Raw genomic sequence first — 115,343 nt, forward strand, 5'->3', positions numbered from 1 at the left:
ACGGTTGAGATCAGCTGGATGAACCGCCGGATGCGTGACCCGCATGTCCGGTGGTGTGAGAGGAGGGACGGGCGACCCGTCCCTCCTACTCGATTGGCCTCGCCGACGGGGACGAGCCCCGCAGGAATGCTCACGGGCACGCTCCGTGCGCATGACCCGATAACACTGTGGCTCCGGTCCCTCTCCAGCACGATCGTGGGATGGCCGCTGGTGCGGCTGACGGCGACCCGGGGGCAAAAGGGTCATTTATAATCAATCCGACGATGCGTCGAGGGTGGCGATGATAAAATCGCCGCTTCCAACCCTCGTACTGGCCAGGCCAGTTGTCCAACGCAGGAGCGTATAGGCGCCATGAGCCGTTTGAGTGAGTCCGTCACCAGTGTCATGCACATCCTCGATGGAGCGGACCTGGGCGCGGACTATACGGTCTCGCAGCTGCTCGACAAGACAACAGCCCGGCGCTCCCTGGACCTCTCCGACCTCTCCCCCAAGGAGCAGGCCGCGCTGGTAGAGGGGCGCGCCATCAACCTGATCCCCTCGGCTGCGGCACTTGCCGAGAAGATCGAAGCCGCGCGGTCAGAGGGGCGCAAGTTCGTCATCAAGTACGGCATCGACCCGACCTCGCCCGACGTCCACCTCGGCCACGCGGTGCCGATCATCATCGCCAGCCGGTTGCAGCGTATGGGCCACCACGTCGTCTTCATCATCGGTGACGTGACGGCGAAGATCGGTGATCCCTCGGGACGCTCCTCTGAACGGCCGGCTCTCACAGACGAGGACATCGCCCGCAATCTGAGCACGTACCAGCAGCAGGTAGCACCGTTCATCGACTTCGAGCGTGCCGACCTGCGCTTCAACGGTGAGTGGCTCAACAAGGTCAGCCTCCCGCAGCTCGTCGAGATCCTTGCCCGAGTACCCGTTTCCATGTCGCTCCAGCGTGAGGACTTCCGCACCCGGCTCGCAGAGGGGCAGGGCCTGTCCATCGCCGAGTTCGTCTACTCCGTCGTCATGGCGATGGACTCGGTGGCCATCACGGCCGACGTCGAACTGGGCGGAGTCGACCAGCTGTTGAACCTGCAGATGTGCCGCAAGGTCATGGAGATCTCGGAGCAGACGCCCGAGGTCGTCATCACCACCCCGCTCATCGAGGGGACTGACGGCACGGGCTCCAAGATGAGCAAGAGCAAGGGCAACTACGTGGGTCTGACGGCAGCCCCCGATGATGTCTACGGTCGGCTGATGTCCATCCCCGACCACCTGACCGAGCCGTACCTCCAGCTCCTCACCGAGTGGACGGACGACGAGATCCGCGTGGTGACCAAGCGCCTGGAGGAGGGAACCGCGCACCCGATGGCCGTTAAGCGGATCCTCGCCGGTGAGGTGGTGGCCGCCCTCCACGGCCCGCCCGTTGCGGCCGCCGCCCGCGCGGAGTTCACGGCCCGCTTCTCCAAGCGGTCCTTCGGGGACACCCAGAACCTCCCCGCCGTATCCCTGAAGGAGCACGCCGAGGACACCCTCGGGGCCCTGATCAGCCGCACGCTGGACTTCGCCCCCAGCATCTCCGCCGTGCGCCGTGTGGCTCAGCAGAAGGGCCTGCGTCTCATTCGTGAGGCCGACGGAGAGCAGCAGACGACTCAGCTCACCGAGGCTTCCGTCCAGCAGGCGCTCGGCGCAGTGGTGAGCGAGGTTGAGGCACTCGACGGTGGCGAGCTGTACCTCAAGGTGGGCCGCAAGGTGGCTCGCATCGACGCCTGAGATTGAGACCCGGCGCCGGCCCACATCGGTGGGTCGGCGCCGCCCCGTTTGGTCTCTGTGCGACACGGTGAGGACGAGCTGTACGTTGCGCGATGCACGACCACTCCAACGCTGGCCTGCCGCCCTACGGCGACCTCATTCATGGAGTTCCCCCGCGCTTGTAGCCAACCCAGAACCGGCCGCCGACCTGCCCCAGCACGTCGTCCACGACTGCCACGAGGGGCTCTATCCGCCCCGCCAATACCTCGCGTAGGCCATCGTGCAGGCGCATGCTGAGCCCCGGCGCTGTGGTCTCAAGACGGCGTGCCAGCCATTTCCCGCCCCCGTTCCAAGACCCGCCAGCAGACAGTGCCAACTCGCCGGTGCGTCTCACCAGTTCGGTGGCAATGAACAGCCGTTCGCTCTGGGCGGTGCTCCCCGCGAGGTCGTCGAGGAGGTCGGTGATCGCGTAGCGGCAGTCATCGATCTCGTCAGCCGACACCGTGGGCGGTCCTGCGGCGGTCAGTTTGCGGGCCTCAGCGGCGAGGTGGGCCCCGACTCCATCGCTGTCGAAGAGCAAGAGGCCGTCGGAACACATCCAGAGCAGCGGTGACCGGCGCTTGCGTACTTCCCGCTCGACATACGTGTGCCACGTCGCTTCGGTGTGCACGAACATCTCCACTGGCCACTCACCGCTCCGGAGGCTTGCCCGGTACGGGGCTGGGGATCCGTGGAGGAGCACCACGATGTCGAGGTCCGACATCGGCGTGCGGCGGCCGGTCACGACGCTGCCTCCCAGGAACGCAGCCCGAGCGTCAGGGTGGTGCTCCTCTACAACGGCACGCGCAGCGTCAATTGCATCCATGCAGCAACTATTCAGCACTCTGCCTATCGCGCGCACGGGGGTTTCTTCGGGGATACGGCAGCGCTGTCCCCTGAGATTGGCCTCCGTCGACGGTGCCATTGACGCGGCTCACATTGCTGCCGCGCAGCGGGGTGCGGCTGGGGTGGACTGCTTCTATCCGGTGCGTCCGACGACGTAGGGGAAGTTGTAGGTCTTGCGGCTCGTGGACACTGCGCGCCACGCTGATCAGCGTGTTCCGGGGAGTATCACCTGTTAGCCAGACGCCCTCGTCTCAGAAGCGGTCACATTTCCTCGTATCGGCCTTCTCGGAAACAGGCGGCCGGATTCGGATCAATCGGGGTTCGCCCCCGCGCTTGAGCTGCGCCAGCCGCCGTTGACGTACCACTCGTCGGAAGCCAGGGCCTTGAACAACGCATATCCCATCGTGTTGGGGTTACCCCGGTAGCGCCAGCCCTCGGCCTTGTGCTCGAGCCACGGGGCGACGGCGTTAGTGGGCATCATCGTGAGGTCATGGTTGGTGGATGCGATGTGGCTACTGACCAGAAGGCTGTACCGGTAATCCAGGTCGAACACCTTCAAGTGGGTGCGGAGGCGTTCGGTGAGTGTGTCGCCCCAATCGCAGTGGGGGGACACGAAGAACTTCATGGACGGCTGCTCATTGCCGCGTGGTCTCCTGAGGCGAGCGCGGAGCCAGGGGTGGTGGGAGAAGTCGTCGAAGTAGGGGTGCAGGGTCTGCTCGCCCGCCGTGACAGGGACTGTGGCGTGTTTGCCGGTATTGCAGTCGCGGCAGGCCGGTATGAGGTTGACCGGGACCACGCTGAGCAGCGGGTAGCTGGTCTTTGGTAGGTGGTGATCGAGCGTGGTTACCAGACCCTCCCCGCAGAGGGGGCACCGGTTTTCGCGTCGGTTGCCTTGTTCGTCGGTCGTGCCCTTGAGAGCCTCGTAGATACGGCGGCCCGGGGCGCGTTCCTTGGCCATCCGGTCGGTATAGACAGCCTCCAGGGCCTTGCGGTCGCGACGAGCGAGGGGCTGTGCAGCGAGGACACCCAGAGTGTGAAGGGCCTGGCTCTTAGCGGCTGCCTCATAGGCGGTGGCCGCATCGGCCACCGCGTCGGTGTACGCCTCCAGCCGTGCTCGGCTGCTGGGGCGGGCGTTGCCGATGCAGGTGGTGTAGACGTCGCGAGGATCGAAGGGCGGTCGGTCTATGTGCTGCATCAGCCCTGCCCGTCCACGTCGTCGCGCTGGCCGAGCAAGGCGCTGAGCACCAGCTGTGCCTCGCTGCCCAGCTGTCCGCTGAAGTGTTCCAGGACAGCGTCGTACGAGTAGCCGACGTCGACCAGACGCCGCAGCTCATGCAGAAAGCCGGCCTCGGTGAGTTCCAGACCGAAGACCTCGTGGGTCAGCACGCCGACGTTCTCGCCGTACGTTTCGATGCGGGGCTTCGCGGCTCCGAGTTGCCCGCCATAGCGCCAGAGTTTCCAGACGCAGTGGGCCGGAATCTCCTGGAGCACAACCGGCGAGTGTGTCGCGACGATGGCGAGCCCGTTGCGCTCGGCGAGCAGATCAGACAGCGCACGCATGAACGCTGCCAACAGGGGCGGATGGAGGTGGGTTTCCGGCTCGTCGATGATGACGAGGGTCCGCTCGCTCACGTGCTCGATGAGCCGGGTCATGGTGAGCAGAACGATCCGGTGGCCGGCGCTGAGACGGCGGAAGAGCTGCCGGGCTTTTTTCTCGCGGCTGTTCAGGCTGGCGGTGTCCTCGAAGTTCTCCAGCCATCCCTCTTCCAGAAGCCCGCTGCCCGGATAGTCGAGGGTGCGCAACGCCTTGATCCATTGCGGGCTGCGCTCACGCGTCAGACACGCCTTCATCGCCTGCGCGAAGTCCTTCCTGAGCCGGCCAGGAGTCTTGAACCTGGGGGACCGTGAACCCTGAACACGCAGCCCCACATAGGAAGCGACGAACATCTCGTCGCCCTCGACGAGGGGGAAGTCGTCAAAGGCGCTGAACGAGACGGCCACCAGGTTGTTGAAGGAGCGGCCCTCGCGGCCGTACTCGATGATCTGCCCGAGCTCCTGCGGCTGCGGCTCGACCGCAGCGACGGCGCGGGCCAAGTGGGAAAGGACGTACGACTTCCCCACGCCGTTCCGCCCGGTCAGGGCGTGCACGTTACTGGCCGGACGGGAACCGGGCTCGACCTGGAATCGGAACCGCACGGGATCCGTCGCCGGCGGCAGCGGCGGCTCGTAGGCAATGTCGAAGTTCACCCGGCGCGCTCCACCGCGTGCGATGCGCTGCAGTTGCCCGCGCACGGTCGACATCTTGACGAAGCGCAGTAGCGAAGTGCGGGTCACATCTTGGTTCCGCGCGAGGCGAAAGGAGTTCTCGTCGTAGGCGATGTCCCGGAGCGCGGTGAGCACTTCCTCCCGGACGGCACCGGGCATCTCGCGCAGCGCGTAGTAATAGCTTTCATCCTGGCCCACGGAGAAGTACCGCGAGCTATCCAGTCGGCTGAAGCGCTCCGGGAGCAGCACGTTGGCTCCATCCTCGCCGTCCATCGCCACGTGGCCGATCTTCACGGTGCCGACCTCGGTCCAGCCGTCCCTCGTACGAACGCGCAACGTGAACATGGTGCGGTACCCGAAGTCGTCCCAGGCGTCGCGGACGAGGAGCGCATCGAAGGCGTCCTCCGGTATGGCGCCACCCTCGGCCCAGCGACGGTCGTCATTGACTACCGTGAATCGCACGGCTGCCCCCGCCTATTGTGTTCCACCGTGACCTGGAGATCCTAAGGTGTGGACCGAAGGACTGCGCGGGGGAGCGCTCGTCGCGAAATCAGCCATCCGGCGGGAAGGCCGCGGTGGTTCCCGCCGTCGTCGTTGGTCATTGCGTCGCGAATGGTTCCGCTGGCGTCCTAGTACGTGTGCAGTTCGTCCCCACGTGTCCTGTCGCCTCTGAACTGGCAGCCGGCAGGTCCCCAACCTGTGTGGTCGCCAGTTGATTTGGGAATCGAGCCGGATGTCGTTCTCAAACCGGCTGGCTTTTGCGGAACGGGAGCTCGTGGTTGATGTTCCATCCGAGACCTGTTCACCGCTCGCTGGCAGCTTCCAGGATCGCGTGAAGACGCGACAGGCATTCGCTGACGAAGAGGGGGTAGGTGTCCCAGTAGTACGACACCCCGCTGACTCCGACAGCGATGGCCCACGCCCGGGCACGCAGCCATGTCACGTCGTCGAGGCTCATGGAGTCCCAGTACGTCTGTCGGGCCTGGGGTGGAAGATCCCACAGGGGTGAGTGCTCGGCGTCGGGAAAGCCGACCGAGAGGCATCCGAAGTCGATGACCCCGTGCAGCTTTCCTTGTTGGACCAGAAGGTTGCTGGGTTTGAGGTCTCCGTGGAGCCACACCTGGCGGCCGGACGGCTCGGGCAGGTTGAGCGCACTCTGCCACAGGTGTCGCAGGTGTGGGATGTCCAGGTCGACGCCCTCGATCGTTAGGCAGTTGTCGAAGCACACGCTGATCCAGCGGTCACAGGCGCGCAGGCCACCGCCGCGATACCAGCTGAGTTCGTCCTGCCGAGTGGCTCCCATCAGGGGGACGGAATGCAGGCTCTCCACGATCGCCGCAAGGTCGGCCCCGAAGGCGGGCCAGTCGGTGACCGAGCCCGGGCCGGCTTCATCGCCGTCGATCCAGCGGTACACCGACCAGGCGAGCGGGAATGCGGAACTCGGAGTGCCCTCGTGCACTGGCTCCGGGATGCGGCAGGGAAGATGTGGCGCCAGCCGCGGCAGCCATGTCTGCTCCTTCCGGACGGCCTGCGCGTTGTCCGGGGTGCGCGGCAGCCGCATGAGCAGCTGGTCGCCGAGCCGGTACATCGTGTTGTCCGTGCCCGCACCGGCTGGCGAGATGGTGAGGTCGGCCCATTCCGGCCGTTGCTGGCGCAGCAGCGACCGGACCACCACCTCGTCCGCATGGATCTCGTTCTTGTGAAGTGTCACGGTGAGAGCCTTCTGCCCGGGCTTCGCCGCCGCCAGTGATTTTCCCGAGGCGATCGCCCTTCGGAACCCGATCCACTGAGAATCCGCCAGGCCAGGTGAGACCGAGTGGGAATCTGTCACCTTCAGTGCGACAGGACACCACGCGGAAGCTAGGAGCGTGGCCGATCGGTCACAGAGTGGCCACCGACCGTGAGATTCGGCCATGTGATATGAGATCCCACAGAAGTACCCCGGTCCCCAGTTCGCCGGGGGCAGACAGGAAAGAGTCGCGAAAGACTGGCCAGCGGGTGCAGAGGGATGTCAACGTAGACGACCTTCCGGAACCCCAGGTCAGAGAGGTGATCGCCGTGACCGTGGTATCCATGAGCCCCGGTTTCTCCACCACCGCCAAGGCCCTGAAAGTGCGCGACTGACAGCTTTGCCCAGGCCAGCCCACGCTCGTGATGGATCAGTTCTCCGCCGAGGATTTCCACATGGTTGTGGACGACCGTGCCGACGTGCACGTCAATTCGAAGGACGGCCGATTCTACTTGGGCTGGTTTCCGCTCGGCCGCCCTGGGGCCGACGGCGAAGGCTGGAAGATCGCCGTCACCGGTACCACGAGGGTGCCTGGGTACAGCATTTCCTTCGACACCGAGACGCCGGCCGATATCGTCGCCGCCGCTGTGACGCGCGTGCTGGAAACCACCCGTCCCCGGTGAGTACGCCAGCCGACGTTGGCTGACTCGGTGCTGACAGTCCTCGCTCACCGAACTGGGCGGTACTTTGCGTCCGTCACCCGGCTGCCTGTAGCAATGACGATTCCCCAGAGTCCTCGGGAATGACCGTCGGTGACGTCGTTGACTGCATAGCCGTATGCGACCGGACTGCACCCTGCGGCTGTTGATGAACCTGTTTCCCATGCCCCACCGCGCGACACAGGTCGTCGATCGGGTCCTTGCCGCCCGTGGCGGCCGTCGCTTTGAACTGGCAGGCGTCCAGGCGCCGCCGCCCTTGCCGCGCTGCTGGCGGCAAGTAGATCCGCACCTAAGCCTTGGAGGCGCTCCTGTATCCCGACCCTCTGCTAGACCCGTCGACTCCGAACCGGGGCGCTCTGCCTGCGTACTGGGTCGGTCCCCGGCACCTGGCCGGTGATGACGGACGTCTCTACGATGCCGTCGCTGACACGCTCGCCGACCTCGGCTGGACGAGCCTCGTGATCGTCCGCGGGCGGCAGGAGCCCAACGAGGCATGGGAGGACCGGCAGGTCGTGCGCAGCACCGTCCTCCACATCAGCCCTGACACCCTCCGGTGGGCTCAATGGGTGCTGCCGGATGAGCCGTTCCACCTGGGCGAGCTGCCGATCGCCTGGCAGATTTCCGCCCGCGAGCACCCAGACAGCCCGCTTGGGCGGTGGTCGGCCTACTTCACCCCCGGCATCCCGGGCGAGGTCCTCTGCGACTTTCTCCTCGCGCTCGACGCCCGCGACCAGCCCACCACGGCGCTCATCGGTCCCGAGCTCGTTATGGACGTTGTCGCGGAGCACGGCTGGCTCCGCGACGTCGACCAGCCCGACTCGGTGGCGATGCACCCCACCTTTACCTCCCATCTCAGCTTCGGTGAGGTCCCACCCCTCATTCAGGACACCGATCCCCGCGCCCTGAGCGTCGAGGCGGAGGAGCCAGGGGCGACTGGCTGGCAGGCGTGGGCTGAGCCGGGCATGGGCGCCTCGTATCTGTGGGCTGCGTCGTTTAGTGCAAGCGTGCCGCACAGCCTTGCCGCCGCGTTTGCCTCCTCGCTTAGCTCCACCGCACCGGTTCTACGCCGGGTGCTGCCGGAGAGCACACGGGACCGGCTCCTGCGTGCCCCTGCCAGTTGAGCAGTACTCCCGCGCCATGAAGCCGGGCCTCCCGTTCAGGTGGCCCGGCTTCGCGCTGCTCGGACAGCTTCTGTGTGTAGCGGGCGGCTACCGAGGCGGGCCCGTGTCAGCGTTGGATGCTGTGTCCAGCTCGTGGGCACTGCCGAGAGATGGTGCTCATTTGATCCTTCCTGGCACCGATCGCCGGGGCCGATAAGCGCTCCGGCCAGGCCATCACCTCGCCTTGGTCAATGAGTGAAGGGGCCCTTCGTCAGAAGGTGTTGGCGGTGAAGGGACGCACCCGTTCGTCCGCGAGTGCAAACAGGCGATTGAACTCGGCCCGTTCATCCTTGCTCATGAGCCCGACGGCGTTGCCGAGGTTCTTCTCAGTGAGCTGCTTCATGTATGGGGCAAGGAATCGGTTCATGACTTCAGGGGCGTCGTGTATCGCCTGCACGTATTTCCGGTACCGCGTGAGCTGCGCACTCAGCTCTTCGAATTCGGCGAGGGTTGCCCTGCCAGCGAGGGCCTGTTCCTCTTTGCTGAACGGGCGTCCGTCGCGGTGGGACCACGTGCCGGTATCGTCTCGGCGTTTGAAGTCCGAGTCGCAGAGAAGGGCGAATACGTAGGGGTTGATGTCGGGATTGGCCATACGGGTGTGGTGCTCCTCGCGGAATCGGTTGGGGTGCATCAATGGTCTGGAGAACCGCCGGTTTGGCTAACCGGCGATCGTCGGCTATGTTGCGGCCGTTTCCCCGGGTCAGGGCCGACGGCTGGAGGGGTTCGCTGCCCTGGCCGCAGGTGGTGTGGCGGGGGTTGGGGCCGGGGTTCGCCGGCCGTCTCGGGCGGGTGTGGCCTGGGGGTTTTCGGGTGCGGCGGGCAGGTGGGCGCTGCGGCGCAGGCGCCAGACGAGGACGTCGCTGATGGAGGCGGCGGTGTCGAGCTCGCGACGTCGGGTGGTTTCGGCAATCAGTGCGGCCGGGTCGTGGCCCGCTTGCCGGGCGTCCGCGAGGGTGGCGGCCAGGGCGGGCCAGCCGGGCTCGGCCTGGATTCGCTCCGCGAGCTCCGGCAGCGCCTGGTGCAGGAGATCGGCTTGCCGTTGCCGGATCCGCGGCGATAGGCGCTGGCCTCGCTGGCGGAGGGTGGCGATGGGGTGGGCTGCGGCGGCCTGGTAGGCGGCGCGCAGATGCTCGGCGGCCTGCTGGGCTGCGGCTGCCTGCTGACTGTGGTGCCGTTTGGCGTGCCAGTTCGCCGCGGTGATGGCGAGGAAGACGGCCATGTCGATGACCATCGCCGTGGTGGCTCCGTCTTCGCCACGGCCGAGGGCGGGGCCGCTGTGGACGAGATCGTGGGCGGCCTGCCGCAGGGCGATCTCACGCCCACGTACGGCACGCACGTGGGAGCGGCTGGCCCGCTCGAACACGAAGGCCGCCTGCCGGAGTTCAGCGCGATTGTGGGCGGCAGAGGTCTTGGCGAGCGCGTCCAGAACCTCCCCTGTTGCGGCGATCTGCGCTGCTGCCATGCCGTCGTCGCCGTGATCAATGAGCAACAGAGCCTGCCAGGTGGCAGCGGCGGCCCGGCGCCGAGCGAACGCGGGATGGGTCACCGGCGGCAGGGCGGGCTGCACCGGCTCAGGCCCGCCCTCGGAGACCGCGTCTGCGTGAAGGGACCAGCGTTCGCGTATGCGGGGCAGGGACAGGTCGGGTGCGAGTGTGGAGCCGGCATAGAAGACCGGCTCGTCGTCCTTGTTACGGTCGTCAGGCAGCGCGACCTTGTAGCCGAGCAGGTCGCCCGACGGTGCGATCCGCTTCCTGATCAGCAGACCGTCGGCGGCCAGACGGTCGAAGAACTCATCCATGGAGGCGGCGCCGGCCGAGGCACTGCGTACGGTCTCGCGCAGCTTCTCTCGCGCCGTACGTTCCCGCCCCTGCCGTTCGGCTTTGTGGCGTTCGGCGCTGGTGGGGCGTTTGGCTGCGGTGCCGTCGCCAGGGGTGACGCGGTGCAGGTCGTAGTCGGTCTCGATGAGGCGGGCAGCGGCCTGAGCGCGTTGGCCGGAGCGGTGGTGGTTGGGGCGGCGGCCGTCCTCGCGTACGAGGGTGGCGATGATGTGGATGTGGTCGTCGGCGTGGCGGACGGCGGCCCACCGGCACCCGGCGCTGTCTGCGCCGCCGGGATCGATGCCGGTGGCCGCCACGATGCGGCGGGCGATGTCGCCCCACTCCTCGTCGCTCAGGATTCGGTCGGTGCCCGCGGCGCGTACAGAGCAGTGCCACACGTGCTGGTCGGGCCGCTGGTCTTTGTCGAGCAGGTGCAGTGGCTGATCGAGAAGCCGTTGAAGATCTTCCTTCGTCGCGGAGGGGTCGCGGCCGGGGTCGGGTGCCATCAGGTAGTCAAAGGAGGCGACCAGGTGCGGGTCGACGTGCTCCTCGCGGGTGCCCTTGCCGTAGAGGTAGTTGAGCAGCCCGCGGGTACTGCTGCCTTGCTTGTGGATACGGGGGATCAAGCGGTTTCGTCTTTCTGTCAGTTGTTGATCCGCTCGACGGCCGCCCTGGTGGCGGCGGCCGCGCGGCGGACGTTGTCGAGGGCTTCCTCAATGCGGGCGATATCGCCGCCGGAGTTGAGGGCCTTGGTCATCTGGTTGAGGTTGCTGCCGGCCCAGCCGAGCTTGCGGCCGGTGGCGAAGAGCTCGGTAAGGACGTCGTGGTCGGCGGCGATGGTTGCGGCGGTGCGGGTCTGGTCGCGGGCGGCGGCCAGCGCGGAGTGGGCGAGGAATCCGGCGACGCTCATGCCGACAGCGTCGGCGCCGGCCTGAATGAGTGTGTGTTCACGTTCGTTGAGGCGGACGCTCTGGGCGGGGCGCTGCTTCTTGTCACGCGGACGTGATTTCCCCTTGGCCCGGCGCTTGTGGCTGGCCGTACTCGGCTGCGATCCGCCCCCGGTCGCAGCCTTCCCGTCCGGCGCCTCCTGGCGCTGGTCGGCCCCCGCCACCCCTGGGGCGGGGTTGGGTTCGGACGTCCCCCGGCGGGGGAGTGTCCGAACCTCCAACTTGCTCCGCTTTGGGCTGGCGTGGCTTGGGTCGCGTTCTGGTGCTCTGGGCTATTGGTGCACGAATCCTGCATGGAGATCAGCTCCTGGTATGGGAGGGAAGAGCGCACCAGGCCGACGAACGGGCAGTAGCCCCGCCTCCCGCTGGTTCGAGCGGAGAGCGGCGGGGGAGGGCCGTGCGTGCCTGGTATAGCGGCGCGAATGAGGCGGGGCCGTGGACCAGACGGAGTTGCTGGTCCACAGGTCCCCGTGCGGGCCTTCGGGGCTGACCGGATATCCGGTCAGCCCGTCGGGATGCTGGTCTTGGCGCCTTGCTCTGCGGCTAGGAGGGCCTTGAGTTCGGTGAGCCGGTCTTCGGAGATGGTGAGTTCGGCCCTGCGGATGGCGTTCCGCAGCACGGCGCGGGTGGCTGTTCCGTGCATGGCGATGGCGCCGCGGCCGATCGCGAGTAGTTCGTCCATTTCGGCACCGGGAGGACGTCCGTAGCGTTGCGCCGCGGGGACGTCGTCCTCGGGGGACGGCTCGGTGATCTCGCGAGTGGGGGCCGAATCGTGCAGGGGAAGTTGGTTCTGCACGGATCGAGGAGGCAGGAACTCGGAACGAAGGCCAGAGTCGAGGTGTTCCGTCGCTCCCTCGCTCTCCAAGGCGTAGTCGGCACCCGGCTGGCTGCGCCGGAGCGTCGTCGTCTCGCTGCGACGCGTCGCGCCCCCATCCAATGTGGAAGCAGTCCAAGGCGATGCCAGTTCGATCGTGGCCAGTGCTGCCGCGTGACGGCGGACGGCGAGCTGCTGCAGCAGCACTTCGCGCTGGCGCTGATCGGTGCCCACCGAGGCTTGGGCGATGGCCTGCGACAACCGTCGTGAAGCGCGCCGGCCTCGCCAGCCGGCGCGCTGCTTCTGGGTTCGCTCCGCAAGGTGGGCGGCCAGGGCGACGGCTTTGCGGGTGGCCCGGTCGCGGGTGATCTGCGCGGCATCACGATCGCGTGCAGCGATACCAAGGCGGGAGAAAAGGCGTTCGCGTACTTCGCGCCCGACCCGGGCGAGCACGCTGTGGGAAGCGGCCTCGGGTGTGCGGATGCGCAGTTCGATGCCCATGGCCTGATGCCAGAGCAGCGCGGCCATGACCGGGCCTACGAAGGCTCGCACTGTGCCGCCGACCACGCCTGACTCGGCGTACGCGGGGATCACCTGTACAGCGGTGATCACCCAAGTCAGGGTGCCGGGCAGGCCGGGTGTCTGCTTGGGGCTGCGCAGGTTCTGTCGCGCGAGCAGCGCCGTGGCGAAGAGGGCGAGTTCGGCTGCGGCGAACATCGCGATGCGCTCGGTGGTGCCGCGCATGTCCAGGTAGTCGGCGGCGAACCGCCAGCTGGTATCGGCGCTGTAGGCGGTACAGCCGGCCGCGGCCAGTGCGGCGATCCTGACTGCGGGCGTTCCGGGTTGTCGCTTGCTGCGGTTTCGGGTAGTGCGTCGGTAGATCAGCCAGCCGACCAGCAGCACCGTACAGGCGCCCAGGAGGGCGGAAAGCGCGAGAGACGTCGAGGTCCAGCGCCCAATTGTGGGCAGGGCGAGTTGCGTCATACAGGGGTCTCCAGAGAGGCCCGCCGCGCCGTTTGGGCAGGCGTGGGCGCGGGCGGGCGGCGTGGGCAAGCGGTGAGGTGGATCGGCGCCGTGCGGTCAGGCGCGGGGCCGGCGTCTACGGTCTGCGCCGGTGAGGACGACGGTCGTGGTCATCTCGGCGAGACGGGAGGCGACGCGGTCGCCGACGGCGTCGCGCAGCGCGGCGGTCGGCAGATTGGTCGTGATGAGCGTGGGGGTCAGGTCGGTGTAGCGGCGGTTGATCAGCCGATACGTGATCTCCTCGGTCCACTCCGACTGCTTGGCTGCGCCGAGGTCGTCCAGGATCAGCAGTGGGCAACTGCTGAGAGTGGCGAGGTCTCGCTCGGCGTCGTGGCCGGCGCGTGGGCGCAAGCGGGCGTACAGGTCGGCCGTGGTGGCTGCCTCCCACCGCAGTCGCACCCCGGCGGTCAGTAGCGACCGCACCGCGCCGTACGCCTGGTGCGTCTTGCCGGTGCCGGTGGGCCCGGCGATCAGCAGGGACGGTCCGAGCGCGATGCCCCGGGTGCCGCTCGGGCCGGGCCGCGCGGCGAGGGCCACCTCGTGGGCCCAGGCGGCAACCTGCTGGTGGCCGGCGAGGGCGTGGCGGTAGCGGGGCGGGATGCGGGCCTCGGCCAGTTCCAGTGCGGTCACCCGCTCCGAAGGGGCCTCGGCGGGTGCGGCGGTTGCGTCGATGCCCCGGTCGGCGAGGATCGTGCCGAGGCGGGCCGCCAGGGAGCTGATGCGCTGCGGTTCATGGCTGGTGGCGGCTGTGGTCACAGCTGGCCTCCGTAGGCCGCCTCGATGTCAGCGGGTGCCGGGTTGGTCCATGCTCGGTGCGGGGCGGCAGCTGCCTGAGGGGCGTTCATGGCCTCGTTGACCAGGCTCGGCAGCAGGCTCACGGACAGGTTCTTGGCACGCATGCGGCTCATCCCGGCGCGGATATGGTCGGGAGAGATGCCCTCGCTGAGCAGTTTGCCAGCCATCTTGCCGAGGCGGCCCAGCACGTCGCTGGGCGGGCGGTGTTCGCAGGAGGCGACGTACTCGCCGACCAAGTCCTTGGCCGAGATTGAGCCCGAGCCGGTGGGTGGCGCGGGGGCGCTGGCGCTCCCCACCGGAGGTGATCCTAGATCCAGGATCCTAGGTCCTAGATCCGCACCCTGATCCCTCACTGCAGTCTCCCGGCGTTGTGGTGAGGGCTCACTGAAATTGCCCTGACCTGCGACTTCCCGGTACACGGAGGGCTCGCTGCATTCGCGGGACCCCTCAGGTCCTCCACTGTGAGGGCTCACCGCCTGTTCACGGAGGACACCGTGAACAGGCGAGGCCGCCTCGGCCGATCGGCCGCCCTGGTGGCGCGGGCAGGCCGGGCAGCGGCTGCCGCTGGGCCGGTTGATCTTCTGGTGGCGAGCCCAGGTGACGATGTGCAGGTATCGCTTACCGTCGTCGCCCTCGTACCGGCAGATCAGACAGGCACCGTCGAGCTGCGTGAGGTCGTCCTCGACTTCCAGCGGGCCGTGTTCGGGGCGCAGGGACCATAGGGCGCCGGCGATGACGGCGGCCTGATCTCGGAAGCGGCCGTGGTCGTCTGCCTGGGTGAGGAGGCCGAAGAAGGTCCGCTCTGCGTGGACACTCACTGCGGCGAGCGACTCGGAGATGAAGGCTTCCGGCTTGATGGTGCGTATCCGCGCCATGCCTATCGCCCCGCCTTCGTGGGCAGAGCAGAGGAGTTCGGCGACGAGGATGCGACTACGGCCGCGAGGGCTGTAGCTTGTTGGGGCATAGACGGTTCCTCACCCGGTGGCGTTGTGACCGCCACCGTCTTGATCGTTCAGGTACGGGCGATATCGGTAGGGGACTTCCTGACCCCCGGCGTTGGCCCGCCGGGGGTTTTTCATGCGCTCGGAGCCGCAAGGGTTTCGGGCGCATGGCCAAGACAGCCACACCCTCCCCGCACAAGTCCAGCATTCTGCCGAGAAATCAAACAGCTCTCGGCGAACGCTTCGTGCACGGCTTCCCTGAAACGATAGACCCGAATTGGCGGTTGACGAAGAAGTGGCATAAAAGGGGCAACCGGTAATCGGTCCCGGGGTGGCTTCGGTGAGCATTCGATGTGGGCCGGCGACAGAAGAGCCCCACGTCAGGGACTCCTCAGGTGACGCGTCATCAGAGTGGTTCGAGAAATTTGGTCAACGGCGGATTCAAGGCTATGTTGCGTCGCTCGCGAGAGATCAGAGGACCAGATCTGACAAAAAAGACGCGGAACATAGCAGCAGATCGCCGGTTACCAAAACCGCGCATTGCAAGCTACAACAGACCCATGCCTGAAAGCCCTCTGGGAATTGGTCCGGCCGGCGTGCTGACCGCCCGCGCCATTACCCGTTCCCGCGCAGCGCGCGGATTCGCCCAGCGTCAGCTGGCCGAACGGGTGACCGCGCTCGGCCGCCCCATGACAATCACGATGTTGTCCCGCATCGAATGCCGGCAGCGTCGCTGCGACGTCGACGATCTCGTCGCCATCGCAGCCGCCCTCGACGTCTCGCCGCTCGCTCTGCTCGCCGAGACGAGTTAGCGGAGCCCGCACAGTGCTCCCGGGTGGGCCAACACCCGGCAGCCGCTACGTACATCACCTCGCCCGTACCTGAACCACCAAGACCGGCTTATCCGTGTCCGCACGGCCGCGCCAGAGAAGGAACCTCCTTGCACCGAGAGGCCATTCCCCCTGCCCTGTTGCCCTTCCGCCTCCGTACCGCGAAGGAGGCGATCTCGCGTGGCTGAGCAGCCAGGCGCCGAGGTAGCGCTGTCCCGCCTCTACCGCCCAGAGGAAATTGCTGCTGCTCTCGGCTGCTCCGCCTGGTGGGTCAAGGACCGGGCCCGCCGGCGGCTGATCCCCTTTACCCGGGTTGGCCGCGCGTATCGCTTCACCGCAGAACACCTCGCGGAGATCATCCGCCTCCATGAGGAGCGGCCCGCACGTGCATCCCAGCCCTCCACAGCTCGGACCGTCGCGAAGGCACACGCCCAGCAGGCGAACGCGCCCCAGCGCCCCCAGCTTGCCGCGCCGACAACCCGACTGCGGGCGCGGCCTCCATTCCGCGTCAGGCAGAGCCAGTTCAGCACCGTCGCCTGACGCGACCACGTATCAAGGGAAAGGAGGAGCGTGGGTTTCGCGGAGAAGCGCGGAAACTACTGGCGCGGCCGGTACAAGACCGCACCTGGCAAGCACCTCACGGTCGTCGACGAGAGCGGCAAGGCGATCAAGTTCGCCACCAAGGGCGAGGCCCAGCGCGCCGCGAGCGAGGCCGAGAACAAGTACCGGCGCGGCGACTGGCGGGACCCGGCACTCGGCCAGGAGACCTTCGGCGAGTACGCGAGCCGCTGGTACGACGCCCAGGACCTGGCCGCCTCGACGATGCAGAACTACAAGCGCCACATCGAGGAGCACCTGCTCCCCGACTTCGAGGACAAGGGGCTTGCCGGCATCCTGCGCATCGACGTCGATGTCTGGGAGAAGAAGGAGAGGGCCGTGTACGCGGCCTCAAGCGTCAAGACCTGGCGCTCGACACTCCACTTGATCTTTGAGGACGCGATCGACGAGGGCCTGATCACGTCGAACCCGGCGGCCAGGAGGCGCGGGCGCGGCAAGCGCGCCGGCCGCTCACGAGACCGCGGGCCGGAGAAGGTCGTCACCGACGCGGTCGGCATCCTGCTGACCGCCGAGAGAGCCGCCCTGCTGTCCGGCCGCGATGACGAGTTCGTCGCCGTCGTCCTCAAGGGATACACCGGCAAGCGCTGGGGCGAGATCGTGGGCCTGGAGACCGAGTTCGTCCGTCCCGCGGCTGTTCGGGTCGAGTGGCAGCTGTACGAACTCGACTCGGGGGAGCTGGTGCGCTGCCCACCCAAGGACGACAGCTACCGCACCATCGACTCCATGGACTGGCTGTCGGCCCTGGTCGCCAACCACATCGCCCGCACGAAGCCGACTCCCTGCTCGTGCCATGGCAGGACCTACGTCTTCCGCGGGCAGGGCACGGCTCGTACGGGTGGCCACCTGGGTGCGAAGCTCGTCGACGTCGCGCGCCTGGCCGGTGTCTCCACAGGGACGGTGTCCAATGTCCTTAACCGCCCCGACCACGTCGCCGAAGCCACGCGGGTACGGGTCCAGAAGGCCATCGCGGACCTCGGTTTCGTACGGGGCGGCGCGGTGCCGACGCACGCAGCCCACTGGCGCAGGAACGGTTTCGCGACATGGCTGTTCACCCCTGCGGTCTCAGGCTGGTACCCGAAGAAGGCGCCGCAAGAACCACGGCCTGTGCCGCTACTTGGCGAACCTTGGCCTGGTGTCCCGGCGCGAGGGCGCGGCGCCAGTGCGCGGGCCGACTCATGCTGGCTCCCGATCGCCAAGGGCCTCACACCCCACGGGCTCCGCCACACCCACCGGACCATGATGGAGGACCTCGGCACCGAGAAGGTGCTCATGGACGAGCGCATGGGCCACATCGACGGATCGGTCTCGGCGCGCTACGCCCACGTCACGCCCGGCATGCGCAAGCGGCTCATGCTCGGTCTGACCGAACAGTGGGAGGCGGCTCTAGACGCGCGGCTTGCCATGCGTCCCACGTCACCGGTGCGCGTGCTCGATGACCTTCTGCGCGCACGCAGGCAGGCACTTGACCTGGCGTAGTGCCAGCGGTGAGTTGCGCCTGTGTCCCCTACGGGGCACAGGTGCTTCCTCGTCGCTCGAAGCGCGCTGGGCCTACCGGGCCTGATCACGTCGACGGGAATCTGGGGCGCTCGGTTCCTTCTGGTGGTTTTGGCAAATCGACGGGCGCCGGCATCAACAGACCTGGCTCAATAGGCACATGGAGATTGGCGAGCACTGGGCATACCGCGCGAGACCGAAGGAACTGGGCAGCGCGGTTCGCCAGGTAGAGATCGTTCGTGTGGGCGGCCCCGGCAGGACTGGCTGGGTCCACGTGCGGTTCCTCGAAGGCGACGCCGCCGGCCTGCAGGAATGGGTCAATCCCACTTCCCTCGTTGCGCCGTGGGCGAAGGTCGAAACGTTCCGCGCGGACGACAAGGCGGAACTGGCATTGGCCGAGGCATCGCGACACGTGAGAGGCAGCACAGACTTCGAGGCCGCGCGGCTGATCCTCGGGTTCGTCCGACCGAAGAGCAAACTGCGCCTACGACGAGGCGTCCCGGACGCCGGAATTCTGGACATGGGCCGGTTGGATGAGACCGCACCGCTCGTCGGCAGGGACGCCGCGGAACTGCGGGACGACCCTATGGTCTACGAGAACCGCGACGGCCTGTGCCTGGCCGGTTGGCCGGTCACAGAACGCCTCGCCCGTCATGTTGCCGACCGCCTCGCCGACACGATCCTGCCGGAGGTGGACCGCAAGCAGCAGAGCCTGGAGCAGGAACGTGCCCAGTCCTCCTGGTACTCCTACAGCCGCCGGGACGACCGCAAGCTGGACGCGGAAGCGGCCATCCTGAGGGCCGTGCGGGCGTGGTGCGGCGAGGACAAGTCCGAGCGCTACGACGAACTGGTCGCCCTGCGCGCCGAGGTCATCCGGCTCGGGCAATTGGTCGAGCGCGCGGTGACAGCCCTACGCGACCGCGGGCATGGCGTCATCGCCTCCACCATTGAGCGCGACCTTGGCGTCCATATCTCCAGCCTTGGTCCAGACGTTCGTCGCTGAAGTCGCGCCGCCGGTCTGGCTCCGGCTTGGGTGGCGCGACTTCCGCCTGAGACCTCTCCTTCTTCGGTAGCTCCTCCTTCTCCGGCCGCTGTGGGTGCCAGCCGTCGAGAAACGGCCGCAGCTGGTCTCCCGTCGGCTGCGCGTGGAAGTTGTAGCCGGCAAGTCCCCTGCCGCTCATGGTGGGGTCGAGCCGGTCGGCCTCGGCGTTCCCCCACGCCGACCACTCCCGCAGCCTTTCGGCGTCGAGGACGTCGTCGGACGTGACGGCGGCTTCGTCCAGAGCTGCGCAGAAGTCCCTCACCTCCCCCGCAGTTCGCCACTGCTCCAAGGCCGTGCTGAAGCGCTCGGCCCGCACCGCGTCCACGGCCTTGATCGACGCGACGCTGACGGCCGCCTCCCACTCCCGCCGCCGCCGCTCCTTCTCCTCCGCTTCCCGCAGACGGCGCTCTTTCTCCTGCTGCTCCCGCTCCTCGCGCAGTTTTTGCTGCTCCGCTTCCCGCTCCTCCCGCAGCCGCCGCTGCTCAGCCTCGTGCTTCAGCCGAGACCGCTCCTGTTCTTCCGCACGCGCCTTGAGCGCTCGGAAGACCGAACCAATCTGGTCCTCCAGCGGCTTCTTGACGGTGTCGGCCCAGTCCTTGTTCCAGCCGTAGCCCGACTGCTGGGTGAATTGCAGCTCAAGCTCGCCGGACGGCTCAAACCGTTGCGCCGGAGTGACCCGCTGCCAGTCGTAAGTACGTCGGCCCGGCCGCTCGGGCACGTATCTGACCTGTTTCTGCCGCTCGCGGAAGCTGATCTCGTACGTCCTGCCGTGGATGGTGAGAAGGGGTCTCGGCTGCCTGCGTTTCTTGGACACCGCGATCTCGCCATGGCGGACGAGGGCCTGCTCGGCGAGGAGCCGGAGCAGTGAGAGCACCCGGGGGAGGACCTCCTCGGAGATCTCGAAGGCACTGTGGTCCGCGGTGACCGCGGCGATCACGTCCTCAACGTCGGTGATCACACGGCTGCGTGCCAGGCGGATCCGGTTCCACTCGGTGTCGTCCTCGCCGGTCGCCCTGAGCAGGCCGAGGAAGAAGTCACCCTTCGTCCGCCCGCTGTGCCTGAGGTGGTATCCCGCGGGGGCACACTGCCGCGCCGCGTCGAATGCTCTCCGGTAGCGGGCCCGCTCCTCTTCGCTCGGGTTCGGGACGCGGAGGAAACGTCCGGCCTGCTGCACTTCGGCGATCAGGGCAGCTCCGACCTTCGCCGGTGAGGGGCGCGGGGGCTTCGCAGCACGCGCAGGTTTCGTCTCGGATGACGGCGCCGTCTGCCGACCACGGGGAGGGCCAACCTGTGGATTCGGCTCGGGGGCCGTCGAACGCTGCCCGCGCAGAGCCCGCTCCGGCCGATCAGGGTGATGCCCGTGCTCCAGGTAGAAACGCCCGTCATTGGTGATGTCCGCCTGCCACCTCCCGCTCTGCTTCGGCATGGTGATCAGACCCCGCCCCTTGAGGGCGCGAGCGGTGGCAGCAAGTTCCGGGCTGTCTGAGGTGACAGGCTCCGTCCCGTCCCCGATGCGGGTGAGCAGGGCCAGCTGACGATCATTGAGTGGCGACCAACGGTGCATGTTCACGGTCGTACCGTCTGTGCTTGCGTCAGCACAACCCGTATCAGACGATTCTTACGGCGCCTGAGAAGGATTCGGGGGCGAAGGCGCTGACAGCTCCTGGCTGAGGCGTGACGGGCTGCCCGGCTACATCTCCTCTCTCAACCGTGCCCAGGTGTGGGTGTCCAGACTGTCGTGCGGGCCGATGTGGGAGAGTTCGGTGCCATCGCGGCCAAAAGCCACGATCACGGGACGGGCTCCGCGGTTGACTTGCTGGGACGTCCAAGCGGCGACGAGCTTGCGCTGCTCGGGAGCGGCGATCCGGCGGTTGCCGATGAGGATGTGGCCGACGTCCCGCCCGAGATGGACCGCGGCACAGCTGATCCATGGGGCCGTGGCGAAGGAGTGCGGCGGGTCGAGACTGCGGGTGAGGCTGAGCGCGCCCCCGCCGCCGCGGACCTCGATCACGTCGACGTCGGCAGGGTCATCCACCGGACCGCTGCCGCCGCCCACGTACCGCCACTGCTCGTCGTACCACTCCAGAAGCGCGGTGTGCTCACGCGCCCGCGAGGACTTCGGATGCCAGACAATCCAGACCGCCCCGACACCAGCGGTAGTGTCGATATCGGCCGAGATCACCGCCAGAACCCGCCGCGGAATCCATCCCGGTTGCGGCTCCCCACCCTCCAGCACACGCCTCACTACGCCCGGCAGTAGAGATTCCACCCAGCGTCCCACCCACAAAGCCTCTCCCCATGCCCGCATGCGCCTGCGATACCCGGTGCGCCAGGGCATCAAGCCTCAGGTTCCTGGGATAGCGGCTCACAACCATTGGCGCATCGCAGCGATTTGGACGGTCGCTTATCGTCCGATTCCGCTAGCGTCCCGCCCGGTGGCTCCTTCTGTCGGGTACTGTCCCGGGCGCCGGCGGCACGCTGATGTGTCTCGCATGGGTGACCCGCTCGGTTGCCGTGCCCCGACTACAGGCATGGCGGCGCCGCTGGCATCACGTGTCGTGGGGGTGTGCCGGTGAGCTCAGCAGCCCTTGGGCTGAGGCCCGCGGCATGCGAATATTTCAGGTCGCCTGGTCGGTTTGAAGGCGTTCGTTTTCCTCCTCCAGGAGGGCGATGCGCCGTTCCAGCTCCGCTCGGCTGGGCTTGCTTGGCGCCGTTGGTGTCGCGGTTTGGACCCGGGGAGGTTCGCCAGCGAGGCCGATCGGCTCGAACGCAACGATCGCCGAGGGATAATTGCCGCACTCGGGGCACGTGGTAGAGCGAGGCGGCTTGTCGTTCTCCGCATGACACGAGGTCGTAGCAACGTGCCCGCAGTAGAGCCGCACGCGCCACCGCATGATCTCGTGGGGTGGCGTTTTGACCGACTTGATGCGCTTCCACACCTCGCTGAGCCGCTCGTGGTGGGCGACTGCCCGCACGGGGTCTGCGTAGACCTCGTCCAGGTGCTTGGCGACTTGCTCGTGGGCGGCCCGCTGGATGTTCTCCAGGTCCTTCTGCCACCGGTGATCGTGCCGGGTGAGTTCGTACGCCTGAAGCGGCAAGCCATGGCTCTTGTATTCGACGTTACGCATGAGACGCACCGTAGATTCCTGGCGCCGGGGGGCGGGGTGAGGAACGCTTCTGATCGGTTTCAAGCTCGTCCTGACGGCATCAATTCGCAGGTGGTCCTGGGATGGTCGTCAGGGTCTGTCTCTTCGATCACGGTCGGAGCTCGATCAAAAACCGTTTGGACTCCTGACGTGTCGCTCTGTGTGCCTGAACGGCTGGTTGACACCGGGGACTGCGAACCGGACGAGAACGGCCTGTTCTAAGTCGTTACGAATGCAGGACCGGTAGGTCGACCTGGGGCAGCGCTTCGCGGTCCAGCGCTTGGGCTGGCGTCCGAGAGGGCTGTGACTTCAGGCTCCCCGGCAAGACGGAGGAGGCCGCCCCGGTGCTGGGGCCCGGCTGCTTGATCACACGGCGAGGTGCCGCTGGGTGCCCGTCTCGGTAAGCGTCTCGTCGGGCCAGCCGGCAAGCTCGTCGGCTGGCCCCTGGGAGCCGGATTCCCAGGTCGGCTCCCAAACGGCTCCCAAAAGAGCCCTGGAAACCACTCAGGGGCCTGATCCACTAAGTGGATCAGGCCCCTGACCTGGTGTTTCGGCTGTCGGGGTGGCGGGATTTGAACCCACGACCTCTTCGTCCCGAACGAAGCGCGCTGCCAAGCTGCGCTACACCCCGATCGCCGCCGGTGTCCCGGCGACATCGATTACTTTAGCCCACCCGCGCCCGCAGACGAAATCCGGTTTATGTGCCGCTGAGGGCAGGGGAGGGGTGAGGGGGCCGTGGCTGATCAGACACGGGGGGTCAGGGTCAGCAGGGTCGCCTCCGGGGGGCAGGCGAAGCGGACCGGGGTGTAGCGGTTGGTGCCGCAGCCTGCGGAGACGTGGAGGTAGGCGCGGTTGTCCTCGACGGAGTGGGTGGACAGGCCCTTGACCCGGTCCGTGTCCAGATCGCAGTTGGTGACCAGGGCCCCGTAGAAGGGGATGCAGAGCTGGCCGCCGTGGGTGTGACCGGCCAGGATCAGGGGGTAACCGTCCCTTGTGAAGGCGTCGAGGGAGCGCAGATAGGGGGCGTGGACGACGCCGACGGAGAGGTCGGCACCCGTCTCGGGGCCGCCGGACACCTCCGCGTAGCGGTCGCGCTTGATGTGCGGGTCGTCCAGGCCGGTGAAGGCGATCTCCAGGCCGTCGATCTTGAGGCGGCCACGGGTGTTGGACAGCCCCAGCCAGCCCGCCTCGTCGAAGGCGTCGCGCATCGGCTCCCAGGGGTTGTGGACGACGCCGACCGCCGGGGTGTTCCCGTTGAGGCCGTGTCGGCCCTGGGCCTTCTCGAAGAGGTAGCGGGCCGGGTTGCGGAGCTTGGGGCCGTAGTAGTCGTTGGAGCCGAAGACGTACACGCCCGGAAACTCCATCAGCGGACCGAGCGCGTCCAGCAGCTCGGGCACGGCCTCGGGATCCGAGAGGTTGTCGCCGGTGTTCACGACGAAGTCCGGGCGCAGTCCGGCCAGCGACTGCAGCCAGGTGCGCTTCTTGCGCTGGCCGCTCACCATATGGATGTCGGAGACCTGGAGTACGCGCAACGGGCGTGCCCCGTCGGGGAGTACGGGGATGGTGACCCGCCGCAGGCGGAACGAGCGGGCCTCGAATCCGGCGGCGTAGGCGAGGCCGGCCACGCCGACCGCTGCGCCGACTGCCGTGACTTTCAGGGGTACTCCGTAGCGTGCGCGCATGTGCCCATCGTCGCAGACACCGTGCGGCGGGAAGAAAACCGGAGGGCGACGGGCGCCTCGTACCTGCCACAATCAGCACATGACCACGCTCAAGTCCAAGCTCAAGGAAGACCTCACCACGGCCATGAAGGCGCGTGACGAGCTGACCTCGTCCACGCTCCGGCTGACCCTCACCGCCATCACGAAGGAGGAGGTCAGCGGCAAGACGGCGCGTGAGCTCTCCGACGACGAGGTGCAGAAGGTGATCGCCAAGGAGGCCAAGAAGCGCCGTGAGGCGGCCGAGGCCTTCGCCCAGGGCGGCCGGGCCGAGCAGGCCGAGCGCGAGAGGGCCGAGGGCGAGCTGCTCGACGCGTACCTGCCGAAGCAGCTGAGCGACGACGAGCTGGGCGCGATCGTGGCGTCCGCCGTCGAAGAGGCCAGGGCCGCCGGGGCCGAGGGGCCGCGGGCCATGGGCGCCGTCATGAAGATCGTGAATCCGAAGGTGGCGGGGCTCGCGGACGGCGGCCGGGTGGCCGCCGCGGTGAAGAAGCTCCTGGCGGGCTGAGGCAGTGCGCCGTACGGACTACGGACAGGGCTGTACGCGAAAAGGTGGGGCGCCCCGGATCAGGATCGATCCGGGGCGCCCCACCTTCATGCGCGTGTGCCGTACGGGTCAGGGGCCCTGCGTACCGCCGTTGGTCTGACCGCGGTGGCCGCCGTTGTTCCCGCCGATCAGGTCCGGCGGGATGCTGATGCCGGGGAACGGGTTCTTCTTGCCGGGCTTCTTGCCGGGCTTGCTGCCCTCGGCGCCCCGCCTGTCCCTGCCCCTCTCCCTGTCCCTGTGGTCGTTCCTGGGCGGGTCGGGGATGTTGACGGTGTTGAACGCGGGTGCGGGCACTCCATCGAGGGCGCCCGTCATCGCGTCTCGCCAGATGGGTCCGGGGACCTGTCCGCCGTACACCTTGTCCTGGTACACGCCACCGATGGTGATGCGCTCCATCTCGACGCTCTGGGACGGGCTGCCGACCCAGACCGCGCCGGACATGTTCGGCGTGTAGCCGACGAACCAGGCGTTCTTACGAGCGTCGGTCGTACCGGTCTTGCCCGCGTTGTCGCGGCTCTGGAGGCCGGCTTCCTGGCCCGTACCGGAGTCGACCACGCCGCGCAGCAGGGTGTTGACGGTGTCCGCCGTCGTCTGCGACATCGCCAGTGAGCAGGTGGTCTTCGGCACGGGCAGCGAGGTGCCGTCCGCCTTGTTGACCGATTCGATGGCGATCGGCGTGCAGTACGTGCCGCGGTTGGCGAAGGCGGCGTACGCACTGGCCATCGTCAGCGGCGACAGGCCGTTGGACCCGAGGGTCAGCGTGGACGGGTTCTGCGGCAGCTTGGCGCCGTCGCCCTGCACCACACCCAGCTTGTCGGTCATCTGCGAGACCGGACACATGCCGATGTCCTGGAGCATCTGCACGAAGTAGGTGTTGACGGACTTCTCCATCGCCTCCTTCAGCGCGTACGGCCCCTTCTCGGACTCGCTCTCGTTCTCCAGGTGATACTTCGGCACGCCGTCATTGACCCACGGTTTTCCGCAGGACTGCACCGTGTCCGGGTAGTCCATCTCGTAGGGGGACGGGTACATCTGGGTGGCCGGCTTGCCGCCCTCTATGGCCGCCGCGGCGAGGAAGGGCTTGAACGTCGAACCGGTCGGGAAGCCGTAGTTCGAGCCGCCCATGCTCTTGTTGACCGAGTAGTTGTACTGGGTCTCGTTGGGCCCGAAGCCGTACGGCTTGGACTGGCCCATTCCCATGATCTTGCCGGTGCCCGGCTGGACCAGCGTCACGGCCGTCGCGACCTTGTCCGACTTGTAGACGTGGCTCTTGATCGAGTTCTGCACCGACTGCTGGGACTGCGGGTCGAGCGTCGTCCGGACCGTCAGACCGCCCCGGTTCCAGATCTTGGCCCGGTCCTCCTTGGACTTGCCGAAGGCCGGGTCGGTGAGGAAGACGTTGCGTACGTAGTCACAGAAGAAGCCCGCACCGCTGACGGCCGTGATGCAGCCGTTCTTCGGCTTCTTGACCTTCAGCTTGATCGGGTTGGCCTTCGCCTTGTCGGCCTCGGCCTGTGTGATGTCACCGACGTCGGCCATGCGCTGGAGCACGGTGTTGCGCCGCTTGGTCGCCTCCGCCGTGTCATTGACCGGGTCGTAGCGGCTCGGCGACTGCACGATGCCGGCCAGCAGCGCGGCCTCCTCCAGCGTCAGGTCCTTCGCCGGCTTGGAGAAGTAGCGCTGGGAGGCGGCTTCGACGCCGTATGCCTGCTGCCCGAAAAAGGTGATGTTCAGGTAGTTCGCCAGGATCCGCGTCTTGCCGAGCTTCTCCTCGACCTGGATCGCGTACTTCAGCTCCTGGATCTTGCGGCCCATGGTCTGCTGAGTGGCCTGCGCGACCTTGTCCGGGTCGTCGCCGGCCTCCTCGATGAAGACGTTCTTCACGTACTGCTGCGTGAGGGTCGAGGCGCCCTCCGCGGCCCCGCCCGTCTGCACATTGCGGTTCAGTGCGCGCAGGATGCCCTTGAGGTCGATCGCCCCGTGCTCGTAGAAGCGGGCGTCCTCGATCGCCACGATCGCCTTCTGCATGTACGGCGAGATGTCCTTCAGCTTGACCACCGTGCGGTCGCGCGAGTACACCGTGGCGATCATTCCGCCCTTGCTGTCCAGGATCGTGGTGCGCTGGCTCAGCGGCGGAGTCTGGAGATTGGCCGGGATCTCGTCGAATCCCTGGACAGTTCCCTTGGTGGCGAGCCCCAGGGCTCCGGCGGCCGGCAGCGCGATGCCCGCGAGCACAACTCCGGAAAGTGCGGCGACACCGAGGAACTTGGCGGCCTGCTGGGTCGTCGTGAGACCCCCGCCCGAGCGCTTCTTTGGCATGGGGGCAGCCTACGTTCTCATTCGCCGGACACACGTATATGCCTTGGCCTAAGCTGCTCTCAACTGTCACAGCAGTCCCGTTGCGCATCAACCCCCGTGCACGATCCGGCCACACGTTCAGGCGCTCCCGAAATCGCCTCCTGTGTCATCGAACGTCCGTTGTGATCCAGGAAATCTGTCCCAAATTCAGGGGGATAGTCGCGCATGTCCTCCCCTCACTCCCCTGGGTGATCTGCCGCATACGCATAGTCCGTTCGGGCCATCCAAGATTGGGCCCGAAGGGGGTGTTGTGCTGTCGCCGCCTTCCGTAACGTCCTCAACTGGCAGCGGTGAATATGCCGCTACCGCCGTGGGGGAGCCTCGATTCGGGAGAGGACGGCGCCGTGATGGGCTGGGTGACCGACTGGAGTGCGCAGGCAGCCTGCCGCACTACTGATCCGGATGAACTGTTCGTACAAGGGGCAGCGCAGAACAGGGCCAAGGCGGTGTGCACCGGATGCCCGGTGCGGACCGAGTGCCTGGCCGACGCGCTGGACAATCGCGTCGAGTTCGGCGTGTGGGGCGGAATGACGGAGCGGGAGCGCCGCGCACTGCTGCGCAGGCGGCCCACCGTCACGTCCTGGCGCCGGCTGCTGGAGACCGCGCGCAGCGAGTACGAGCAGTCTGCGGGCATCCTGCCCGTGGCGATCGGACTGGACGACGACGAACTCCACGAGAGGTACGCCGCGGTGGGATAGGGCGAACGGGCGGCTACGCAGCTCCGGCCGGGGCGGAACCGGTCGCGAGCCGGTCCCCGATGGCCCGGAGACCGGCGAGGTCATGTACATCACCGGGCAGCGCGGCCACTTCGGTCACGGCGACCTCGGGATGCAGCGCGGTGAAGCGGTCGCGAGTACGCCGTTCGCGCGCGACTACCTGCATACGTTCCGCGTGCAGCCGCAACAGGCCTGCGGTCAGGTGCTCGACGGAAGCGGCCTCGGGAGAAGCTCCGGAAGCCGGTTCAGGATCTTTTTCCGGATCCGTTTCCGAATCCGCTTCCGGATCCTTTTCGGAGTCTCGGGTCGTTTCGGGGGCCAACTCGCGGTCATCGATGTCTTTGTGGGCGGCAGCGGGGGTGGCTACGGCTTCGGGAGAGGCTACCGACCAGTCGGCCGGGTCACGAAGTCCAGCCTTCCCGGTCGCCTGATCCACAATGCCGACCCCGTCAAGATTTTCTGCGGCTGCCAGGGCGCGCTCGGCGGAGAGCCGGGCGGCGTCGCTGCCGTGGACACGGTTGAGAACCAGACCGGCCAGCGGCATCTCCTCCGCGGCCAGCCGTTCCACGAAGTACGCCGCCTCGCGCAGCGCGTCCTGCTCCGGTGTCGCGACGACGAGGAACGCCGTACCGGGCGCCTGCAGCAGTTTGTACGTGGCGTCGGCCCGGGTGCGGAAGCCGCCGAACATGGTGTCCATCGCCGCCACGAACGTCTGCACGTCGCGCAGGAACTGACCGCCGAGCAGCTTGCCGAGGGTGCCGGTCATCATCGACATGCCCACGTTGAGGAACTTCATCCCGGCCCGGCCGCCCATCTTCGCCGGGGCCATCAGCAGCTTGATGAACTTTCCGTCCAGGAACGAACCGAGCCGCTTGGGCGCGTCCAGGAAGTCCAGCGCGGAGCGCGACGGCGGGGTGTCGACGATGATCAGGTCCCACTCGTTGCGCGCGCGCAGCTGGCCGAGCTTCTCCATCGCCATGTACTCCTGCGTGCCCGCGAAACCGGCCGACAGGGACTGGTAGAAGGGGTTCTCCAGGATCGCGCGGGCCCGCTCGCCGTCCGCGTGCGCCTCGACGATCTCGTCGAAGGTCCGCTTCATGTCGAGCATCATGGCGTGCAGTTCCCCGGCGCCCTCGCCCGCGATGCCCGGCACCCGGCGCGGGATGTTGTCCAGCGAGTCGATGCCCATGGACTGGGCGAGCCTGCGGGCCGGGTCGATGGTGAGGACGACGACCTTACGGCCTCGCTCGGCCGCCCGAACGCCCAGCGCCGCGGCGGTCGTGGTCTTGCCCACCCCGCCGGAACCGCAGCACACGACGATCCGGATCCCGGGGTCGTCGAGCAATGCGTCGGTGTCCAGTACGGGAGTGGGTGAGGGGCCCTGGGCGGTGGATGTGGTGGCGGCCCTGGCCTTGTTCATGGCGCCGGCGGTGGTGGTTGCGGCGCTGTCCGTTCCGGTGGTCTTGTCCACAGATGCGGTCATAAGTGTGGACATAGGTGTGAATGTGGGCGGGACCGTGCTCTTGACCCCGCTCGTGTCCGTGACCCTGTCCGCGAACACAGACGTGCCCGTGCCTGTGGTAGTGACCTCGGTAGCGGCCGAGTCCGGGGATGTGTCTATGCCTGTGGCAGTGGTTGCGGCCGAATCGGTGCCGGTGCCGGTGCCCGTGGTTGTGCCGATGCCGGCACCTGCACTCGTGCCCTGTGTCACGTACCCACCCCTTGTCCCGGCCCTTGTCCCGCCCCGTCACCCACGCCCTGCTTGCGCAGTTCGGTCGCCAGGTCGTAGAGCCCGGCGGGGTCCATCCCCTCGCCGATCAGGGGGAGTTCGTACCCCGGCAGCTCCAGACCCGAGAGCACCGCACGTTGCTCGCGCTCCAGCTCGACCCGCTGGGCATGCTCGGCGGCCTGCTCGACCAGAGGGCGCACGAGCCCCGCGGAGCCGGTCACGCCTGCTCGCGTCAGCGCCTTGGCGATCTCCTTACGGCGGCCCCCGGCCGCGGTGCGCAGCGTGTCCTCGTCCAGCAGATGCGGTCGCACCATGTTCACGATGACCCGGCCGACCGGCAGTTCGGCGGCCCGGAGCTCCGCGATGCCGTCCGCGGTCTCCTGGACGGGCATCTCCTCAAGCAGTGTCACCAGATGGACCGCGGTCTCGGGGGACTTCAGCACCCGCATCACGGCCTGTGCCTGATTGTGTATCGGGCCGATCCGGGCCAGCCCCGCCACCTCGTCATTGACGTTGAGGAAGCGCGTGATGCGCCCGGTGGGCGGGGCGTCCATGATCACGTAGTCGTAGATGTACCGGTTCTGCTTGTCCTTGCGGCGTACGGCCTCGCAGGCCTTGCCGGTCAGCAGTACATCCCGTACGCCGGGCGCGATGGTCGTGGCGAAGTCGATCGCACCGAGCTTCTTGAGCGCCCGGCCCGCGCTGCCGAGCTTGTAGAACATCTGGAGGTAGTCGAGAAGGGCGCGCTCCGCGTCGATCGCGAGGGCATACACCTCGCCGCCCCCCGGCGCGACGGCGATCTTGCGCTCCTCGTACGGAAGGGACTCCGTCTCGAAGAGCTGGGCGATGCCCTGCCTGCCCTCGACCTCCACGAGGAGGGTGCGCCTGCCCTCAGTCGCGAGGGCGAGCGCGAGCGCGGCGGCGACCGTGGTCTTACCGGTACCACCCTTGCCGCTGACGACCTGGAACCTGCTCACGTATTCGAGCCTAACCAGTCGGGCCACGGGCTACGCACGAGGCTGTGCGTGCCAGGCATTACAGTCGGGCCATGACCAAGTGGGAATACGCGACCGTGCCCCTTCTCGTGCACGCGACGAAGCAGATTCTGGACACCTGGGGCGAGGACGGCTGGGAGCTGGTCCAGGTCGTTCCCGGCCCGAACAACCCCGAGCAGCTCGTGGCCTACCTGAAGCGGGAGAAGGCGTAGTGGCGGGCTCCGTAGAGGCGAAGCTCGCCGAGCTCGGGCTGACGCTGCCGGACGTCGTACCGCCGCTGGCCTCGTACCAGCCGGCCGTGCAGTCCGGGGTGTACGTGTACACCTCCGGCCAGCTGCCGATGGTGGACGGCAAGCTCGCGGTCACCGGCAAGGTCGGTGCGGAGGTCACACCCGACGAGGCCAAGGAGCTGGCGAAGACCTGCGCGCTCAACGCGCTGGCCGCCGTGAAGTCCGTCGCGGGCGACCTGGACCGGATCGCGCGTGTGGTGAAGGTCGTGGGCTTCGTCGCCTCGGCCGCCGACTTCACCGGGCAGCCTGCCGTGATCAACGGTGCCAGCGAGCTGCTGGGCGCGGTCCTCGGCGACAAGGGCGTGCACGCGCGCAGCGCGGTGGGCGTCGCGGTGCTGCCGCTGGACGCACCGGTGGAGGTCGAGGTCCAGGTCGAGCTGGTCGGGGCCTGACGCGGCGGGACCTGATGCGCAACTGTCGCGGCCGGGCCTGAGGTCTGAGTTCTGAGCTCTGCGCCTGCCGCGGCCGTTGGCCTGCGAGCCGTACGTCGGCTGTGTCGCCGGGCGTGTGGGCCGTACGCCTGCTGAGTGTCCGCTGTCGGCTCTTCGATCCCGTCCGGTCGTCACGACCGGGCGGGATCAGGTGTGTACAAGGCATGTACGGATCAACATGCCTCTCGAACATCGTCGCGGTTCCGGATAGCCTCCGGCCATGTCCAAGTCCAATGGTCAGTGGTACCCACCGGAATGGCCCGACCGGATCCGGGCACTCGCCGCCGGTGAGCTGACGGCCGCGACCCCCAGGCGTGCCGCGACCGTGATGCTGCTCCGGGATCCGGCCGCCGGCACCGAGGGCGGCGCCGCCGTCCACATGCTGCGCCGCCGCTCCTCCATGGCCTTTGCCGGCGGGGCGTACGCCTATCCGGGTGGCGGAGTCGATCCTCGCGACGACGACCGGCTCGTCGACTGGGCCGGACCCGCGCTGGAGAGCTGGGCCGAGCGGCTCGGTGTCGATACGGGGGCCGAGGCCCAGGCCATCGTCTGCGCGGCGGTCCGCGAGACGTACGAGGAGGCGGGCGTCCTCCTCGCCGGCCCGGCCGCCGACACCGTCGTCAGCGACACCACCGGCGCCGACTGGGAGGCCGACCGAGAGGCGCTGGTCGCCCGGGAGCTGTCCTTCGCGGAGTTCCTGGACCGGCGCGGTCTCGTGCTGCGCTCGGATCTGCTGGGCGCCTGGGCGCGCTGGATCACCCCCGAGTTCGAGCCGCGCCGCTACGACACCTGGTTCTTCGTCGCCGCGCTCCCCGAAGGCCAGCGCACCCGCAACGCCTCCACGGAAGCCGACCGCACCGTGTGGATCCGGCCCGGCGAGGCGGCCGACGGGTACGACAGGGGCGAATTGCTGATGATGCCGCCGACCGTTTCCACACTGCGGGCGCTCAGGCCGTACGGGACGGCTGCCGAAGCGCTGAAGGCGGCGGATTCCCAGGACCTCACCCCCGTGCTGGCACAGGCGCGGCTGGAGGGTGACGAGCTGGTGCTGAGCTGGCCGGGGCACGACGAGTTCACCAAGCACATCCCGCGCGGGCCGGCCGGCGGCCTCGGCGGTGACGGTGGCGGGGGAGGTGACGCCGTATGAGCGACGCGGCCGCGCTGCCCGGACAGCCACGCGGTGGGGTCCTGTCCGGCCCGGCCACCCCCCGTACCGTCAATGTCCTGGCGCCCAACGCCTCGGCGATGACGCTGGACGGCACCAACACCTGGATCGTCGCCGAGCCGGATTCCGACCTCGCGGTCGTCATCGACCCGGGGCCGCTGGACAACATACATCTGCGGGCCGTCATGGACACCGCCGAACGGGCGGGCCGCCGGATCGCGCTCACTCTGCTCACCCACGGACATCCCGATCACGCGGAGGGCGCGGCTCGCTTCGCCGAGCTGACCCGTACGAAGGTGCGCGCCCTGGATCCGGCGCTGCGCCTCGGCGACGAGGGCCTGACGGCGGGGGATGTGATCACCACCGGGGGGCTGGAGCTGCATGTCGTGCCGACCCCGGGGCACACCGCGGACTCGCTCTCCTTCCATCTGCCCGCAGACAGGGCGGTGCTGACGGGGGACACGATCCTCGGACGCGGCACCACGGTCGTCGCGCATCCGGACGGGCGGCTCGGCGACTACCTCGACTCGCTGCGGAGGCTGCGGTCGCTGACCATCGACGACGGTGTGCACACGGTGCTGCCGGGCCACGGCCCGGTCCTGGAAGACGCGCAGGGCGCGGTCGAGTTCTACCTCGCGCACCGCGCGCACCGGCTGGCCCAGGTGGAGACGGCGGTCGAGGCCGGACACCGGACGGCGTCGGAGGTGGTGGCGCAGGTGTACGTGGACGTGGACCGGTCCCTGTGGCCCGCGGCGGAGCTCTCGGTGCTGGCGCAGCTGGAGTACCTCGGCGAGCACGGGCTGATCTAGGGCTCTTCGTTGGGATCACGCCGGATCAGCAGGCGCGTGGGCCAGGCCGGATCAGCAGGCGCGGCACCGGGGCACGCGAGCCCGGCAAGATTCAAACGAGAGCCCCTGGGACGGACATGCGCAAGGCCCCGCCGGGAGGCAGGGCCTTGCGGAGGCAGTCGATCCTTCACCCGTCCGTCCGGGTGGACGGATCGTGTCCCGGGGGCCGGCGTCGGGCAGTGCCTAGCGGGACCGCTTCGCCAGGCGCTCCACGTCCAGCAGGATCACGGCGCGCGCCTCCAGGCGCAGCCAGCCGCGTCCGGCGAAGTCGGCGAGTGCCTTGTTGACCGTTTCGCGGGAGGCGCCGACCAGCTGGGCCAGCTCTTCCTGGGTCAGGTCGTGGACGACGTGGATGCCTTCCTCCGACTGGACACCGAAGCGGCGTGACAGGTCGAGGAGGGCGCGGGCGACGCGGCCCGGGACGTCCGAGAAGACCAGGTCGGACATCTGGTCGTTGGTCTTGCGCAGTCGGCGGGCGACGGCGCGCAGCAGGGCGGTGGCCACTTCGGGGCGGGCGTTCAGCCAGGGCTGGAGGTCACCGTGGCCGAGGCCGAGGAGCTTGACCTCGGTCAGCGCGGTCGCGGTGGCCGTGCGCGGGCCCGGGTCGAAGAGCGACAGCTCGCCGATCAGCTCGCCGGGGCCGAGGACCGCCAGCATGTTCTCGCGCCCGTCGGGGGAGGTGCGGTGGAGCTTCACCTTGCCGTCGGTGACCACATAGAGGCGGTCGCCCGGGTCGCCCTCGTGGAAGAGCGCGTCGCCGCGTGCGAGGGTCACCTCACTCATCGAGGCGCGGAGCTCCGCGGCCTGCTCATCATCGAGCGCCGCGAAAAGCGGGGCGCGCCGCAGAACGTCGTCCACGAGTTCTCTCCTTGTCGGCCTGTTCAGGGAACCGTGGTCCCCATCATGCCGGACGGTAAAACAGTGCGATCAATCACAAACAAGTTTGACGCACGGACGTGCCGAACCGTGCGGCAGGGGGCCGATTGGGGGTGGATACATCGTGACCGGGGCGGATGTCGGTGCGTGGCTCTAGGCTGGCCGGGTGTCCAGATCGCCGGTGAGAGCGCAGGCCAAGGGGGCTGGTGGGGTGTCGGAAGGCCGTGATTCGGCTGTGGGCGAACAGGCTGGGAGCAGCCCGGAAAAGGCGACAAAACGTGTTGTGGTCGGGCGTGCCCCGAGGGACGGAGCGCAGACAGCAGAGAAGCCCGTGACCAAGCCTGCCACCAAGCGGGCGGCGAAGTCCGCGGCGGGGCGGGCCGCACAGCCCGCAGCGAAACCTGCACCGAAGCCCGCCGGGCAAGCCGCCGCGAAGGCCGCATCGGAATCCACCACGATGACCACCGCGAAAACCGCGCAGGCCGGAATGAAGGCCGGAATGAAGACAGGAACGAAGGCCGGAACGAAGGCCGGAACGAAACCGGAATCGCATCTGGCGATGGTCCGCCGGGCCCGCAGGATCAATCGTGAGCTCGCCGAGCTCTACCCGTATGCCCACCCCGAGCTGGACTTCAGGAATCCCTTCGAGCTTCTTGTCGCCACGGTGCTCTCCGCCCAGACCACCGACCTGAGGGTCAACCAGACCACCCCCGCGCTCTTCGCCGCCTACCCCACCCCCGAGGACATGGCCGCGGCTGTCCCGGAGGAAATGGAAGAGCTCATTCGGCCGACCGGCTTCTTCCGGGCCAAGACCAAGTCGCTGATAGGCCTCTCCACGGCGATCAGGGATAATTTCGGCGGTGAGGTGCCGGGCCGCCTCGCTGATCTCGTCACGCTTCCCGGGGTCGGTCGCAAGACCGCCAACGTCGTCCTCGGGAATGCCTTCGGTGTTCCGGGTATCACGGTCGACACCCACTTCGGGCGCCTGGTCCGCCGCTGGAAGTGGACGGAGCAGGAGGACCCGGAGAAGGTCGAGGCCGAGGTCGGCGCGATCTTCCCCAGGAGTGAGTGGACGATGCTTTCCCACCGCGTCGTCTTCCACGGCCGCCGCATCTGTCACGCCCGCAAGCCCGCCTGCGGCGCCTGTCCGATCGCCCCGCTCTGCCCCGCGTACGGGGAGGGTGAGACGGACCCGGAGAAGGCCAGGAAGCTGCTGAAGTACGAGATGGGTGGTCAGCCCGGCCAGCGGCTGAGCCCGCCGCCGGACTACCCGGGCGAGCCCGCGCCGGCCCTGGGATCCGACGGACGTACGGCGCCCGCTCCGGAACGAAATGCGTGACGACAGGCGTTGTGAGACGAGGGGTGCCTATGAAGACGCACGAACAGAGCACGCACGAACAGAGCACGCAAGAACAAAACGCGCGCGAACGGGGTGCGCACGAGCAGACGCGGCGTGATCGCCTCGCGGAGGCGTCGACCGCGCCTGCGGCGGTCAGTCCGGCGGCGGCCGTTGCGGTGGCGGCCGCCGCAACGGCGGGCGCGGCACACGACTCCGCGGTCACCGTCACGGCCGAGGGCCTGCCCGACTGGCTCGACCCCGTGGCCCGTGCCTCGCGCACCATCGAGCCGGACCAGCTCAGCCGTTTTCTGCCGCCCGAGAGCGGCGCCGGGCGGCAGTCCGCCGTACTCGTACTGTTCGGGGAGGGTGAGCGCGGCCCCGAGCTGCTCCTCATGGAGCGATCCGGAAGCCTGCGTTCCCATGCTGGGCAGCCTTCCTTCCCCGGTGGCGCCCTGGACCCGGAGGACGGCGACCAGGCGACGACAGGGCCGCTCAGGGCCGCGCTGCGGGAGGCCCGGGAGGAGACCGGCCTCGATCCGCGCGGGGTCCAGCTCTTCGGGGTGCTGCCCCGGCTCTACATCCCCGTGAGCGGCTTCGTCGTGACGCCGGTCCTCGGCTGGTGGCGGTCGCCGAGCCCGGTCGGTGTGGTCGATCCGGGTGAGACCGCCCGAGTCTTCACCGTCCCCGTGGCGGATCTCACGGATCCGGCCAATCGCGCGACCGCGGTCCATCCGAGCGGTCACCGAGGCCCGGCATTTCTGGTCGAATCCGCCCTGGTCTGGGGTTTCACGGCCGGAGTGATCGACCGCATTCTCCACTTCGCAGGCTGGGAGCGCCCGTGGGACACCGCCAAGCAGGTGCCGCTCGACTGGCGCGCATGACAGGCTGAACCCCGTGCTGCGCTGTCCGGCCCCGCCCGGAACCAGCCGAAAGAGCGGGCCCGGTGACGAATCTGCGAGGCTATAGACGGTGAACGTGCTGGACATCCTGCTGCTGGCCGCCGCCGTGTGGTTCGCGGTCATCGGCTATCGCCAGGGGTTCGTGGTCGGCATCCTGTCGGTGATCGGGTTCCTGGGGGGCGGCCTCGTCGCCGTCTATCTGCTGCCGGTCCTGTGGGACCAGCTGACGAACGGCTCCGAGGTCTCATCGACCGCAGCCGTCGTGGCCGTCGTCATCGTGATCGTCTGCGCCTCGGTGGGGCAGGCATTCACCACCCACCTCGGGAACAAGCTCCGTCGGTACATCACGTGGTCACCCGCGCGCGCCCTCGATGCCACCGGGGGCGCCCTGGTCAACGTGGTCGCGATGCTGCTGGTCGCCTGGCTCATCGGTTCGGCGCTGGCGGGCACGTCACTGCCGACACTGGGCAAGGAAGTCCGCAGTTCCTCGGTTCTGCTCGGCATCTCCCGCGTGATGCCCAACCAGGCCTCCACCTGGTTCACTGACTTTTCCTCCGTCCTCGCCCAGAATGGCTTCCCGCAGGTCTTCAGCCCCTTCGCCAACGAGCCGATCACCGAGGTCCGCGCCCCCGACCCGGCGCTGGTCGGCAGCCCTGTGGCAGCCCGCGCCAAGGAGTCCATCGTCAAGGTCGTCGGTACGGCTCCGAGCTGCGGCAAGGTCCTCGAAGGCACCGGTTTCGTCTTCTCCGACCGCAGGGTGATGACCAACGCCCACGTCGTCGGCGGCGTCGACGAGCCGACCGTCCAGATCGGCGGCCAGGGGCGGCTGTACGACGCGAAGGTCGTCCTCTACGACTGGCGGCGGGACATCGCCGTACTCGACGTACCGGATCTCCGCGCGAAGCCGCTGAAGTTCACCGACACCGACCACGACGCCCAGACCGGGAACAGCGCCATCGTCGCGGGCTTCCCTGAGAACGGCTCGTACGACGTACGTGCCGCGCGCGTCCGGGGCCGCATCGACGCCGATGGCCCGGACATCTACCACCGGGGCACCGTCCGCCGCGACGTGTATTCGCTCTACGCGACGGTCCGGCAGGGCAACTCCGGCGGACCGCTGCTGACCCCCGACGGAAAGGTGTACGGAGTCGTCTTCGCGAAATCGCTCGACGACCCCGACACCGGATATGCCCTGACAGCCGACGAGATTCGCCAGGACATCACACACGGGCGCGCCGCCAACCAGCAGGTGGACAGCGAGTCGTGCGCGCTCTAGCCCTGTCCTGCCGATCTTCGCGGGCCCGGAACGCCTGGCACGGCACCTCGCCGCGTTGTCGGAGTCGCCCAAGTACGTCCAGTACGAGGACGATCCTCCGCCTTGCGACGCACCGCACCAGACGCCCCGGGCTGATCCACGAAGATCGACAGGACAGGACCTAGTCGTAGTGCTCTGATCGCGAGGGTTCGCCGGGTTGCACGTGGATTCGAGGGTGCCGCACCGGTCACGGTCGGGCCGGAGGCCGTGCGGTGCGGGTTCCCGGCGCATTGAGCATGGTGCGTACAGTGTCTGATCCATGAAGGTGCTGATCTCTGTTGACATGGAGGGCATCTCGGGGGCCGTGCATCCCATTGGGACGGATCCGGATCGCTACGACTACGAGCGTGGCCGGGCGTTGATGAGGCCGATGCGAACGCCGTGATCGCCGGTGTTCTGGAGGCCGAACCCACCGCTGTGGTTCTGGTCGCCGACGCGCACGGTACGTTCCGCAATCTGTTGCCGGAGGAACTTGACCGACGGGCACACCTGGTACGCGGCAAGCCGCGTTCGCTGGGCATGCTCGGCGGGCTCGACGAACACACCGACGCCGTCATGCTGGTCGGCTACCACGCTCGTGCCGGTGGCGGGCCGGCCGTGCTGGCGCACACCATGAGCGACGACATCCTCGATGTGCGGGTGGCCGGGCGTTCCATGGGCGAGATCGGTCTCAACGCCGCCATGCCCGGGCATATGGGCGTGCCGGTCGTGCTGTTCAGCGGCGACGACACCGCCTGCGCCGAACTGAGCGATCTGGTCCCCTCCGCGGTCACCGTCGCGGTCAAAGAAGCGTTCGGCCAGGCTGCTGCTGTCGTCCTGCACCCCGAAGAGGCCCGGGAGCGCCTGCGCCGGGCGGCGGCCGAAGCCATGGCGCGGCGGGCACGGGTTTCACTGCTGGCCATGGACGGGCCGCCGGCTGTGGAGGTCGACCTCCACAGCCCGTCCACGGTTGATCTGGCGACACTCGTGCCGGGTGTCCCACGCGCCGAGGGCGGCCGTACGGTCACGTTCACCGCCACCGACTTCGCCGAGGCCTACCGGCTGGTGCTGCTGCTCGTTCAGCTCGCCACCGTCAAACCCGGGTAGCACTGTGGTCCCCTGGGCGCGGCGGCACAGCGTCGGCAGCCTGTCCGGCCCGTTCCGGGCACGGAAGCTTCCGCCACCGCTGCCAGGTCGGCCTGCGTGCCCGGACCGGGTGGCCCGTCCGGCCCCACACCGAACGGGAAGCGGGAACACGTCCGACCGGCGGTGGTTCCCGTTCGCAGCGTGAGACGTGCGCAGCAGCTTCGGGCGTGTGTGGTCGCTCCCAGCACACTGACCGCGCGCGGGCGCATCACGCGTGCTGAGCGGGCGCGTACGCGTGCGGATGCGCGTGTGCGTGCGGTCCACGCGTACTGGCCGGTGGCAGCCAAGAGGCAGCGGTGCAAGTCCCGCCCGGCCGGCGAACGCTCACGGGTCGGCCGGGGCACGCCTCATCCGCGTGGATGGCGCAGTCGCGCCGAGACCCAGCGGGCCCGCCGGCGCAGAATGCGCGGAATGCCGAGCCGAGGATCACGCAGAACATGCATATCGTGCACCCGGCCCTGGGGGCCGCCCCCCTCATGAGTGCTCGGACTCGCCGTGGCGGTCGAGCGACGGTTGCGTGCTGCGTCACCGAAGTCGTGCGTCCAGCCCATACCCCGACGTCTGCCCGTGCCTCATGGTCGGTAACCGCCCATCCGTCAGCCAATTGGCCTATGCGCCGGGCAATTGGCTGTTCGTCGGACAACTGTGTCCTTAACGCTACCGATCGGGCTCGGGATCCTTGAGCCAGTTGATGAGTTCGGCCGAGAACCCGGCCGGATCCTCCTCGTGGGGGAAGTGACCCAGACCGTCGAAAAGTCGCCAACGGTACGGCGCTTCGACATACTCGCCGGACCCCGCCGCGCTCCGCGTACGGATCGCCGGATCGAGTGAACCGTGCAGATGCAGTGTGGGTACCCGCACCGGGCGCTTCATCCGCCGGTTGAACTGGATTCCGTCCGGGCGGGCCAGGGAGCGGACCATCCAGCGGTACGGCTCGATCGAGCAGTGCGCCGTCGATGGGATGCACATCGCGCGACGGTAGACGTCCACCGTCGCCTCATCAGGGAACTCCGGGGTCCGGGGGCCCGCCCAGTCGTGGATCAGACGGCCCACCAACGCGGCTTCGTCCGCGACGAGCTGACGCTCCGGTACCCACGGACGCTGGAAACCCCAGATGTACGAGCCGGCCCGGGTCTGCGCGAAGTCGGCGAGCATCGAGGAACGCCAGCGGCGCGGATGCGGCATCGAGGAGACCACGAGGCGGCGGACCAGCTTCGGCCGCATCACCGCGGCCGTCCACGCGAGGTACCCGCCCATGTCATGGCCGACCAGGGCCGCGTCCGGTTCGCCGAGAGAGCGGATCACGCCGGTGATGTCGAGCGCCAGGTTGGCGGGGTCGTACCCCCGGGGCGTACGGTCGCTGCCGCCGACTCCGCGCAGATCCATCGCTACGGCGCGGAAACCGGCGTCGGCCAGCGCGGTGAGCTGATGCCGCCAGGTCCACCAGAACTGCGGGAAGCCGTGCAGCAACAGCACCAGCGGCCCCTCGCCGAGTTCGGCGATGTGGAAGCGGGCGCCGTTGGCCGCTACGTCCCGATGAGTCCACGGCCCGTCGAGCCGCACGGGCCCACCTGCGCCGACCGGGCCGGGGGACGCGGAGGAGCTCGGTGGGCCGGAGGGATTGGTGAGGCTGGTGGGGCTGCCCACGTCTGTCCGGCCGTCCGTATCTGCCCGGCCGTCCACGTTCGCCCGGCTGTCCGTGCCTGGCGCCCGGCCTTCCGGGCCTACCGGATCTTCCGGGCCTACTGGGTCGGATGCGCTGGAATCGGGGACCGTCATGTGGACGAGCGTGCCACAGCCGACGCCTTGTCCTGGACCGGAGCTTTCTCCAGGGCCTTGCCCGCCCGTGTGCTGCCTGTGACGGCCGGACGGCTCGCCCCGGCCGTCACAGCGGGCCGCGGGTGCGGCTTGACGCCCTGCAGCACTGCCGCCGTCTGCTTGGCCGACGCGATGGACTTCTGCGGCGGCTTCACCTTCTTGAGCTTGGCGAACGCGAACAGGCCAAGAAGGATCCCCAGAAGGATGAACCCGAGGCCCGTGTACAGGAACGACATGCCGAGCCCGGGGCCCAAGCTGTGGATCCCGTACGCCGCCGCGAAGCTCAGCACCGGGATCGCGAACAGAATCAGCACGCCCGCGGCGATGATCACCACGCTCCCGGTGACACCGCGCCTGACGTCCTGCCGCACTTCGGCCTTGGCCAGGGCGATCTCGTCGTGCACCAGTGCGGACATCTCGGCCGTCGCCGCGGCGACCAGTTCTCCGAGACTGCGGTCGGCGCTGCCCGCGTTGTTGCCGGGGTCGCTCATCCCTGACTCCCTCTCCTGCTCTCCTGCTCAACACATCTGGTGTCAGATCATGCCGGACTGTCCGGCTTGCTGCTCGCTGCCCCCGCCAGTTGGGCAAGACGGCGGTGTTCGGCCGCCTTCTTCTCGTAGATCACGGCCATGCGCAGGTGGTACTCCGGGTCGCCCTGTTCGTAGACGTCGGGCACACCGTCCTCGTCCTCGTCGAGTTCCTCGGCCTCGTGCAGCGTCCGGTACTTTCGGACCCGGAGTTTGAGCAGTACACCGGAGAGTACGGCGGCCGTCAGGGAGCCGAGCAGCACGGCGGCCTTGATCTCGTTGATCATGTCCTCGTCGCCGGCGAAGGCCAGCTCGCCGATGAGCAGCGAGACGGTGAAGCCGATGCCGGCGAGCGTGGCGACCGCGAAGACGTCCGCCCAGGCCAGATCCTTGTTCAGCTCGGCCTTGGTGAAGCGGGCAGCCAGCCACGTACCGCCGAAGATGCCTATCGTCTTGCCGACGACGAGCCCCAGGACGACACCGAGCGTCTCGGGCCGGGTGAAGACGTCCGCCAGTGCGCCGCCGGAGAGGGAGACACCGGCCGAGAAGAGGGCGAACAGCGGCACGGCGACACCGGCCGACAGCGGGCGGATCAGGTGCTCGATGTGCTCGCCGGGGGAGTGGGTCTCGCCCTCGCGCCGGACGCAGCGGAGCATCAGACCCATGGCGACACCGGCGATCGTGGCGTGGATGCCGCTGTTGTACATGAGGCCCCAGATGACCAGGGCGAGCGGTACGTAGATGTACCAGCCGCGCACGTTCCTGCGCAGCAGCAGATAGAAGACGGCCAGACCGATGAAGGCGCCGAGCAACGCCATGAAGTTGATCTGCTCGGTGAAGAAGATCGCGATGATCAGGATCGCGAAGAGGTCGTCGACGACGGCGAGAGTCAGCAGAAAGGCGCGCAGCGCGTTCGGCAGCGAGGTGCCGATGACCGCGAGGACGGCGAGCGCGAACGCGATGTCGGTGGCGGTGGGGACGGCCCAGCCGCCCGTGGATCCTCCGCCGAACACCGCCACGAGTGTGTAGACGACGGCCGGAACCGCCATTCCGCACAGTGCGGCGACGACCGGGAGAGCGGCTGCCTTGGGGTCGCGCAGTTCGCCCGCGACCAGTTCTCGTTTGAGTTCCACGCCCGCGACGAAGAAGAAGACCGCGAGCAGCCCGTCCGCCGCCCAGTGCTGCACGGAGAGATTGAGGCCCAGCGACGCGGGACCGAAGTGGAAGTCGCTGACGGCGGTGTAACCGGATCCGAAGGTGTTCGCCCACACCAGGGCGGCTATGGCGGCGACCAGCAGGATGACTCCGCCGACGGTCTCGGTGCGCAGGGCGTCCGCGAGGTAGTTCCGCTCGGGCAGGGACAGACGTCCCAGAAAGGTGCGGCGCGAGGAAGGGGGTGTGGGGGTGGACGCGGCCACGAGCGAGGACCTCCGGGTCGGTACGGCAGCGATGGCATGGCTGATGCACTTGCCGACCAGACTTCCCGGCACACCCTGTGGAGATTTCTTATTGCTTTGTTGACGCGCCTGCCACTGTACCCGGGGTGCGCGGATCTGTATCCGGTGATCTTCACCTTAAATGCCCGAGGGGCACCCGGCGCGTTGCCGGATGCCCCTCGGGGATGTACTCGCTGCGGTCAGCCCAGCGAGGAGGCCGGGATCAGTCCTCGGAGGAGGAGGACGGCAGCTGGGTCTGGATGAGGTCCATCACCGAGGAGTCGGTGAGCGTCGTGACGTCGCCCAGTTCGCGGTTCTCGGCGACATCGCGCAGCAGACGCCGCATGATCTTGCCGGAGCGGGTCTTCGGCAGCTCGGCGACCGGCAGGACCCGCTTCGGCTTGGCGATCGGGCCGAGCGTGGCGCCGACGTGGTTGCGCAGTTCCGTGACGAGTTCGTCGGAGGCGGTAGCCGTACCGCGCAGTATCACGAACGCGACGATGGACTGGCCGGTCGTCTCGTCGGCGGCGCCGACCACCGCGGCCTCGGCGACCGACGGGTGCGACACGAGTGCCGACTCGACCTCGGTGGTCGAGATGTTGTGCCCGGACACGAGCATCACGTCGTCGACCCGGCCGAGCAGCCAGATGTCGCCGTCCTCGTCCTTCTTGGCGCCGTCGCCCGCGAAGTACCTGCCCTCGAAACGCGACCAGTAGGTGTCGATGAAGCGCTGGTCGTCGCCCCAGATGGTGCGGAGCATCGACGGCCACGGCTCGGTGAGGACGAGGTAGCCGCCCCCGCCGTTCGGAACCTCGTTGGCCTCGTCGTCGACGACCGTGGCGGAGATACCGGGCAGTGCGCGCTGGGCGCTTCCCGGCTTGGTCTCCGTCACGCCGGGCAGCGGCGAAATCATCATCGCGCCGGTCTCGGTCTGCCACCAGGTGTCCACGACCGGGCACTTGTCGGCGCCGATGTGCTTGCGGTACCACATCCACGCCTCGGGGTTGATCGGCTCGCCGACCGAACCGAGGATCCGGAGACTGCTCAGATCGAACTTGGCGGGGATGTCGTCACCCCACTTCATGAACGTACGGATCGCGGTCGGCGCGGTGTAGAGGATCGTGATGCCGTACTTCTGCACGATCTCCCAGAAACGCCCCTGGTGCGGGGAGTCGGGCGTGCCCTCGTACATGACCTGCGTCGCGCCGTTGGCCAGCGGACCGTAGACGATGTACGAGTGGCCGGTCACCCAGCCGATGTCGGCGGTGCACCAGAAGACGTCGGTCTCCGGCTTGAGGTCGAAGACCGCGTTGTGGGTGTACGCCGCCTGCGTGAGGTAGCCGCCGGAGGTGTGCAGGATGCCCTTCGGCTTACCCGTCGTACCAGAGGTGTAGAGGATGAAGAGCGGCTGCTCCGCTTCGAAGGCCTCGGGGGTGTGCTCGGCGGACTGCCGGCCGGTGATCTCGTGCCACCAGACGTCGCGACCCTCGGTCCACGCGGTGTCCTGGCCGGTGCGCCGCACCACGAGGACGTGCTCGACACCGTCGATACGGGTGACGGCGTCGTCCACTGCGGGCTTGAGCGCGGACGGCTTGCCGCGACGGTAGCCGCCGTCGGCGGTGATGACGACCTTGGCGTCCGCGTCCTGGATACGGGCGGCGATGGCGTCGGCGGAGAAGCCGCCGAAGACCACCGAGTGCGCGGCACCGATGCGGGCACAGGCCAGCATCGCGATGGCGGCCTCGGGGATCATCGGCAGATAGACGGCGACCCGGTCGCCCTTGCCGACACCGAGCTCGATGAGCGCGTTCGCGGCGCGCGAGACCTCGTCCTTCAGGTCGGCGTAGGTGATGGCGCGGCTGTCGCCGGGCTCGCCCTCGAAGTGGATGGCGACCCGGTCGCCGTTGCCGGCCTCGACGTGGCGGTCCACGCAGTTGTACGCGACGTTGAGCTTGCCGTCCGCGAACCACTTCGCGAAGGGCGGGTTGCTCCAGTCGAGCGTCTCGGTCGGCTCCGTGGCCCAGGTCAGGCGACGGGCCTGCTCGGCCCAGAAGCCCAGCCGGTCCGCCTCGGCCTGCTCGTACGCCTCCGCTTTGACGTTGGCATTGGCGGCCAGATCGGCAGGCGGTGCGAACCGCCGCTCCTCCTTGAGCAGATTGGCCAGGCTTTCGTTGCTCACGACATCTCCCATTCCCAGGGTGTCCGTTGTGTCCCGGGGCATAGCTCATCAGGCCAAAGGCCGGGTGACAAGTGTCTGCCCGGAATTGGTTTAGACCTGTGTCTCGTGTATGGAGACACTGCCCCGCCCCCATGCGCGTCGTGGTGCGGCGTGTCGAATGCGGAGCAGAACGACACGGCGCGGTGCGACGTGGAGGCGGGACCACAAGGTCTCACGGACCGGAGGCGCGTGTGGTTCAGACGCCGGTACGTTCCCGATCGCCCGGACCGGAGGGATCATCCGGGACGGTGGTGTCCCTGGAGGCGTCCCGGATGCCCGAGGTACGGGATTCGGCGTGGGTGTCGGTGGTGCCTGAGGCGGGGAATTCGGCCGGGGTGTCGGTGGTGCCGGAGGCGGAGAATTCGGCGGGGGCGTCGGTGGTGCCGGAAGCATGGCATTCGCCCAGGGCGTGTCCGCCGCCCGAGGCTTGGGCATCGGATGCGGCGTGGGCGTCGCCGGGGCCCACGCGGTCGAAGACCTCGTCGAGAGTCAGCCCGGCACTCGCGTCTTCGGTCAGCAGATAGGCCTGCGCCTCGCCCACGTGGAAGTACATCCCGTGCAGCTGGAGCCTGCCTTCGTCGAGCCGCCTCGCCACTGACTCATGGGCGCGCAGATGGTCCAGTTGCTGGACCACATTGGTGAGGCAGAGCTGCTCCAGCGAGTCGGTCGGCAGCCGGCCGGAGATCCGGGCCCAGGTGTGATGCCGCGACGCCATCCGCTCAAGGCTCGGCAGCCCGTGTCTCAGCCAGCGCCACAGGGAGGTTCGCGGAGTGTCCGGATCCGGCTTGGCTCCGAGCAGTGCCTGCATCGCGCCGCAGCCGGAGTGGCCACAGACGGTGATGGACTCCACCTTCAGTACATCCACCGCGTACTCGATCGCGGCGCCCACCGAGTCGTCACCCGACTCGGCGTCCGGCGGCGGCACCAGATTGCCGACGTTGCGCACGGTGAACAGATCACCCGGGCCGCTGGCCGTGATCATGCTGGTGACCAGGCGGGAGTCGGCGCAGGTGATGAAGAGTTGAGAGGGGCGCTGGCCCTCGCGGGCCAACCGGGCCAGCTCCTCGCGCACCAGCGGAGCGGTGTTGCGCTGGAACGAACTCAGACCCTTGACCAGGCGGTTGCCCCCGAGCCGACGCGCAGTGGCGGTGGGCGAGGCGGCCGGGGCGGGAGTGCTGGGGGCTCTGGACGCGGACGCGGGGGCGGAGGTGTCGTCGGTGCCGGGGGCCGGGCTCTGGGCGGCACCCGAGGCGGGGTCCGCACCGAGCTGGTCCTTGCTGAAGGGGGTGTCCGGGCTGTGACGGGTCTCGGGCGTCTGCTCGGGCCGGTCGTGGCAGTGATGGTTGCGCCAGGGTGTCCAAGGGCGGCAGCAGGAGTGCGCTGCCGAAGCGGGCTCGGCGATCCGGCGGCCGGACCTCCCGGTGAAGACGACCCGGCCGCCGTGGGCCGTCTGGGCCAGGCTCCAGTCCTGGATCGTCTCGTACGCCGCGTGGTCCATGAAGAAGCCGTCCAGCTCGACGACGGCATCCCCGCCCTGCGGAAGCTGGGCGAGAGTCCGGCTGAGGCGAGGCACCGCAAGGAACGTCAACTGGCCCCGTACGACGACCAGATGCTGTCCACCCTGATCGGTCACGGTGATCGTGGTCCGGGCCAGCCGGTGCAGGGCGACGGCCACGGCCACCGCGATGCCGATCGCCACACCCTTGAGCACTCCGAAGAGGACCACTCCGGTGATCGTCGCCCCGTACACCGGGAATTCTCGGTGCTTATGCACATTGCGAATGTGGGCGAAACTCACCATCTGGATGCCGACCATCATGACCAGCGCGGCGAGCGCGGCCAGCGGAATCCACTCCAGCACGGTGACGAGCAGCCCGGTCGCGAGCACCACCCAGACCCCGTGCAGCACGGTGGAGGCACGGCTCGTCGCCCCGGCCCGCACGTTGGCGGAACTGCGCACCGCGCCACCGGACACCGCCAGCCCGCCCACCAGCCCGGACAGGGTGTTGGCGATGCCCTGGGCCCGCAGTTCACGATCGAGATCGGAGCGCCTGACGGGCGGTGGGGCGGGCGCCGTCGGAGTGGTCGAGGGCGGCGGCGGGGTCAGGCTCGGGGACGAGTGCGAAGAAGGTGAGGGGGGCGGCGACGGAGGCGAGGTCGAGCCTGGACCAGAACCCGAGGTGGGTGTCGAGTTCGGGGGTGGTTTCGAACCCGAGATCGGTGTCGAGCCCGGCGGGGACGGTGTCGAGCCCGGTGTCGAGCCGGAGGTCGGTGTCGAGACCGGGGTCGTTCTCGTCCGCGACGTCGACGTCGACGTCGACGTCGACGTCGACGTCGGCATCGGTTCGGACGCCGAGCCGGCCTTGGATCTGGCGGAAGCCCGCTCGCCGGTGCGGTCGGCCGAGAGTTTGTCCACGGCGACCGCGGCGAGCAGTGACTCCAGGCTGGCCACCAGCATCACCGTGAACACCGCGGTGGCCAGGGCGAGTACGGGACCATGCGGCATCTCCGGCAGGGCGTGCGAGCGCCAGGACGGCAGATCGACCCGGGCGATCCCGGGCGCCGCGACCGCAGCCACCGCCGTCGCGGTCACCACCGCGGCGAGGGCAGCCGGAATCCGTCGTACCACTCGGCCGACGCGTCCCGGAAGCCGTGGCCACAGGACCAGAACCGCGATGGTCAGCAAGCCGATCAGAGGGGCGGCCGGACTCACCCGCCCCAGCTGGTCGGGGAGAGCCAGAGAATTGGCGACCGCCGAACTCTGTGGCGAACCGCCGAGAACGATGTGCACCTGGGCGAGGGCGATGGCGACGCCGATTCCGGCGAGGGTGCCGTGCACGATGGCGGGGCTCACCGCGAGGGCGCTGCGCGCCGCCCGTAGCGAGCCCAGCAGGATCTGCAGCAGTCCGGCGCCGATGGTGATCGCGCAGGTGGTGCGCCAGCCGTAGATCTGGATCAACTCGGCCGTGACCACGGTCAGTCCGGCGGAAGGGCCGCTGACCTGCAGGGGTGTGCCGCCGAGCAGCCCGGCGACGATGCCGCCGATCGCGGCGGAGATGAGACCGGCCTCCAGCGGGGCGTCCATGGCGACGGCGAGGCCGAGCGACATGGGGACGGCGAGCAGGAAGACCGTGATCGATGCGGACAGGTCGGCGCCCGCGATGCGGAATCGTCCGCCACGTGGTGGCGGAGGCGGGCTGTGTGGTCGCTTGACTCCCGAGGCGCGGGGTGGGCGCGCACTGCGGGCTGTGTGGTCATGACGAGTGGGGATGCAGGCAGACATGTTCCCGTCTCCTCCGGGGCAGCGCGGTCGCGGAACGTGGGGACGCGGCCGTGGGTCACGGCGTGCAGCGGCGGGATTTCTCAACTCTCAGTAAACGGATCGTAATGGAGAGTAAAGATTTGTGTCCATGCTTGAGGACAAATGGGCTATTCAATCACCCATTCAAGTGAATAAGCAGCTTTTCATGCAGTCTGTCGTACTGATTTAGGCAGAACCGTGTGCGACCTTGACCGCGCGGGTCGGGATTTTTCTACGCAAATTACCTGCGAGGAAGAGGGTGGGTGGATGCTGGCTGCCACGAAGTGGGGCATCACAAAGGGAATCGCCGCCGGACGGGTTGCCCTGGGCGTCATGGCCGTTGCACTGATCGCGGGAATGGCTGGTTGCTCCTCCGGTCCGGATTACGTTGTCGGAGCCGCCGGACCCGGCGCTGCGAAGCGGGACGCCGGAGCGAGGAAGAAGATCCCTCAAGTCGCGCCCAAGAGCCCGTTCCGGCTCATCGGCGACGGCTCCACGGCCTTCACGGGAATCCAGCCGAAGCAACCCGTGGCACAGCGCCTGGCGCCCGGCCGGAAGCCGCCGCAGTTCGTGGTGTTCTCGTGGGACGGCGCCGGAGAGGACAGTCAGAAGTTGTTCTCGCACTTCCGTGAGGTGGGCAGGAAGTACCACGCGAACATGACGTACTTCCTCAGCGGCGTCTACCTGCTGCCCGAAGACAAACGCGAGCGCTACGACCCGCCGAAGCACAACGCCGGCAGCTCCGACATCGGCTTCAACGACACCGAGGGAATCCGGAACACCATCACCCAGGTGCGGGGTGCCTGGGAGGACGGCGACGAGATCGGCACCCATTTCAACGGCCACTTCTGCGGTCCCGAGGGAGGCGTCGGCACCTGGTCCGTCGATCAGTGGAAGAGCGAGATCGACCAGGCCAAGTCCTTTGTGAAGAGCTGGAAGACCAACGACCCCGGCCTCAAGGGTGAGAAGCCGCTTCCCTTCGACTACGACAAGGAACTCATCGGCGGCCGCACCCCTTGTCTGGAGGGGCAGAAAAACATGGTGGCCGCAGCGCGGACGATGGGGTTCCGATACGACTCCAGCGGCGTCAACAACCAGGTCTGGCCGAAGAAGAAGGACGGCATCTGGGACCTGTCGATGCAGCTCGTCCCGGTCCCCGGGCGTGAGTTCGAAACCCTCTCGATGGACTACAACTTCATGTTCAACCAGTCCGGTACGACACAGGGCGACCCGAGCCGGCACGCGTACTGGGGCAAGCAGATGCGTGACGGCTTGGTCCAGGCCTTCGACCGCGCGTACGACGGAAACCGCGCTCCGCTGATCATCGGCAATCACTTCGAGTCGTGGAACGGTGGCACGTACATGCGCGCCGTCGAGGAGACCATTGCGACGGTCTGCACCAAGAAGGCCGTCCGCTGCGTATCCTTCCGGCAGCTGGCCGACTGGCTGGACGCGCAGGACCCGGCAACGCTGGCGAAGCTCGGCACCCTTGACGTCGGGCAGGCCCCGGCGAAGGGCTGGGCGGAGTTCCTCGGCGAAGCCGGGAACACGGGGGCGGAATCCGGCAGGGAGTCGGATGTCGGCAGCGCGTCGGATATCGGCAACGCGTCGGGCGCCGGCGAGGCATCGGGCATCGGCGAGGCTCACGCGGAGTCCGGCGTGGATCGGACCAGCCGCTAGCTGGTTGAACGCACTCTCCGATCGCGCTCTCCTGTCGTGCCTGTCGACCGGGCACACCGACCGCGCTTGGTGAGCGGAGCCTTGGGCCGTGACGGCGGTTGCGCAAGGCGGGTGAGTTGCCCGCCGCGCGGTCGCGGCCGGCAGCTGAGGGCACAACGGCACCCCGGCGGGAAGAGCCATGCTCCCGGCCGGGGTGCCGGCCGGTCAGGCAGGCTGAGCGGCGCCGTCCTGCGCGAACCGTTCGTCGAGCACGAAGGCGGGGTCGACCTGGGCAGCCAGATCGGCACCCGTCTTCTCGTTGCCCCAGCTCTCCGCGTTCTTCAGATGGAAGTGCACCATCTGTCGCGTGTAGCGCTCCCAGTCCCGTCGCTCGTACGAATCCTCCGCCGCGTTCTGCAGCGCCTGCAGGGCCATCCGGTTGTCCGCCTCCAGCAGCTCGAAGCGGTCGGGCCTGCCCTTCTCCATCGCGCGAACCCAGTCGGAGTGCCCGACGCTGACCAGCAGGTCGTCTCCCACCTCGGCACGCAGGAAGTCCAGATCGTCCTGGCCCTGCACCTTGTTGCCGATGACCTTCAGTGCGACCCCGAAGTCCCGCGTGTACTCCTTGTACTGGCGGTAGACCGAGACACCCTTGCGGGTGGGCTCGGCGACCAGGAACGTCATGTCGAAGCGGGTGAACATCCCGGAAGCGAAGGAGTCCGAGCCCGCTGTCATGTCGACGACGACATAGTCGTCGGGGCCGTCGACGAGATGGTTGAGGCAGAGCTCGACCGCACCGACCTTGGAGTGGTAGCAGGCCACGCCCAGATCCGACTCGGTGAAGGGGCCGGTGGCCATCAGCCGGACCTCCCCGTCGTCGAGCCGGACCGTGCGGGCGCACGCGTCATAGATCGGGTTGTCCTCGCGAACCCTCAGCAGCCGCGAGCCGTCGCCGGGCGGAGTCGTCTTGATCATTGTCTCGGCGGAGGCGATGCGGGGGTTGCTGCCGCGCAGATACTCCTTGATCAGCGGTAGCTGGGCCCCCATGGCGGGCAGTGCCGCGGCCTCCTGGTCATCGAGGCCGAGTGCGGCCCCGAGGTGCTGGTTGATGTCGGCGTCCACCGCGACGACATGGGCTTCATTGGCGGCAAGGTGGCGGATGAAGAGCGAGGACAGCGTGGTCTTGCCGCTGCCGCCCTTCCCTACGAAAGCGATCTTCATGTTCACCTAGGGTAGCGGTGCAATTGCGGACCGCTGTCACACTTCGTGAAGATGGCCACTCCCGGGCGGTATCCGAGTGGGGGACGCGTAGCCTCCCTACTTATGAGTACGACTGCCTCTGACCCGCTTGCCACCCTGGGCGCTCTGCCGGGAGTCGCCGATGCGGTGGACTCCGTACGCAAGGCCGTCGACCGGGTCTACGGTCACCGCGTCATGCGGCGCCGCAGCAACGAGGTCACCGCGGAAGCAACCCTGCGCGGCGCCCGTGGCTCGGCGGCGCTGTCCGGTGCCGACTGGAACCTGGAGGAGGTGCGGCGGCGCACCGACTTCAGCGGTGACGACGAGGCGCAGGTGATCGGGGCGGCCCTGAGGCTGTCCGCCGAAGCAGGCCAACTCCTTTCCATCTGGCGGCAGTCGCCGTTGCGCGTCCTGGCGCGGCTGCATCTGGTTGCCGCCGGTGGCGCGGCACCCGAGGAAGCGGTCGGCCGGCCGCGGCTGGCGGGCGAACCCGTGGACGAACCGCTGATCGAAGCGCCGCTGCCGGACGCCGACGAAGTGGCCGGGAGGCTGGAGGGGCTCTCCGGGTTGATTCTCTCGGGCACTGCGGCGCCCGCGCTGGTGACGGCTGCGGTCGTGCACGGTGAACTGCTGGCCCTGCGTCCCTTCGGCTCGTACAACGGCCTCGTCGCTCGGGCCGCCGAGCGGATCGTGCTGATCGGGAGCGGGCTCGACCCCAAATCGATCTGCCCGGCCGAGGTGGGCCACGCCGAGCAGGGCCGCGCGGCGTACCTCGCGGCATTTGACGGCTATCTGTCGGGGACGCCGGCCGGGATGGCGGTCTGGATCGCGCACTGCGGGCGCGCCGTGGAGCTGGGCGTCAGGGAATCGACGGCAGTGTGCGAGGCGCTTCAGCGCGGCGCCGCCTAATGGGGCGACGGGAGGTTGGGCCGCCGCGACGGGGCGGGCCTGCGCCACATGGGTGATGTCGGCGTCGCTTCATCGCTGTGCCCCCGAAGCCCCGGCTCGGGTCTGTAACCCCACCGCTATAACTTCACCGAAGTAACTTCTCGGCCCCATAAAAGGGTTGCGGCGGTACCGCCCTCGGTACCGCCGCTGGCATGTCTACCCAGTTACCATGCGTCCTCGATATGTGCCCATCAGGTCGGGGACTTTGCCCGTTCCTGGTGCGGCTGGCCCGTAATCGACGGGTCGACGTCGCGTGGGTGCTCGGTTTTCATGCTCGGTCCGTGGGGCCTTCTCTGCGTTACGGGTAATCCTCTCGGATGTCCTTGGTCTCGCGGGCCGTTGAGTCCTTTGTACTCCAGCCCCGTGGCAAGCGGTAGTGCTGGCCGCACTTCTTTACTTTTAGGTTCAATTACGGGCGAGTCGGGCAATTGGCTCCGATGGGCGAACGGGGCCGATCGGCTGGGGTGTTCGTTGTTCGGGCGGCTGGGTGGAGCGGAGCGGGGAAGAATGGGCGGAGGATGCGTTCGGAGCGTTGCCCGGCCCGTGCTTCAGACGGAGGGGGCGGCGGGCCGACGGCGGGAGGTGTACCAGACGAGTCCCGCTGTGACGGCCGCCGCGCCCACGGCTGCCGCCGCGACCAGGGCGGGGCGCGGTGGCAGCGAGAACGAGGGCAGCCGTTGCTTGAGCCGGACCGGCCGATCGAAGACGAGAATCGGCCACTCGCGGAGGGTCGCTTCGCGCCGCAACGCACGGTCCGGATTCACCGCGTGCGGGTGCCCGACCGACTCCAGCATCGGCACATCGGTCGCGGAATCGCTGTAGGCGTAGCAGCGCGACAGGTCGTATCCCTCCGATACCGCGAGGGCCTTGATCGCCTCGGCCTTCGTCGGCCCGTACGCGTAGTACTCCACTTCACCGGTGAAGCAGCCGTCGTCGCCGACGACCATTCGAGTGGCGACGACTCGGTCGGCGCCGAGCAGCTCGCCGATCGGTTCGACGACCTCGGCGCCCGAGGTCGAGACGATCACCACGTCGCGTCCGGCGGTGTGGTGTTCCTCGATGAGCGTCGCCGCTTCGTCGTAGATGATCGGGTCGATCAGATCGTGCAGGGTCTCGGCGACGATTTCCTTCACCTGTCGGACGTTCCAGCCCTTGCAGAGCGCGGAGAGGTATTCCCGCATCCGCTCCATCTGGTCGTGATCTGCGCCCCCGGCAAGGAACACGAACTGTGCGTACGCAGTGCGCAGTACAGCGCGGCGGTTGATCAGCCCGCCTTGGTAGAAGGACTTGCTGAAGGTCAGCGTCGAAGACTTCGCAATGACCGTCTTGTCCAGGTCGAAGAAGGCTGCTGTGCGCGGCAAGAAGCGGTTTTCCACAAGGCAGAGCATAGGGGGCCACCATTCGGCGTAAACTCTGGCGCGTGGGTTTGCCTGAGAAGGCTCTCGGGTACACCATGGAAGTCACGGATCGTTCGCGACCGTGCTAACCCGGTCCGGCTCCTCCCCCCCCGAGTCGGCCGTGGGGACGACCCCCGCTCTCCCCCCCGGCGGGGGTCGTCGCATGTCCGGACGCGTTTCTGCTGTTCGGAATCAAGCATTCTGCTTCCATTTCGGCCGTGACGGCCCACTTCTCGGTCCGCTCTCGCCATCGTGAACCGTCACGATGCGTAGCGGAAGGGGTGCTCTCCGGAAGTCGCCGGTATGGGCGACGGAGATATTCACAACGACGGAGTTGTCCACAGTTTTCGAGCAAGATCCACACGATTTCCCGAAGCGCTGCACGGTGATTCCAGCCGCGAAGTCCGCGGGTCGTGGAATCGCCGGTCTCGGAACGCTCCGAGATCATCGCGAACCGCGATGAAGGTGCAGTGAGAAGGGGGGCGGAGATCGTGGCTGATTCCATCGCACGGGACCGTCTGCCGATCGCCGAAGTGCGACGGGGCGGACCGCTGATCGTGACCGAGGACGTGGAACTCCTCGACGATCTGCTGAGGCTGTGTGCGGCCGCCGGAGCTGAACCGGAAGTTCATCACTCGCTGCCCGAACGCAGGGGCGGTTGGGAGCAGGCGCCGATCGTTCTCGTGGGGGACGATGCCGCCCAGCGGTGCCGCGGAGCGGTGCGCAGGCGCGGCGTGATGCTGGTCGGTCGGGAACAGGACGTCCCGGATGTCTGGCGTCGCGCCGTGGAGATCGGGGCCGAGTATGTGCTCAGGCTGCCCGATTCGGAAGGCTGGCTCGTCGACCAGATCGCCAACGCGGCGGAAGGTGTGGGCCGGCCGGCGCTCACCGTCGGGGTGATCGGCGGCCGGGGCGGCTCCGGCGCGTCCACACTGGCCTGCGCCCTCGCGGTGACCGCAGCCAGGGCCGGTCGGCGGGCCATGCTGATCGACGGTGACCCGCTCGGCGGGGGCATCGATGTGCTGCTGGGCGGGGAACGGGCCGAAGGAATGAGGTGGCCGGATTTCGCCCATTCCAAAGGGCGAGTCGGCGGACGCGCGCTGGAGGAGTCGCTGCCCTCACTGCACGGGTTGCGGGTGCTCAGCTGGGGCCGCGACGACTGGGTGGTCATCCCGCCCCGGGCCATGCAGGCCGTGCTGGCTGCCGCGCGCAGGCTCGGCGGAGTGGTGGTCGTCGACCTGCCGCGCAGGGTGGACGAGTCGGTGGCCGAGGCTCTCTCGCAGCTGGACCTCGGGCTTCTGGTGGTCCCAGGGGAGCTTCGTGCGGTCGCGGCGGCGAAACGGGTGGCGTCGATGGCCGGGATGGTCCTGAACGACCTTCGGGTGGTGGTCCGCGGCCCGTACGCGGCGGGCCTAGACGAGCGGTGGGTGGCGCAGGCACTCGGCTTGCCGCTCGCCGGTGAACTCCCGGTCGACGGCGGGCTGCTGGCGGCCCAGGACGACGGCGCGCCGCCCGGCGGACGTGCGCGTGACCCGCTGGCCAGATTCTGTACCGCGTTCTGGGAGCAAGTCCTCGTCCCGGAGGGTGCGGGGGGACGTGCCGGAGGAGGTGCGTCATGACCGAGACGCTGCTCGACGCCGTACGGCAGCGGCTGGCGCAGAGCGGCGCCGCCCCGACCCCGGCCGGGGTCGCGGCCGCGTTGCGGGCCCAGGGACGACTGCTCGGCGATGCCGAAGTGCTGGGTGCGGCCGATGAGTTGCGCGGCGAACTGGTCGGCAGCGGGGCGCTGGAGCCGCTGCTCGCCGATCCGGCGGTGACGGATGTGCTGGTTTCCGCACCGGACCGGGTATGGGTGGACCGGGGCGGCGGGCTCGAACTCACCGGGGTGACCTTCCCGGACGTCGCAGCGGTGCGCAGATTGGCGCAACGGCTGGCGGCCGTGGCGGGCCGGCGGCTGGATGACGCCCGGCCCTGGGTGGACGCACGGCTGCCGGACGGCACCCGTATGCATGCCGTGCTGCCGCCGGTGTCCGTCGGCTCGACGTGTCTGTCGCTGCGGGTGGTGCGGCCCAGGGCCTTCTCGCTGACGGAGCTGGTCGCGGCGGGGACTGTGCCGCCGGGTGGTGACCGCGTGCTCAGGGCGCTGGTGGAGGCCCGGGTCTCGTATCTGATCAGTGGGGGGACGGGGGCCGGCAAGACGACCCTCCTGTCGAGTCTGCTGGGTGCCGTCGGGGAGCGCGAGCGAATCGTGCTCGCCGAGGACTCCGCGGAGTTGCGGCCGGATCATCCGCACGTGGTGAGCCTGGAGTCGCGCCCCGCCAACCAGGAGGGAGCGGGGCAGGTGACGCTTCGCGACCTGGTGCGGCAGGCGTTGCGCATGCGGCCCGACCGGCTGGTGGTCGGAGAGGTCAGGGGCGCTGAGGTCACCGAGCTGCTGGCCGCCCTGAACACGGGCCACGAGGGCGGCTGCGGGACGGTTCACGCGAATGCCGCCGAACACGTCCCGGCCCGCCTTGAGGCATTGGGCACTGCGGCGGGGCTGGACCGGACGGCGCTTCACAGTCAGTTGGCGGCGGCGCTGTCGGTGGTGGTCCATCTCGTAAGGGACCGGGCCGGACAGCGGCGGATCGCCGAGGTGCAGGTCCTGGAGCGTGATGCGGCCGGGCTGGTGGTGACCGCACCGGCGCTGCGCTGGGGCGCCGACGGATTCGTGCCGGAGCGGGGTTGGGACCGGCTGCGGTCGCTGATCGGGGGTGCGCTGTGAGCGGTGGTACGACGACGGTGCTGTCGCAGAGCGCGAGTTGCGCGGCGGGCCTGTCCTTCGTGGTGGCGGCCTGGCTGGTGGTGGCCCAGGACCAGGGGCGACGGAGGGCCCGGGTGCTGTTCGTCGACGGGGTGGTCGAGTCCCCGTTGCGTGCGCGCTGGGAGCGGATTCGGACAGAGCTCCGTCGACGGTTGCGCCGACGACGGGAGTGGCTCTGCCTGCCGGTGGCGCTGGCCATCGCCGTATTGGGAAGGTCCGTGCTGCCGGTGCTGGCGGGGGTGGTGGCGGTGCCGTTGATGGGGCGGTGGCTGCGCAGACGGGCCCTGACACAGGAGCGGGAACGCAGGGCCGCTGGGGTGGCGTCGCTGTGCGGGGCCGTCGTGGGCGAGCTGCGGGCCGGACACGAGCCGGGGCAGGCGTTGCTCGTAGCTGTCCGCGGGACCGGGGTGATGGGGGCGGCGGAGGCCGGTGTGTCGGCTGCGGCGCGGTTCGGTGGCGATGTGCCGACGGCACTCGGACAGGCGGCGCGGGAGCCGGGTCTGGACGGGCTCGCCGGGGTGGCGGCCTGCTGGCGGGTGGCGGTGGACGGCGGGGCCGGGCTCGCCGCAGGCCTGGACCGACTGGAGGGCGCACTGCGCGCCGAGCGGCGCAGACGGGAGGAGTTGCGGGCCCAACTGGCGGGCGCCTGGTCGACGGTGGCCGTGCTGGCGCTGCTGCCGGTGCTGGGCCTGGGGCTGGGGGCGGCACTCGGGGCCGATCCGTTGACGGTGCTGCTGCACACACCGGCCGGGCTCGTCTGTCTGGTGGTGGGCGGGGTGCTGGAGGCGGCCGGGCTCTGGTGGGCCGGCCGGATCGTACGGGCGGGGGAGACGGAGTGAACGCGGCCACTGGAGATGCCGCCCACCGGGCGGCGGCACTGTGGGCGGTCCTGGGCGGGGTCGCGTACTTGGCCCTTGCCCTCGCAGGACGGCGGCGGAGGCGGACGGTACGGCGTCGGGGCGCGGTACTGCTGTCGACCGGCCCGGAGCGGCGGCGACGGGTGTGGACGGTGCCCGGGGCACGGGCGAAGGAATGGATCACGGCGCTGGGTGTCGCGGTGGTGGGCGTGGTCCTGATCGGTGGCCTGCCGGGGTGCGTGATCGGGTTGGCAGGGGCGTTCGGCGCCTGGCGGTGGCAGCGGACCCGGCGTAGCCGTGAACCGGAGGCAGGGGCAGCGGAGGCGGCGGAGTTCGTACGTCAACTCCCGCTGGCGGCAGATCTCTTGGCGGCGTGTATCTCTGCCGGGGCCGGACCCCGGGAGGCGGCGGAGGCGGTGGGGGAGTCGCTGGGCGGGCCGGTCGGCGTGCGCTTGGCGCGCACGGCGGCGGAGATCCGGCTCGGTGGTGAACCTGCGGTGGCCTGGGGGAGGTTCGGGGACATACCGGGCGCTGGTGCGCTGTCCCGTTGCCTGGACCGGGCGGGATCGACCGGGGCCCCGGCGGCGGAACCGGTGGCGCGGCTGGCCGAGGCGATGCGGGCCGAGCGGGCGAGTGCGGCCGTGGCGCGTGCCCAGCGGGCCGGCGTGCTGATCACCGCACCGGTCGGACTCTGCTTTCTGCCCGCGTTCCTGGCGGTCGGGGTGGCGCCGGTGGTGATCGGTCTGGCGACCGGTCTGCTTCGCGCCGACTGAAAGAAAACTATCAGTAAATACCTATTCCATATGAATTATGGATTTTCGCGGGGGTTGAAATGGTGCAGCGAATCAGGGGCTGGGTGCGGAGCCTGTCCGGCCGATTCCGGTCGGACAACGGAATGACGACATCTGAATATGCGGTGGGGACGATCGTTATCTCTAGTCCTGTACACATCTCTGGCACGTGAGTGCTGAGTGTCTTCAGCCATGTCTCTGAAAGGTATCTACCAGGTGTCTGGAACGTCTGTTACGTCTAATGGCATAGCCCGTCCCTACGCGGCGGAGCGTGCGGTCGACCCCACGACGGAAGCGGTCCGGTGGGTGGTGGTCTCGGCCGACTATGAGTTGCACGTGGAGGCTTGTGCCTACCTGGCGTCTCTGCGAAGGGTGGACCGTTCGGTCAACACGGAGCGGGTCTATGCGGGCCGGGTCGCGCTGTACTTGTCGTACTGCGTGACGCACGGGATTGATTGGAAGAAGCCGGGCCTGCCCACGCTGGCCCGGCTTCTGTACTGGCTGGTGGAGGAGCCGACGCCTGCGAAGGGGCAGAAGCCCGGCGTGGAACCGCGGTTCCGCTCGAAGGTGACCGCGAACCAGATCATGACCACCCTCTGCGGGTTTCTTCAGTTCTGCGGCCAGCAGGGCTGGGTGTCGTCGGAGACTGTCGGCCAGCTCTCTGAGCAGAAGTACTTGGGCTACATGGCGCCTGGCTACGACGCGGGCGAGGACGGCCAGTTCCGGACGGTCAGAGCCAAGGCGATCAAGTTCTCCGTGGCCGTCGAGGGCTACGAGTGGCTGAATGCCGAGCAGTTTGCACAGCTGGTCGGGTTGACGACTCGGGCCCGTGACCGGTTCCTGGTCGTGTTGCTGGGTGGCACGGGCATGCGCATCGGTGAGGCTCTGGGCTTGCGCCGGGAGGACATGCACTTTCTGTCGAACTCCTCGGCGCTGAACTGCCAGGTGGCTGGCCCACACGTGCATGTGCGGCGTCGGAGGAACGCCAATGGCGCTTTGGCCAAGGCTCGCGTTTCCCGGTGGATTCCGGTGACGACCGAGCTCGTGACGGCTTACTCCGAGTACGTTCACGAGCGGGACATGGTGGCCGAGGCGGCTGACTCCGACATGGTGTTCGTCAACCTGTTCCGGCCGCCGCTGGGCAAAGCGATGACTTACCACAACGCCAAGGACCTTTTTGACCGCCTCGCGGCGAAGGCTGGGTTTCCGGCCCGGCCGCACATGCTGCGACACACGGCGGCCACCACCTGGATCCGCTCGGACACGCCGCGGGATGTGGTGCAGAACCTGCTGGGCCACGTCTCGCCGTCTTCAATGGAGCCGTACATCCATGCCACGGATACGGACAAGCGCGAAGCCGTGGAACGGGTGGCGGCGACCCGCAGGAGCCAGGCATGACCGGGAACCTTGCGGTTGTTCTCCCCATCGGTGAGGAGAAAGGAATCGATCTCGGGCCGTGGGCCGAATGGCTTCGGGGTCAGCTGGCGGAGGACTGGCGGCCGGGCGAGTGGAACAGTGAAAGCTGGCTGTTCACAGGGGATTTCGAGAATCCGAACACGACCTCCTGGCAATGCCTCACTGAGGCATGCGGCGCGATCGAGAAAGTTCGCTATCGCCGCTGCAAGACGTGCGACAGGGCTTTCCAGATCAGCGGAATGAGTGCGGACGACTTTCATAAGACGTTCGTCCCGGAGGTCAACCGTCGCTACACCGAGGTTGATCTGTGTGTGGTGGAGCGGGACGGGAGGCGGTGTGCTCGCGAGCGGTCCGTGTGGGGGCTCTGCCGAAGCCACTCGACTCGGTGGGTGGCGGCCAGCCGGACGAACAAGGCGCTGTTCGCCGGCCCGCTCGAAGAGTGGATACGGGACGTGGCTCAGCCCTTCGAAGGATGGGCGCGATGCCTGGTCAAGGGCTGCGAATTGGAGGGATGGCCCGGGGAGGGGCTGTGTCGTATCCACACCAGGAGATGGAAGATCCACCGAGGGGCGAACGAAACTGTTGATCTTGCTAGTTGGGTGGATCATGAGCCGCCCTACCTGGCCGGTCACCAGTTCTCGTTGGCACCGCTGGGGCAGGTAGGGCGGCTGGAGGTGCTTTTTATGCTCCAGCAGCGGGAGGCCAGGAATCAGAAGATCGAGCCGTCAGCCGTTCGCGCAGTGGTCCAGCGGCTCGCGGGTATTGAGAGCGTCTTGACTACGGACCGTCAACGCATCGATGCGACGGGGTGGAAGGCGACCAACAGCGCGGCTCACCTGCGGGAACTCGTCTGGTCTGTCGAGCGGGGCCACGAGCGGTTTCTCGGCATTGATCCCACCGACAAACTCGTCTGGGACATGACAGCTGTCGGTCATCAGTCGTTCTACCGCAAGGCTGGACCTCCCGGCGTCCGGTCGACCAAGGTCGACTTCTCCGCCATCAAGCAGTTGTGGCTTCGCGAGGTGGCGATGGAATGGGCCCGCTCGACGCGGCCCAACAGCAAACGGTTCCGCCACCATGTGTCGGCTTGCCTGATCGCGGCCAAGGCCCTGGGGAGGCAGCCGGGCGGTGGAATGGACCCGGCCGCCCTGCGGTTCGGCGACATGACCGCGGTGGTCGAGGACTTCCGCGTACTGACCGACGACGAAGGGGAACCTCGCACCAACAAGTACCGCCGAGATCTGCTTGCCGGACTGTTCACCGTGCTGGACTTCGGCCGCAGCGCGGGCATCCTGACGACCCTTTCGGGCAGCTTCGGCCGACACAAGTCGCACCGAATCGTGGTGGATGAGTCGAACGAGGACGAGATCGGCAAGGCCGTTCCGGAGTCGGTGATCCGGCAGCTCGACGCCCATATGAGCCTCATGGGCCAAGGCATCTCCTACGGCCAGTGGGCCAGCGAGGAGGACGTGAAGACCATGTTCCAGACGGTCTACCAGGTCCTGCGCGACACCGGCCGCCGGCCGCGGGAGGTGCTGAGCCTGCGGCGTAACTGCCTGGAGTTCACCGGCAGTGACTGCTTGCTGATCTGGAACAACTACAAGGGCAAACGGCTGCGGAGACGGCTGCCGATCACCATGGAGACGGCACAGATCATCCAGGAGTGGGACGAGCGCCGGGGCAAACTGAAATTCGCACCGCCCCGCAGCGACGCGTTCCTCTTTCCCGCCATCAGCGACATCAGCCGCGACCCGCATTTGGGCACGGGCAATTGCGCACGGGCCATGCGCAAGTGGGTTACTGAGATCCCGGAGATCCACTCGGAGGGCACCGGCCAGGACGGGAACCCGATCCCGTTCGAACGGGAGAAGATCTACGCCTACGCCTTCCGACACTCCTACGCTCAGCGGCACGCGGACGGCGGAGTGGCCATTGACGTGCTCAAAGAGCTAATGGATCACCGAAGTGCCGATACCACGGCCCGGTACTACAAAGTGTCCCTGAAGCGGAAGCAGGAGGCCGTGAAGAAGATGCGGCTGCATGTCGTGGACCGGCACGGAAACCCGGCGCCGATGGCGTCGAACCGGGCCTACGAGCTGCGGTCGGTGGCGGTGCCGTTCGGCGGCTGCACTGAGCCGTCCAACGTCAAGGCTGGCGGGCAAGCCTGCCCGATCCGCTTCCAGTGTGCTGGCTGCGGCTTCTACCGTCCGGACCCGTCCTACCTGGCCGCGATCGAGGACCAGATTCGGGACCTGAAGGCAGACAAGGAGACCGCCGTGGCCATGGACGCGGCCGAGTACGTCATCCGCAACCTCCAGGACCAGATCGACTCCTTCAAGAAGGTTGCCGTGACCATGCGCGAGCAGATAGAGAAGCTGCCCGCCGACGAACGAGAGGCTCTGATGGAGTCGGTGAAGATCTTGAGGAAGACTCGGGCGGCGGTCGGCCGGGCCATGCTGCCGCTGACGGTGATCAACCGCCAGGAGTTCCAGGCGTGACGGCCAAACGGAGCCCGGGCGAGGTGCTGACGGACGCCCGCCGCAAGGACAGCCGCGAGAAGCGAGCGAAGGTGCTGGCCGTGGTCGAGGAGATGATCGCCCACGGCGATGCGGTCACCTTCGCCTCCGTCGCCAAGACCGCAGGGGTCTCGAACTGGCTTGTCTATGCCGAAGGAGTGCGGGAGCACATCGAGACCGCCCGGAAGCAACAGGCCGGGAAGGGAGGTCGGGACCGCCAGGAAGGGTTGTCGCCGAGTGCGGCGAGCCTGCGAACGGATCTGGAACTGTCCCGGCAGGAGGTCGCCGCCCTGCGGGGCGAGCGGGACCGGCTCAAGGCCGCACTTCAGCGGCAGCTGGGTCAGCAACTCGATCAGATCGGCTCCGCCGACCTGATCGCACGGGTGGAGGAGCTGACACGGCAGAACGAGGGACTGACCTCGGAACGGGACGACTTGCGGCTGGAGAAGTCCGAGCTGGAAGCCCGGGTAGAGGAGCTGGAAGACGACCTTGCCGCCGCCCGCAGCAGCTTGCGGCGGATGATCCGGGCTGAGAACAGCGGCCCGGCCCCGGCCTGAGCCCGGCATCCGTACAAGATTCTGTACCAGAAGGCCGTAAGCCGTCTGACGCTCACCCGTACTTCCCCCTCGATGAGGTGAGGAAAGTACGGGCGAACGTGCTCAGGTCGCGATACCGAGTTCGGTGCGGGTGCGCGGGATGAACTCGCGGACGGTTGGCGCGCGCCCCCAGGGGGCCGAGGGTGGTAGTGAAGTCATGGACGTAGTCCTCCGGGAGTCCCGGCGCGGTGGTCGGGACTCCCGGGGTGCTTCGGGGCGTGGGTGCGCGGGCGACCGGACAGCTGGTTGGGCGGGACAAGGCCATCGCCAGTTCGTGTTTTCAGGGCCAGATCGCTGAGATCCCCGAGGCGGAGGTGGCATCCGCCTGGGGTGAGACGGACGGCGACGTGCAGCAGCCGACAGCGGAGTTTCTTGGGTTCGGCGCGACTTTTGCGTGCCATGATGACCAGGTCAAGTGCCTTTATTTTAAGGGGTTGTGGTGCCAGGAATGCCCGCCGGAGCGGAACTGAAAGTGGCTGTCGATGACTTGGGGGAGCCAGGTGCCGAACCGCCCCTGATCGCGCTGCGTGACTGGCTGGTCTCTGAGGATGCTCTGCGCGGCCGGGTGCGGCTCCAACGACAGCCTCCCCTCCCTGGCCACATGGGTTCCACCATGGAGCTGCTGACGGTGACTCTCGGCTCCGGCGGCATCCTGGCCGTGCTCATCCAATCGGTGTGCACCTGGCTCACCTCTCGCGGCACCGACATCAAAATCACGATCAGTGCTGAGGACGGGCGTCGGATCGAGGTGGACGTTCAGCGCGCAGCCGATCCCCAGGCGCTCCTGCGGGAGGTCGCGGAACAGTTTCCGGCGCCAGGTTCACAGTCCCGGTGACTGGCACACGCTTCCCAGAGCGTGCGACAAGCCGGGCGGTACTCATCGGTACTGGTACGTTCCACGACCCTGATTTGCCTGATATTCCTGCCGTGAAGGCGAACCTGGACGCATTGCGGCGAACCCTCACTCATCCGGTTCATGGTGTGTTCGCGCCCGAACACTGCGTGGTGGTGGCCGACCCGACGGACCAGGCCACCGTCGGTGCGGCGCTGTCCCGAGCGGTTCGTGAGTGCGAGGACCTGCTGCTGGTCTACTACTGCGGGCACGGCCTGCTCGACGAAGCCGGGCTGCTGCACTTTGCCCTCACCGGAACCGACAGCCAGAACGTCAGTTGGTCCGCCATCCACCTCGATCTGGTGAAACGGATGGTCGGCGGGGCCCGCGCCAAGGCCCGGGTGCTCGTGCTGGATTGCTGCTTTGCCGGCAGGGCGATCTCCGCTATGGCCGGACTAAGGGGACTGGCCCTGGGACAGTTGAACCTGACTGGTACCTACACGCTGACCTCCACTACAGCCACCGCCCCCTCCCATGCCCCGCCCGGCGCTGCCCATACGGCGTTCACCGGGGCGATGCTCCAAGCCCTGACAATTCCTGGTCCACTCACCCTCGACGAGGTGCACCGCCACGTCGACGAAGAGCTAGACGGGCTCGGCCTCCCGCGTCCGCAGCGGCGCTCCGTCGGAGCCGTCGGCGAGCTCTCACTGGTCCGAGGGCCGGCCAGAGAGCCGGAGGCACCATCCACGGCTGGCACGCAGGCATCGACTGACGCAGATAATGACGCGACAAAAGATCCAGCCTCACTCCGCCGCAGATGGGCATGGAGAACGATCCCAGCCATAGCAGTGCTATCCGCCACGGTGCTGTTGGGAAATCTACTATGGGGCGACTCGAATGCTAGTTCAAGCCTTTTCAGCAACAATAATGTACGGGTCGGGATGGAGGGGAATAGGGATAACTCCCTCTTCTTGAGTCCCGCGTGGGGAAATTTCTCGGCCTTCAGCCTGGACGCGGTAGGTGGGGTGCTGAAAGAGGCGCATATCGAATCGAAAACGATCCCCGTCGCTGTCCAGAGTGACGAGCAGATTACTTCTTTACAGAAACGTGAAGTCGACCTAAATGCGGCTCTCGCTATGACGGTTAACCGAATGGAGGAGGTTGACTTCGTCGGACCTATCGCTTCCGATACACTGGGTGTATTGACCCGTGAAAGTGCGACGGATATCCAGGCGATGGCCGACCTCGACGACAAGTACGTCTGCACGCAGAAGGGTTCAATGGCGCAAGAGATCATTAAGAGCGAAGCGTCCAGTCGAATCCACATGCGGGTAGAGCAGGGCTTCCAGTCCTGCATCGAAGGGCTGAAGGAAAGGAAAGTTGATGCGGTCGTTGGAGAGACTCTGCCACTCTCATCATTGGAGTTAGGGAACGTTGGTCTCAAGGTTGTCCCGAACCTCACCATCGGTGGACCCAGCCAATATGGCATCGCCCTTCCCAAGGGGAACGGTAAGGTTTGCACACGCCTTCGTGACGCCCTGGTGAAGTACGTTGGCAGTGGTAATTGGCTAGAAGCATTTCGGAACCGCCTGCCCAAAGCGGGCCGGAATGGGAAAGAACTCCAGCCCACTGCGGACGAAATCGAGAATTTGTCCTGCCGCGGTTGAGTCAATTCGTCCATACTTCCCTCTTTCGAGGAGGGGAAAGCGCATTGCGACGTGCTCAGGCGGCAGTATGGAGCGAGTTGAGGCTACCGGCGAGGCCCGGAGCCGAGCGGGCGAGAACGAGAGGCTCGCAGCGAGGGGCCCGGATCCCAGCGGTCGGGGGCAAGAACGGAGCGAGGTTGGAGCACCTTGAGATGGAGTGAGCCTGGCCAGTATCAAGAGGTTCAGCTGGGCATGTCCCTCACGTGACTTAGATCGGTCGTGACATCTGATCTGCGTGTTCGCTTGACACCCCTAGATAACGATCGCGGCTTGTGCGTTCGCGGCGGTGCTCTACAAGGTGGTCACCAGCCAGCCGGTCATGTCCGCGCTGCAGTCGCTGCTCAAGGACGCGCTCGATGCGAAGTTCTAGGAAAGGTTCCGGGGCGTGCGGCGGGGGCCGCGGCTGTGTCGCGGGCGAGGCCGGGGACCGGGGTGCGGTGACGGCGGAGGCGGCCATCGCGGTTCCGGTGCTGGCGGTGTTCGCTCTTGCGCTGGTCTGGGCTCTGATGGCTGCCTCCGCCCAGATCCGGTGCGTGGACGCGGCCAGAGCCGGGGCGAGGGCGGCGGCCCGCTCGGAACCGGAGGCGCAGGCGCTGGCAGTCACCCGTTCGGCGGCACCCGACGGGGCTGAAGTAGTGATGGAACGAGCCGGGGAACTGTGGCGGGTACGGGTGTCGGCGCCGATGCCCGGACTCGGCCCACTGGCCCTGACACTGCATGCGGACGCGGCTGCGCTCGCCGAGGACACGGTGGGGGCGACGACACCGTGACGCGGAAGGGAGAAGGCATTCGGAAGACCGTCAGCGGGTGGCTGCACAAACAAGGGAGGCGCGGTCACGACCGGGGGCGGGCCCCGGACCGGGACAGAGGACTGGCGACGGTGTGGGTGGCGATGACCACGGCGACGTTGTGCGCGGTTTTCGCCGTCGTGCTGGCGCTCGGGCAGGTGGTGGTCGCCCGGCACCGGGCCGGTGGAGCGGCGGACCTGGCAGCCCTGGCAGCGGCCGATCGTGCCCTGCAAGGGCCTGAGGTGGCATGCGGGGCGGCAGAGGAGGTGGCCGAGGCGCAAGGGGCGGCGGTGGTGCTGTGCACGGTGCGCGGTGAGATCGCCGATGTGACGGCCGGCGTTCGCTTCGGGCCGTACGAGCCGACGGTCAGATCCCGGGCCGGCCCTCCGGTGGCCACTCACGACTCTCCGGAGCCGCCGCCTCCGGTGGTTCCGGAGGACTCGGTTCCGCAGAAACGGGCCGACCCGACTCCTTAGACGGTTCCGGAGGGTTCGGCGGCTCCCCGAGGTCCGGCGGAGCGGATCGGAGGAGTTCGCCGAGCAGGCGCACGGCGCCGCGTTTGTGCAACGGATCGTTGCCGTTGCCGCACTTGGGGGACTGGATGCAGGACGGGCAGCCTGCCTCGCATTCGCAGGACGCGATGGCCTGGCGGGTCGCCGTCAGCCACGTACGGGCGGTGTGGAAGGCCCGCTCGGCGAAGCCGGCGCCGCCCGGATGGCCGTCGTACACGAAGACCGTGGGCAGCAGGGTGTCCGGGTGCAGCGGTACGGAGACACCACCGATGTCCCATCGGTCGCAGGTGGCGAAGAGCGGCAGCATCCCGATCGACGCGTGCTCCGCGGCATGCAGGGCGCCGCCCAGGATCTCCGGGTTGACACGGGCGGCGTCGAGCTGGTCCTGGGTGACCGTCCACCACACGGCGCGCGTGCGCAGAGTGCGAGGGGGCAGATCCAGTTTGGTCTCGCCGAGAACCTCGCCGGTGATCAGTTTGCGACGTAGGAAGGAGACGACCTGGTTGGTGACCTCCACGGAGCCGTAACAGAGCCGCCCGTCGCCCCACGGGACCTCCGTGTCGGTCTCCAGCACGGCGATGGCGGTGGTGTCGCGGGCGGTTGTCGAGTACGGCGGGTCGGCTTCCTCGACCAGGGCCACGGAGTCCTCCAGATCCAGCTTCCGGACCAGATAGGTGCGGCCCTGGTGGAGATGGACGGCGCCTTCGTGAACGGCGGTGTGTGCGGCCGATTCGTCCACGGTGCCCAGCAGCCGACCGGTGCCTTCCTCGACGATCTGGACGGGGCGGCCGCCCTCGCCCCGGATGTCGGTGAGATCGGCGGCGCGCTCGCGGCGGGTCCAGTGCCAGCCCGATGCCCGTTTGCGCAGCAGCTTCGCGGCCTCCAGCTGTGGCAGCAGTTCGGCCGTGGCCGGGCCGAAGAGCTCCAGATCGGGCTCGGTGAGCGGGAGCTCCGCAGCGGCGGCGCACAGGTGCGGGGCGAGGACGTACGGGTTGTCCGGGTCGAGCACCGTCGACTCCACGGGCTGCTGGAACAGCGCCTCGGGGTGGTGGACGAGGAAGGTGTCCAGCGGGTCGTCGCGAGCCACCAGGACGGCCAGGGCGCCCTGGCCGGAGCGACCGGCGCGGCCCGCCTGCTGCCACAGCGATGCCCTGGTGCCGGGATAGCCCGCGATGACGACGGCGTCCAGGCCGGAGACGTCGACGCCGAGTTCGAGGGCGGTGGTGGCGGCCAGACCGAGCAGTCGGCCGGAGTGCAGGGCGCGCTCCAGGGCGCGGCGTTCCTCGGGGAGGTAGCCCCCGCGGTAGGCCGCGACCCGGGCAGGAAGGGAGCGGTCCACCTCGGCGAGGCGTTCCTTGGCGATGACGGAGATCAGCTCGGCGCCACGCCGGGAGCGCACGAAGGCGACCGAGCGGACGCCTTGGACGGTCAGGTCGGTGAGGAGGTCGGCGGTCTCGGCGGTGGCGGTACGGCGGACGGGCGCGCCCTTCTCGCCGTGCAGTTCGGTCAGGGGAGGCTCCCACAGGGCGAAGACCATCTCGCCGCGGGGCGAGGCGTCGTCGGCGACCTCCTGGACCGGGAGACCGGTGAGGCGGCCCGCCGCGACGGAGGGCTCCGCCGCCGTGGCCGAGGCGAGGAGGAAGACCGGATTCGATCCGTAGCGAGCGCACAGGCGGCGAAGGCGCCGCACCACCTGGGCGACATGGGAGCCGAAGACACCCCGGTAGGTGTGGCACTCGTCGATGACGACGAAGCGCAGGGCGCGCAGGAAGGAGGACCAGCGCGGGTGGGACGGGAGTATTCCGCGGTGCAGCATGTCGGGGTTGGTCAGGACGTAATTGGCGTACTGGCGCACCCACTCGCGTTCCTCGACCGGGGTGTCGCCGTCGTAGACCGCGGGCCTGACGGCGTTGCCGAGGGGGGCGGCGAGTTCCTTCACCGCCCGCCTCTGATCGGCGGCCAGGGCCTTGGTGGGGGCGAGGTACAGGGCGGTCGCGCCCCGGCCGTTCGGGGCCTCGGAGCCGTCGAGCAGGGCGGTGAGGACCGGGGCGAGGTAGGCGAGCGACTTGCCGGACGCCGTGCCAGTGGCGATGATCACGGATTCGCCGTCCAGGGCGTGCTCGGCGGCGGCGGCCTGATGCGCCCAGGGGTGGTCGATTCCCGCCTTCTGGATCGCGGCGATCACTTCTGGCCGGATGCGATCGGGCCAGATGGCATGGGTTCCCGTACGCGGGGGCAAGTGCTCCGTATGAGTGATGCGCGCGGACCGGCCCGCCGCTGCGGCGAGCCGGTCGAGGACCATGGCGGGAGAGGGGCGGGAGTCCCTGTTCTCGGCTGGTCGACTGGGGCGGTGATTCTTGGCCATCGGCACCGAGTGTGTCACCGGCGTGACGGACAATGGTCCCAAGGCGTCGTGCATGGCTGCTGGTAAGTGATTGAATGCCATCGCGGCTGGCGATCCGTCCCCCGGCTCCGCCGGGGAGACCGAGGGGCGACCGCTCGATAGCAAGGTGCTGGAGGATCCGTGGACCTGTCCTTGTCGACTCGCAATGTGTCCGGCCCTGGTGGCGACCGTACGGTCGTCGAGGTCGGTGGCGAGATTGATGTGTATACCGCGCCCAAGCTGCGCGAGCAGTTGGTCGAGTTGGTGAATGACGGCAGCTACCACCTGGTTGTCGACATGGAAGGCGTCGACTTTCTCGACTCCACCGGCCTCGGCGTGCTCGTGGGCGGCCTGAAGCGTGTCCGGGCCCATGAGGGCTCGCTGCGCCTGGTCTGCAACCAGGAGCGCATTCTCAAGATCTTTCGGATCACCGGTCTGACCAAGGTGTTCCCGATTCACACCACGGTCGACGAGGCGGTCGCGGCCACCGACTGACGTCCGGTCCGTGGCCGGTCCGCTCGTCGGATCGGCCGAAGACCGGTCCGATGACCGACCGGAGTACCGGCCGCTGTCGCAGGCGACCGGGGTATCGCGGGCGGTCCTGGCGGCCGATTGGATCGCAGGCAGCCAGGCAGCCAGGCAGCCAGGCAGCCAGGCAGCCGGACGGTCGGCCAGTCACCTCGGGCCGATCGAACGATTGTCCGGATAGCCGGTAAGCGGTCGGCGTTCGGTCGTTCGGCGGTCTGTCCGCGGTTGGGCAGCCGAGGGCCCGTCGGGAAGGTCGTAGGTCGGTCGCTTGCCGGTTGTGCGGGGCCGCTGCGAGTGGGCTGACCGCCGGACGGCAGCTGTATGTCGGCGGGTCGTTTGCGCGGCGGTCGACGGCCGGCTCGGTCGGCCGACGGGCTCGTCGGTTCCGGAAGATGATCCGGAGTGAGACCGGAAGAAGGCCGGAAGCAGGCCGGAAGACCGAATGAAGAGCGGGAAAAGACCGGAAGAAGAGCCGGGGGCCGGGCAGCGTGCCCGGGTCCCTGGGGTGCACGCCCGAACGTCTGAAGGGGATCGCATGGCCACCGTTGAACTCCGCTTCAGTGCCCAGCCCGAACACGTCAGGACGGCCCGCCTCGTGGCAGCCGCCGTGGCGCGCCGGGCGGGTGTCGATGAAGCCGTGCTCGACGAGGTCAGACTCGCCGTCGGTGAAGCCTGCAGCCGCGCCGTCGGGCTGCACCGTAGTCACGGCATCACCGCTCCCGTCTCCGTCGTGCTGACCGAGGGGGAGAAGTCCTTCTCCATCGAGGTCGGCGACGAGGTGCCCGGACCGGGCGCCGAGCCCGCTTCCGGTGGGCCCGCCGGAGCCTCCGCGGCACGTGGCGCCACGCCCGGCGTGGGACTAGATGAGCCGGAACCTGAGGCCGACGCCCATGGCGAGGACGAGATGGGTCTCGCGGTCATCAGCGGCCTCGTCGATGATGTGGAAGTCAGATCGGGAGTCAAGGGTGGAGTGATCCGCATGAGCTGGCCGAAGACACCCGTGACCGTGCTTCCCTGAGGCGCCGTGGGCAGGCGTCACAGGCGGGCACGTCTGTGACGATCCCGCCGAATGCCTTCTCTGATCAATTCCTTGATCCGCCTTTCGAGGCCCTGCTGAGCAGGGCCTCTTTTCATTTCCGTCCGATCAATGATCTACGGAAAATGTGCCTGCCCCATTACTGTATTCGGGTCGATCTGCGACCGCGATCATTTGCCGATCCGCCCGCGAAGGTCAATTACATTTACCGCACACTGTTTTGATCAGCTTCCGCTCCCTACAATCCGTCCACGTCTTGAGCGCTGAGCGTCAAGGAGGACGTATGGCGGAGTTCTTCAACACACCACTGGCAGGACTGACGCAAGATTCCGCGTTTTCCGCACCTTCCGGTTCCGTACCTTCCGGTGTCACACCCTTCGACCGACCTGTGTCGCTCGCGGACGCGGTGCTCACCGATCACAACCGCGTCATCGTGATCGTCATCGCGGTCGTCGCCGTGGCCGCGCTGGTCGTAGCCCGGCTGCTGGTGCGGCAGGTGCTGGCGGCCGGTGAGGGAACCGACCGCATGAAGGAGATCGCGGCCGCCGTCCAGGAAGGCGCGAATGCCTATCTGGCCCGGCAGTTGCGCACCGTCGGCATCTTCGCGGTCGTGGTCTTCTGCCTGCTTCTGCTGCTTCCGGCCGACAACTGGTCGCAGCGTGCCGGCCGTTCGTTGTTCTTCCTGGTGGGTGCGCTGTTCTCGGCGGCCACCGGATATATCGGCATGCGACTCGCCGTACGGAGTAATGTCCGTGTGGCCGCTGCTGCGCGTGAGGCGACTCCCGCGGAAGGCGAACCAGAAAAGGATCTCACCGCTGTTTCGCACAAGGCGATGAAGATCGCTTTTCGTACCGGTGGCGTGGTCGGCATGATCACCGTGGGCCTCGGCCTGTTCGGCGCCTCCTGTGTCGTCCTCGTCTATGCCGCCGACGCGCCCAAGGTGCTGGAGGGCTTCGGTCTCGGTGCCGCGCTGATCGCCATGTTCATGAGGGTCGGCGGCGGCATCTTCACCAAGGCCGCGGACGTCGGCGCCGACCTCGTCGGCAAGGTGGAGCAGGGCATCCCGGAGGACGACCCGCGCAACGCCGCCACCATCGCCGACAACGTGGGCGACAACGTCGGTGACTGCGCGGGCATGGCGGCCGACCTCTTCGAGTCGTACGCCGTGACGCTCGTCGCCGCGCTCATCCTCGGCAAGGCCGCCTTCGGCGACTCCGGACTGGCCTTCCCGTTGATCGTCCCGGCGATCGGCGTGGTCACCGCGATGATCGGGATCTTCGCGGTCGCTCCGCGGCGCGCCGACCGCAGCGGAATGACCGCCATCAACCGCGGATTCTTCATTTCCGCGGTGATCTCGCTCGTTCTGGTGGCCGTGGCGGTCTTCGTCTATCTGCCGTCCTCGTACGCGGATCTGGACGGTGTCACCGACAGCGCCATCACCTCGCACGGCGGTGACCCGCGGGTCTTCGCCCTGGTCGCCGTCGCCATCGGCATCGTGCTGGCCGCTCTGATCCAGCAGCTGACCGGCTATTTCACCGAGACCAGCCGCCGTCCCGTCAGGGACATCGGCAAATCCTCGCTGACCGGCCCGGCCACCGTCGTACTCGCCGGCATCTCCCTCGGTCTGGAGTCCGCCGTCTACACGGCGCTGCTGATCGGCCTCGGCGTCTACGGGGCGTTCCTGCTCGGCGGTACATCGATCATGCTGGCGCTCTTCGCGGTGGCCCTGGCGGGGACCGGGCTGCTCACCACCGTCGGTGTCATCGTGGCCATGGACACCTTCGGCCCGGTTTCCGACAACGCGCAGGGCATCGCGGAGATGTCCGGTGACGTCACTGGTGCCGGCGCTCAGGTCCTCACCGACCTGGACGCCGTCGGCAACACCACCAAGGCCATCACCAAGGGCATCGCCATCGCCACCGCCGTCCTGGCGGCCTCGGCGCTGTTCGGCTCGTACCGCGACGCGATCGCCACCGCGGTCGGCGACGTGGGGGCCAAGGCCGGGGAGATGACACTCAGCCTGGACATCTCGCAGCCCAACAATCTGGTGGGCCTGATTCTCGGCGCCGCGGTCGTCTTCCTCTTCTCAGGGCTGGCGATCAACGCGGTGTCCCGGTCCGCCGGGTCCGTGGTCTACGAGGTGCGGCGGCAGTTCCGCGAGCATCCCGGGATCATGGACCACAGCGAGAAGCCGGAGTACGGGCGGGTCGTCGACATCTGCACCAAGGACGCTCTGCGCGAGCTCGCCACGCCGGGCCTGCTCGCCGTCCTGGCGCCGATCGCCGTCGGGTTCACGCTCGGTGTCGGGGCGCTCGGTTCGTATCTCGCGGGCGCCATCGGTACCGGCACGCTGATGGCGGTCTTCCTCGCCAACTCCGGCGGCGCGTGGGACAACGCCAAGAAGCTCGTCGAGGACGGTCATCACGGCGGCAAGGGCAGCGAGGCCCACGCCGCGACCGTCATCGGCGACACGGTCGGCGACCCGTTCAAGGACACGGCGGGGCCGGCGATCAACCCCTTGCTCAAGGTGATGAATCTGGTCGCGCTGCTCATCGCCCCGGCGGTGGTGCAGTTCAGTTACGGGCAGGACGCGAGCGCCGGGGTGCGGGCGCTGGTGGCGGTACTCGCCGTCGCCGTCATCGTCGGAGCGGTCTATGTCTCCAAACGGCGCGGGATCGCCGTGGGGGACGAAGAGGGCCCGAGCGGTGGGGACGGGGGAGGAGGCAGGCCCGCCGAGTCGCCCGATCAGGCAACCGTTTCGTGAAGCGGCGCCGCGGGGACGGCTGCGATACGTGATCTTCCGCGATCCAACGTCCGGGCGGGCGACGCATTCTGATGTGTCGTCCGCCCGGCGGTCTGCCCAGCAGCCTGCCCGGCGGTCCGACCTGTGATCCGTCCAGCGGTCCGACCTGTGGTCTGTCCGGGCGGGCGGCCCTGTGGTCCGTCCGGTGATCCGTTCAGTTGTCCGTCCGAGGCCCACCCGGTGGTGCACTCGGCGGTCCACTCGGTTGTCCGCCTGGTCAGTACACCCGTCCGCGCGCTTGCTCGCACACGTGTTCCCCTGCGTCGAGGGCTGTGCGGGTGAGTTGTATCTCCCTCATTTCCCTTGGTGCAAATGGCTGCAAAAGCCCACTGATCGGACGCCCGGCACCCGGACGGAGTGCGCCCGACGTGTAAGTTCCGGGGCCGAGAGTCTTGGAAGGGACCGATCCGGTGAACAAGAAGCTTGCGGCCGCGCTGTCCGGCGGTGCGGTACTGGTACTTACGCTGTCGGGCTGCAGCAGCGACGACAAGAGCGCAAAGGTGAACGACTGGGCCAAGACGGTCTGCGACCAGGTCCAGCCCCAACTGCAGAAGATCGCGAACGCCAACGCCGCCATCCAGCAGCAGACCGCCGACAACAGCAAGCCCGCCGACGTCCAGAGGACCGACTCGGCAGCCTTCCAGCAGATCTCGCAGGCGTACAAGGCACTCGGCGCGGCTGTCGACTCCGCGGGTGCGCCGCCGGTCGACGGCGGCGAGACCACGCAGAAGGAGGCCGTGAAGGAGCTCAACGCCTCCTCCGCGGCGTACGCGAACCTTCAGAAGAAGGTCGATGCCCTCGACACGAAGGACCAGGCGAAGTTCGCCGACGGCCTCAAGGGCATCGCGGACGAGCTGAACAAGATCAGCACCAGTGGTGACGAGGCGCTGAAGAAGCTCCAGTCCGGCGAGGTCGGCGCCGCGATGGCGAAGCAGAAGGGCTGCCAGAAGCCGACGGCCTCGGTGCCGCCGAACGCCGCCTCCCAGAAGTCGGAGTCCCCGTCGCCGTCCGCCTCGTCCGGCAAGAAGTCGTGACCGACCGGTTGCGGCGGTCGTAGCCGATGCAGCCGTTGTACGCACGGCCCGGTGCCCCGGCGGGCGCCGGGCCGCTGCCGTTGTCAGTGGGAACGGCCACAATGGGTGGGTGAGTACGACCAGCCTCCCCGCGCCCGACCGTTCGCCCCGGCTCCGCGAAGCCCTGCTTGCCGCCGCCTTCACCGCCGACGGGCTCCTCGACCTGCTCGGTGCGCCTGCCTACGCCGCGCTCGCCCGCAGCGAGACGGTTCCGGCGCTGCGCGCCACCCGGGGCGATTCCCCGCTCGACACCCTGGTGCGGCTCTTTTTGCTTCAGCACCCCGTCCCGTACGGGCGGGCCCACGCCGCGCTCCCACTGGCCGAGTGCATCGAGGACGGCTGGGTGACCCACACCGACGGCGAGGTGCGGGCCACGGTCGACGTACGGCCGTACGGCGGGCCCGAGGGGCAGGACTGGTACATCGTCTCCGACCTGGGCTGCGCGGTCGGTGGCGCGGGCGGCATCGGTTCGCGGGAGGAGGGTGTGGTGCTCGGCGTCGGCGGGGCGTCCACCACACTCGCCGGGATCACCGTCCGTACGCCTGTCGCCTCCGCGCTCGATGTCGGTACGGGCTCCGGCATCCAGGCGCTGCACGCCTCGCAGCACGCCACCCGGGTCACGGCCACCGACCTCAACCCGCGCGCGTTGGATTTCACCCGACTGACACTCGCCCTGTCCGGCGCCCCCGCGGCCGAGTTGCGCCTGGGATCCCTGTACGAGCCGGTCGGCACGGAGACGTACGACCTGATCGTCTCCAACCCGCCATTCGTCATTTCGCCCGGAGCCCGGCTCACCTACCGCGACGGCGGCATGGGCGGCGACGACCTGTGCCGGACCCTGGTGCAGCAGTCGGGCGACCGGTTGAACGAAGGCGGCTACGCCCACTTCCTCGCCAACTGGCAGCACGTCGAGGGCGAGGAGTGGCAGAGCCGGCTGAGCTCCTGGGTGCCGCACGGCTGCGACGCCTGGATCGTCCAGCGTGAGGTCCAGGACGTCACGCAGTACGCGGAGTTGTGGCTGCGCGACAGCGGCGACCACCGCACGGATCCCGCCGAGTACGCCGCGCGATACGACGTCTGGCTGGACGAGTTCGAGGCCCGCAAGACCAAGGGCGTCGGCTTCGGCTGGATCACCCTGCGGAAGTCCGCCGCGGCAGCGGCCGGGAATCCCTCGATCGTGATCGAGGAATGGCCGCACGCCGTGGAGCAGCCGCTGGGACCGGCGGTCCAGGCCCACTTCGCACGTCAGGACTACCTCCGCGAACAGGACGACGCGGCGCTCCTGACCGGGCATTTCACTCTCGCCGCCGAGGTCGTGCAGGAACAGGTCGGGCTGCCGGGCGCGGAGGATCCCGAACACGTGGTGCTCCGTCAGAACCGCGGCATGCGGCGTGCGACGAAGGTCGATGCCGTTGGCGCGGGCTTTGCGGGAGTGTGCGACGGGACGCTGCCCGCGGGCCGGATCCTGGACGCGATCGCCCAGTTGATGAACGAGGATCCGGTGCTGCTGCGCGACCGTACTCCGCAGGCGATCCGGCTGCTGGTCGAGGAGGGCTTCCTGGAGCCGGTGGCACCGGTGGTCTGACGGCATTGGTGAGCGGCAGCAGCCGGTGAGCCGACGGCGAGGCCGTGCTCCTGGTACCCCGTGCTCCCGGGAGGACGGGAGGGGCGAGCGGCTGTTGCGTTCGCCTTCGTGCCGGGACCGGATACCGGGCACGGTCTCCGGGGTCGGGCCTCCGGGACCATTGCCGGGGCCGATCACCACGTTTCCTTCTCCGGCTCCGGCTCCGGCCTCGGTCTCCTGGTCCCGCCGACCGTCCCCGGCACCCGCACCGGGCTCCGGCATGGGACTCCGTTCCGGTTCGGGTGCGTACCGCCGTACGCAAGGAACGACCTCGCCATCAGTGCGTTTGCGCTCACCGCCGTGGTCCGCCACGAGGGGCCGCTGATTCCGGTTGGTTCGCGGCCCGGCGCTGCCCCCGGGCGTCGGTTCCGCGCTCCCTCGCGGCCGGGACCGGTGGATCCGGGATGCGCGAATCTGGCCATTCACCCGGGGTTCGCGTCCACGACGCCCCGGGGTGGCAGCCTCCCCCTGACCGGACGGCACAGGCCCCGGCCGGACAGGAACAAGGAGGCGTACGGGCATGGAGAGCGGACCTGCGGTCTTCGCCGGAACGGCGTTCGCGCTGCTCGGCGCCGCGCTGCTGCTGTGGACGGGGTCGCGCGTGCTGCACCGCGCGCCGGTGGCCCAGGGTGTGAGCCCCATCGCTTCCGCCACTCTCGCCACTGTGTTCGGCGTACTTTTTCTCGTCCTCGGTGTGTGGTGCTTCACCCGCATCTGATCCACTCCCCACCGGACCCGGCCGGGAGCCGGGTAGCTCGGTGGGCCGCGCCGGGGAACACGCCCGGCCCGACCGCACTTCACCACCCGCGCCGGTGCCGCCGCGACAGCGACCCAAAACCCGCAGGCAGCGGCCGTGCGCGCGGTGGGCCGGGCAGTCCGGGCGGCAGGAATGGCGGAAGTCGGGTTACCGTTCGAGTGGCCGTTGCGGGCTTTTGCCGTTTGACACGGGGGCGGGTTGTACCGTCACACTCCGCAGCGACAGCACCGTCGGCAGCGTCATCGCGCTGCCCGGATGCCCACTGAGTGCCGACCGGAGAGAAGAGCGAAGTTGTCCCCGACCAGCGAGACCGCACAGGGCGGCCGCCGACTCGTCATCGTCGAGTCGCCTGCCAAGGCGAAGACGATCAAGGGCTACCTCGGCCCCGGATACGTCGTCGAGGCGAGCGTCGGGCACATCCGCGACCTGCCGAACGGCGCCGCCGAGGTCCCCGACGAGTACACCGGCGAGGTCCGTCGGCTCGGCGTCGACGTCGAGCATGACTTCCAGCCCGTCTACGTCGTCAACGCGGACAAGAAGGCGCAGGTCAGGAAGCTCAAGCAGTTGCTTGCCGAGTCCGACGAACTCTTCCTCGCCACCGATGAGGACCGCGAGGGCGAAGCCATCGCGTGGCACCTGCAGGAAGTTCTGAAGCCCAAGGTTCCGGTCCACCGGATGGTCTTCCACGAGATCACCAAGGACGCGATCCGGGAGGCCGTCGCCAACCCGCGCGAGCTCAACCAGCGCATGGTCGACGCCCAGGAGACCCGCCGTATCCTCGACCGCCTCTATGGCTACGAGGTCTCGCCGGTTCTGTGGAAGAAGGTCATGCCGCGTCTGTCGGCCGGCCGTGTCCAGTCCGTGGCGACCCGTCTCGTCGTCGAGCGGGAGCGCGAGCGCATCGCCTTCCGTTCCGCCGAGTACTGGGACCTGACCGGCACGTTCGTCACCGGCCGCGCCGGTGACGCCTCCGATCCGTCGACGCTTTCCGCCCGCCTCAGCGCGGTCGACGGCCGCCGCGTCGCCCAGGGCCGTGACTTCGGTCCGGACGGGCAGCTGAAGTCCGGCTCCGGCCAGGTGCTGCACCTGGACGGGACGAACGCCCGCGCCCTGGCCGCCGCGCTCGCCGACGCCACGTTCGCCGTACGGTCCGTCGAGTCGAAGCCGTACCGCCGTTCCCCGTACGCCCCGTTCCGTACGACGACCCTCCAGCAGGAGGCGAGCCGGAAGCTGGGCTTCGGTGCCAAGGCCACCATGCAGGTCGCGCAGAAGCTGTACGAGAACGGCTTCATCACCTATATGCGTACCGACTCCACGACCCTCTCGGACACCGCGATCTTCGCGGCGCGGGCACAGGTCACGCAGCTGTACGGCGCCGACTACCTGCCGGACAAGCCGCGCACGTACGCCGGGAAGGTCAAGAACGCGCAGGAGGCGCACGAGGCGATCCGTCCCTCCGGCGACCGCTTCCGTACCCCTGCCGAGACCGGTCTCACCGGCGACCAGTTCCGGCTCTACGAGCTGATCTGGAAGCGGACCGTCGCCTCCCAGATGAAGGACGCGGTCGGTAACTCCGTTACCGTCAAGATCGGCGGCCGGGCGAGTGACGGCCGCGAGGCCGAGTTCTCCGCGTCTGGCAAGACGATCACCTTCCACGGCTTCATGAAGGCGTACGTCGAAGGCGCCGACGACCCGAACGCCGAGCTCGACGACCGCGAACGGCGCCTTCCGCAGGTCGCCGAGGGCGACGCGCTGTCCGCCGAGGAGATCTCGGTCGACGGGCACGCCACCAAGCCGCCGGCCCGTTACACCGAGGCCTCGCTGGTCAAGGAGCTCGAAGAGCGCGAGATCGGCCGTCCGTCGACGTACGCCTCGATCATCGGCACGATCCTGGACCGCGGCTACGTCTTCAAGAAGGGCACGGCGCTCGTCCCGTCCTTCCTCTCCTTCGCCGTCGTCAACCTGCTGGAGAAGCACTTCGGCCGGCTCGTCGACTACGACTTCACCGCGAAGATGGAGGACGACCTCGACCGCATCGCGCGGGGCGAGGCCCAGGCCGTGCCGTGGCTGAAGCGCTTCTACTTCGGTGCGGGCGACGACGACACGGCGGGAGCGGGCGCGGCCTCCGACGCGGGCAACGGCGACGGCGACCACCTCGGCGGGCTGAAGGAGCTCGTCACCGACCTCGGCGCGATCGACGCGCGCGAGATCTCCTCCTTCCCCGTCGGCAACGAGATCAAGCTCCGGGTCGGCCGTTACGGTCCGTACATCGAGCGCGGCGAGAAGGACTCCGAGGGACATCAGCGCGCGGACGTGCCGGAGGACCTGGCACCCGACGAGCTGTCCGTCGAGTACGCGGAGGAGCTGCTGGCCAAGCCGAGCGGCGATTTCGAACTCGGTGCGGACCCGGTCACCGGACACCAGATCATCGCGAAGGACGGGCGTTATGGCCCGTACGTCACCGAGGTGCTTCCCGAGGGCACCCCGAAGACCGGCAAGAACGCGGTGAAGCCGCGGACCGCCTCGCTCTTCAAGTCCATGTCGCTGGACACGGTGACGCTGGCCGACGCGCTGAAGCTGATGTCGCTGCCGCGGGTCGTCGGCGAGGACGCCGAGGGCGTCGAGATCACCGCGCAGAACGGCCGCTACGGCCCGTACCTGAAGAAGGGCACGGACTCGCGTTCACTGACCTCCGAGGATCAGCTCTTCGACATCACCCTTGAAGAAGCCCTCGCGATCTACGCCCAGCCCAAGCAGCGCGGCCGGGCCGCCGCCAAGCCGCCGCTGAAGGAGCTGGGCACCGACCCGGTGAGCGGGGCTCCGGTCGTGGTCAAGGACGGGCGCTTCGGCGCGTACGTCACCGACGGGGAGACCAACGCGACGCTCCGGACCGCCGACAGCGTCGAGACCATCACGCCGGAACGCGGCTACGAACTGCTCGCCGAGAAGCGCGCCAAGGGGTCCGCCAAGAAGACGGCGAAGAAGGCTCCGGCCAAGACGACGACCGCCAAGAAGGCGACCGCGAAGAAGACGGTGGCCAAGAAGACCACGGCGGCGGTCAAGAAGACGGCGGCGAAGAAGACCGCGGCGAAGAAGACGACCACCGCGAAGAAGACGACGACCGCCAAGAAGGCGACCGCGACGAAGAACGCAGCCGCGGCGTCCGTGGAGGACTGACCGCACGATCGGTCCGATCGCCGGAGGGGCTGGGTTTTCCAGCTCCTCCGGCGTTCGCGTACCTGGGGCGCGTGCGAGGGGCGGGGCCCGTGCGGCGTGGCCGGTTCCGGTCCGGGAGGGAGAGGGCGCCGGGCCCGGTACTCCGTCCCTCGGAAGCCAAAGGGGCAGGGTACGGCTGGGTACGGCCCCTCAGCCGTCGGGGCCGGGACGCCCTACGGCGCCCATATGTTCGGGTGGGGCCTCCGGGGACCCCGCCGCTCCGGATAGGCTGGGCGGATGACGCGAGCCGAGCAGCCAACGGTCGTGAGCCCCACCTCCGACACACTTGCCGCAGACTCACGCGAGCGCGCCGTACGAGCCCTGTTGCGCGTTCCCCCGCTGAAGCGGTTGTGGAGCGCCCAGCTCGTCGGTGGTATCGGCGATGCACTCGCCCTTCTCGTGCTGGTGCTGATGTCGCTGCAAGCGGCGGTCCTTGAGGGCTCATTCGGAGCTGGGTACCGAGGGGTGGCGTTCGCCGTCGCCGCGGTGTTCGGTGCCCGGATCCTTGCCACCCTGCTCTTCGGAGCCGTACTCCTGGGGCCGCTGACGACGCTCACCGCGCCAGGAGGACCGCTGGACCGGCGGTGGCTGATGATCGGCACCGACGGGCTGCGGCTCGCGCTGCTGGTCGTCGCGCCGCTGTGGATCGACTGGATGCCCGACAAGGCACTCATGATGATCCTGATCACCGTCTTCGTCGTCGGTGCGAGCGAACGCCTGTGGACGGTCGCCAAGGACGGCGCAGCCCCCGCGCTGCTGCCCGCCCCGCCCCCCGAGGGCGCCGCGGTACGTCCCCTGCCCGACCACCTCGACGCACTGCGCCGGCTCTCCCTCCGTACCGACTTCGCCGCCGTCCCGGCCGCCGCGGCCGTCCTGCTGGTCGCCACGCTCATCGGCAACCTGCTGGGCTCGGGCCTGGAGTGGTTCTCGTTCCATCAGGCGGCCCTCGGCTCGTACGTCGCGGCCGGGCTCTTCTCGGCCTCCATCTCCACCCTGTACTTCCTGGAGCTGCCCGGTTCGCAGACGCCCCGCCCGCGCTCGCCGCTGGAGGGCCTGCGCCGGCCGTCGACCGGCAGCGGTCCGGACAAGGGCCGCACCGGAGCCGTACCGCTGATCGTCGGTGCCTCGGCCGCGGTCGCCGGGGCGATCGCCGCCGCCGCTGCCGTCGCCGTGCTGCACGCCGCCGAGCTGGGCGGCGGGCCCGCCGCCTTCGCCCTGCTGATCCTCGGACTGACCGGCGCCACCGGGGTCGGCATCCGTACTGCCGGGAAGGTGCTGCCCGCGCTGTCGCGGCGCAGGCTGCTCGCCCTGGCCATCGCCGTCACCGGGGTCGCGCTCCTCGCCATGGGCCTCGTGCCGGACACGGCGACCGTGCTCATGATCGCGGTGCTCGCCGGATACGCGGCGGGTGTCGCCGCCCATACCGGTCATGTCCTGGTCGACCAGGAGACCGAGGAGTTCCGCCGGGCCAGGACCACGGAACACCTCCAGGCCGTCGTACGGGTCCTCATCGCACTCGGCGCGCTCGCGGGGCCGCTGCTGGCCGCGGCGATCGGCACCCACCGGCTGACCTCCGGGGGCTTCGTCTTCGCCCACGGCGGAGCGGCCTTCGCCCTGATGCTGATCGGTGCCCTGCTGCTGCCCGTCGCCGTGGTCGTCCTCGCCAGGACGGACGACCGTTCCGGTGTGCCGCTGCGCCGCGACCTGCGTGAGGCGCTGCGCGGCGGCGACCCGGCCGTCGCCCCCGCCGCGACCGGTTTCTTCCTCGCCCTGGAGGGTGGCGACGGCGCCGGCAAGTCCACCCAGGTCGAGGCGCTCGCCGACTGGATCCGCGCCAAGGGCCACGAAGTCGTCGTCACCCGTGAGCCGGGCGCGACCCCGGTCGGCAAGCGGCTGCGCTCGATCCTGCTCGACGTGTCGTCGGCCGGGCTCTCCAACCGGGCCGAGGCACTGCTGTACGCCGCCGACCGCGCCGAGCACGTCGACTCGGTCGTCCGCCCGGCGCTGGAGCGCGGCGCGGTCGTCATCTCCGACCGCTACATCGACTCGTCCGTCGCCTACCAGGGTGCGGGCCGTGATCTCTCCCCGACCGAGATCGCCCGGATCTCGCGCTGGGCGACGAGCGGACTCGTACCGCATCTGACGGTGCTGCTGGACGTCGACCCGGAGACCGCGCGGGAACGGTTCACCGAGGCCCCCGACCGGCTGGAGTCCGAGCCGCCCGAGTTCCACGCCCGGGTGCGGTCCGGTTTCCTGACGCTGGCCGCGGCCGACCCGACCCGCTACCTGGTGGTGGACGCGGGCCAGGATCCGGAAGCGATCACCACGGTCGTACGCCACCGGCTCGACCAGCTCCTTCCGCTCTCCGAGGCCGAGATCAAGGCCCAGGAGGAGGCGCGCAAGGCGGCCGAGGAGGAGGCCCGGCGCAAGGCCGAGGAGGAAGCGGCCCGCAAGGCCGAGGAGGAGCGGCTGGAGCGCGAGCGGCAGGAACAGCTCGCCAAGCTTCGCGCCGAGGAGGAGGAGCGCAAGCGCCGCGAGCTGGAGGAGGCGCGTCGGCGCGAGGAGGAACGCCAGGCCGAGGAAGCCAGGCAGCGGGCCGAGGAGGCTCGGCGCGTGGCCGAGGAGGAGCGGCTCAGGCTGGAGGCCGAGGAGGCGGCCCGCGAGGCCGAGCAGGCCCGGCTGCGCAGGCAGGCCGAGGAGGAGGCCCGGCTGCGCAAGGAGGCCGAGGCACGACGGCTGGAGAAGCAGCGCAAGGCCGAGGAGGCACTGCTGCGGGCCGAGGCGGCCCGTCGGCAGGCCGAGGCCGACGCGGCTGCCGCTGCGGCGGCGGCGCGTGCCGAGGCTGCCGCGGCGGCGTCCGTACCGGACAACGAGATCACGGTGCCGACGCCGATCGTCAGCCCGAACGACGTGACACAGCCGGTGCCTTCGCCGGTCACCCCGACCACGCCGTCCGACGAGGCCGAAACGGCGATGATCCCGAAGATCCACGACCGGTCGGAGCGGTCCGAGCGGTCAGATCGGGCCGACTCCTCCGACCACCGGTCCGACCGGCCTGGCGCCGCCGGTGCCGCAGACGAGACGGCGGTGCTTCCTCCGGTACGAGACGGACGGGATGCACGAAGCGTTCGGGACACCCGGGGCTCCCGGGACAGCCGTGGCGCTTGGGACGCTCGGGACTCGAATCCGTCGGACCGGGTTCCGCGGGGCATCTTCCGTGATGAGCGCCCGGCGGACGCCGCGTCGGAGCGCGAGAACGAGCGCACGCGCGAGCTTCCGCAGATCGGCGACCCGGGCGCGGGCACCCCGCAGTCGGTTCAGGATCACTGGGACGGCCAGGAACATCAGGAGGGCCAGGGGCGCCGGGGCCGGCGTCCTCGTCCCGACTGGGCCGAGGAGACCCCGCTGGACGATCTGCCCACGCTGGCGGACGAGCTGCTCGGCGACCACGGCGACGACGAGGGCTCGGGCCCCTCGGGCCGGGGACGCCGACCGCGCCGCTGAACCGCGACGGCTGCCGGGCGGGTCTGACGATCCCGGCAGCCGGGCCGCCGTGCTGCCGGGATTGTCAGACCCGTCCCCCACAATGGGAGGACGGGTCGGGAGTTCGGATCAGGGCGCCGGGTCAGTGGGCCGGATCCGGCATGGGGACCCGGAAGCCGGATCCGCATGAGGGAAGCGGGACGCGGGCCGGGGAAGCGAGACCCGGTCGGTTACGCGGGATCCGGGCAGGGAACGCCGGATCGACAAGCAGCGACATCACAGCCGCGCGGCCGCGTCGCACGACAGCCGTGCGGCCGCACACCACCGGAAGGGCGATGACCCATGACCGTATGGGACGACCTGGTCGGCCAGGACCGGGTGCAGGAGCAGCTCGGTGCCGCCGCTCGGGACGCCGATGTGCTGGTCACCGCCGCCTCTGCGGGGGAGCCGGTGCCTCCGGGGTCGAAGATGACCCATGCCTGGCTGTTCACCGGGCCACCGGGTTCCGGCCGGTCCACCGCCGCCCGAGCCTTCGCCGCCGCACTCCAGTGCACCAGCCCCGACCGCGCTCTGGGCGGCGCACCAGGCTGCGGCTTCTGCGACGGCTGTCACACCAGCCTCATCGGTACGCACGCCGATGTCGACGTGGTCCGTACGGATCTGCTCTCCATCGGTGTGAAGGAGACCCGCGAGCTGGTCCGCCGCGCCCAGCTCTCCCCGGCCGTCGGCCGCTGGCAGGTCATCGTCCTGGAGGACGCCGACCGGCTCACCGAGGGCGCGGGGAACGTCCTGCTGAAGGCGGTCGAGGAGCCCGCGCCGCGTACGGTGTGGCTGCTCTGCGCACCCTCTCTTGAGGACGTGCTGCCCACGATTCGTTCCCGCTGCCGTCACCTCACGCTGCGCACGCCCCCGGTCGACGCGGTCGCCGATGTGCTGATCCGGCGTGACGGCATCGATCCGGAGCGGGCCGCGTCCGCCGCCCGTGCCACTCAGGGCCACATCGGCAGGGCCCGCCGCCTCGCCACCGACGAGAGGGCCCGTTCCCGTCGGGCCGCCGTACTCAAGCTCCCGCTGCGGGTCGAGGACATCGGAGGCTGTCTCAAGGCCGCCCAGGAGCTGATCGACACCGCCACCGATGACGCCAAGCAGGTCTCGGAGGAGGTCGACGCCAAGGAGACGGAGGAGATGAAGGCCGCGCTCGGCGCAGCCGCCGGGGGACGGATGCCGCGCGGCACGGCGGGGGTGATGAAGGAGCTGGAGGACAGACAGAAGCGCCGCAAGACCCGTACGCAGCGTGACAGTCTCGATCTCGCGCTCACCGATCTGACCGGTTTCTACCGCGATGTGCTGGCGATTCAGTTGGGCTCGCGGATCGCCATCGCCCATGCGGACGTACAGGACGCCCTCGACCGCGTCGCCCGCTCGTCCACGCCCGAGCGCACGCTGCGCCGGATAGAGGCGGTGATCGCCTGCCGTCGGGCGCTGGACCGCAATGTGGCGCCACTGCTCGCGGTGGAGGCGATGACGATGGCGTTGCGCGCGGGCTGACGCCACTCGGCACCGCTGCTCATCACCGAGGTTCGGCATTGCCGGTCGTCATCACCGCTTATCATCGCTTTCACCTGTATGGGCGAAGAATCGGGCGAGCCGCCACGCGGCGACTACGCTCCGGGGATGGACACCAGGCGCACGTTCCGCATCTTCGCCATCGCGCTCGGCACTGCCGGCCTCCTCATCTCCGGCTGCAGCAGCGGAAGTTCGACGAACGCCGCGTCGTCCTCGTCCTCGCCGTCCGTCCCCGCCGCGCTCAAGGCGTACTACGCGCAACAACTGAACTGGCGGGACTGCGGCGTCGAGGGATTCCAGTGCACGACGATGAGGGCACCGCTGGACTACACCAAGCCGGACGGCGGCGACATCGAACTGGCCGTCTCCCGCGCGAAAGCCACCGGACCCGGCGAGCGGATCGGCTCCCTCCTGGTGAATCCGGGCGGACCCGGCGGCTCGGCCATCGGCTATCTGCAGGGTTACGCCGGCATCGGCTACCCCGCCCAGGTCCGGGCCCGCTACGACATGGTCGCCATCGATCCACGCGGAGTGGCCCGCAGCGAGCCCGTCGAATGCCTCACCGGTCCGCAGATGGACGCCTACACCCAGGTCGACCAGACCCCGGACGACGCCGCCGAGGTCGACAGGCTCAGCGCCGCCAACCAACAGTTCGCAAGCGGCTGCGAGCGGCACTCCGGCAAGATCCTCCCGCATGTCTCCACCGTCGAGACGGCCCGCGACATGGACATGCTGCGGTCCCTGCTCGGCGACGAGAAACTGCACTACGTCGGGGCGTCGTACGGTACGTATCTCGGCGCGACGTACGCCGAGCTGTTCCCCGCCCGGGTCGGCCGTCTGGTCCTGGACGGCGCGATGGATCCGTCTCTCCCGGCTCTCGATGTCAACCGTGACCAGACCGCGGGCTTCGAGACCGCGTTCCAGTCCTTCGCCGCCGACTGTGTGAAGAAGGCGGGCTGCCCGCTCGGCACCACCTCCACCGCCGACGCGGCCACCCGCCTCAAGCGGCTCTTCGCCGACCTCGACGCCAAGCCGGTCCCCACCGGCGACTCCCGCGAGCTCACCGAATCCCTCGCCACCACGGGGGTCATCGCCGCCATGTACGACGAGTCGGCCTGGCCCCAGCTCCGCGACGCCCTCACCGGCGCCGAGAAGGGCGACGGCTCCGGCCTGCTCTCCCTGGCGGACGGCTACTACGAACGCGAACCGAACGGCACGTACGCGAATCTGATGGCCGCCAACACCGCCGTGAACTGTCTGGACCTGCCGCCCGCCTTCGCTGACGCCGATGCCGCCGCCCGGGCACTGCCGAGCTTCGAGAAGGCGTCCCCGGTCTTCGGCAGGACCTTCACCTGGGCAGCGCTGAACTGCGCCCACTGGCCGGTCCCGGCCACCGGCACCCCCCACCGCATCGAGGCGAAGGGCGCGGCCCCGATCGTCGTGGTCGGCACCACCCGCGACCCGGCCACCCCGTACAAGTGGGCCGAGTCCCTGGCCGGCCAGCTCTCCTCCGGCACTCTCCTCACCTACCGCGGAGACGGCCACACGGCGTACGGCCGAGGCAGCGACTGCATCGACACGGCGATCAACACCTATCTCCTGGACGGCACCCCGCCGGCCGACGGCAAGCAGTGCTCCTGATCCCGCCCGGACCGGCGCCCGACCTCCCGCCGGTCCTCACTGACTAGCCGCTGACCTGCGGGAACGGTCCACAGCCGGGCTGGTGCGGAGCACCCTCGGAAACTGTGTAGACTTGGCGACGCTGCTGATCGCACCATGGTGCGACAGGGCGTGCCGCCTTAGCTCAGTTGGCCAGAGCAACGCACTCGTAATGCGTAGGTCTCGGGTTCGAATCCCGAAGGCGGCTCAGCGAAACCCCAGGACTCACTCGCCGTGACCTGGGGTTTTGTGCTTTTCAAGTTCAATCCGTAGTGGCGGGGCGCCCCTTCCGAGGCACCATGATCGCCTCCGGTGGACAACCGGTGGACAGACGGACGGCGAGCGTGCAGAGCGGTGGACGAACGGGCGACTGAGAGCGTTCGACAACGGGGCGGTGTCAGGGACTCATCCGCGGTTCACGGACCGAAGGTCTTCCGGGAGGGTTCTGGGGGGTTTCTACAAGACGGAGGCTGAGGTGCAAGCGATGGATCCGTACGCGTCGGCAGAGGGATCGACCCTACAGGTGATGCTCGTGCCGGCAGGGTCGCTTCACTGGAACCACGTTGAGCACGAGGCGGCCATCGGGCCGGCCGGTTCAGGCAAGACGCCGTTCGGCATCGGAGGGCGCGGGGCAGGGAGAGACGGTCGAGCGTGCGGGCTCACTGGCCGGCGGAGAACATCATGTCGACCCGGCGGCGACTTGAGCCATGGCGCCGCGCATACACTCCCCGGCACCAGTGCCTGGCTCGTGTTCGTCGACGAGCTGAGCGCGGTTGAAGCGCCGAGCAACTCCGAGACGATGTTCTCGACGGGCCGCTCGTCCTGCGCGCGGTTGTTCGCCTGCAGCCCTATAGCCGTCCTCTTCGCTGGCCTCTGCTTCTAGTGCTGTGACCGGCAACGTTCACCGGTTTGCCATGGATGATCGGAAAGTTAGGCAGGGCGGAGCCGATGTCTGGGCTACTGCGCTGAGGGAGCGCGCTGTGCGGTGAGCACGGGCTGGTAGTACCCGCTGGAGGCCGGACTGTGCCAGGCGATTTTGGTGAAGCCGGCTTCAGTCACGAACTCTGTCAGCTGCGGGGGCGTCAGCGCCCAGTGGGTGGTCCGGCGGACTCGGACCTGCCAGGTGTTCTTTGCGGGGATGAGCTGGAAGTGCTCCAGGTCGTAGCGTTCGCCGTCTTCGTGCCAGTCCCACAGCTGGAAGGTGATCGCTTGGCCGTCGCGTGTTTGCGAGACCTGGGGAGGTGTCGACGTGGGTCTGGTCTGGCGCGTCTCGTTATAGGACCGGACGGTGATCACCAGCAGTCCGTCGTCTCGGAGTACTCGTCTCATGCCGAGGAGTGCCGTCCGGAGATCTTGCCCGGAGAGTAGGTGCGTGAGCGAGTTGTCCGCGCAGAGGACGACGTCGAATGACGTCTCTCTGAAAGGCAGTTGGCGCATGTCAGCCGCAGCGGCCGGAAGCCGGCTTCCCCGGGCCGCCGCCTCGGCGGCGGCGCGCGCGGCGGCGACCGGGCTCAGGTCGCTGCCGACGACTTGGTGCCCGGCCAGGGCCAGGCCGATGGCCTGGGTGCCGATCCCGCACGAGCAGTCCAGGACGGTGTGTGGTCCCGCGCCGAGAGATTGGCGGAGGAGCCCACCCAATACCTCGGCCTGGTAGGCCATGCTTGCGTCCCAGTCCCGGAACATCAGGTGGTAGTCGTGGGCCAAATCGTCGTAGAAATCCCGCACGGAGGGCTCGGACATGTATCCCACCGTAGTGCGTGGTCGCCGGGGAGTGCGGGCAGTTTTAGGCAGCGGCTGCCTGACTTCGGCCGCCCCAGCGGATGCCCTTCTCGCTGCGGATACGGGCGCGTTCGCGGCGTTGGGCGGCCAGCACGTCGGGGTGGCGGGCGTTCGCGTTGCGCCAGCGGAGGTAGGCGTGAAGGGCTCGGGTCTGCGCGGTGTGGTTGGGATGGTTGGAGTTAGCGATGGTGAACTGCCGCAGGGGTCCGAAGTGGGCCTCGATCGGGTTGGCCCAGGACGCGTAGGTCGGGGTGAAGCACAGCTCGACCCGGTTCTTCTTTGCCCAGCGTCGGATGGTCTCGCCCTTGTGGGCGGACAGATTGTCCAGGATGACGTAGATCGGGGCGCCGTCTGGCCGGGCCGCCCGGATTGACCTCAGCGCAGTCAGGGTGTTCGCGGCCCATTTCTTGCGCCGGTTGACGCCCCAGAGCGTGTCGTCGCCGACCGAGTAGCAACCGTGGAAGTAGCGCACCCCGTGAGTACGGTGGTAGGTCGCGGGATGCCGCTCGGGCCGACCCTGTTCGGCCCAGCACGACCCGGCGGTGGGCCTGATGCCGAGCGGGCCGAACTCGTCGAGCGCGAACACGCGGTCCGGGAAGTGCTCCAGCACGTGCTCGATCCGGTCGAGCTTGGCGTCGCGCTCGGGGTCGGGGGATTCCTTCCAGGTCTTGGTGCGCTGGAAGGTGACGCCGCGGCGGGCGAGCAGGCACCGTAACGCCTCGCGGCCGATCCGGATCACACGGCCGTGTACGAGGCGCAGGTAGGCGGCGAGTTTGCGGATGGACCAGCGGGTGAAGGGCTGCCCGAGCTTGGTCGGTCGGGTGGTGGCCGTCTGGACGACGAAGTCCTCGTCGTCAGGACTGAGAAGGCGGGGACGGCCTCCCGCCCACCGAGGGTCCAAGCAGGCCAGACCGGCCTCGTTGAACCGGTGGATCACGTCCCGGACCGTGTCCTCGTCGGCCTGCACCAACTTCGCGATCACCGGCACCCGGTTCCCGCCAGCCGAGGCCAGCAACATCATCGCGCGCCGGTAACGCACCGCACTGGTGCTGCCCCGGCGCACGATCTGCTGCAGCTTCTGCCCCTCCTGGTCAGTCAACCTGCGCACACGGACAGGCTCAGCCACCACACCCCCAGCGGTCAGATCGGACGTCACCGCTCATCTCACCGCTCGGACACCCAACCCGGCGAACCTACGTGGTCAGAGCACTAGCAGAGTTCGTCCGGTGGGGCGTTCCAGAAGCTCCAGTACGGTGGCCAATCGTTCATCCAAGTGTGTCCGCGATCACGCTCGGTTCGGAGCGTGGGTGCTGGTCATCGTCTGCAGGTCGCTGCTGCCTGCCGTATCGGACTCCCCAAATGTCAGCGCCCTCCTCCATAATCGGGGCACCGTCTTCAATGAAGGACCTCATCTCTGTGACGATCACCCAGCACGAGCTCGAATCACGGCTGTGGGACGCCGCGAACGCGCTCCGCGGCCCCGTCGACCCGGCTGACTTCAAGACCTACGTCTTCCCGATGCTGTTCTGGAAGTGGATCAGCGACACTTGGGTCCACGAGCACGACGCGGCGTTCGATGCCTACGGCGACGACCTCGACGACGAGATCGAGGCCGACTTTCACCGGTTCGAGCTGCCCGAGGGCACGCTATGGAGCGAGGTCACCGACAAGTTCACCAACCTCGGTGCGGAGATCGCGAAGACCTTCCAGCGAATCGAAATGGCCAACCCCCGCTCGCTCGCCGGCGTCTTCGGCGACGCCTCGTGGGGCAACCAGGAGCGCATCCCGGAGTCGGCCCTGCTGGGGCTCATCCGAGCGTTCAACAAGATCAGGCTCGACCCGTCGACGGTCTCGCACGACCTGCTCGGCGCGGGCTACGAGTACTTGCTGAAGAACTTCGCCGACGAGTCGGGCAAAAAGGCCGGCGAGTTCTTCACGCCCCGTGAGGTCGTGAACCTGCTCGTCGGGATCCTCCAGCCTGAGCCGGGCGAGTCCGTCTACGACCCGTCCTGCGGCTCCGGCGGGATGCTTGTCGCGACGATCAACCAGCTGCGCGAGTCCGGCAAGGATCACCGTACGCTCAGGGCGTACGGCCAGGAGATCAACCTGACGACGGCCTCGATCGCCCGGATGAACTTGTTCCTGCACGAGATCGAGGACTTCGACATCAAGCGCGGAGACACCCTCCGCGCTCCAGCGTTCAAGGCCCCCAGCGGTGCTGTCCGCCAGTTCGACACCGTGATCGCCAACCCGCCCTTCTCGCTGGCAAATTGGGGAGCGGACCGCTGGTCCTCGGACCCGCGAGCCATCTGCGGCGTTCCGCCGGCGAAGAACGGCGACTACGCCTTCGTCCAGCACATGGTCTCGTCGATGAAGCCTGGATCCGGCCGCGTCGGTGTGGTGATGCCTCACGGCGTGCTGTTCCGCGGAGGCGCGGAGGCGAATATCCGCCAGGGCCTCATCGAGAAAAACCTTCTGGAAGCCGTTGTCGGGCTGCCGCCCAACCTCTTCTACTCGACCTCGATCCCGGCGTGCCTGCTGATCTTCCGTGATCAGAAGCCTGTCGAACGCAAGGAGCACGTCCTCTTCATCGACGGCTCGGCCCGGTTCGTCAAGGGCAAGAAGCAGAACCGTATGTCCGAGGCTGACGTCAGGGCTCTCATCGAGGCGTACCAGACAGGCAACGACCCAGACGGTGAGGGTGGTGCGAACGTCCGTCTGGTGCCGTTCGAGGAGATCGAGCAGAACGGCTTCGACTTGAACATCGGCCGCTACATCAAGGTTGCTGCCGAGGAGACTGCCGATCTGGGTGCAGCGCTCGTCGCATATGCCGATGCTCGCCAACACCGGATGAATACCGAGGCCGTCATGTTCGAGCGGCTCGCAGCGGCAGGAGTCGACCTGAGCGTGTTCGGGGTGCCCAGTGAGTGAGTGGGAGCGGGTCCGGCTCGACGAGGTCATCGCGCTGAACGTCGACGCGGTCCCGGTCACGGCGACGACCTCCTATGACATCGTCGGTGTCTTGAACCGCGGTCGGGGCCTGTTGTTTCGGGAACCGATCACTGGCAGTGAGACCTCGTACAAGACGCTGAATCGCATCCGCCCAAACCAGATCGTCTACAGCCGCTTGAAGGCGTTCGAAGGAGCGATCACCGTTGCTCCGAACGATCTTGGCGGGGTTTACGCGTCGCAAGAATTTCCGACATTCACGTGCGGTGAGCGAATGCTTCCCGAATACTTCCGACTCCTTACCACCACAAAACGACTGTGGGAGCAACTGCAGGCGTTGTCGACCGGCATGGGTGGCAGGCGTGAACGGGTCAAGCCTGCTGACTTTTTGACGATGGAACTTGCTCTCCCCTCCTTGTCGGAGCAGCGCCGCATCGTTGACGTCGTGGTCGCGGTCGATGCGCTGGTCCAAAGGCTGGCGATTGAGACGGTGGCGGCGGAGATGGCCCTCAAGGCAACTCGTGATTCGCTACTCACGGCAATGAATGGCTCTGAAGTCCCGTTGAAGATGTTGACGACCAAAATCGGTAGCGGAGCTACCCCACGTGGAGGTGAAGCCGCGTACGTGCTGGAGGGCGTTTCACTGATCCGCTCCCAGAACGTGTACGACGGTCGCTTCGAGTGGAATGGCTTGGCGAAGATCCTTGACGACCAAGCTCGCTCGCTCGACAACGTAGCCGTGGAACCGAGCGATGTCCTCATCAACATCACGGGGGCCTCAGTCAACCGGGTCGCAATGGTGCCGGACGAAGCACTACCTGCACGGGTGAACCAGCACGTCGCAATCTTGCGATGCAACCGAGATGTCCTCGAGCCGTCGTACCTCGCTCACGTGCTCAGACGTTCGGATCTGAAGGCTGCCCTCGATGTGATGTCCGGTTCCGGCAGCACTCGGCAAGCTCTTACGAAGGCTCAGTTGGAGACGTTCAGTATCCCTTCCCCGCCGGTCGACGAGCAGCGGGCGGTTGCAACAGTCTTGGACGGCTTCCTTTCCGAGAGCGCCGCCGCCCATTCAGAACTCGCTCAACTCAGAGCGTTCCGCTCGACTCTTCTGACCTCCCTCCTGAACCAGGAGATCGAGATTCCCGAGACCTATGACGCTCTGCTCGAGGAGGTGTCCTGACATGGGGTGGACGGAAGCGAGCACGATCCAGCGTTCACTGCTCGAGTGGGCGGAGGAGGCTGGCTGGGAGCGTCTCCAAGGGGACGAGTTACCGCGCGATGAGCATGACGTCATCGTCGAGGACTGGGCACGCGAAGCGTTGCTCGCGCTGAACCCGGAGCTGGTCGACGACCCCGAGTCGGCGGACCTCGTTCTGCATGAGCTCAATCAGGCTGTCCTCGATGCGCACAACGGTCTCGTTGCGGCCAACGAGCGGCTGACCGTGATGCTTCGTGGCGACCACTCGTTCACAACGATCGACGGTAGGCATGTGCCTCGTCGGCTGATCGACTTTAAAGACCTCAACAACAACCGCTTCACCGTCGCTGACGAGGTCACCGTCAACGGTGCGACCAAAACGCGCCGGTTCGACGTCGTCTACTACGTCAACGGGTTCCCGCTGGTCGTTGCCGAGACCAAGACGCCTGTGAAGCATCAGGTCTCGTGGGTCAACGCCGCGAAGGACCTTCACGACGTGTACGAGGAGGAATACCCGAACTTCTTCGCGACGAACGTCTTCAACGTCGCCACCGAGGGCCTGGAGTTCCGCATGGCTCCGATCCGTGCGGTCCCGGACCCCGACTCCGAGATCTGGGCCCCGTGGGGGTCCACTGAGGACGACCCAAAAACCGTCACGGGCCCGGCTCGTGTCGAGCGGGCCGCGCGCTTGCTGCTGCGGCCGGAGACAATCCTGCCGATCCTCAAGGACCTGGTGATGTTCCGTCACGCTCGGGACGCCTCCGAGGTCGACATCAAGTTCTTGCCTCGTTACCCGCAATTCGAGGCGGCTCTGGCGATCCACGCAAAAGTGCTCGCAGGCCGTCCTGGCGGACTGATCTGGCATCACCAGGGATCGGGCAAGACCGAACTCATGGCTTTCGCCGCCGCCCGTTTGCTGCGCGATGACGCGGTGACGGGGAAGTTCGGGAGCGCGCCGACTGTCATCGTGATCGCCGACCGTAAGGATCTGGTCCGGCAGACGGCGGAGATGTTCGAGACTGCCGGCATGCCGCGAATGTCGGTGCCCCGCAATCGGCGGGAGCTGCACGCTTTGCTGCGTAGCGGTGAGCCCGGTGTGGTCATCACGACGGTGCACAAGTTCGCTGAGGCCGGCCATCTGAACAACCGGTCGAACATCGTGGTCCTCGTTGACGAGGCGCACCGCTCGCAGGAGGGGAAGTTCGGCGATGCGTGGCGCGCGGCGGTGCCGAATGCGAAGTTCTTCGGTGCGACGGGTACTGCGATCGAGGACAAGGACCGTTCGACGTTCAAGCTGTTCGGCGACCCTGGCGACCCGGACTTTGTGATGTCGCGGTATACGCCGGAGCAATCCATCGCCGATGGGTTCACCAAGCCAGTGATCGTGGAGGGCCGGTCTGTCGGGTTCAACCTCGACAAGGAAGCTTTGGACGAGGCCTTCGACGAGCTGGCTACGGAGGAGGGCTTGGACGAGGAGGAGAAGGTCTTCCTGTCGGGGAAGGCGTCTCACATCGAGACGATCCTGTCCAACCCCGAGCGCGTGGTTGCTGTGTGTGCCGACATCGTCGATCACTTCCTTACCTATGTCGCGCCTCTGGGGCAGAAGGCTCAGGTCGTGGCCTACAACCAGCGCCTTGTGATCGCGTACACCAGGGCCATCGAGGCCGAGCTGGAGCGCCGTGCTGCAGTCATGCCGGACGGACGACTCCGTGAGGTCGGTGTGGTGATGCACGTCGCCGACAGCAAGGAGACCCCCAAGGAGCACAAGAAGCACCTGCTTACTCCGGAGCAGGAGGAGGCGCTTAAGCGCCGCTTCAAGAAGGTCGATGACCCGATGTCGTTCATCGTTGTCACCGCGAAGTGGATGACCGGTTTCAACGCTCCCATCGAGGGCGTGCTGTATCTCGACAAGCCCGCCAAGGACACGAACCTGTTCCAGACGATCACGCGGCCCAACCGTCCGTGGAAGAATCCTGTCACCGGTCAGCGCAAGGACTTCGGGCGGGTCGTCGACTACATCGGGCTCGCGAGGGCCATCGGCAAGGCAGTCGCCGGCCCGAAGGTGAAGGACGACGAAGAGGACGAGCTCAACGTCACCGACGCCTCCAAACTGGCGGGGAAGTTCGTCGCCGACCTCACGCGTCTGCTGCATCTGTTCGGCGGCATCGACACCAGTGACTCGTCGTTCGAGTCGCTCGCCGAGGCCCACGAGCGGATCCCCGAGGGCGGCGCGCAGCGCACCGAGTTCATCGAGACCTACGTCGCGCTGCAGACGGTGTGGGAGTTCCTCGACCCACACCCGATGCTCCGGCCATTCAAGGGGCAGTACTTCTGGCTCGCGAAGGTGTACGAGTCGATCCGGCCCAAGGACGTCTCCAAGACGTTCCTCTGGGCACGTCTCGGCGCGAAGACCACTGACCTGATTCACGGTCACATGAGCGATGTGGGCGTGAAGTCGATGCTGTCGAAGACAGTCACGCTCGACGCTGCCGGCCTGGCGCTGGTAAAGAAGATCGCCGAGCAGCTGAAGCTCTCCGAGCAGCAGACGCCGGAGTCGAAAGCCGATGACGTGTACCAGGAGGTCCTCGACTCCATCGAGGCGCGCCTCAGGCGTCGGCTCGCCGATACCGAGAGCCCGGCGTACCGGTCGCTGGCGGAGCGGATCGAGAAGCTCCGTGCCAAGGCGATCGAGAACGTCGAGGACTCGCTGGCGTTCCTCGAGGAAGCGCTGAAGATCGCTCAGGTCGTGGTCGCCGCGGACCGGGCAGCGGAACAGGGCGACCAGGGAGCGCTCGACCGGCTGGTCGAACCGAAGCGTGGGGCGCTCACTCAGATCGTCGCGGAGAACACACCGCCCGGGCTGCACAAGATCGTCCCCGACATAGCCTCGCGGATCGACTCGATCGTCGTCGAGGTCGCCTATGCCGGTTGGAGCGCGAGCGACGCGGGTGACAAACGCGTCCGTCGCGAGCTGCGTTCCGTCTTGAAGGAGTACAGCTTGCCGATCAAGGGCGAGCTGTTCGACCGAACGTACGAGTACGTGCGGGAGAACTATTGAGCGACGTCACGACCGGGATCATCGCAAAGATTGTCCAAGTGCTGAGGCTGAGCTTCTCACAGCGCACCTCCGGAGCCATCGCCCAGTGGGCACAGCAGCGCGGTCTGCTGTGACCAACAAAAGCCGGAGCCCTGGTCAGCTTCCCTCTGACCAGGACTCCTTTTCCGTTCGCCGTCAGGCGGAACGATTCTGCTGTGATGCGTCGTCCTTGCGTGGCGGTGCCATCCTCGGCCGTCGAGGAGCCGTGTCTGTCTTCGGCGCGACATCGGGAACAGCCGCCATCGGCTTGCGGGCGTGCGGCACGAGCTGCACGACCTTCTCGGCAGCGTCGCGAGCCAGATCGTCGAGGACGGACTGGTAGATGTCCCGAGTGATCCGGGTGTCGGAGTGACCGAGGGTCTCCGAGACGACCTTGATGTCGACGCCGGCCGCGAGCATCAGCGTCGCGGCGACGTGCCGGAGGTCGTGGAGGCGGATGGGCGGAAGGTCGGCCGCCTCCGTAAGACGCTCGAACAGGTCGCTGACCTTACCCGGGTGGAGAAGGGAGCCGTCCTCCTGGGTGAAGATGCGCCCGGTGTCCTGCCAACCGTCGCCCCACTCCTCACGCTCGCGCTGCTGGCATGCCTTGTGCGCGACGAGGCCGTTGTTGGTCTCGTCGTCCAGGGCGACGAGGCGGAAACCGCTGTCGGTCTTCGGAGCGCCCTCGTGGACCTCCCAGCCGTCCTGGACGAGCTGCGTGGCGATGGCCAGCGAGCGGGCCTTGGCGGAGTGGTCCTCCCAGCGGAGGCCGCAGCCTTCGCCGCGTCGTGTGCCCCGGAAGGCGATGATGCGCCAGAGCATGTACAGGCGATCCTGGGCCACGAAATCGAGGAAGACCCCGGCCTGTTCGGGGGTCCAGACCATGACCGGCGAGGGTTTCTCGCCGGTCTCCTTCCAGCGGGCAATGCGCTCGTCGGTCCAGATCAGGGCCTTCGGCTTCGTTCCGGGCAGCAGCTCCACGTGGGCAGCCGGATTGAAGGCGGGCATCACCTGCTGGGCGATGGCGACGTTCAGCGCGGCTCGGAGCGTGTCCCGGATGTGAGGCTGGGTGTTCAGGCCGGTGATCCGGCGGAACGAGGGCATCGCGTCGAGCTGAGCACGGAGCCACTTCCGCCGCGCACGGTTCTCGACTCCCTTGTTCGGAGTGGCTTTCAGCTCGTCGGCGACGGCCCGCCGCTGGGCGTTCTGCTCCTGGATCTCGATGTTCCGCTCGTTGATGGACTCGAACATCGTGTCGATGTGGTGGACCCGGAGCTTGTCGAGTCGGAGGTGGCCGAGATGGGGCCGGAGGTGGACGCGGATATCGCACTCGTAGCGTGTCACTCCACCCCGGCGGAGGCGCTTACGTCCGGCCAGCCAGGTGTCCAGCCACTCCCCAACGGTGGTCTTGGAATTGAGCGACTGCCCGGTCTGAAACCGGCGACGGGTCTCGTCGTAGTCCGGCAGAGGGGCCTTCTCCGTGACGCAGTCCTCCAGCAGATCGCTGATCTGCGTCCTGCCCCAGGCGTCGTCCTCCTCGGGAATGGCCATGAGGGCGCGGACCTTGGCCAGCTCCTCCTGGGCTTTGGTGGAAGTCTCGAAGCCGCCGCGCCGGAATCGTCGCCGCCGTCCATCCTGAGCGGGATCCAACTCCTGGAAGACCCCGTAGGTCCCGTGTCGTCGTGACTGGAGCTTCGGGCACGACGCCCCGAGATCCTTTCCGGTCTCCGGGTCAGTGCACCGGCACCGCCGCGTTATGGTGCCGTTCTTCATTCACTCTCCTCCGCCTCGGGGTGTATGTCGGGCTGGTCGACGAAGGCGAGTCCATCGGGGAGGCCCGGAGGAGTGAGGCCGCGCTGTCGCATCTGCTCCCGGTAGGTGCGTAGCTCTCGGGCGTCCTCGAACGCGTGCTCCTCGTAGCCCTCGGCGCGCTGCAGGAGGGTGGCTCTACGGGCCCGGTCAAGGGTGGTGCTGGCCGCCCGCCGCCTCTCCCTGGCCAAGGCGTGGGAAGACATCGCGGCAGCCACCAGTTCGCCGTGCTGACGGAAGAGGTCGAGGATGTCCCGAGCGGAGCCTTCGGGGGCGGGCTCGGCCAAGGGCGACTCGCCGGTGAACCACGCGACCGCATCCCAGGTAGAGACTTCGCGGCCGGGGAGGGCCTCGACCGTGGCTGAGGACCCGAGCGGGAAGAGGAGAGTCACCGGCGGGACGCCCAGGACGTCAGCCAGTACGACTACCTCCGCCACGGTGATGCTCGTCTTGCGCCCGGACTCCAGATTCTTCATCGAGTGCTCGGTGAACTCCGGCAAGCCGCGGTCGGCACAGCCCTGGGCGACTTCGGCCATGGTGAGGCCAGCGGCCTTGCGCGAGTCCCGCAAGCGCTGGGCGATCCGACCGGTAAACGCTGTAGGCCATTGAGCAGGTGTCATGGTGACACTTTAGGTAGCCAGAAGGTGCTGCCGCAACTACGTGATACATCTATGGCGTCACAACGACACGTCGAGTCCCAGGAGGGCGCCATGGTGGCATCTGATTCGTCCCGTGAGGCGCGAGGGCTGACTGGCGACGAGCTGCTTGCCCTCCCGGCGGTGATCGACCTCGACACCGCGAACCGGGCGCTGATGATCGGACGATCCACGGGATACGGGCTCGCCAAGCAGGGGGAGTACCCGGTCAAGGTGCTTCGGCTCGGGAACGCCTACCGGGTGGTCACCGCCGACTTGCTGAAGCTGCTGGGGCTGGAGCGCCAGCAGCCGGGGGGCGGGAAGCCTGAAGCCAGAGCTGATGAACACCGCAGCCACCCACGCAACACGCTCGGCGGCGACCCAGCCGAGCGTCTGTCTGAACTGCTCGCGGCTTGAGCATGCCAACCACGGGGGAATTCTCATCCACGCACAGGCACGGCGATGAGCACTCCAGAGGCCATGTCGACGAGCGACTCGTCAACGACCCCGTAGCGCCATCCCAGAGTGACCAAGTGCGGGTCGTTGGCCGCGTCCACGCGGCGCCGCAAGATTCTGATCCGGTCGCGGGCGGTATCCCGGGAGATCCGGCAGACGTCAGCTACGAGTTGTGCTGACGCTCCGGATGCGACGAGCCGCCACGTCTGGATTTCCGTGTCGGTGAACTTGCCGTCGAAGCCTTCACGCTCCGGCCGTGAAAGCTGCTCGGTGAGGTAGGCGGCGTGTACGAGGGCGGCGCGTCCGCTCACTCCGAGCTTCCGACTGATGCTGGTCAGCTGCACGCTGACCGTGCCGGGCGCGATCTCCAGTTCGTCGGCGGTCTCGTCCGTGTTGCTCCCTTCGGCGATCTTGGAGAGGACTCGGCCTTGAGCTCGGGTGAGGGGCAACGGTGTCATGCGGGGTTGTGCGGGCACCGGAATCAGCCATCCCTTCGTTGTTCGCGTGCGAGGCAGGTCGGTACGGGGCAGATCAGGCGCCTGACGGGTCCTTCTGAAGATGGACGGGCAGACGCCGCAGACCGTTGGCGATGAAGGACTCGACGGGCTGGACAGCACCGGCGGGGTCGGCAAGGGCGAGGTCGGGGAATCGCTCGAACAGAGCGGGAAGCGCGATGCGGGCTTCGAGGCGGGCAAGGGGCGCGCCGATGCAGAGGTGCACGCCGTGGCCGAAGGCAAGATGTCCCTGGGTGGTTCGCGAGATGTCGAAGTCGGCGGCGTTGGTGCCGTGATGCTTGGGGTCGCGGCCGGCCGCAGCATAGGCGGGGAGGATGGCCTCGCCCTTGCTGATCACTTGGCCGTCAGGGAGGGGGATGTCCTCGACGGCGTATCGCAAGGGCAGGCTGGCGACACTCGGGTCCCAGCGCAGAGTTTCCTCGATGACCGCGTTCCAGGAGGCCCCACCCGTGCGCACGAGGCTGAGTTGCTCGGGGTGCGTGAGCAGGGCATGCACCGCGTTGCCGATGAGGTTGACGGTGGTCTCGAATCCGGCCCCGATGACGAGCAGCAGGGTGTACAGGAGTTCGTCTTCACTCAGGCGGGTGCCGTCGTCGTCGCGTGTCGTGATCAGGACGCTGGTCATGTCGTCGCCGGGAAACATGCGCTTGAGCGTGATCAGTTCGCTGAGCAGCGCGTGAATGCCCTGCCAGGTGGCGGCGGCCTCTTCGGGGGTGACAGTGGTGTCAAAGATGTGCTCGATCAGCTTCGCGGTGCGCGGCTGCATCTTGTGGGGAACCCCGAACAGTTGGCAGATGACCTGCATCGGCAGCGGATGGGCGTACACAGCGCGCAGGTCGATGGGCTGGTTGTCCGGGGAAGCGGCCATGGTGTCGAGGAGCTGCTTGCTGATCTTCTCGATGCGGGGGGCAAGTGCCTCGGTGCGGCGGGCGGTGAATGCCGGGGCGACGAGCTTGCGCAGCCGACGATGGTCCGGTCCGTACGCGGTGAACATGTTGACCACGCCGATCCATGTGTAGAGCCAGGAATCGGGTGTGATCTCACCGCGCTGCCAGGCGGGCCAGTGCTGGCGAGGGTCCTTGCTGACCCGATCGTCGGTCAGCAGGACCTTGATCAGAGAGTGACTTGTGATGGCCCACGCCTCGGTGCCGCCGGGCAGTGTCACGCGGGATGCGGGGCCGCGGGTTCGGAGGTGAGCGGCTTCTGCGTGGATGTCGCTTCCGGTCGGGTCGATGATGAAGGGCTGGTCCATGGAGTGACTCCTGCATGGTTGGGGGTAACGACGGTGAAGCGCGCCGGAAGGTGAGTGAGTGCGCGGTGGAACGGGCCGGGCCGCCAGCTCAGCTGTTCGCGGGGAACGGTGAGTTCGAGGTCGCACAGATGGCTGGTGAGCCGTTCGATCGCCGCCGTCGCGATCAGCAGCGCGGGCTGCTTGACCGGGCACGCATGGGGTCCCGCAGCCCACGCGAGGTGTGCGCCACCGTCTGTCCGTACGGCATCCGTGGGTAGCCCGTCGGGGGTGGTGTTCGCCGCGTGGTAGGAGACGAGGACCAGCTGGTGGGCTTGGATCCAGGTGCCTTGGAAACGGACGTTGTGGCGAGGGAAGTGGGCCGAATAGTTCGCCATGGGCGGCTCGTTGCGCAGCACGTCGTTGATCGCGTCTCGGGCGGTGAGGGCTCCGCCGGACAGGGTGCTGTAGTAGGCGGGGTTGGACAGCATGCGGGACAGTGCGTTGGAGATCAGGTTCGTTGTCGGCTCGTGTCCTGCGCCCATGGTGAGCACGACCTGGTGGATGAGCTCCTCCGGGCTCAACCCAGCGGGGTGATCCATGAACCATGAGGTCAAGTCATTGCCACGCTGGCCCCGTTTGAGGGCGACCAGCTCTATCACGTACTGCTCGAAGTCCGTGTTCGCCTTGGTGGCTTCCTCGGGACCGGCCGAGTCGAACATGCCGGCCAGAGCAGCGACGAGGCGTGGGCTGTAGTGGTCGGGCATCCCGAACAGAGTGTTGAACAGGACCAGCGGCAGCGGGCGCGCGTACTGGGTGACAAGATCGGATTCGCCGGTCGTGGCAAACTCGCGGATGAGCTGGTCCGCAGCCTGGGCCACCTGGTGGCGCATGCGGTGCGGTTCGATGAGGGAGAAGCTGTCGGTGATGACGGACCGGTAGCGGTCGTGGACGTCGCCGTCGTTGAGCAGCGCGTTGGGGCGCCACTGCATCATGGGCAGGACCGGGCTGTCCGCGGGCAGTGTCTCCTGCCAGATGCGAGGGTCCTTGGACCAGGTGTCGGTGTCCTTGAGGAGGTCGAGTGAGGCCTGGTAATCGGTGACGAGGTAGGCGCTCACACCGGGGGAGATCTCGACGGGGGCGATCGGCCCGTACTGTCGTAGCCGGTCGTAGATGGCGTGCGGATCGGCGGCGAAGTCCGGCCCGTACAGCGGTACGACCTCCGGCGTGTAGTAGGTCATGAGGCGGCGTCCAAGGCGGTGTGGGCGATCAGATGGGAGACGAGGGCGATCAGTGCGTCGATGGATGAGGTCGCATCGCGCGCATCGCAGAGGACCAAAGGGGTCTGCTCGTCGAGATCGAGATGCTCGCGCAGCACCTCGACAGGGTGGTCCGGCGTGTCGTCGAAGACGTTGACCGCGATGGCGTACCGGATGCCCTGTTCCTCGATCAAGCCGATGACCTCGAACGAGTCATCCAGACGCCGGGTATCGACCAGGACGAGTGCGCCGAGCGCCCCGCGGGAGATGTCCTCCCACAGAGGCTTGAAGCGTTCCTGTCCGGGGGTACCGAAGAGATAGAGCACGAGATCGCCGGGCAGAGTCCGACGGCCGAAGTCGATGGCCACGGTCGTGGTGTCCTTATTCGGGACACCGGCCAGCCGGTCGACTGTGGCGCCGGCCTCGGTCATCGTCTCTTCAGTGTGAAGCGGCACTGTTTCGGATAGCGTGTCGATCATCGTGGTCTTGCCAACCGCGAGAGGCCCGGCGACCAGGACCTTCACGAGCGTCTGGTCAGCGTTCGCCAGGTACCTGGGGTTCACGGATGGAGCGGAGTCCACTGAGCACCCTTTCTAGGAGCTGCGGATCTGGCCGGTCGGCCTCGGGAATGGGGGCACGGGCACCGAGATGCCCGCAGTCGACGAGATCGGCCACCAGGACACGTACCACGCTCACCGGCAGCCGCAGATACGCAGCAGCCTCAGCGAGGGACAGCGCCCCACCGTGGACAAGCACGGCCAGGCGGCGCTGCGCCGGTACCAGTCCGTCGGGGATCTGCGAACTGGACGCGCTCAAGAGGGTGAGCCGGTCCAGGGTGTTGCGGGTCGGCTGCGTCCTGCCTGCCGTCGCCAGGTAGGCCGGTACCAAGCGGCGGCTGTCACGACCGGCGGTCATGCCGGTGTGCCGGTGTCCCGGGCCTCGGTGTTCATGACCTTGCTCCCGAGGGTCGCGACCTGGATCTGCATGTGATGCGCCACGATGCCTATGTCGACGTTCCGGCCGGCGAACAGGGCCAGGACGGCGTTCGCACCTGCCGGGATCGCGAACACGAACCCCGAATCTGTCTCGACAACGATCTGCTGGAGCTGGGTGCTCTCGTCGCCCGAGAACGCGATGGCCACGGCGCGAGCCGCGCCCCGGAGGGCGGACATCATCGCGGACGCGCCCTCTCTTGCCTCGCGGCCGAGACTGGGAGACGCGCCCATGACAAGTCCGTCGCCGGAGAGGACCAGCGCGTGCACGACGTAGGGCAGGTCCAGGAGCGGCTCCAGCACCCAGGACACGTCCTTGATCACGGGATGCTTGGGGTTGGTCATCAGTGGTTCCCTTCAAAGTGATCGGTGTGTGAGGCGGCGCGACCGGATGCGGTACCGGCTTGGAGGGCACTCCACGTCGTGTGCGTCTCCTCTGGGCTGCGCGTCTGCTGAGGAGCGGCAGCGGAGGCATGGCCGGCGGGCTGGGCCTGTCGACGGCGTCGGCGAGGCAGATCCCCTTCTGTACCAGCGGCGTCTGCTGTGGGCAGGGGCGCATTCCGTGTCGGCGGTGCCACCTGTCGGGGGATCGGTGCCATCGCGGACATGGGATGTGTGTGCTCGTTGAGCAGCGTCAGTAGATTTCCGGGGATGAAGACGACGGCCCGGACCCCGCCGTACGACGACGCCTTGTCGATGGATACGGAGAACCCGTACTGCCGCACCAAGCGGCCGATGGTGGCAAGCCCGGAGCGTGGGGGATCGCCGAGCTCGGTCAGCAGGATAGGAGCCTGCCCTGACAGCATCCGCGCGGCGAATTCCACCTCGTCCGCGTGCATGCCGACCCCTGCGTCATCGATGACGACGCAGGCCCCGGACTCGGCCTGGTGGAGGCTGACGTCAATGGCCAGGGTGCTGTGCGTGTGGTGCACGGCGTTCGCCAGGAGCTCGGCGACGGTGATGGCCACGGGCTCCACAGCCCTTGCCACCACGGCAACAGGGGCCTCGAGCTGGCTGGTGACCTGGACACGGTGATAGCCGCGAATACGGGACTGAGCGCCGACGACGACATCGCCGAGGTGCGAGTCCGCGTGGGTGAGGCCCGGCCACGCACCGCACAGCACGCCGGTCCCCTGGATCCGGCGTAGATTCTGCTCATTGAGGTGATCAAGCCCGAGGAGGTCCTGGGCCAGGCCGGGGTCGTCGTAGCGATGCTGCATCTCGGAGATCTTGTTCCGCAGCTGGTGGCTCAGTGCCTGGATGACAGTCGTCGCCGCCCGAGTCACGGTCTGCGCGGCTTCATCGACGCGATGCCGCTCGGCAACCACTGCCCGGGCGAGGTGGTCAAGAACCTCTCTGTGGGCTTGGTCGATGCCGGTGCCGACGAGGGCCGAGTGCAGAAGACCAGGGACGGGGATGTGCCGGTGTGCGAGGTGAGTGGCCAGGGCCGGCAGGCGAGTGGCCGCCAAGTGCAATGTCTCGTCCACCAGAGCCTGGTGCCCGGCGGCGACCTGAGCGGTCTCACGGGCGGCAGCGTCCCTCTCCGCGCGCAGACTCAGCATCTGACGGCGAGCACGGACCAGGAGTGACACAGCGACAAGGGCCGTACCCACGGCCACTGACGCGAACAAGGCCACCAGTATCTGCGTCATCAAAGAGTCCTCAGTAGACGGGGCTTGGGGGGATGGAGGGATGCCGGTGCAGGAGCACGGAGGACAGTTGACTTTCGTGCGCTGATCCCTGTACTGGCGGCTGGTCTAGAACTTGATCCCGCTGATCATTCGAGCGACGCTGGCGCAATCGAGGAGCCGACCAGGTAGAAGCCCAAGAGCACGCATACGACCGCTGGCCCCGGCTTCAAGGATTTACTCCGGATCAGCACGACGGCCATGACGGCCAGCAGTACGACGGCGGAGATGCTAATGGCCACGGGGCACCCCCCGGCCACCAACGTGTGCCGAGCGGGCGAGCGTGATCTGGTGCCGGAGCTCGGCGCTGTCCGTGTAAGGACGCACGCCCTCATGAGGGATCAGCCAGATACGCAGACACCCGGGTCGAGTTGCCCCAGGATCCGAGCAGGACAATACGCCGGGCCGGCAGAGAGATTGTGGCGTGTGCCAGCGGAACACGGTGCCAGGCTCCACCGGGATGTGCGTAAGTAGGTGAGACAAGCAGACGAGAACAGGCCCCACGGGATGCGGCCGCCCGCGGACCGCCTCCAAGGCGCGTATGCCGACGCGCATACCGGTCCGCACCACATCGACGGGGTGCCCGAGCAGCGGAGGCGGTTGCTCCACCAGTTGTACCTTCCAAGGCAGCTCAGTCCGCAGCGCGGACGACAACGTCGACTCCGGTGTGAGACCACGATGGCGAGAAGATGACGCGCCCTGCCGAGTCTCAGCAAGGAAGACATCCCGTGGGGCAAGTCGCAGATCACGCACGCCTTCTACTCGACTAAGAGGGGCAATCACCGGGTCTCCTGCACGTCTGTACGTACGGCCTGAGCCGCTCGGCCGGTCAACTTTCATCAACTGGTGCCGACGGAAGGCCAAGACTGGTCACCGAAAGTTGATTGCGCACATTCCGAGGGTGATATCACTTAGGTAATTCCAGTTTCAGGAAAGGCCGTTGAGACCGCGCAAGCGCTCACGGGGAGGTAACGGGGTGGCTCAGCGGACAGACCGGCAGTGCGCTCGGTGCGGATGCGGGCTGAGTCGCTACAACGCGGAATCGTTGTGTGCGGTCTGCACCCGGTCGCGGGACGCAACGGAGCGTGAGTACCCGGCCGTGCCGGAAGGAGTGTGGCGCGATATCGAGGTCCGTGAAGCCTTGGCAGCTTGGGACTTCGGGCAGGTCAGCCGCCTTGTCAGGCAACGCGGATCCCTCCGGCAGGACGACATCGCCCACCTCACTGGCCTCAGCCAGGCGTTCCTGTCGATGCTGGAGTCCGGGGCACGAAGGCTCACCAACATTGACAAGATCACCGAGTTCCTGACCGGCCTCGGCACGCCCGCTGAACTGGTCCCTCTTCCGCTCTCAAGGAAGTCTGCCCGTCCGGCCGGACGGGAGGAGTCCAACCCGTTCGCCGGCGAATTGGACCCGTCCCTGCCCTGGACCGCGAGTCGTATGGTGGCTGCATTGGACTACGCGGCAGGGGGTGGCTCTGTGGAGCGCCGAAAGTTCCTCACCGGAAGCGGCTTTGCGCTGACCGCATTCGTGCACCACTGGGGTACTGAAGAAGCCGAGCCGCTCAAGCGTGCCAGGGATGGCAGCAGAATCTCGGACTCCCTACTGGGCAAGCTGCAGGGAACCACGGATGAGCTGCGGATCATGGATGCGAGCGCCGGGAGTGGCACGCTCACCGAGATGGGCAGGGCCCATCTCGAACTGCTCAAGCTCATCATGAACGAGTCTTCTTACGACGAGGCCACTGGACGCTCTCTCGCAGCGATCACCGCTGACACCGCCACGCAGACCGGCTGGTTCGCCTTCGACTCGGGCCAGCATGACGTCGCCCAGGGGTACTTCCTCGCGGCTGCCCGTGCCGCGAAGTCATCCGGCGACGTACGCCTGGGCGCCGGTGCGCTCTCGTACATAGCGATTCACGGCTACTCCACCGGAGCTCCGCACCACGCCGTCACCGCGGCACAGCGGGCCCGCGACAAGATCAGGAAGCTCGGTACGCCCGCACTCGAAGCGATGCTCCTGACCCGACAGGCCCGCGGGCACGCCAAGCTCGGCGAACGCCAGGCGGCGCTCGCCGCGCTAGGGAAAGCCGCTGAACTGTGCGCCCAAGGCCGCTCGGAACACGACCCGCACTGGCTCTACTGGGTCAACGAGGGCGAGATCCACGGACAAGCAGGCAGCTGCTACCTCGACCTCGGCGATCCACACGGGGCCGTCGCCAGCTTCATGAACGCCCGGGAGGCACTCAACCCGGCGGATCGTCGCACCAGAGGCCTCTTCCTCTCCCGCGCCGCAATCGCCCACATCGAGCAGGGCGACGTCGAAGCCGGCTGCGCCACGGCACACGAGGTTCTCGATCTCGCCGAGAAGCTTCAGTCGGCACGGTTCGACAGTCACGTCACGACCATGATCCAACAACTCCAGCCCGTCGCCCACGATCCGTACGCTCAGGACGTACTGGAGCGACGCGCCACCGCGACGGCAACAGGGAGCCGAACTTGACGGATGCCAGGCAGATTCTCGTGCTGTGGGACATCGACCGCACACTGCTGTACGTCGGTGACATCGACCGGCAGGTGTACCGGGAGACCTTCGCGGAGATTTTCGGACGCCCCGCGGAACACCTTCCGGCCCGCGGCACCGGCGTCACCATGCCCCTCGCTATTCGATCCCTGCTCCTGGACAACGGCGTCCCCGAGGCAGACGTCCCCAGCCTGGTGCCGCGCATGGTGGAACTCCTGCCGCAGCACCTCGTTGCGCACGCCGACGACCTTCGTGAGCAAGGAGTGCTCCTGCCTGGCGCCGTGGACGCACTCAAGGCCGTGCACGCACAACCGGGCTGCGTTCCTACCGTCGTCACGGGAAATCTCAAGCCCAACGCGCTGTTGAAGCTCAAAGCGTTCCACCTCGACGGGTTCCTTGACACGGAGATCGGCGGATACTCCTCGGATGACGATCGCCGCCCGGCTCTCGTCGCCGTCGCGCAGGAGCGAGCCCAGGCCAAGTACGGAACCACCGCCTTCAGCCGCTCCAACACGGTCATCATCGGAGATTCCCTCGAAGACGTCCGTACCGGGCTTGAAGGCGGCGCTCCTGTGATTGGAGTCGCGTCCGGCAAGACCACCGCCGCCGAACTCTCCACGGCCGGAGCCGACGTGGTCCTCGACAGTCTCGAAGACGTCCCACGGCTCCTGGACGCGATTGTCAAGACAACCCTCGGCCGCGCCTGAGAGCCGCCAGCGTGCCTCAACTGCCCGTATTGCAGGAGTGATACCGGTGCGCGCGTACCCCGCCTACGCTGTCTGGCGCAGACGAGAAACGGGGATGCGATGCCAAGGCACGCTCGCGTATGCGCTGACTGCGGATGCCGCTTGAGCCAGTACAACGATGAGGACCGGTGTGCCACGTGCGCACGCGGTAGACGTCTCGACGCCCGCCTTCAATGCCGCGTTCCAGATACCGTCTGGCAGCATACGGAAGTCCGATCCGCCATCGCCGCATGGGACTTCGGGCGGGCGAGTCGTCTCATCCGCGAGCGGGCGAAGCTCCGCCAAGACGACATGGCCCTCATGACGGGGCTCAGCCAGGGTTTCCTGTCCATGCTCGAAGCGGGAACCCGCCGACTGACGAACCTCGACAAGGTCGCGAGGTTCCTCAACGGCATCGAAACACCCGACTCCTTGCTCCCTCCACCGTTCCGTGAGCATCACGCAGCGCTCACACCACTGCCGTTGCCGCACGCAGGACTACCCGCCGTCGATCTCCAGCTCGCGACCGGCGAGCAGACGGCGGACCTCTATGCGCTCGCGGCACAAGCTGCCGCCCAGTCGCTGCAGTTCGCGGAAGCGGTCACGAAGAGCAACGTGAGCGATGTCGAACTTGAGGAGCTAGAGTCCACGATCACCCGGATCGCGACGGACTACGTCCATGCTCCGTTGTACCCGCTCTTCCGCGACCTGCTGTCGACAAGAGACCAACTCTTCTCGCTGCTGAGTGGCCACCAACCCCCGGGCCAAACCCGCGAACTGTATCTGCTCGCCGGCACAAGCTGCCTGCTTCTCGCCCACGCGTCACAGAATCTCGGCGACCGGGACTCCGCTGTCGCCCAACTCCGGACGGCGGGCACCTTCGCCGAGCATGCCGACCACGACGATCTCCGGGCATGGGTCAAGGGCACAGCCGCACTGATCGCGGAATGGTCAACCCACCGGCACACCGCCCTCGAATACACACAACAGGCGATCCGGTTCGCCCCCGTCGGGGAGACCCGGGTCAGAATCGCGGCGATCGGGGCCAGGGCCGCGGCACGCGTCGGAGACCGGGACACGGCGCTGGCAGCGCTCAAGGAGCTTGAGCGTGCCCGCGAGCAGCAGACAGCGCCCAACGGGCTCGCCAGATTCGGGGGGTTGCTCACCTTCCCGGAAGCCAAGCAGGAGTACTACATCGGCGGAATGTACGCTCTTCTCGGCAAATATGAGAGGGCTGAGCAGCACGCCGCCGCCGCGATCGACCTGTACGAGATGGGCCCGAAGGAGCAGCGGTCGTACGGCGACGAAGCCCTGGCGCGCCTCGACATCGTCACAGCGCGGATCGCAGCAGGGGAGATCGAGGGAGCCAGCGAGCAGCTCCAGCCCATCCTGGAGCTGCCGGTCGACCGTCGTATCCGGCAGCTCGGCGACGCCGTACGGGGAGTAGCTAGGCTTCTCGAAGAACCACGGTTCGCCCGGAGCCGGGTTGCTCGCGAGCTCGCCGACTCCACTCGCGGCTATCAGGTGATCGACACGAGAGCGAAGGCCCTCACCTCATGACAATGACGGTCTCTCCCGAGTCCGCCGCCCGCACGGCCTGCCGAGCGTCAGGTCTGACGGATCATTCCCTCACCCCGCTTCACCACCACGCCACCTCCGTGTTTCTTCTTGCCGCGGAAGGCGTTGTGGTGCGCGTCAGTCCCGTCTCTCGGCAGCAGCGCCTGGCAACGGCCGTCTCCCTGACGCGCTGGCTCGTCGCGAACGGCTATCCAGCGACAGAGCCTGTCGACGTGTCCCAGCCGGTGGCATACGAGCCGTATGTCGTCACGTTCTGGCGGCACTACCTGCAACCCGGACACGGGGCGCCTCCGGCCGGACGGTTGGGCGATCTGCTGAGAACCCTGCATTCTCTGCCGTCCCCGCCGGTGTCACTGCCGCAGCACCAACCGCTTGCCTCACTCAAGACCGCCGTGGAATCCAGCACCTACCTGGCACCGAAGCAGCAGGCGTGGCTCATGGAGCGTAGGCAGGAACTCCTCCACGCTTACGAACAGCTGGACTTCCCCTTGGGGCACGGGCACATCCACGGCGACGCCTATCCCGGCAACACGCTGTGGGACGACCAGGACGTCAGGCTTGGAGACTGGGACGAGGCGGCATCCGGCCCGCGAGAGATCGACTTGGCCAACACCTTCCAAGGAGTGCGCTTCGGTCGCACTTCCGCAGAGTTGGATGACTTCAGCTTTCGGTACGGCTACGACATCAGGCGTTGGCCCGGTCTTCCAATCCTCTGTGGCATTCGGGACCTGCACACACTCGGCTCCTTCATTCGGCGTGCGGATCGCGGAGACACGGCTGCCGCGGAGCAGCTGTCGTATCGTATCGAGACGCTCAGGAATACGGACACCCAGGCAAAATGGGGTGCGGCTTGAGAAGTCCAAAACTGGGGCGGAAGTCAGCTGTCCGTTCCCGGCGCAGCTGTAGCGGTTGCCAACAGGACAATCTCATGTGCGCTGGCGTCCAAAGACGAGCTCGTCTGACGCGACCGGACAGACACGTACGGTCACGATCCAGATCCGTGTAACCTGCTGCGTGCCCAGTGCCTTGTTCCGCCTGGGACGACGGGTTCGCAAGAATCATCTTCGGCTTGGAGGACGGGTGGCAGTACAGCGGATCACGACCCGCAATGCCCGTTTCCAGCAGCTGCAAACGCTGCTCAACAACCGCACCAAGCGAGGGCGTGCCAAGGAGTTCCTGGTCCAGGGCGTGCGCCCGATCACGATGGCAGTGGAGCACGGCTGGATCGTTCGTTCCCTGCTCTACGACGCCAACCGCCCGCTCTCCCGATGGGCCGAGGATCTGCTGCGCGGTGTCGGTGCCGAGCGCGTAGCGATGGCACCGCAGCTGCTCGCCGAACTCAGTGAGAAGGCCGACGGGGCTGCGGAGGTCCTGGCGGTGGTCGAGATGGCGCCGGACAGCCTGTCGCGGATCAAGGTTCGTGACGACTTCCTCGGTCTGGTCTTCGACCGGCCGACGCAGCCTGGCAACATCGGGAGCATCGTGCGGTCGGCCGACGCGTTCGGTGCCGACGGGCTCATCGTGACAGGGCACGCTGCGGACCCCTACGACCCCAAGTCGGTACGTGCTTCCACAGGGTCCTTCTTCGCCGTGCCCGTGGTGCGCAGCCAATCGCACCACGAGGTCATGGAGTGGCTGGAAAAGGGGCGCGCTCAGGGGCGACCGGTGGCCGTCGTCGGCGCGGACGAGGACGGTGACGCCGACGTCTCGGAATTCGACCTGACCCAGCCCGTCCTGCTGCTCATCGGCAATGAGACCGCGGGCCTCAGCGCGGCCTGGCGTGAGCTCTGCGACCACGTGGTCAGCATTCCGATGACAGGCTCGGCCAGCTCCCTGAACGCGTCGAACGCCGCCTCCGTCGTTCTCTACGAGGCGCGCCGCCAACGTCTGGCGAAGCAGCGCACGGTGTGACCTGCCGAGTTCACGTCCAGACCTCGCCGCTGACCGCTCTCTTGTAGACCGCCAGGTACTGGCGGGCGATGGTGTGGTGGCCCCATCGGCTCACCGCTGTTTCGCGCACGGCCTGGGCCTCGGGTAGCGATGCCAGCACGCGCTTCGCGTCACTGGGTGTGATCTCCTGCCCGACCGGCAGCACCGTGCCGACGCCGGGGACGATCTCGGGCAGGCATCCGTTGTCGCTGGCGATCAACGGGGTGCCGCTTGCTGCGGCCTCCGAGACCACGGTGGCGCCGGGCTCGATCCATCGTCCGCCGAATGGTGCTCCCCACGGCTGGGACAGCACGAGCTGCGCTCGGGCGCGTGCGATCAGTCGGGTACGGGCGCTGCCGCCGACCTCGCCCACGTAGCGGACGGTGTGCGGGAAGTCGGTCAGCAGGGCGTCCAGGTAGTCCTTCTCCCAGGCCGGTCCGGCGACGGTCAGCGACACGCCGGCGGCGTGCGCGAACGCCGCCGCTTCGCGTACGCCCTTGTGTGCGGAGACTCGGCCCAGGAAGAGGAGATAGTCGTCCTTCGCCTCCTGGAACCGATACCGCGAGGGGTTGACCGGCAACCGGATTACGGGGGCGGATACGGACCCCGCGGCACTGCGTTGTGCGCGGGAGAGGTAGATGCCGTTGATCTGGCGTTCAGGCACGCCATTGAGGTGGTGTGTGCTCACCGTCGGCCTGAGGTCACCGGCTGGCAGTGCGCCGGTGTTCGAGTGGTCGTGGACGATGTCCGGGCCGAACGCCTCGATGGCCTCGCGGATGTCGGCTGTCTCGACCGCAGCAGACACAGTGACGCCCTCCTGGACAGGGCTTCCTGGCGCTCCGAGGAGCAGGATCTCGCAACCGGCCGCCAGCAGTCCGTCCATGAGCGTGGCGACGACCCACTGGATCCCGCCGTAGCCCTGGGGTGGCACGGTGATCCATTGGCTGGGGTCGGCTCCGTAGCGGTATGGCGGAATGACCATGGCCACCTTCATCGGTTAACTCCCGGTTCCGGCATCGGCGGCGCTGTCCGGCTCCGTGTGATGGCCTCCCGACAGACTCCGAGTAGGACGCTGGCGGTGTAGAGCAGGGCAAGGGCGGTCCGTACTGGACGGACGCCGTCTCCTGAACGGTTGCGGTTCCACTCCTTCCCGACGCCTCGCCGTGCGTCATTGCGCCGTGCTTCACTGCGCCCCTGCCAGAAGGCGCGGCGCAGCAGGTAGGACAAGGTCAGCCGGTGGGCGGGGATCAGATGTTGGACCTCGGCGTCGTGCAGGATCGTCGCGGTGGCGCCACGCGCGACCATCTCCCGTACAAAGGTGGTGTCCTCGGCGGAGGTGAGGGAGCTGCCGATCCGGCCGAGGCGTTCGTCGAAGCCGACTCCGAGCAGGCGGGCGTGCTCGGAGTCGATAGCGAAGCTGCCGCCCCAGATCGACGCCGGCAGGGCGGGAGCGTGGGACCCGAGGTAGTGCAGCTGTCCCGAGGTGAGGAACCACGGGCGGCGGCGCCCCTGAAGATGGGCGGTGATCCTCGTCCCGGTGACGTGTGCGCCGACGGTCAGCGCGGCCCGTATCCGCGTCAGAGCCTCGACGGTGGGGACAATGTCGTCGTCGAGGAAGACGAGGTGCCGTGTCGTGGCCTCCTTCATGGCCTTGTTGCGGCTGTGGGCGAGTCCGTGGTTTCCCTCGTTGCAGATGACGCGGACGCGTGACGGAGGCGGCGAGGCGCTTGTGGGCAGCGCGGGAAGATGCCGGGCCGGCATGTCCGCGATGATCAGCAGGCGGTCCTGGGGGCCCATGACCGGGGTGGTGCGGACGACGGCTCCCGGCAGGCTGTCGGGGCGGTTGCTGCAGATGGCGATGGTGAGGGGCAGGCCGGCGCCGAGGGTCACGGGCGCACCTCCTGGCTGGGCCGTGGGCTGAGCTCTTCGCGGCCGATTTCCCACAGCACATCGGCCAGGTCTCCGAGGGCGGCGATGGCCCAGTGCCCCGCGCCTCCCTCTGTCGTGTAGCCGCGCTGGGTTTTCAGTTCGCGATAGACGGTCACGATCTCGGGATCGACCCCAGCAGGCGCACTCCATCCACTGTCGACGCTGACGATTGCGACCGAACAGCCGAGAGCGAGTGCTGGAGCAGCGTCGTGGTCGGGACGGTCGCCAACGACCACAGTGTGTTCCGGCTTCCAGCCCAGCCGGTCCAGGGCCCACTGGAAGAGACGAGGGTCGGGCTTGGCATAGCCGACAAGGGAGTCGAGCGCGACGAGTTGGACCTGGTCCTCGATGCCGAGAACACGCAGGGCGGCGAGGCATTCCGGGGGCTGGTTGGCAACGATGCACACCTCGTACACCCCGGCGAGGTGGCTGAGCGCGTCGATGGCTCCCGGAATGGGCTGGATGAGCGAGGTCCACCGATCGCGGATGCGCTGCCAACTCTTGGTGCCGTTGGGCGGGAAGAGGCTGGGCGGGGGTGTTCCGGGCGCGCGGTTCTGGTAGAAGTTGCGCATGGCCTGGAGGAACGCGTCCATGGTGAGGGCGGGATCGTCCGCCTGCGCGAGCTCCCAGACGCCCTGGAGCCAGGCGAGGTCGAAGGGCTCGTCGTAGTAGAGGATGCCGCCGACGTCGACGGCGAGGGTGCGGCCGATCATGCGGTGGCCGCCCGACCGGCGGCCCAGGTGTACCACTCGGGCTTGTCCGCGGTGTCGTTCTCGATGCTGAGGGAGGTCGAGGGTTCCACAGGGCCGTGCTCGCGGGCCCAAGCCGCGGTGCGTCGCAGCCCTTCGGCGAGCGGGGTGTCCGTCCAGTCGCCGAGCGTCTTACGGGCGAGGCCATTGTCGGTGTACGCGGCGTGGACCTCGTCGCGGGCCGCCAGGTGCATGATCGGGTGGTCGGGGACGCCCATGGCGGTACGCACAGCGTGGGCCATGTCCAGCACGGTGGTGGTCTGCGAGGAGCCGACGTTGAAGACCTGGCCCCAGGCGCCTGGCTGGTCGGCCGCGGCAAGGAAGGTGCCGACGATGTCCGGGGCGTAGGTGAAGGCGCGGATCTGGCTGCCGTCGCCGTACACGCTGATCGGTTCTCCGCGCATGATCTGGTTGAGGAAGATGGCGACGGCGTTGCGGTAGGGGTCGCCCATGTTTTGCCGCTCGCCGTAGACGTTGTGCATGCGCAAGGCGAAGTAGGGCAAGCCCTGCAGCTTCATAGTGACGGCGAGTTCGCGCTCCACGGCGAGTTTCGCGTTGCCGTAGCTGTCGGCGGGGGCGGGCTCCTCGTCCTCGCGCATGGGGACGTGTCCGTGGCCGTACACGGCGACCGACGAGGCGAAGCCGAATAACCTGACCTTGGCGGCCAGCGAGGCGTTGATCAGGTTGATGCTGCCGAGCAGGTTGACGGAGTAGTTGTGGTGCTTGACGGCGTGGCTGATGCCTTCGGCAGCGAAGGCGGCCAGGTGGTAGACGCCGTCGAAGCGGTACGAGGCGAAGAGTTCGGCGACAGCGGCCTGGTCGGCGATTGAGCCGACGATGAGGGTCGCGCCGTCGGGCACGTTCTCGGTCTTGCCTCCGTCGAGGTTGTCCAGGACGACGACGTCGTCGCCGTGCTCGATCAGGGCTGCGACGAGGTGGGACCCGATGAAACCGGCGCCGCCGGTCACCAGATGCGAGGGCATGTCGTGTCTCCCTTTGCGTGAGTGGGGTTCCGCTGCGGCCCAGAAGCGGGCTGCAGCAGGTCGTGCGAGATGTGGTTCGATCGGCCGATCGTGTTGCGGGGCTGGAGGGCTCAGGCTCCGAGGAGCTCGTTGATCTGCGCGAAATCGCCGCGGGCCCGTTCCGTGATCAGAGGGAGCCGTTGCCGCAGGGTGGCGCGCAGCCCGGCCGCGTCTGTGTCGTTGACGAGCCGGTCGATGACGGTGTCGTCCTGGACGAAGGCCCGGACGTCTGCGTGGATGTCGTCGACGTCGACGGTGTCGCCATAAGTTTCGGCGAGCACCCCGTTGAACTTGTGCGAGTGGCCGATCGCGATCGCCGGGACGCCGCTGGACAGTGCGCCGATCGCGGCGTGCAGGCGCTCGGAGACGACGAGTTCGGCGTGGGAGAGCACGCCCTTGTAGTCGGAGGCCGTCAGCGCGCCGGGCAGCGCCATGACCTGGCGCATGCCGACGGCCTCGGCGATGCCGGCGGCGAGGATCCGGTCGTCGTTGTGGGACCGGGAGTCGTGGCAGTGCGGCACGAGGATGACCGGCACCTTCCTGATGCGGACGAGGTCGGTGGCCAGTCGCGTCAGTGCTGCTGCGTGCTGGGCCTCTTCCAGGGCGCTGAAGCGGGTGATGCCCTGGCTGGGGGCGAGGCAGATGTAGGGGTCTTCGGGGGTGAGCCCCAGCGGCCTGAGCACGGCCGATATTCGCTCGCCGGTGGCTGTCGGCAGCAGGAAAGCAGGGTCGGAGGATAGTTGCACACGGTGCTCGGGAAAGCCGAGCTTGCCCACGAGGTAGCTGTGGGAGACGCTCTCCCGGACGGTGAGCAGATGGCACCTGGCGGCGACCGTCAGCCATGCCTCGGCGTCGACCGGATCATCGAAGGGACCGACGGACTGGCCGATCATGACCGTCGGGATGTCCCGCTCTTGCGCGGCGATGAGGGCACGCAGGTACGGCGTGGAGACCCCGTAGTCCGACGTGTGCAGGTCGCCCCCCGTGGCGATGACCAGATCGGTTTCGGCGAGCAGCTGTTCGCGGCGTGCGGCCAGTTTGGTAGGGCTCTCCTGGGGGCGCATCTGCTGCCAGGAGCGGGAGACGACGAACGGATCGGCCGCGCAGCGGGCGCCGGTGAGGGCGAGGACTTCCTCGTCGAGTGCCGGGGTCTGGGTGAGGACGGTGGCCTTGTTGCCTCCTTCGGTGTTCAGTTGCTCGGCGATGGCGCGGGCCAAGGCCTCGACGCCGCGGCTCTCGCAGCTGGTGATGCCGGTGATCAGGACGTTGGACACAGCGGACCTCGCAGGGGTCATCGGGTGAACCGCATGAGTTCGGCCAGAACGGCGCGATAGTTGAAGCGCTCGTGGACTCGACGCTGGATGGTGGCCAGGCGCTCGCGGTACCGGGCTGGCTCGCGCATCATCCGCGCGAGGGCGTCGGTCGGATCATCGTCGAGCAGGAACAGCTCCACCTCGTCGCCGTAGAGCGCGGACAGGTAGCCCAGGTCCGGCCAGAGCGCGGGG

Annotated in this window: 91 protein-coding genes, 2 tRNA genes and 4 pseudogenes (1 of these 97 running past the window's edge); 51 read left to right on the top strand and 46 right to left on the bottom strand. The window is 68.0% G+C overall.

Annotated elements, in window-relative coordinates; all coding sequences use genetic code 11:
• Positions 1–351: 351 nt before the first annotated feature.
• Positions 352–1,755: a tyrosine--tRNA ligase gene (gene tyrS, locus ACZ68L_RS26010; protein ID WP_469580882.1), complete on the top strand. Its 1,404-nt coding sequence runs from the start codon at positions 352–354 to the stop codon at positions 1,753–1,755.
• Positions 1,756–1,894: 139 nt separating this feature from the next.
• On the opposite strand, the gene ACZ68L_RS26015 is transcribed toward tyrS, so the two are convergent.
• The 4 genes from ACZ68L_RS26015 to ACZ68L_RS26030 all read right to left on the bottom strand — a co-directional run bounded on the left by ACZ68L_RS26015 (position 1,895) and on the right by ACZ68L_RS26030 (position 6,595).
• Positions 1,895–2,599 carry a nucleotidyltransferase domain-containing protein gene (locus ACZ68L_RS26015; protein ID WP_356477100.1) on the bottom strand — a complete coding sequence of 235 codons (705 nt, stop codon included), beginning with the start codon at positions 2,597–2,599 and terminating at the stop codon, positions 1,895–1,897.
• A 330-nt stretch (positions 2,600–2,929) separates the two neighbouring features.
• Positions 2,930–3,814 (bottom strand): hypothetical protein, encoded by an 885-nt coding sequence (locus ACZ68L_RS26020; RefSeq protein ID WP_469580885.1) that lies wholly within the window; start codon positions 3,812–3,814, stop codon positions 2,930–2,932.
• Positions 3,814–5,157, bottom strand: coding sequence for an AAA family ATPase (locus ACZ68L_RS26025; RefSeq protein ID WP_469581248.1), 1,344 nt, complete (start codon positions 5,155–5,157; stop codon positions 3,814–3,816). Before ACZ68L_RS26025 ends, ACZ68L_RS26020 begins: the two co-directional genes overlap by 1 nt.
• Positions 5,158–5,686: 529 nt before the next feature.
• Positions 5,687–6,595, bottom strand: coding sequence for an aminoglycoside phosphotransferase family protein (locus ACZ68L_RS26030; protein WP_469580888.1), 909 nt, complete (start codon positions 6,593–6,595; stop codon positions 5,687–5,689).
• Positions 6,596–6,957: 362 nt separating this feature from the next.
• On the opposite strand from ACZ68L_RS26030, the pseudogene ACZ68L_RS26035 reads away from it, so the two are divergent.
• Both ACZ68L_RS26035 and ACZ68L_RS26040 read left to right on the top strand, forming a co-directional pair.
• Positions 6,958–7,296, top strand: a pseudogene (locus tag ACZ68L_RS26035) (SPDY domain-containing protein).
• Positions 7,297–7,628: 332 nt separating this feature from the next.
• Complete coding sequence (locus tag ACZ68L_RS26040) at positions 7,629–8,453, top strand: SPDY domain-containing protein (RefSeq protein ID WP_469580891.1); 825 nt, start codon at positions 7,629–7,631, stop codon at positions 8,451–8,453.
• A gap of 250 nt (positions 8,454–8,703) precedes the next feature.
• Here the strand turns inward: ACZ68L_RS26040 and ACZ68L_RS26045 are convergent, their stop codons facing one another.
• The 6 genes from ACZ68L_RS26045 to ACZ68L_RS26070 form a co-directional block, all read right to left on the bottom strand.
• Positions 8,704–9,084, bottom strand: a complete 381-nt coding sequence (locus ACZ68L_RS26045; protein ID WP_469580894.1) for a hypothetical protein — start codon at positions 9,082–9,084, stop codon at positions 8,704–8,706.
• 108 nt (positions 9,085–9,192) lie between these two features.
• Positions 9,193–10,935, bottom strand: coding sequence for a relaxase/mobilization nuclease domain-containing protein (locus ACZ68L_RS26050; RefSeq protein ID WP_469580896.1), 1,743 nt, complete (start codon positions 10,933–10,935; stop codon positions 9,193–9,195).
• A 17-nt stretch (positions 10,936–10,952) separates the two neighbouring features.
• Positions 10,953–11,219 carry a mobilization protein gene (locus tag ACZ68L_RS26055; protein ID WP_329865336.1) on the bottom strand — a complete coding sequence of 89 codons (267 nt, stop codon included), beginning with the start codon at positions 11,217–11,219 and terminating at the stop codon, positions 10,953–10,955.
• A 539-nt stretch (positions 11,220–11,758) separates the two neighbouring features.
• On the bottom strand, positions 11,759–13,054 hold the full coding sequence (locus ACZ68L_RS26060; protein ID WP_469580899.1) for a hypothetical protein: 1,296 nt from the start codon (positions 13,052–13,054) through the stop codon (positions 11,759–11,761).
• Positions 13,055–13,150: 96 nt separating this feature from the next.
• Entirely contained in the window at positions 13,151–13,849 is a 699-nt protein-coding gene (locus ACZ68L_RS26065; RefSeq protein WP_469580902.1) for an ATP-binding protein, read from the bottom strand.
• Positions 13,846–14,763 (bottom strand): hypothetical protein, encoded by a 918-nt coding sequence (locus ACZ68L_RS26070; RefSeq protein ID WP_469580905.1) that lies wholly within the window; start codon positions 14,761–14,763, stop codon positions 13,846–13,848. Before ACZ68L_RS26070 ends, ACZ68L_RS26065 begins: the two co-directional genes overlap by 4 nt.
• 626 nt (positions 14,764–15,389) lie before the next feature.
• Here ACZ68L_RS26070 and ACZ68L_RS26075 point away from each other — a divergent pair.
• From ACZ68L_RS26075 to ACZ68L_RS26090, 4 genes are all read left to right on the top strand, one after another.
• On the top strand, positions 15,390–15,641 hold the full coding sequence (locus tag ACZ68L_RS26075; RefSeq protein ID WP_469580908.1) for a helix-turn-helix domain-containing protein: 252 nt from the start codon (positions 15,390–15,392) through the stop codon (positions 15,639–15,641).
• Between the two features lie 198 nt (positions 15,642–15,839).
• Positions 15,840–16,199, top strand: a complete 360-nt coding sequence (locus tag ACZ68L_RS26080; RefSeq protein WP_469580911.1) for a helix-turn-helix domain-containing protein — start codon at positions 15,840–15,842, stop codon at positions 16,197–16,199.
• Between the two features lie 30 nt (positions 16,200–16,229).
• Positions 16,230–17,753, top strand: coding sequence for a LacI family DNA-binding transcriptional regulator (locus tag ACZ68L_RS26085; RefSeq protein ID WP_469580913.1), 1,524 nt, complete (start codon positions 16,230–16,232; stop codon positions 17,751–17,753).
• A gap of 178 nt (positions 17,754–17,931) precedes the next feature.
• Entirely contained in the window at positions 17,932–18,774 is an 843-nt protein-coding gene (locus tag ACZ68L_RS26090) for a PE-PGRS family protein (RefSeq protein WP_469580915.1), read from the top strand.
• Here the strand turns inward: ACZ68L_RS26090 and ACZ68L_RS26095 are convergent.
• The 5 genes from ACZ68L_RS26095 to ACZ68L_RS26115 form a co-directional block, all read right to left on the bottom strand.
• The gene (locus ACZ68L_RS26095) at positions 18,704–20,377 is read right to left on the bottom strand and encodes a PE-PGRS family protein (RefSeq protein WP_469581251.1); all 1,674 of its coding nucleotides are present in this window, start codon (positions 20,375–20,377) and stop codon (positions 18,704–18,706) included. The genes ACZ68L_RS26090 and ACZ68L_RS26095 overlap by 71 nt on opposite strands.
• A gap of 126 nt (positions 20,378–20,503) precedes the next feature.
• A complete protein-coding gene (locus ACZ68L_RS26100) occupies positions 20,504–20,995 on the bottom strand; it encodes a hypothetical protein (protein ID WP_469580917.1) in 492 nt (163 codons plus the stop codon).
• Positions 20,996–21,431: 436 nt separating this feature from the next.
• Positions 21,432–21,941, bottom strand: a complete 510-nt coding sequence (locus tag ACZ68L_RS26105) for a hypothetical protein (RefSeq protein WP_469580920.1) — start codon at positions 21,939–21,941, stop codon at positions 21,432–21,434.
• Positions 21,942–22,516: 575 nt separating this feature from the next.
• Positions 22,517–22,590 (bottom strand) — tRNA-Pro (locus ACZ68L_RS26110).
• Positions 22,591–22,702: 112 nt separating this feature from the next.
• Positions 22,703–23,641 carry a metallophosphoesterase gene (locus ACZ68L_RS26115; RefSeq protein WP_469580922.1) on the bottom strand — a complete coding sequence of 313 codons (939 nt, stop codon included), beginning with the start codon at positions 23,639–23,641 and terminating at the stop codon, positions 22,703–22,705.
• A 79-nt stretch (positions 23,642–23,720) separates the two neighbouring features.
• On the opposite strand from ACZ68L_RS26115, the gene ACZ68L_RS26120 reads away from it, so the two are divergent.
• Positions 23,721–24,185: a GatB/YqeY domain-containing protein gene (locus ACZ68L_RS26120; protein ID WP_469580925.1), complete on the top strand. Its 465-nt coding sequence runs from the start codon at positions 23,721–23,723 to the stop codon at positions 24,183–24,185.
• A 108-nt stretch (positions 24,186–24,293) separates the two neighbouring features.
• Here ACZ68L_RS26120 and ACZ68L_RS26125 read toward each other — a convergent pair whose 3' ends face one another.
• The gene (locus ACZ68L_RS26125; protein WP_469580928.1) at positions 24,294–26,543 is read right to left on the bottom strand and encodes a transglycosylase domain-containing protein; all 2,250 of its coding nucleotides are present in this window, start codon (positions 26,541–26,543) and stop codon (positions 24,294–24,296) included.
• 386 nt (positions 26,544–26,929) lie between these two features.
• Here ACZ68L_RS26125 and ACZ68L_RS26130 point away from each other — a divergent pair, with 386 nt between their 5' ends.
• Entirely contained in the window at positions 26,930–27,280 is a 351-nt protein-coding gene (locus ACZ68L_RS26130; protein ID WP_187438703.1) for a WhiB family transcriptional regulator, read from the top strand.
• 13 nt (positions 27,281–27,293) lie between these two features.
• Here ACZ68L_RS26130 and bagB read toward each other — a convergent pair whose 3' ends face one another.
• Complete coding sequence (bagB, locus tag ACZ68L_RS26135; protein WP_469581254.1) at positions 27,294–28,718, bottom strand: ATPase BagB; 1,425 nt, start codon at positions 28,716–28,718, stop codon at positions 27,294–27,296.
• Between the two features lie 287 nt (positions 28,719–29,005).
• A complete protein-coding gene (bagA, locus tag ACZ68L_RS26140; protein ID WP_469580930.1) occupies positions 29,006–30,004 on the bottom strand; it encodes an ATPase BagA in 999 nt (332 codons plus the stop codon).
• Between the two features lie 71 nt (positions 30,005–30,075).
• Between bagA and ACZ68L_RS26145 the strand changes: the two genes are divergently transcribed.
• The 4 genes from ACZ68L_RS26145 (at position 30,076) to ACZ68L_RS26160 (ending at position 32,717) form a co-directional block, all read left to right on the top strand.
• Positions 30,076–30,234 (top strand): DUF4177 domain-containing protein, encoded by a 159-nt coding sequence (locus tag ACZ68L_RS26145; protein WP_003967454.1) that lies wholly within the window; start codon positions 30,076–30,078, stop codon positions 30,232–30,234.
• Positions 30,234–30,704 carry a RidA family protein gene (locus ACZ68L_RS26150; protein ID WP_351077161.1) on the top strand — a complete coding sequence of 157 codons (471 nt, stop codon included), beginning with the start codon at positions 30,234–30,236 and terminating at the stop codon, positions 30,702–30,704. The genes ACZ68L_RS26145 and ACZ68L_RS26150 overlap by 1 nt, the downstream gene beginning before the upstream one ends.
• Before the next feature lie 259 nt (positions 30,705–30,963).
• Complete coding sequence (locus tag ACZ68L_RS26155; RefSeq protein ID WP_469580934.1) at positions 30,964–31,890, top strand: NUDIX hydrolase; 927 nt, start codon at positions 30,964–30,966, stop codon at positions 31,888–31,890.
• On the top strand, positions 31,887–32,717 hold the full coding sequence (locus ACZ68L_RS26160) for an MBL fold metallo-hydrolase (RefSeq protein WP_469580937.1): 831 nt from the start codon (positions 31,887–31,889) through the stop codon (positions 32,715–32,717). Before ACZ68L_RS26155 ends, ACZ68L_RS26160 begins: the two co-directional genes overlap by 4 nt.
• 222 nt (positions 32,718–32,939) lie before the next feature.
• On the opposite strand, the gene ACZ68L_RS26165 is transcribed toward ACZ68L_RS26160, so the two are convergent.
• On the bottom strand, positions 32,940–33,614 hold the full coding sequence (locus ACZ68L_RS26165; RefSeq protein ID WP_150489041.1) for a Crp/Fnr family transcriptional regulator: 675 nt from the start codon (positions 33,612–33,614) through the stop codon (positions 32,940–32,942).
• A 505-nt stretch (positions 33,615–34,119) separates the two neighbouring features.
• Between ACZ68L_RS26165 and nth the strand changes: the two genes are divergently transcribed.
• From nth to ACZ68L_RS26185, 4 genes and pseudogenes are all read left to right on the top strand, one after another.
• Positions 34,120–34,971, top strand: coding sequence for an endonuclease III (nth, locus tag ACZ68L_RS26170; RefSeq protein WP_469581258.1), 852 nt, complete (start codon positions 34,120–34,122; stop codon positions 34,969–34,971).
• A gap of 29 nt (positions 34,972–35,000) precedes the next feature.
• Entirely contained in the window at positions 35,001–35,852 is an 852-nt protein-coding gene (locus tag ACZ68L_RS26175; protein ID WP_469580940.1) for an NUDIX hydrolase, read from the top strand.
• Positions 35,853–35,940: 88 nt separating this feature from the next.
• Entirely contained in the window at positions 35,941–37,146 is a 1,206-nt protein-coding gene (locus ACZ68L_RS26180; protein WP_469580943.1) for a MarP family serine protease, read from the top strand.
• A 298-nt stretch (positions 37,147–37,444) separates the two neighbouring features.
• Positions 37,445–38,271 (top strand): annotated as a pseudogene (locus ACZ68L_RS26185) (M55 family metallopeptidase).
• A 386-nt stretch (positions 38,272–38,657) separates the two neighbouring features.
• Here ACZ68L_RS26185 and ACZ68L_RS26190 read toward each other — a convergent pair.
• From ACZ68L_RS26190 to ACZ68L_RS26215, 6 genes and pseudogenes are all read right to left on the bottom strand, one after another.
• Positions 38,658–38,861 carry a hypothetical protein gene (locus ACZ68L_RS26190; protein ID WP_469580946.1) on the bottom strand — a complete coding sequence of 68 codons (204 nt, stop codon included), beginning with the start codon at positions 38,859–38,861 and terminating at the stop codon, positions 38,658–38,660.
• A gap of 106 nt (positions 38,862–38,967) precedes the next feature.
• Positions 38,968–40,089 (bottom strand): alpha/beta fold hydrolase, encoded by a 1,122-nt coding sequence (locus tag ACZ68L_RS26195; protein ID WP_469580949.1) that lies wholly within the window; start codon positions 40,087–40,089, stop codon positions 38,968–38,970.
• Positions 40,086–40,619, bottom strand: coding sequence for a phage holin family protein (locus ACZ68L_RS26200; RefSeq protein ID WP_469580952.1), 534 nt, complete (start codon positions 40,617–40,619; stop codon positions 40,086–40,088). Before ACZ68L_RS26200 ends, ACZ68L_RS26195 begins: the two co-directional genes overlap by 4 nt.
• 47 nt (positions 40,620–40,666) lie before the next feature.
• Positions 40,667–42,073 carry a Na+/H+ antiporter NhaA gene (gene nhaA / locus ACZ68L_RS26205; protein WP_469581260.1) on the bottom strand — a complete coding sequence of 469 codons (1,407 nt, stop codon included), beginning with the start codon at positions 42,071–42,073 and terminating at the stop codon, positions 40,667–40,669.
• A gap of 241 nt (positions 42,074–42,314) precedes the next feature.
• A complete protein-coding gene (gene acs / locus ACZ68L_RS26210; RefSeq protein WP_469580954.1) occupies positions 42,315–44,312 on the bottom strand; it encodes an acetate--CoA ligase in 1,998 nt (665 codons plus the stop codon).
• 454 nt (positions 44,313–44,766) lie between these two features.
• Positions 44,767–47,592: pseudogene (locus ACZ68L_RS26215) on the bottom strand (SulP family inorganic anion transporter); the annotation flags it as partial.
• 285 nt (positions 47,593–47,877) lie between these two features.
• Between ACZ68L_RS26215 and ACZ68L_RS26220 the strand changes: the two are divergent.
• Positions 47,878–49,290, top strand: a complete 1,413-nt coding sequence (locus tag ACZ68L_RS26220) for a polysaccharide deacetylase family protein (protein WP_469580957.1) — start codon at positions 47,878–47,880, stop codon at positions 49,288–49,290.
• A 204-nt stretch (positions 49,291–49,494) separates the two neighbouring features.
• Here the strand turns inward: ACZ68L_RS26220 and ACZ68L_RS26225 are convergent, their stop codons facing one another.
• Complete coding sequence (locus ACZ68L_RS26225) at positions 49,495–50,490, bottom strand: ATP-binding protein (protein ID WP_469580959.1); 996 nt, start codon at positions 50,488–50,490, stop codon at positions 49,495–49,497.
• Positions 50,491–50,592: 102 nt separating this feature from the next.
• On the opposite strand from ACZ68L_RS26225, the gene ACZ68L_RS26230 reads away from it, so the two are divergent.
• Entirely contained in the window at positions 50,593–51,417 is an 825-nt protein-coding gene (locus ACZ68L_RS26230; RefSeq protein WP_469580962.1) for a Fic family protein, read from the top strand.
• 587 nt (positions 51,418–52,004) lie between these two features.
• Here ACZ68L_RS26230 and ACZ68L_RS26235 read toward each other — a convergent pair.
• Positions 52,005–52,844: an HAD family hydrolase gene (locus ACZ68L_RS26235; protein ID WP_469580964.1), complete on the bottom strand. Its 840-nt coding sequence runs from the start codon at positions 52,842–52,844 to the stop codon at positions 52,005–52,007.
• A 566-nt stretch (positions 52,845–53,410) separates the two neighbouring features.
• On the opposite strand from ACZ68L_RS26235, the gene ssd reads away from it, so the two are divergent.
• The 12 genes and pseudogenes from ssd to ACZ68L_RS26295 all read left to right on the top strand — a co-directional run bounded on the left by ssd (position 53,411) and on the right by ACZ68L_RS26295 (position 65,634).
• On the top strand, positions 53,411–54,472 hold the full coding sequence (gene ssd, locus ACZ68L_RS26240) for a septum site-determining protein Ssd (RefSeq protein ID WP_469581263.1): 1,062 nt from the start codon (positions 53,411–53,413) through the stop codon (positions 54,470–54,472).
• The gene (locus ACZ68L_RS26245) at positions 54,469–55,617 is read left to right on the top strand and encodes a TadA family conjugal transfer-associated ATPase (protein WP_469580967.1); all 1,149 of its coding nucleotides are present in this window, start codon (positions 54,469–54,471) and stop codon (positions 55,615–55,617) included. The genes ssd and ACZ68L_RS26245 overlap by 4 nt, the downstream gene beginning before the upstream one ends.
• On the top strand, positions 55,614–56,495 hold the full coding sequence (locus ACZ68L_RS26250) for a type II secretion system F family protein (RefSeq protein ID WP_469580970.1): 882 nt from the start codon (positions 55,614–55,616) through the stop codon (positions 56,493–56,495). Before ACZ68L_RS26245 ends, ACZ68L_RS26250 begins: the two co-directional genes overlap by 4 nt.
• Positions 56,492–57,286: a type II secretion system F family protein gene (locus ACZ68L_RS26255; protein ID WP_469580973.1), complete on the top strand. Its 795-nt coding sequence runs from the start codon at positions 56,492–56,494 to the stop codon at positions 57,284–57,286. Before ACZ68L_RS26250 ends, ACZ68L_RS26255 begins: the two co-directional genes overlap by 4 nt.
• A 210-nt stretch (positions 57,287–57,496) precedes the next feature.
• A complete protein-coding gene (locus ACZ68L_RS26260) occupies positions 57,497–58,702 on the top strand; it encodes a tyrosine-type recombinase/integrase (RefSeq protein WP_469580976.1) in 1,206 nt (401 codons plus the stop codon).
• Positions 58,699–61,218: a tyrosine-type recombinase/integrase gene (locus tag ACZ68L_RS26265; RefSeq protein ID WP_469580978.1), complete on the top strand. Its 2,520-nt coding sequence runs from the start codon at positions 58,699–58,701 to the stop codon at positions 61,216–61,218. The genes ACZ68L_RS26260 and ACZ68L_RS26265 overlap by 4 nt, the downstream gene beginning before the upstream one ends.
• On the top strand, positions 61,215–61,793 hold the full coding sequence (locus ACZ68L_RS26270) for a DUF6262 family protein (protein ID WP_469580981.1): 579 nt from the start codon (positions 61,215–61,217) through the stop codon (positions 61,791–61,793). Before ACZ68L_RS26265 ends, ACZ68L_RS26270 begins: the two co-directional genes overlap by 4 nt.
• A 487-nt stretch (positions 61,794–62,280) precedes the next feature.
• A complete protein-coding gene (locus tag ACZ68L_RS26275) occupies positions 62,281–62,667 on the top strand; it encodes an effector-associated constant component EACC1 (protein WP_469580984.1) in 387 nt (128 codons plus the stop codon).
• Positions 62,664–64,331: a caspase, EACC1-associated type gene (locus ACZ68L_RS26280; protein WP_469580987.1), complete on the top strand. Its 1,668-nt coding sequence runs from the start codon at positions 62,664–62,666 to the stop codon at positions 64,329–64,331. Before ACZ68L_RS26275 ends, ACZ68L_RS26280 begins: the two co-directional genes overlap by 4 nt.
• A gap of 298 nt (positions 64,332–64,629) precedes the next feature.
• Positions 64,630–64,740, top strand: a pseudogene (locus ACZ68L_RS26285) (DUF4244 domain-containing protein); the annotation flags it as partial.
• A complete protein-coding gene (locus ACZ68L_RS26290; protein WP_469580989.1) occupies positions 64,727–65,140 on the top strand; it encodes a TadE family type IV pilus minor pilin in 414 nt (137 codons plus the stop codon). The pseudogene ACZ68L_RS26285 and the gene ACZ68L_RS26290, both read left to right, overlap by 14 nt.
• 122 nt (positions 65,141–65,262) lie before the next feature.
• Positions 65,263–65,634: an Rv3654c family TadE-like protein gene (locus ACZ68L_RS26295; protein WP_469580992.1), complete on the top strand. Its 372-nt coding sequence runs from the start codon at positions 65,263–65,265 to the stop codon at positions 65,632–65,634.
• Here ACZ68L_RS26295 and ACZ68L_RS26300 read toward each other — a convergent pair.
• Positions 65,525–68,116 (bottom strand): DEAD/DEAH box helicase, encoded by a 2,592-nt coding sequence (locus ACZ68L_RS26300; protein WP_469580995.1) that lies wholly within the window; start codon positions 68,114–68,116, stop codon positions 65,525–65,527. The genes ACZ68L_RS26295 and ACZ68L_RS26300 overlap by 110 nt on opposite strands.
• A 78-nt stretch (positions 68,117–68,194) precedes the next feature.
• On the opposite strand from ACZ68L_RS26300, the gene ACZ68L_RS26305 reads away from it, so the two are divergent.
• From ACZ68L_RS26305 to ACZ68L_RS26355, 11 genes are all read left to right on the top strand, one after another.
• Positions 68,195–68,548 carry an STAS domain-containing protein gene (locus ACZ68L_RS26305; RefSeq protein WP_003967428.1) on the top strand — a complete coding sequence of 118 codons (354 nt, stop codon included), beginning with the start codon at positions 68,195–68,197 and terminating at the stop codon, positions 68,546–68,548.
• A gap of 568 nt (positions 68,549–69,116) precedes the next feature.
• Positions 69,117–69,599: an ATP-binding protein gene (locus ACZ68L_RS26310; RefSeq protein ID WP_469580998.1), complete on the top strand. Its 483-nt coding sequence runs from the start codon at positions 69,117–69,119 to the stop codon at positions 69,597–69,599.
• 301 nt (positions 69,600–69,900) lie between these two features.
• Complete coding sequence (locus tag ACZ68L_RS26315; protein ID WP_469581001.1) at positions 69,901–72,381, top strand: sodium-translocating pyrophosphatase; 2,481 nt, start codon at positions 69,901–69,903, stop codon at positions 72,379–72,381.
• 449 nt (positions 72,382–72,830) lie between these two features.
• Positions 72,831–73,454, top strand: a complete 624-nt coding sequence (locus ACZ68L_RS26320) for a small secreted protein (RefSeq protein WP_469581003.1) — start codon at positions 72,831–72,833, stop codon at positions 73,452–73,454.
• A gap of 109 nt (positions 73,455–73,563) precedes the next feature.
• Positions 73,564–75,078, top strand: a complete 1,515-nt coding sequence (locus tag ACZ68L_RS26325; protein WP_469581005.1) for a DUF7059 domain-containing protein — start codon at positions 73,564–73,566, stop codon at positions 75,076–75,078.
• A 559-nt stretch (positions 75,079–75,637) separates the two neighbouring features.
• Complete coding sequence (locus tag ACZ68L_RS26330) at positions 75,638–75,835, top strand: hypothetical protein (protein ID WP_469581008.1); 198 nt, start codon at positions 75,638–75,640, stop codon at positions 75,833–75,835.
• Between the two features lie 330 nt (positions 75,836–76,165).
• Positions 76,166–79,051 carry a type I DNA topoisomerase gene (topA, locus tag ACZ68L_RS26335; protein ID WP_469581010.1) on the top strand — a complete coding sequence of 962 codons (2,886 nt, stop codon included), beginning with the start codon at positions 76,166–76,168 and terminating at the stop codon, positions 79,049–79,051.
• 276 nt (positions 79,052–79,327) lie between these two features.
• Positions 79,328–82,594, top strand: coding sequence for a dTMP kinase (gene tmk / locus ACZ68L_RS26340; RefSeq protein ID WP_469581012.1), 3,267 nt, complete (start codon positions 79,328–79,330; stop codon positions 82,592–82,594).
• Positions 82,595–82,915: 321 nt separating this feature from the next.
• A complete protein-coding gene (locus ACZ68L_RS26345; RefSeq protein ID WP_469581015.1) occupies positions 82,916–84,121 on the top strand; it encodes a DNA polymerase III subunit delta' in 1,206 nt (401 codons plus the stop codon).
• 126 nt (positions 84,122–84,247) lie between these two features.
• Complete coding sequence (locus tag ACZ68L_RS26350) at positions 84,248–85,780, top strand: alpha/beta hydrolase (RefSeq protein WP_469581017.1); 1,533 nt, start codon at positions 84,248–84,250, stop codon at positions 85,778–85,780.
• Positions 85,781–85,932: 152 nt separating this feature from the next.
• A tRNA-Thr gene (locus ACZ68L_RS26355) sits at positions 85,933–86,006 on the top strand.
• Positions 86,007–86,755: 749 nt separating this feature from the next.
• On the opposite strand, the gene ACZ68L_RS26360 is transcribed toward ACZ68L_RS26355, so the two are convergent.
• Positions 86,756–87,538, bottom strand: coding sequence for a class I SAM-dependent methyltransferase (locus ACZ68L_RS26360; RefSeq protein ID WP_469581020.1), 783 nt, complete (start codon positions 87,536–87,538; stop codon positions 86,756–86,758).
• A 43-nt stretch (positions 87,539–87,581) separates the two neighbouring features.
• Positions 87,582–88,703 (bottom strand): IS630 family transposase, encoded by a 1,122-nt coding sequence (locus tag ACZ68L_RS26365; RefSeq protein ID WP_469581024.1) that lies wholly within the window; start codon positions 88,701–88,703, stop codon positions 87,582–87,584.
• A gap of 290 nt (positions 88,704–88,993) precedes the next feature.
• Here ACZ68L_RS26365 and ACZ68L_RS26370 point away from each other — a divergent pair, with 290 nt between their 5' ends.
• Genes ACZ68L_RS26370 through ACZ68L_RS26380 form a run of 3 tightly spaced genes read left to right on the top strand, consistent with a single transcriptional unit; the run spans position 88,994 to position 94,785 of the window.
• Entirely contained in the window at positions 88,994–90,508 is a 1,515-nt protein-coding gene (locus ACZ68L_RS26370) for a type I restriction-modification system subunit M (RefSeq protein WP_469581027.1), read from the top strand.
• Entirely contained in the window at positions 90,501–91,709 is a 1,209-nt protein-coding gene (locus ACZ68L_RS26375; protein WP_469581029.1) for a restriction endonuclease subunit S, read from the top strand. Before ACZ68L_RS26370 ends, ACZ68L_RS26375 begins: the two co-directional genes overlap by 8 nt.
• A gap of 1 nt (position 91,710) precedes the next feature.
• Positions 91,711–94,785, top strand: a complete 3,075-nt coding sequence (locus ACZ68L_RS26380; RefSeq protein ID WP_469581032.1) for a type I restriction endonuclease subunit R — start codon at positions 91,711–91,713, stop codon at positions 94,783–94,785.
• Between the two features lie 174 nt (positions 94,786–94,959).
• On the opposite strand, the gene ACZ68L_RS26385 is transcribed toward ACZ68L_RS26380, so the two are convergent.
• Positions 94,960–96,576: a tyrosine-type recombinase/integrase gene (locus ACZ68L_RS26385; protein WP_469581035.1), complete on the bottom strand. Its 1,617-nt coding sequence runs from the start codon at positions 96,574–96,576 to the stop codon at positions 94,960–94,962.
• Positions 96,573–97,232: a helix-turn-helix domain-containing protein gene (locus ACZ68L_RS26390; protein WP_469581038.1), complete on the bottom strand. Its 660-nt coding sequence runs from the start codon at positions 97,230–97,232 to the stop codon at positions 96,573–96,575. The genes ACZ68L_RS26385 and ACZ68L_RS26390 overlap by 4 nt, the downstream gene beginning before the upstream one ends.
• A 90-nt stretch (positions 97,233–97,322) precedes the next feature.
• Here ACZ68L_RS26390 and ACZ68L_RS26395 point away from each other — a divergent pair, with 90 nt between their 5' ends.
• Positions 97,323–97,664: a hypothetical protein gene (locus ACZ68L_RS26395; RefSeq protein WP_469581041.1), complete on the top strand. Its 342-nt coding sequence runs from the start codon at positions 97,323–97,325 to the stop codon at positions 97,662–97,664.
• A gap of 23 nt (positions 97,665–97,687) precedes the next feature.
• On the opposite strand, the gene ACZ68L_RS26400 is transcribed toward ACZ68L_RS26395, so the two are convergent.
• The 8 genes from ACZ68L_RS26400 to ACZ68L_RS26435 all read right to left on the bottom strand — a co-directional run bounded on the left by ACZ68L_RS26400 (position 97,688) and on the right by ACZ68L_RS26435 (position 103,627).
• Entirely contained in the window at positions 97,688–98,161 is a 474-nt protein-coding gene (locus ACZ68L_RS26400; protein ID WP_469581044.1) for a helix-turn-helix domain-containing protein, read from the bottom strand.
• Positions 98,162–98,234: 73 nt separating this feature from the next.
• Positions 98,235–99,470 (bottom strand): cytochrome P450 family protein, encoded by a 1,236-nt coding sequence (locus ACZ68L_RS26405; RefSeq protein ID WP_469581047.1) that lies wholly within the window; start codon positions 99,468–99,470, stop codon positions 98,235–98,237.
• Entirely contained in the window at positions 99,380–100,687 is a 1,308-nt protein-coding gene (locus ACZ68L_RS26410) for a cytochrome P450 (protein WP_469581049.1), read from the bottom strand. The genes ACZ68L_RS26405 and ACZ68L_RS26410 overlap by 91 nt, the downstream gene beginning before the upstream one ends.
• Entirely contained in the window at positions 100,684–101,286 is a 603-nt protein-coding gene (locus ACZ68L_RS26415) for a GTP-binding protein (protein ID WP_469581051.1), read from the bottom strand. Before ACZ68L_RS26415 ends, ACZ68L_RS26410 begins: the two co-directional genes overlap by 4 nt.
• Positions 101,240–101,620, bottom strand: a complete 381-nt coding sequence (locus ACZ68L_RS26420) for a DUF742 domain-containing protein (RefSeq protein WP_469581053.1) — start codon at positions 101,618–101,620, stop codon at positions 101,240–101,242. The genes ACZ68L_RS26415 and ACZ68L_RS26420 overlap by 47 nt, the downstream gene beginning before the upstream one ends.
• Positions 101,617–102,042, bottom strand: coding sequence for a roadblock/LC7 domain-containing protein (locus ACZ68L_RS26425; protein WP_469581055.1), 426 nt, complete (start codon positions 102,040–102,042; stop codon positions 101,617–101,619). Before ACZ68L_RS26425 ends, ACZ68L_RS26420 begins: the two co-directional genes overlap by 4 nt.
• Entirely contained in the window at positions 102,042–103,349 is a 1,308-nt protein-coding gene (locus ACZ68L_RS26430; RefSeq protein WP_469581057.1) for an ATP-binding protein, read from the bottom strand. The genes ACZ68L_RS26425 and ACZ68L_RS26430 overlap by 1 nt, the downstream gene beginning before the upstream one ends.
• A 125-nt stretch (positions 103,350–103,474) precedes the next feature.
• Positions 103,475–103,627: a hypothetical protein gene (locus ACZ68L_RS26435; protein ID WP_469581060.1), complete on the bottom strand. Its 153-nt coding sequence runs from the start codon at positions 103,625–103,627 to the stop codon at positions 103,475–103,477.
• A gap of 899 nt (positions 103,628–104,526) precedes the next feature.
• Here ACZ68L_RS26435 and ACZ68L_RS26440 point away from each other — a divergent pair.
• The 5 genes from ACZ68L_RS26440 (at position 104,527) to ACZ68L_RS26460 (ending at position 110,120) form a co-directional block, all read left to right on the top strand.
• Positions 104,527–105,885, top strand: a complete 1,359-nt coding sequence (locus ACZ68L_RS26440) for a helix-turn-helix domain-containing protein (RefSeq protein WP_469581062.1) — start codon at positions 104,527–104,529, stop codon at positions 105,883–105,885.
• Positions 105,882–106,613 (top strand): HAD family hydrolase, encoded by a 732-nt coding sequence (locus tag ACZ68L_RS26445; RefSeq protein ID WP_469581065.1) that lies wholly within the window; start codon positions 105,882–105,884, stop codon positions 106,611–106,613. The genes ACZ68L_RS26440 and ACZ68L_RS26445 overlap by 4 nt, the downstream gene beginning before the upstream one ends.
• Positions 106,614–106,943: 330 nt before the next feature.
• A complete protein-coding gene (locus ACZ68L_RS26450) occupies positions 106,944–108,191 on the top strand; it encodes a helix-turn-helix domain-containing protein (protein WP_469581068.1) in 1,248 nt (415 codons plus the stop codon).
• A 98-nt stretch (positions 108,192–108,289) separates the two neighbouring features.
• Positions 108,290–109,063: a phosphotransferase family protein gene (locus ACZ68L_RS26455; RefSeq protein ID WP_469581072.1), complete on the top strand. Its 774-nt coding sequence runs from the start codon at positions 108,290–108,292 to the stop codon at positions 109,061–109,063.
• A gap of 226 nt (positions 109,064–109,289) precedes the next feature.
• Complete coding sequence (locus tag ACZ68L_RS26460) at positions 109,290–110,120, top strand: TrmH family RNA methyltransferase (RefSeq protein ID WP_469581074.1); 831 nt, start codon at positions 109,290–109,292, stop codon at positions 110,118–110,120.
• Between the two features lie 10 nt (positions 110,121–110,130).
• Here the strand turns inward: ACZ68L_RS26460 and ACZ68L_RS26465 are convergent, their stop codons facing one another.
• The 6 genes from ACZ68L_RS26465 to ACZ68L_RS26490 form a co-directional block, all read right to left on the bottom strand.
• On the bottom strand, positions 110,131–111,120 hold the full coding sequence (locus tag ACZ68L_RS26465; protein WP_469581078.1) for a glycosyltransferase: 990 nt from the start codon (positions 111,118–111,120) through the stop codon (positions 110,131–110,133).
• An 8-nt stretch (positions 111,121–111,128) separates the two neighbouring features.
• Complete coding sequence (locus ACZ68L_RS26470) at positions 111,129–112,028, bottom strand: glycosyltransferase family 2 protein (protein ID WP_469581081.1); 900 nt, start codon at positions 112,026–112,028, stop codon at positions 111,129–111,131.
• Positions 112,025–112,780, bottom strand: coding sequence for an HAD family hydrolase (locus tag ACZ68L_RS26475; protein ID WP_469581084.1), 756 nt, complete (start codon positions 112,778–112,780; stop codon positions 112,025–112,027). Before ACZ68L_RS26475 ends, ACZ68L_RS26470 begins: the two co-directional genes overlap by 4 nt.
• A complete protein-coding gene (locus tag ACZ68L_RS26480; protein WP_469581087.1) occupies positions 112,777–113,799 on the bottom strand; it encodes an NAD-dependent epimerase/dehydratase family protein in 1,023 nt (340 codons plus the stop codon). The genes ACZ68L_RS26475 and ACZ68L_RS26480 overlap by 4 nt, the downstream gene beginning before the upstream one ends.
• A 110-nt stretch (positions 113,800–113,909) precedes the next feature.
• Positions 113,910–115,133, bottom strand: coding sequence for a polysaccharide pyruvyl transferase family protein (locus tag ACZ68L_RS26485; RefSeq protein WP_469581090.1), 1,224 nt, complete (start codon positions 115,131–115,133; stop codon positions 113,910–113,912).
• A protein-coding gene (locus tag ACZ68L_RS26490) for a glycosyltransferase (RefSeq protein WP_469581092.1) crosses the window boundary here: on the bottom strand, positions 115,130–115,343 show its 3' end. The gene runs 842 nt beyond the window's last position; the window shows 214 of its 1,056 coding nt (coding positions 843–1,056); its start codon lies beyond the right edge, outside the window — the gene reads right to left on this strand; its stop codon occupies positions 115,130–115,132. The genes ACZ68L_RS26485 and ACZ68L_RS26490 overlap by 4 nt, the downstream gene beginning before the upstream one ends.

It is taken from the genome of Streptomyces sp. NPDC104309 (genome assembly GCF_055584025.1).

Excerpts from the sequence above, each read along its gene's own strand:
- ACZ68L_RS26105 (WP_469580920.1), bottom strand. The coding sequence starts at position 21,941 with ATGCGTAACGTCGAATACAAGAGCCATGGCTTGCCGCTTCAGGCGTAC.
- ACZ68L_RS26025 (WP_469581248.1), bottom strand. The coding sequence starts at position 5,157 with ATGGACGGCGAGGATGGAGCCAACGTGCTGCTCCCGGAGCGCTTCAGC.
- acs (WP_469580954.1), bottom strand. The coding sequence starts at position 44,312 with ATGCCCCGGGACACAACGGACACCCTGGGAATGGGAGATGTCGTGAGC.
- ACZ68L_RS26330 (WP_469581008.1), top strand. The coding sequence starts at position 75,638 with ATGGAGAGCGGACCTGCGGTCTTCGCCGGAACGGCGTTCGCGCTGCTC.
- ACZ68L_RS26400 (WP_469581044.1), bottom strand. The coding sequence starts at position 98,161 with ATGACACCGTTGCCCCTCACCCGAGCTCAAGGCCGAGTCCTCTCCAAG.
- ACZ68L_RS26045 (WP_469580894.1), bottom strand. The coding sequence starts at position 9,084 with ATGGCCAATCCCGACATCAACCCCTACGTATTCGCCCTTCTCTGCGAC.
- ACZ68L_RS26345 (WP_469581015.1), top strand. The coding sequence starts at position 82,916 with ATGACCGTATGGGACGACCTGGTCGGCCAGGACCGGGTGCAGGAGCAG.
- ACZ68L_RS26405 (WP_469581047.1), bottom strand. The coding sequence starts at position 99,470 with ATGGACCAGCCCTTCATCATCGACCCGACCGGAAGCGACATCCACGCA.
- ACZ68L_RS26295 (WP_469580992.1), top strand. The coding sequence starts at position 65,263 with ATGACCACGGCGACGTTGTGCGCGGTTTTCGCCGTCGTGCTGGCGCTC.
- nth (WP_469581258.1), top strand. The coding sequence starts at position 34,120 with ATGAAGGCCGGAATGAAGACAGGAACGAAGGCCGGAACGAAGGCCGGA.
- ACZ68L_RS26315 (WP_469581001.1), top strand. The coding sequence starts at position 69,901 with ATGGCGGAGTTCTTCAACACACCACTGGCAGGACTGACGCAAGATTCC.
- ACZ68L_RS26465 (WP_469581078.1), bottom strand. The coding sequence starts at position 111,120 with ATGGTCATTCCGCCATACCGCTACGGAGCCGACCCCAGCCAATGGATC.
- ACZ68L_RS26175 (WP_469580940.1), top strand. The coding sequence starts at position 35,001 with ATGAAGACGCACGAACAGAGCACGCACGAACAGAGCACGCAAGAACAA.
- ACZ68L_RS26360 (WP_469581020.1), bottom strand. The coding sequence starts at position 87,538 with ATGTCCGAGCCCTCCGTGCGGGATTTCTACGACGATTTGGCCCACGAC.
- ACZ68L_RS26020 (WP_469580885.1), bottom strand. The coding sequence starts at position 3,814 with ATGCAGCACATAGACCGACCGCCCTTCGATCCTCGCGACGTCTACACC.
- ACZ68L_RS26275 (WP_469580984.1), top strand. The coding sequence starts at position 62,281 with ATGCCCGCCGGAGCGGAACTGAAAGTGGCTGTCGATGACTTGGGGGAG.
- ACZ68L_RS26145 (WP_003967454.1), top strand. The coding sequence starts at position 30,076 with ATGACCAAGTGGGAATACGCGACCGTGCCCCTTCTCGTGCACGCGACG.
- ACZ68L_RS26155 (WP_469580934.1), top strand. The coding sequence starts at position 30,964 with ATGTCCAAGTCCAATGGTCAGTGGTACCCACCGGAATGGCCCGACCGG.
- ACZ68L_RS26225 (WP_469580959.1), bottom strand. The coding sequence starts at position 50,490 with ATGAAGATCGCTTTCGTAGGGAAGGGCGGCAGCGGCAAGACCACGCTG.
- ACZ68L_RS26095 (WP_469581251.1), bottom strand. The coding sequence starts at position 20,377 with ATGCACCGTTGGTCGCCACTCAATGATCGTCAGCTGGCCCTGCTCACC.
- ACZ68L_RS26070 (WP_469580905.1), bottom strand. The coding sequence starts at position 14,763 with ATGGCGCGGATACGCACCATCAAGCCGGAAGCCTTCATCTCCGAGTCG.
- ACZ68L_RS26235 (WP_469580964.1), bottom strand. The coding sequence starts at position 52,844 with ATGCTCTGCCTTGTGGAAAACCGCTTCTTGCCGCGCACAGCAGCCTTC.
- ACZ68L_RS26120 (WP_469580925.1), top strand. The coding sequence starts at position 23,721 with ATGACCACGCTCAAGTCCAAGCTCAAGGAAGACCTCACCACGGCCATG.
- ACZ68L_RS26310 (WP_469580998.1), top strand. The coding sequence starts at position 69,117 with ATGGCCACCGTTGAACTCCGCTTCAGTGCCCAGCCCGAACACGTCAGG.
- ACZ68L_RS26230 (WP_469580962.1), top strand. The coding sequence starts at position 50,593 with ATGAGTACGACTGCCTCTGACCCGCTTGCCACCCTGGGCGCTCTGCCG.
- ACZ68L_RS26260 (WP_469580976.1), top strand. The coding sequence starts at position 57,497 with ATGTCTCTGAAAGGTATCTACCAGGTGTCTGGAACGTCTGTTACGTCT.
- ACZ68L_RS26410 (WP_469581049.1), bottom strand. The coding sequence starts at position 100,687 with ATGACCTACTACACGCCGGAGGTCGTACCGCTGTACGGGCCGGACTTC.
- tyrS (WP_469580882.1), top strand. The coding sequence starts at position 352 with ATGAGCCGTTTGAGTGAGTCCGTCACCAGTGTCATGCACATCCTCGAT.
- ACZ68L_RS26420 (WP_469581053.1), bottom strand. The coding sequence starts at position 101,620 with ATGACCGCCGGTCGTGACAGCCGCCGCTTGGTACCGGCCTACCTGGCG.
- ACZ68L_RS26015 (WP_356477100.1), bottom strand. The coding sequence starts at position 2,599 with ATGGATGCAATTGACGCTGCGCGTGCCGTTGTAGAGGAGCACCACCCT.
- ACZ68L_RS26425 (WP_469581055.1), bottom strand. The coding sequence starts at position 102,042 with ATGACCAACCCCAAGCATCCCGTGATCAAGGACGTGTCCTGGGTGCTG.
- ACZ68L_RS26130 (WP_187438703.1), top strand. The coding sequence starts at position 26,930 with ATGGGCTGGGTGACCGACTGGAGTGCGCAGGCAGCCTGCCGCACTACT.
- ACZ68L_RS26060 (WP_469580899.1), bottom strand. The coding sequence starts at position 13,054 with ATGACGCAACTCGCCCTGCCCACAATTGGGCGCTGGACCTCGACGTCT.
- ACZ68L_RS26090 (WP_469580915.1), top strand. The coding sequence starts at position 17,932 with ATGGAGATTGGCGAGCACTGGGCATACCGCGCGAGACCGAAGGAACTG.
- ACZ68L_RS26075 (WP_469580908.1), top strand. The coding sequence starts at position 15,390 with ATGCCTGAAAGCCCTCTGGGAATTGGTCCGGCCGGCGTGCTGACCGCC.
- ACZ68L_RS26265 (WP_469580978.1), top strand. The coding sequence starts at position 58,699 with ATGACCGGGAACCTTGCGGTTGTTCTCCCCATCGGTGAGGAGAAAGGA.
- ACZ68L_RS26125 (WP_469580928.1), bottom strand. The coding sequence starts at position 26,543 with ATGCCAAAGAAGCGCTCGGGCGGGGGTCTCACGACGACCCAGCAGGCC.
- ACZ68L_RS26385 (WP_469581035.1), bottom strand. The coding sequence starts at position 96,576 with ATGAAGAACGGCACCATAACGCGGCGGTGCCGGTGCACTGACCCGGAG.
- ACZ68L_RS26245 (WP_469580967.1), top strand. The coding sequence starts at position 54,469 with ATGACCGAGACGCTGCTCGACGCCGTACGGCAGCGGCTGGCGCAGAGC.
- ACZ68L_RS26390 (WP_469581038.1), bottom strand. The coding sequence starts at position 97,232 with ATGACACCTGCTCAATGGCCTACAGCGTTTACCGGTCGGATCGCCCAG.
- ACZ68L_RS26480 (WP_469581087.1), bottom strand. The coding sequence starts at position 113,799 with ATGCCCTCGCATCTGGTGACCGGCGGCGCCGGTTTCATCGGGTCCCAC.
- ACZ68L_RS26395 (WP_469581041.1), top strand. The coding sequence starts at position 97,323 with ATGGTGGCATCTGATTCGTCCCGTGAGGCGCGAGGGCTGACTGGCGAC.
- ACZ68L_RS26220 (WP_469580957.1), top strand. The coding sequence starts at position 47,878 with ATGCTGGCTGCCACGAAGTGGGGCATCACAAAGGGAATCGCCGCCGGA.
- ACZ68L_RS26160 (WP_469580937.1), top strand. The coding sequence starts at position 31,887 with ATGAGCGACGCGGCCGCGCTGCCCGGACAGCCACGCGGTGGGGTCCTG.
- tmk (WP_469581012.1), top strand. The coding sequence starts at position 79,328 with ATGACGCGAGCCGAGCAGCCAACGGTCGTGAGCCCCACCTCCGACACA.
- bagB (WP_469581254.1), bottom strand. The coding sequence starts at position 28,718 with ATGAACAAGGCCAGGGCCGCCACCACATCCACCGCCCAGGGCCCCTCA.
- ACZ68L_RS26195 (WP_469580949.1), bottom strand. The coding sequence starts at position 40,089 with ATGACGGTCCCCGATTCCAGCGCATCCGACCCAGTAGGCCCGGAAGAT.
- ACZ68L_RS26485 (WP_469581090.1), bottom strand. The coding sequence starts at position 115,133 with ATGACCCCTGCGAGGTCCGCTGTGTCCAACGTCCTGATCACCGGCATC.
- ACZ68L_RS26200 (WP_469580952.1), bottom strand. The coding sequence starts at position 40,619 with ATGAGCGACCCCGGCAACAACGCGGGCAGCGCCGACCGCAGTCTCGGA.
- ACZ68L_RS26190 (WP_469580946.1), bottom strand. The coding sequence starts at position 38,861 with ATGGGCTGGACGCACGACTTCGGTGACGCAGCACGCAACCGTCGCTCG.
- ACZ68L_RS26300 (WP_469580995.1), bottom strand. The coding sequence starts at position 68,116 with ATGGCATTCAATCACTTACCAGCAGCCATGCACGACGCCTTGGGACCA.
- ACZ68L_RS26450 (WP_469581068.1), top strand. The coding sequence starts at position 106,944 with ATGGCCCTCATGACGGGGCTCAGCCAGGGTTTCCTGTCCATGCTCGAA.
- ACZ68L_RS26430 (WP_469581057.1), bottom strand. The coding sequence starts at position 103,349 with ATGACGCAGATACTGGTGGCCTTGTTCGCGTCAGTGGCCGTGGGTACG.
- ACZ68L_RS26475 (WP_469581084.1), bottom strand. The coding sequence starts at position 112,780 with ATGATCGGCCGCACCCTCGCCGTCGACGTCGGCGGCATCCTCTACTAC.
- ACZ68L_RS26115 (WP_469580922.1), bottom strand. The coding sequence starts at position 23,641 with ATGCGCGCACGCTACGGAGTACCCCTGAAAGTCACGGCAGTCGGCGCA.
- ACZ68L_RS26290 (WP_469580989.1), top strand. The coding sequence starts at position 64,727 with ATGCGAAGTTCTAGGAAAGGTTCCGGGGCGTGCGGCGGGGGCCGCGGC.
- ACZ68L_RS26055 (WP_329865336.1), bottom strand. The coding sequence starts at position 11,219 with ATGAGCGTCGCCGGATTCCTCGCCCACTCCGCGCTGGCCGCCGCCCGC.
- ACZ68L_RS26380 (WP_469581032.1), top strand. The coding sequence starts at position 91,711 with ATGGGGTGGACGGAAGCGAGCACGATCCAGCGTTCACTGCTCGAGTGG.
- ACZ68L_RS26350 (WP_469581017.1), top strand. The coding sequence starts at position 84,248 with ATGGACACCAGGCGCACGTTCCGCATCTTCGCCATCGCGCTCGGCACT.